At 43.2% G+C, this 115,343-nt stretch carries 97 protein-coding genes (1 of these 97 running past the window's edge); 52 read left to right on the top strand and 45 right to left on the bottom strand.

Annotation, left to right across the window (positions count from 1 at the left end; all coding sequences use genetic code 11):
• Positions 1–120: the end of a metal-dependent transcriptional regulator gene (locus DDT91_RS04220; RefSeq protein WP_187174890.1), read on the top strand. It extends 540 nt beyond the left edge of the window; 120 of the gene's 660 nt are visible here — the last part of the coding sequence; the start codon falls outside the window, past its left edge; its stop codon occupies positions 118–120.
• 106 nt (positions 121–226) lie between these two features.
• A complete protein-coding gene (gene ggt, locus DDT91_RS04215; protein ID WP_187174889.1) occupies positions 227–1,930 on the top strand; it encodes a gamma-glutamyltransferase in 1,704 nt (567 codons plus the stop codon).
• A 561-nt stretch (positions 1,931–2,491) separates the two neighbouring features.
• Here the strand turns inward: ggt and galE are convergent.
• The 4 genes from galE to DDT91_RS04195 form a co-directional block, all read right to left on the bottom strand.
• Positions 2,492–3,502 (bottom strand): UDP-glucose 4-epimerase GalE, encoded by a 1,011-nt coding sequence (gene galE, locus DDT91_RS04210; RefSeq protein WP_187174888.1) that lies wholly within the window; start codon positions 3,500–3,502, stop codon positions 2,492–2,494.
• 62 nt (positions 3,503–3,564) lie between these two features.
• The gene (locus DDT91_RS04205) at positions 3,565–6,588 is read right to left on the bottom strand and encodes a PKD domain-containing protein (RefSeq protein ID WP_187174887.1); all 3,024 of its coding nucleotides are present in this window, start codon (positions 6,586–6,588) and stop codon (positions 3,565–3,567) included.
• A gap of 146 nt (positions 6,589–6,734) precedes the next feature.
• On the bottom strand, positions 6,735–9,872 hold the full coding sequence (locus DDT91_RS04200) for a PKD domain-containing protein (RefSeq protein WP_187174886.1): 3,138 nt from the start codon (positions 9,870–9,872) through the stop codon (positions 6,735–6,737).
• A gap of 44 nt (positions 9,873–9,916) precedes the next feature.
• Positions 9,917–13,063 carry a PKD domain-containing protein gene (locus DDT91_RS04195; protein WP_187174885.1) on the bottom strand — a complete coding sequence of 1,049 codons (3,147 nt, stop codon included), beginning with the start codon at positions 13,061–13,063 and terminating at the stop codon, positions 9,917–9,919.
• A gap of 154 nt (positions 13,064–13,217) precedes the next feature.
• On the opposite strand from DDT91_RS04195, the gene DDT91_RS04190 reads away from it, so the two are divergent.
• The 7 genes from DDT91_RS04190 to DDT91_RS04160 all read left to right on the top strand — a co-directional run bounded on the left by DDT91_RS04190 (position 13,218) and on the right by DDT91_RS04160 (position 21,776).
• Positions 13,218–14,837, top strand: coding sequence for an ABC-F family ATP-binding cassette domain-containing protein (locus tag DDT91_RS04190; RefSeq protein ID WP_187174884.1), 1,620 nt, complete (start codon positions 13,218–13,220; stop codon positions 14,835–14,837).
• Positions 14,838–14,848: 11 nt separating this feature from the next.
• The gene (locus DDT91_RS04185) at positions 14,849–16,246 is read left to right on the top strand and encodes a sodium:solute symporter family protein (protein WP_187174883.1); all 1,398 of its coding nucleotides are present in this window, start codon (positions 14,849–14,851) and stop codon (positions 16,244–16,246) included.
• The gene (locus DDT91_RS04180) at positions 16,233–17,414 is read left to right on the top strand and encodes a class I SAM-dependent rRNA methyltransferase (protein ID WP_187174882.1); all 1,182 of its coding nucleotides are present in this window, start codon (positions 16,233–16,235) and stop codon (positions 17,412–17,414) included. Before DDT91_RS04185 ends, DDT91_RS04180 begins: the two co-directional genes overlap by 14 nt.
• A gap of 67 nt (positions 17,415–17,481) precedes the next feature.
• On the top strand, positions 17,482–17,916 hold the full coding sequence (locus DDT91_RS04175; RefSeq protein WP_187174881.1) for a hypothetical protein: 435 nt from the start codon (positions 17,482–17,484) through the stop codon (positions 17,914–17,916).
• Between the two features lie 89 nt (positions 17,917–18,005).
• Positions 18,006–20,387 (top strand): TonB-dependent receptor, encoded by a 2,382-nt coding sequence (locus DDT91_RS04170; protein ID WP_255502017.1) that lies wholly within the window; start codon positions 18,006–18,008, stop codon positions 20,385–20,387.
• A 12-nt stretch (positions 20,388–20,399) separates the two neighbouring features.
• The gene (locus tag DDT91_RS04165; protein ID WP_187174880.1) at positions 20,400–20,996 is read left to right on the top strand and encodes a hypothetical protein; all 597 of its coding nucleotides are present in this window, start codon (positions 20,400–20,402) and stop codon (positions 20,994–20,996) included.
• Positions 20,997–21,179: 183 nt separating this feature from the next.
• Positions 21,180–21,776: a hypothetical protein gene (locus DDT91_RS04160; protein WP_187174879.1), complete on the top strand. Its 597-nt coding sequence runs from the start codon at positions 21,180–21,182 to the stop codon at positions 21,774–21,776.
• 61 nt (positions 21,777–21,837) lie between these two features.
• Here the strand turns inward: DDT91_RS04160 and DDT91_RS04155 are convergent, their stop codons facing one another.
• Positions 21,838–22,344: a hypothetical protein gene (locus DDT91_RS04155; RefSeq protein WP_187174878.1), complete on the bottom strand. Its 507-nt coding sequence runs from the start codon at positions 22,342–22,344 to the stop codon at positions 21,838–21,840.
• A 128-nt stretch (positions 22,345–22,472) separates the two neighbouring features.
• Here DDT91_RS04155 and DDT91_RS04150 point away from each other — a divergent pair, with 128 nt between their 5' ends.
• Together DDT91_RS04150 and DDT91_RS04145 are read left to right on the top strand one after the other, a co-directional pair.
• A complete protein-coding gene (locus DDT91_RS04150) occupies positions 22,473–24,065 on the top strand; it encodes an ATP-dependent DNA ligase (protein WP_187174877.1) in 1,593 nt (530 codons plus the stop codon).
• Positions 24,055–26,511: a ligase-associated DNA damage response DEXH box helicase gene (locus tag DDT91_RS04145; RefSeq protein WP_187174876.1), complete on the top strand. Its 2,457-nt coding sequence runs from the start codon at positions 24,055–24,057 to the stop codon at positions 26,509–26,511. The genes DDT91_RS04150 and DDT91_RS04145 overlap by 11 nt, the downstream gene beginning before the upstream one ends.
• Positions 26,512–26,707: 196 nt before the next feature.
• Here the strand turns inward: DDT91_RS04145 and DDT91_RS04140 are convergent, their stop codons facing one another.
• The 6 genes from DDT91_RS04140 to DDT91_RS04115 all read right to left on the bottom strand — a co-directional run bounded on the left by DDT91_RS04140 (position 26,708) and on the right by DDT91_RS04115 (position 34,658).
• Complete coding sequence (locus DDT91_RS04140) at positions 26,708–27,412, bottom strand: gluconate 2-dehydrogenase subunit 3 family protein (RefSeq protein WP_187174875.1); 705 nt, start codon at positions 27,410–27,412, stop codon at positions 26,708–26,710.
• An 11-nt stretch (positions 27,413–27,423) separates the two neighbouring features.
• Positions 27,424–29,166, bottom strand: coding sequence for a GMC family oxidoreductase (locus tag DDT91_RS04135; RefSeq protein ID WP_187174874.1), 1,743 nt, complete (start codon positions 29,164–29,166; stop codon positions 27,424–27,426).
• 279 nt (positions 29,167–29,445) lie between these two features.
• Positions 29,446–30,897, bottom strand: coding sequence for a TrkH family potassium uptake protein (locus DDT91_RS04130; protein WP_187174873.1), 1,452 nt, complete (start codon positions 30,895–30,897; stop codon positions 29,446–29,448).
• 3 nt (positions 30,898–30,900) lie between these two features.
• The gene (gene trkA, locus DDT91_RS04125) at positions 30,901–32,247 is read right to left on the bottom strand and encodes a Trk system potassium transporter TrkA (protein WP_187174872.1); all 1,347 of its coding nucleotides are present in this window, start codon (positions 32,245–32,247) and stop codon (positions 30,901–30,903) included.
• Positions 32,248–32,410: 163 nt separating this feature from the next.
• A complete protein-coding gene (locus DDT91_RS04120) occupies positions 32,411–33,652 on the bottom strand; it encodes a DNA recombination protein RmuC (protein WP_187174871.1) in 1,242 nt (413 codons plus the stop codon).
• Positions 33,642–34,658, bottom strand: a complete 1,017-nt coding sequence (locus tag DDT91_RS04115) for an alpha/beta fold hydrolase (protein ID WP_187174870.1) — start codon at positions 34,656–34,658, stop codon at positions 33,642–33,644. The genes DDT91_RS04120 and DDT91_RS04115 overlap by 11 nt, the downstream gene beginning before the upstream one ends.
• A gap of 79 nt (positions 34,659–34,737) precedes the next feature.
• Here DDT91_RS04115 and DDT91_RS04110 point away from each other — a divergent pair, with 79 nt between their 5' ends.
• Positions 34,738–35,964, top strand: coding sequence for an Nramp family divalent metal transporter (locus DDT91_RS04110; RefSeq protein WP_187174869.1), 1,227 nt, complete (start codon positions 34,738–34,740; stop codon positions 35,962–35,964).
• Positions 35,965–35,977: 13 nt separating this feature from the next.
• On the opposite strand, the gene DDT91_RS04105 is transcribed toward DDT91_RS04110, so the two are convergent.
• Entirely contained in the window at positions 35,978–36,877 is a 900-nt protein-coding gene (locus DDT91_RS04105) for a neutral zinc metallopeptidase (RefSeq protein WP_187174868.1), read from the bottom strand.
• 297 nt (positions 36,878–37,174) lie between these two features.
• On the opposite strand from DDT91_RS04105, the gene DDT91_RS04100 reads away from it, so the two are divergent.
• Positions 37,175–37,924, top strand: coding sequence for a DUF1080 domain-containing protein (locus tag DDT91_RS04100; protein ID WP_187174867.1), 750 nt, complete (start codon positions 37,175–37,177; stop codon positions 37,922–37,924).
• A gap of 217 nt (positions 37,925–38,141) precedes the next feature.
• Here DDT91_RS04100 and DDT91_RS04095 read toward each other — a convergent pair whose 3' ends face one another.
• The 6 genes from DDT91_RS04095 to rsmA form a co-directional block, all read right to left on the bottom strand.
• Positions 38,142–38,573, bottom strand: a complete 432-nt coding sequence (locus tag DDT91_RS04095; protein ID WP_255502016.1) for a four helix bundle protein — start codon at positions 38,571–38,573, stop codon at positions 38,142–38,144.
• 188 nt (positions 38,574–38,761) lie between these two features.
• The gene (locus DDT91_RS04090) at positions 38,762–39,154 is read right to left on the bottom strand and encodes an HIT family protein (RefSeq protein ID WP_187174866.1); all 393 of its coding nucleotides are present in this window, start codon (positions 39,152–39,154) and stop codon (positions 38,762–38,764) included.
• A gap of 53 nt (positions 39,155–39,207) precedes the next feature.
• Positions 39,208–39,681 (bottom strand): transcription elongation factor GreA, encoded by a 474-nt coding sequence (gene greA / locus DDT91_RS04085; protein ID WP_187174865.1) that lies wholly within the window; start codon positions 39,679–39,681, stop codon positions 39,208–39,210.
• A 156-nt stretch (positions 39,682–39,837) separates the two neighbouring features.
• Positions 39,838–40,770, bottom strand: a complete 933-nt coding sequence (locus DDT91_RS04080; protein WP_187174864.1) for a 2-hydroxyacid dehydrogenase — start codon at positions 40,768–40,770, stop codon at positions 39,838–39,840.
• Between the two features lie 2 nt (positions 40,771–40,772).
• Positions 40,773–42,140 (bottom strand): magnesium transporter, encoded by a 1,368-nt coding sequence (mgtE, locus tag DDT91_RS04075; RefSeq protein ID WP_187174863.1) that lies wholly within the window; start codon positions 42,138–42,140, stop codon positions 40,773–40,775.
• Positions 42,127–42,912 (bottom strand): 16S rRNA (adenine(1518)-N(6)/adenine(1519)-N(6))-dimethyltransferase RsmA, encoded by a 786-nt coding sequence (rsmA, locus tag DDT91_RS04070; RefSeq protein WP_187174862.1) that lies wholly within the window; start codon positions 42,910–42,912, stop codon positions 42,127–42,129. Before rsmA ends, mgtE begins: the two co-directional genes overlap by 14 nt.
• A 105-nt stretch (positions 42,913–43,017) precedes the next feature.
• On the opposite strand from rsmA, the gene pdxA reads away from it, so the two are divergent.
• The 13 genes from pdxA to DDT91_RS04005 all read left to right on the top strand — a co-directional run bounded on the left by pdxA (position 43,018) and on the right by DDT91_RS04005 (position 60,769).
• Positions 43,018–44,040: a 4-hydroxythreonine-4-phosphate dehydrogenase PdxA gene (pdxA, locus tag DDT91_RS04065; RefSeq protein ID WP_187174861.1), complete on the top strand. Its 1,023-nt coding sequence runs from the start codon at positions 43,018–43,020 to the stop codon at positions 44,038–44,040.
• A 105-nt stretch (positions 44,041–44,145) separates the two neighbouring features.
• Positions 44,146–44,730, top strand: a complete 585-nt coding sequence (locus tag DDT91_RS04060; protein ID WP_187174860.1) for a DUF177 domain-containing protein — start codon at positions 44,146–44,148, stop codon at positions 44,728–44,730.
• Between the two features lie 12 nt (positions 44,731–44,742).
• Complete coding sequence (rpmF, locus tag DDT91_RS04055; protein WP_187174859.1) at positions 44,743–44,934, top strand: 50S ribosomal protein L32; 192 nt, start codon at positions 44,743–44,745, stop codon at positions 44,932–44,934.
• A gap of 230 nt (positions 44,935–45,164) precedes the next feature.
• On the top strand, positions 45,165–46,163 hold the full coding sequence (locus DDT91_RS04050) for a beta-ketoacyl-ACP synthase III (protein WP_187174858.1): 999 nt from the start codon (positions 45,165–45,167) through the stop codon (positions 46,161–46,163).
• A 22-nt stretch (positions 46,164–46,185) separates the two neighbouring features.
• The gene (efp, locus tag DDT91_RS04045; RefSeq protein WP_187174857.1) at positions 46,186–46,749 is read left to right on the top strand and encodes an elongation factor P; all 564 of its coding nucleotides are present in this window, start codon (positions 46,186–46,188) and stop codon (positions 46,747–46,749) included.
• A gap of 96 nt (positions 46,750–46,845) precedes the next feature.
• Positions 46,846–47,328: an acetyl-CoA carboxylase biotin carboxyl carrier protein gene (accB, locus tag DDT91_RS04040; protein WP_187174856.1), complete on the top strand. Its 483-nt coding sequence runs from the start codon at positions 46,846–46,848 to the stop codon at positions 47,326–47,328.
• Between the two features lie 24 nt (positions 47,329–47,352).
• Positions 47,353–48,702: an acetyl-CoA carboxylase biotin carboxylase subunit gene (accC, locus tag DDT91_RS04035; protein WP_187174855.1), complete on the top strand. Its 1,350-nt coding sequence runs from the start codon at positions 47,353–47,355 to the stop codon at positions 48,700–48,702.
• Positions 48,703–49,274: 572 nt separating this feature from the next.
• A complete protein-coding gene (locus DDT91_RS04030; RefSeq protein WP_255502015.1) occupies positions 49,275–52,430 on the top strand; it encodes a TonB-dependent receptor in 3,156 nt (1,051 codons plus the stop codon).
• 20 nt (positions 52,431–52,450) lie between these two features.
• On the top strand, positions 52,451–53,932 hold the full coding sequence (locus DDT91_RS04025) for a RagB/SusD family nutrient uptake outer membrane protein (RefSeq protein WP_187174854.1): 1,482 nt from the start codon (positions 52,451–52,453) through the stop codon (positions 53,930–53,932).
• Positions 53,933–54,110: 178 nt separating this feature from the next.
• On the top strand, positions 54,111–56,426 hold the full coding sequence (locus DDT91_RS04020; protein WP_187174853.1) for a PSD1 and planctomycete cytochrome C domain-containing protein: 2,316 nt from the start codon (positions 54,111–54,113) through the stop codon (positions 56,424–56,426).
• A 1-nt stretch (position 56,427) separates the two neighbouring features.
• Positions 56,428–57,882: a DUF1501 domain-containing protein gene (locus DDT91_RS04015; RefSeq protein ID WP_187174852.1), complete on the top strand. Its 1,455-nt coding sequence runs from the start codon at positions 56,428–56,430 to the stop codon at positions 57,880–57,882.
• 9 nt (positions 57,883–57,891) lie between these two features.
• On the top strand, positions 57,892–60,006 hold the full coding sequence (locus DDT91_RS04010) for a c-type cytochrome domain-containing protein (RefSeq protein ID WP_187174851.1): 2,115 nt from the start codon (positions 57,892–57,894) through the stop codon (positions 60,004–60,006).
• A gap of 22 nt (positions 60,007–60,028) precedes the next feature.
• Positions 60,029–60,769: a sugar isomerase domain-containing protein gene (locus tag DDT91_RS04005; protein WP_187174850.1), complete on the top strand. Its 741-nt coding sequence runs from the start codon at positions 60,029–60,031 to the stop codon at positions 60,767–60,769.
• Between the two features lie 129 nt (positions 60,770–60,898).
• Here DDT91_RS04005 and DDT91_RS04000 read toward each other — a convergent pair whose 3' ends face one another.
• Positions 60,899–63,364 carry a family 20 glycosylhydrolase gene (locus tag DDT91_RS04000; RefSeq protein ID WP_187174849.1) on the bottom strand — a complete coding sequence of 822 codons (2,466 nt, stop codon included), beginning with the start codon at positions 63,362–63,364 and terminating at the stop codon, positions 60,899–60,901.
• 208 nt (positions 63,365–63,572) lie between these two features.
• On the opposite strand from DDT91_RS04000, the gene DDT91_RS03995 reads away from it, so the two are divergent.
• Complete coding sequence (locus DDT91_RS03995) at positions 63,573–65,783, top strand: adenylate/guanylate cyclase domain-containing protein (protein WP_187174848.1); 2,211 nt, start codon at positions 63,573–63,575, stop codon at positions 65,781–65,783.
• On the opposite strand, the gene DDT91_RS03990 is transcribed toward DDT91_RS03995, so the two are convergent.
• Complete coding sequence (locus DDT91_RS03990; RefSeq protein ID WP_187174847.1) at positions 65,758–66,987, bottom strand: S8 family serine peptidase; 1,230 nt, start codon at positions 66,985–66,987, stop codon at positions 65,758–65,760. The two genes, DDT91_RS03995 and DDT91_RS03990, sit on opposite strands and share 26 nt — an antisense overlap.
• Before the next feature lie 147 nt (positions 66,988–67,134).
• The gene (locus tag DDT91_RS03985; protein WP_187174846.1) at positions 67,135–68,406 is read right to left on the bottom strand and encodes a S8 family serine peptidase; all 1,272 of its coding nucleotides are present in this window, start codon (positions 68,404–68,406) and stop codon (positions 67,135–67,137) included.
• 520 nt (positions 68,407–68,926) lie between these two features.
• Here DDT91_RS03985 and DDT91_RS03980 point away from each other — a divergent pair.
• The 3 genes from DDT91_RS03980 (at position 68,927) to DDT91_RS03970 (ending at position 73,565) form a co-directional block, all read left to right on the top strand.
• The gene (locus DDT91_RS03980) at positions 68,927–70,072 is read left to right on the top strand and encodes an acyltransferase family protein (protein WP_187174845.1); all 1,146 of its coding nucleotides are present in this window, start codon (positions 68,927–68,929) and stop codon (positions 70,070–70,072) included.
• 78 nt (positions 70,073–70,150) lie between these two features.
• The gene (locus tag DDT91_RS03975) at positions 70,151–71,143 is read left to right on the top strand and encodes an endonuclease/exonuclease/phosphatase family protein (RefSeq protein WP_187174844.1); all 993 of its coding nucleotides are present in this window, start codon (positions 70,151–70,153) and stop codon (positions 71,141–71,143) included.
• A gap of 124 nt (positions 71,144–71,267) precedes the next feature.
• The gene (locus tag DDT91_RS03970; protein WP_187174843.1) at positions 71,268–73,565 is read left to right on the top strand and encodes a DPP IV N-terminal domain-containing protein; all 2,298 of its coding nucleotides are present in this window, start codon (positions 71,268–71,270) and stop codon (positions 73,563–73,565) included.
• Between the two features lie 127 nt (positions 73,566–73,692).
• Here DDT91_RS03970 and DDT91_RS03965 read toward each other — a convergent pair whose 3' ends face one another.
• Complete coding sequence (locus DDT91_RS03965; protein WP_187174842.1) at positions 73,693–74,289, bottom strand: riboflavin synthase; 597 nt, start codon at positions 74,287–74,289, stop codon at positions 73,693–73,695.
• Positions 74,290–74,398: 109 nt separating this feature from the next.
• Here DDT91_RS03965 and DDT91_RS03960 point away from each other — a divergent pair, with 109 nt between their 5' ends.
• Both DDT91_RS03960 and DDT91_RS03955 read left to right on the top strand, forming a co-directional pair.
• A complete protein-coding gene (locus DDT91_RS03960; RefSeq protein ID WP_187174841.1) occupies positions 74,399–75,058 on the top strand; it encodes a protein-L-isoaspartate(D-aspartate) O-methyltransferase in 660 nt (219 codons plus the stop codon).
• A gap of 105 nt (positions 75,059–75,163) precedes the next feature.
• Positions 75,164–75,688, top strand: coding sequence for an acyl-CoA thioesterase (locus DDT91_RS03955; RefSeq protein ID WP_187174840.1), 525 nt, complete (start codon positions 75,164–75,166; stop codon positions 75,686–75,688).
• A 36-nt stretch (positions 75,689–75,724) separates the two neighbouring features.
• On the opposite strand, the gene DDT91_RS03950 is transcribed toward DDT91_RS03955, so the two are convergent.
• Complete coding sequence (locus DDT91_RS03950; RefSeq protein WP_187174839.1) at positions 75,725–76,972, bottom strand: NAD(P)/FAD-dependent oxidoreductase; 1,248 nt, start codon at positions 76,970–76,972, stop codon at positions 75,725–75,727.
• A gap of 190 nt (positions 76,973–77,162) precedes the next feature.
• Between DDT91_RS03950 and DDT91_RS03945 the strand changes: the two genes are divergently transcribed.
• On the top strand, positions 77,163–78,383 hold the full coding sequence (locus DDT91_RS03945) for a serine hydrolase (RefSeq protein ID WP_187174838.1): 1,221 nt from the start codon (positions 77,163–77,165) through the stop codon (positions 78,381–78,383).
• Position 78,384: 1 nt separating this feature from the next.
• On the opposite strand, the gene DDT91_RS03940 is transcribed toward DDT91_RS03945, so the two are convergent.
• Complete coding sequence (locus DDT91_RS03940) at positions 78,385–79,368, bottom strand: metallophosphoesterase (RefSeq protein ID WP_187174837.1); 984 nt, start codon at positions 79,366–79,368, stop codon at positions 78,385–78,387.
• Positions 79,369–79,400: 32 nt separating this feature from the next.
• The gene (locus DDT91_RS03935; protein ID WP_187174836.1) at positions 79,401–79,907 is read right to left on the bottom strand and encodes a GNAT family N-acetyltransferase; all 507 of its coding nucleotides are present in this window, start codon (positions 79,905–79,907) and stop codon (positions 79,401–79,403) included.
• Positions 79,908–80,076: 169 nt separating this feature from the next.
• Here DDT91_RS03935 and DDT91_RS03930 point away from each other — a divergent pair, with 169 nt between their 5' ends.
• The gene (locus tag DDT91_RS03930; RefSeq protein ID WP_187174835.1) at positions 80,077–80,982 is read left to right on the top strand and encodes a DMT family transporter; all 906 of its coding nucleotides are present in this window, start codon (positions 80,077–80,079) and stop codon (positions 80,980–80,982) included.
• A 31-nt stretch (positions 80,983–81,013) separates the two neighbouring features.
• Here the strand turns inward: DDT91_RS03930 and DDT91_RS03925 are convergent, their stop codons facing one another.
• Together DDT91_RS03925 and DDT91_RS03920 are read right to left on the bottom strand one after the other, a co-directional pair.
• Positions 81,014–81,430 (bottom strand): response regulator, encoded by a 417-nt coding sequence (locus tag DDT91_RS03925; RefSeq protein WP_187174834.1) that lies wholly within the window; start codon positions 81,428–81,430, stop codon positions 81,014–81,016.
• Positions 81,431–81,527: 97 nt separating this feature from the next.
• Positions 81,528–82,232 carry a LytTR family DNA-binding domain-containing protein gene (locus tag DDT91_RS03920; protein WP_187174833.1) on the bottom strand — a complete coding sequence of 235 codons (705 nt, stop codon included), beginning with the start codon at positions 82,230–82,232 and terminating at the stop codon, positions 81,528–81,530.
• 211 nt (positions 82,233–82,443) lie between these two features.
• On the opposite strand from DDT91_RS03920, the gene DDT91_RS03915 reads away from it, so the two are divergent.
• The gene (locus tag DDT91_RS03915; RefSeq protein ID WP_187174832.1) at positions 82,444–83,541 is read left to right on the top strand and encodes a sensor histidine kinase KdpD; all 1,098 of its coding nucleotides are present in this window, start codon (positions 82,444–82,446) and stop codon (positions 83,539–83,541) included.
• 2 nt (positions 83,542–83,543) lie between these two features.
• On the opposite strand, the gene DDT91_RS03910 is transcribed toward DDT91_RS03915, so the two are convergent.
• The 4 genes from DDT91_RS03910 to DDT91_RS03895 all read right to left on the bottom strand — a co-directional run bounded on the left by DDT91_RS03910 (position 83,544) and on the right by DDT91_RS03895 (position 88,332).
• The gene (locus DDT91_RS03910; protein ID WP_187174831.1) at positions 83,544–84,146 is read right to left on the bottom strand and encodes a hypothetical protein; all 603 of its coding nucleotides are present in this window, start codon (positions 84,144–84,146) and stop codon (positions 83,544–83,546) included.
• 170 nt (positions 84,147–84,316) lie between these two features.
• Positions 84,317–86,062 (bottom strand): ABC transporter ATP-binding protein, encoded by a 1,746-nt coding sequence (locus DDT91_RS03905; RefSeq protein WP_187174830.1) that lies wholly within the window; start codon positions 86,060–86,062, stop codon positions 84,317–84,319.
• Between the two features lie 193 nt (positions 86,063–86,255).
• On the bottom strand, positions 86,256–86,654 hold the full coding sequence (locus DDT91_RS03900) for a DUF1573 domain-containing protein (protein ID WP_187174829.1): 399 nt from the start codon (positions 86,652–86,654) through the stop codon (positions 86,256–86,258).
• 232 nt (positions 86,655–86,886) lie between these two features.
• The gene (locus DDT91_RS03895; RefSeq protein ID WP_187174828.1) at positions 86,887–88,332 is read right to left on the bottom strand and encodes an ATP-dependent RecD-like DNA helicase; all 1,446 of its coding nucleotides are present in this window, start codon (positions 88,330–88,332) and stop codon (positions 86,887–86,889) included.
• Between the two features lie 16 nt (positions 88,333–88,348).
• Here DDT91_RS03895 and DDT91_RS03890 point away from each other — a divergent pair, with 16 nt between their 5' ends.
• The 4 genes from DDT91_RS03890 to coaD are packed head-to-tail and all read left to right on the top strand — an operon-like array spanning position 88,349 to position 90,783.
• Positions 88,349–88,858: an NUDIX hydrolase gene (locus DDT91_RS03890; protein WP_187174827.1), complete on the top strand. Its 510-nt coding sequence runs from the start codon at positions 88,349–88,351 to the stop codon at positions 88,856–88,858.
• A gap of 50 nt (positions 88,859–88,908) precedes the next feature.
• A complete protein-coding gene (locus DDT91_RS03885; RefSeq protein ID WP_187174826.1) occupies positions 88,909–89,493 on the top strand; it encodes a hypothetical protein in 585 nt (194 codons plus the stop codon).
• Between the two features lie 12 nt (positions 89,494–89,505).
• The gene (locus tag DDT91_RS03880) at positions 89,506–90,324 is read left to right on the top strand and encodes a DUF3822 family protein (protein ID WP_187174825.1); all 819 of its coding nucleotides are present in this window, start codon (positions 89,506–89,508) and stop codon (positions 90,322–90,324) included.
• Positions 90,325–90,327: 3 nt separating this feature from the next.
• Positions 90,328–90,783 (top strand): pantetheine-phosphate adenylyltransferase, encoded by a 456-nt coding sequence (gene coaD / locus DDT91_RS03875; protein WP_187174824.1) that lies wholly within the window; start codon positions 90,328–90,330, stop codon positions 90,781–90,783.
• Here coaD and DDT91_RS03870 read toward each other — a convergent pair.
• Positions 90,771–91,457 (bottom strand): NUDIX hydrolase, encoded by a 687-nt coding sequence (locus DDT91_RS03870; RefSeq protein ID WP_187174823.1) that lies wholly within the window; start codon positions 91,455–91,457, stop codon positions 90,771–90,773. The two genes, coaD and DDT91_RS03870, sit on opposite strands and share 13 nt — an antisense overlap.
• Before the next feature lie 96 nt (positions 91,458–91,553).
• Between DDT91_RS03870 and pyrE the strand changes: the two genes are divergently transcribed.
• Positions 91,554–92,198: an orotate phosphoribosyltransferase gene (pyrE, locus tag DDT91_RS03865; RefSeq protein WP_187174822.1), complete on the top strand. Its 645-nt coding sequence runs from the start codon at positions 91,554–91,556 to the stop codon at positions 92,196–92,198.
• Between the two features lie 26 nt (positions 92,199–92,224).
• On the opposite strand, the gene DDT91_RS03860 is transcribed toward pyrE, so the two are convergent.
• From DDT91_RS03860 to DDT91_RS03830, 7 genes are all read right to left on the bottom strand, one after another.
• Positions 92,225–93,415: a hypothetical protein gene (locus tag DDT91_RS03860; protein ID WP_187174821.1), complete on the bottom strand. Its 1,191-nt coding sequence runs from the start codon at positions 93,413–93,415 to the stop codon at positions 92,225–92,227.
• A 1-nt stretch (position 93,416) separates the two neighbouring features.
• Positions 93,417–94,247, bottom strand: a complete 831-nt coding sequence (locus DDT91_RS03855; protein ID WP_370539288.1) for a type 1 glutamine amidotransferase — start codon at positions 94,245–94,247, stop codon at positions 93,417–93,419.
• A gap of 42 nt (positions 94,248–94,289) precedes the next feature.
• Positions 94,290–95,408 (bottom strand): carboxylate-amine ligase, encoded by a 1,119-nt coding sequence (locus tag DDT91_RS03850; protein WP_187174820.1) that lies wholly within the window; start codon positions 95,406–95,408, stop codon positions 94,290–94,292.
• A gap of 12 nt (positions 95,409–95,420) precedes the next feature.
• Positions 95,421–96,377: a RimK family alpha-L-glutamate ligase gene (locus DDT91_RS03845; RefSeq protein ID WP_187174819.1), complete on the bottom strand. Its 957-nt coding sequence runs from the start codon at positions 96,375–96,377 to the stop codon at positions 95,421–95,423.
• 39 nt (positions 96,378–96,416) lie between these two features.
• Positions 96,417–97,130, bottom strand: coding sequence for an esterase family protein (locus DDT91_RS03840; RefSeq protein WP_187174818.1), 714 nt, complete (start codon positions 97,128–97,130; stop codon positions 96,417–96,419).
• Between the two features lie 102 nt (positions 97,131–97,232).
• Positions 97,233–97,661, bottom strand: a complete 429-nt coding sequence (locus DDT91_RS03835; RefSeq protein WP_187174817.1) for a hypothetical protein — start codon at positions 97,659–97,661, stop codon at positions 97,233–97,235.
• Positions 97,662–97,809: 148 nt separating this feature from the next.
• Positions 97,810–98,328 (bottom strand): gamma carbonic anhydrase family protein, encoded by a 519-nt coding sequence (locus DDT91_RS03830; RefSeq protein WP_187174816.1) that lies wholly within the window; start codon positions 98,326–98,328, stop codon positions 97,810–97,812.
• A 144-nt stretch (positions 98,329–98,472) separates the two neighbouring features.
• On the opposite strand from DDT91_RS03830, the gene DDT91_RS03825 reads away from it, so the two are divergent.
• From DDT91_RS03825 to secG, 8 genes are all read left to right on the top strand, one after another.
• Positions 98,473–99,195, top strand: a complete 723-nt coding sequence (locus DDT91_RS03825; protein WP_187174815.1) for a YceI family protein — start codon at positions 98,473–98,475, stop codon at positions 99,193–99,195.
• Between the two features lie 66 nt (positions 99,196–99,261).
• Entirely contained in the window at positions 99,262–100,509 is a 1,248-nt protein-coding gene (locus DDT91_RS03820; protein ID WP_187174814.1) for an anthranilate synthase component I family protein, read from the top strand.
• Entirely contained in the window at positions 100,493–101,608 is a 1,116-nt protein-coding gene (gene dinB, locus DDT91_RS03815; RefSeq protein ID WP_370539287.1) for a DNA polymerase IV, read from the top strand. The genes DDT91_RS03820 and dinB overlap by 17 nt, the downstream gene beginning before the upstream one ends.
• Before the next feature lie 136 nt (positions 101,609–101,744).
• Positions 101,745–103,220 carry a tRNA (N6-isopentenyl adenosine(37)-C2)-methylthiotransferase MiaB gene (gene miaB, locus DDT91_RS03810; RefSeq protein ID WP_187174813.1) on the top strand — a complete coding sequence of 492 codons (1,476 nt, stop codon included), beginning with the start codon at positions 101,745–101,747 and terminating at the stop codon, positions 103,218–103,220.
• Positions 103,217–104,500, top strand: a complete 1,284-nt coding sequence (locus DDT91_RS03805) for a sigma-54-dependent Fis family transcriptional regulator (RefSeq protein ID WP_187174812.1) — start codon at positions 103,217–103,219, stop codon at positions 104,498–104,500. The genes miaB and DDT91_RS03805 overlap by 4 nt, the downstream gene beginning before the upstream one ends.
• Positions 104,487–105,023, top strand: a complete 537-nt coding sequence (lptE, locus tag DDT91_RS03800; RefSeq protein ID WP_187174811.1) for an LPS assembly lipoprotein LptE — start codon at positions 104,487–104,489, stop codon at positions 105,021–105,023. The genes DDT91_RS03805 and lptE overlap by 14 nt, the downstream gene beginning before the upstream one ends.
• Positions 105,024–105,055: 32 nt before the next feature.
• Entirely contained in the window at positions 105,056–105,793 is a 738-nt protein-coding gene (locus tag DDT91_RS03795; protein ID WP_187174810.1) for a hypothetical protein, read from the top strand.
• Positions 105,794–105,803: 10 nt separating this feature from the next.
• Positions 105,804–106,163: a preprotein translocase subunit SecG gene (secG, locus tag DDT91_RS03790; protein WP_187174809.1), complete on the top strand. Its 360-nt coding sequence runs from the start codon at positions 105,804–105,806 to the stop codon at positions 106,161–106,163.
• A 107-nt stretch (positions 106,164–106,270) separates the two neighbouring features.
• Here the strand turns inward: secG and DDT91_RS03785 are convergent, their stop codons facing one another.
• Positions 106,271–107,029 (bottom strand): hypothetical protein, encoded by a 759-nt coding sequence (locus DDT91_RS03785; protein ID WP_255502013.1) that lies wholly within the window; start codon positions 107,027–107,029, stop codon positions 106,271–106,273.
• A 177-nt stretch (positions 107,030–107,206) separates the two neighbouring features.
• Between DDT91_RS03785 and groES the strand changes: the two genes are divergently transcribed.
• The 3 genes from groES (at position 107,207) to DDT91_RS03770 (ending at position 109,704) form a co-directional block, all read left to right on the top strand.
• Positions 107,207–107,485 (top strand): co-chaperone GroES, encoded by a 279-nt coding sequence (gene groES, locus DDT91_RS03780; protein ID WP_187174808.1) that lies wholly within the window; start codon positions 107,207–107,209, stop codon positions 107,483–107,485.
• A 34-nt stretch (positions 107,486–107,519) separates the two neighbouring features.
• Positions 107,520–109,148 (top strand): chaperonin GroEL, encoded by a 1,629-nt coding sequence (groL, locus tag DDT91_RS03775; protein ID WP_187174807.1) that lies wholly within the window; start codon positions 107,520–107,522, stop codon positions 109,146–109,148.
• A gap of 172 nt (positions 109,149–109,320) precedes the next feature.
• Positions 109,321–109,704, top strand: coding sequence for a two-component system response regulator (locus DDT91_RS03770; protein WP_187174806.1), 384 nt, complete (start codon positions 109,321–109,323; stop codon positions 109,702–109,704).
• Positions 109,705–109,706: 2 nt separating this feature from the next.
• Here DDT91_RS03770 and DDT91_RS03765 read toward each other — a convergent pair whose 3' ends face one another.
• The 4 genes from DDT91_RS03765 to DDT91_RS03750 all read right to left on the bottom strand — a co-directional run bounded on the left by DDT91_RS03765 (position 109,707) and on the right by DDT91_RS03750 (position 114,205).
• Positions 109,707–110,831 (bottom strand): serine hydrolase, encoded by a 1,125-nt coding sequence (locus DDT91_RS03765; protein ID WP_187174805.1) that lies wholly within the window; start codon positions 110,829–110,831, stop codon positions 109,707–109,709.
• 3 nt (positions 110,832–110,834) lie between these two features.
• Entirely contained in the window at positions 110,835–112,343 is a 1,509-nt protein-coding gene (locus DDT91_RS03760; protein ID WP_187174804.1) for a S10 family peptidase, read from the bottom strand.
• A gap of 129 nt (positions 112,344–112,472) precedes the next feature.
• Positions 112,473–113,750, bottom strand: coding sequence for an amidohydrolase family protein (locus DDT91_RS03755; protein WP_187174803.1), 1,278 nt, complete (start codon positions 113,748–113,750; stop codon positions 112,473–112,475).
• A gap of 47 nt (positions 113,751–113,797) precedes the next feature.
• Positions 113,798–114,205 (bottom strand): GNAT family N-acetyltransferase, encoded by a 408-nt coding sequence (locus DDT91_RS03750; RefSeq protein WP_187174802.1) that lies wholly within the window; start codon positions 114,203–114,205, stop codon positions 113,798–113,800.
• A gap of 31 nt (positions 114,206–114,236) precedes the next feature.
• Between DDT91_RS03750 and DDT91_RS03745 the strand changes: the two genes are divergently transcribed.
• Positions 114,237–114,491, top strand: coding sequence for a hypothetical protein (locus tag DDT91_RS03745; protein WP_187174801.1), 255 nt, complete (start codon positions 114,237–114,239; stop codon positions 114,489–114,491).
• Between the two features lie 18 nt (positions 114,492–114,509).
• Here the strand turns inward: DDT91_RS03745 and DDT91_RS03740 are convergent, their stop codons facing one another.
• Complete coding sequence (locus tag DDT91_RS03740; RefSeq protein WP_187174800.1) at positions 114,510–114,929, bottom strand: VOC family protein; 420 nt, start codon at positions 114,927–114,929, stop codon at positions 114,510–114,512.
• Positions 114,930–115,343: the final 414 nt, after the last annotated feature.

The following is a 115,343-nucleotide window of genomic DNA, read 5'->3' as shown; positions in this document are numbered from 1 at the left end:
CTGACCATCCTTTCCAAAGAATCTTATGACCAAAGCATGGTGGTAAGCTATGCCCATCATCCTTCAGAAACCTTGAGTGAAAAGGTATGCGAGCGGTTGTTGGTAAGGGTGCTGGATTAATTCCTTTGGCCTTCTGTTAAACATTGACTCTGAAAGAAATTACACTTTCGGTAAATTCATTTTTCTGCCTGCCCCCTATTTTCGGATTCTGTTTTCCTTCATGTGTATGAGCTCCTTCAAGAACTTCTGTTTTCTCGCACTTGCCGTGTCTTTACCCTTCCTGAGCTTCTCCCAAGACCGGGTTACTGGCAAAACTTTCACTACCCGATCTGAAGTCATCGCCCAAAATGGAATGGTCGCGACTGCACAACCTCTAGCTACCCAAGTGGCTTTGGATGTGTTGAAAAAAGGCGGTTCGGCCATGGATGCCGCCATCGCAGCCAATGCCATGCTGGGCTTGGTCGAGCCCAACGGCTGCGGCATCGGTGGAGATGTCTTTGCCATCATTTGGGATGCCAAAACCAAAAAGCTTTATGGCTTCAATGGAAGCGGTCGCGCTCCTGAATTACTGACGATGGATGTTTTCAAGGAAAAGGGATTAAGTACCGTACCCTTACTCGGTCCTCTTCCAGTTTCAGTTCCTGGTTGCGTGGATGGATGGTTTGAGATGCACAAGCGCTTTGGAAAGCTATCCATGCAGGAAATCCTCCAGCCTTCCATCGAATATGCCAACAATGGCTTTCCCGTCACTGAAGTGATCGCTTGGCAGATGGATCACATGTGGCCGGAGATGCAGGATATTCCCGGTTTCCGAAAAACCTTTATGCCAAATGGCAAAAACACCCCGAGAAAAGGGGAAGTATTCAAAAATCCTGACTTGGGAAGAACCTATTCATTGATCGCAAAAGAAGGACGTTCCGCTTTTTATGAAGGTGAAATCGCCCGAACCATCGACCGGTTTATGAAAGAAAACGGGGGCTATCTCCGCTATGAGGATTTGAAAAAACACACCTCCGAGTGGGTAGAGCCCGTCAGCACCAATTACCGGGGCTACGATGTGTGGGAGCTCCCACCCAACGGACAGGGAATCGCCGTCCTGCAAATGCTGAATATACTAGAAGGCTATGACATCCAATCCATGGGCTTTGGCAGTGCGGAATACCTGCACGTGCTGACCGAAGCCAAGAAATTGGCTTTCGAGGATCGGGCAAAATTTTATGCCGACCCGGCATTCAATCAAATCCCGGTTGAGAAATTGATCTCCAAAGAATACGCGGCCGAGCGCCGAAAACTCATTGATCCCAACAAAGCAGCCCTAGCCTACCCTGCCGGAGAAATCGAAAAAGGCAACACCACCTACCTGACCGTAGCGGACAAGGAAGGCAATATGGTCTCCTTTATCCAGAGCATTTACGATGAGTTTGGATCGGGCATGGTGCCGGACGGATTGGGTTTTGTACTCCAAAACCGCGGACAACAGTTCAATGTGCAGGATCCCAACCACTGGAATTCCTTGGCCAAAGGCAAGCGTCCATTTCACACGATCATCCCGGCCTTTATCACCAAAGATGGGGAACCTTACATCAGTTTCGGCCTGATGGGCGGTTCGGTACAGCCCCAAGGCCATACCCAGATTGTGGTCAATTTGATTGATTTCGGCATGAACCTGCAGGAAGCTGGCGATGCTCCACGTATGCGGCACAACGGTTCCTCGGAACCCACCGGCTCAAAAATGAGCAATGGAGGTTCGCTGAACTTAGAAAGCGGCTTTTCCTATGAGGTGATCCGACAACTCAAGGAAATGGGCCATCGGGTAGAATATACCGTAGGCCACTACGGAGGGTACCAAGCCATCTATTACGACAAAGTCAACAAAGTCTATATCGGCGCCTCCGAATCCCGAAAAGACGGACAAGCGGCTGGGTATTAAAATTTAGGCTAAAGCCCAGATGATTTTCTGGATATTCTGGGGAATGGGCTAAAGCCACATTCCTATTTAAAGGATCGTATTCCAAACTTTGAATTGCCTCCACCTTTAGGTGGGGGAAAAGAAGGATCACTCATTATTTCCGGGCTTTAGCCCAATGCCTCAACTCCCAACAGCTCCTCCAAATTTTTAATTTGGAGGTCCTATCCTTGAATTTTAAATCCAGAGGTAGGTTCTCGAGATTGGAAAATAAAGGAGGTGGATTTTATATCCATACTAATTGGGCTAAAGCCCAGATGATTTTCTGCATATTCTGGGGAATGGGCTAAAGCCACATTACTATTCAAAGGATCGTATTTCAAACTTTGAATTGCCTCCACCTTTAGGTGGGGAAAAGAAGGATCACTCAATATTTCCGGGCTTTAGCCCAATGCCTCCGCTCCCACCAGCTCCTCCAAATTTGCAAGTTGGAGGTCTTATCCTTGGGGTTCTATTTCAATAAGACTGGGTTTTGAAGCTACAAACCTCCAGAAGCAAAAAAAAGCGGGCCTAAACCCGCTTCTTTTACCCCAAACTCTTCTGCCAATTCCAGCTATCCCGCATAGAGTCTTCCAGGGAATACTTGGGATACCAGCCAAGCACTTGGTTGATCTTGGTGGTGTCCGCCCAGGTCTTCACTACATCTCCCGGTCTACGTGGACCGATCACGTAGTTGAGCTTCTGTCCGCTCACTTTTTCAAAAGCATGGATTACTTCCAGTACGGTATTTCCATTTCCCGTACCCACGTTGAAGACATCATAAAAATCTGAACCTTTTTCAGCTAGGTACTGAAAAGCCTTCACATGAGCATCAGCCAAGTCCACGACGTGAATGTAATCCCTCACGCAGCTTCCGTCTGACGTGTCGTAGTCATTGCCAAAGACGGTTAATTTCTCCCGGATACCCGCTGCGGTTTGGGTGATGAAAGGCACGAGGTTTTGTGGAGTACCGATGGGCAATTCCCCAATTTTACTGCTTGGATGAGCACCAACCGGATTGAAATAGCGCAAGGAAATGACCCGGATTCCCGGTTTGCTTTTCACATAGTCCATCAAAATGTCCTCACAGATTTTCTTGGTATTGCCATAAGGGCTTTCCGCTTCTTTTCTCGGAGTTGCCTCGGTCACCGGCAACACATCCGGCTGACCATAGACCGTACAAGAAGAAGAGAAAACCAGGTCGTGGATCCCTTTTTCTTTCATTACCTCCAATAGGACTAGAAGCGAACCGACATTATTTTGGTAATACTTCAAAGGAACTTGGGTGCTCTCACCAACGGCTTTGAAAGCTGCAAAATGAATCACGCCTTCGATCCGATGCTCCGTGCATATCTTTTCTAAAAGTGATTGGTCATTGCAATCCCCTTTGTAGAAAACGAACTGCTTACCGGTAATTTCCTTCAGACGATGCAGGACATCTTCATTGGAATTGGACAAATCGTCAAGGATTATTGGCTCCATCCCTGAATTCCATAACTCTACAGCGGTATGGGAACCGATGTATCCGGCACCGCCTGTAATCAAGATTTTTTTCATTATCGACGAAAAATTTGAATGGGCAAAGCTATTCAAATCCCCGAATTAGAAAATGGATAAACTTATCGAATAAGGGTAAATGTCCCTGTTTTCTCTGAGGTGGTCCGAATCCCTTCCAACAAATAATCATATCGAATCAAATAAGAATACGAACCCAATGGGGCTTCCACCCCTTTTATGGTCCCATCCCAACCTTCCGATCCGGCAAAAATCATTTCTCCCCATCGGTCCCAGATGATAAGCTCGTAAGAAATCCTGCAATTGGATACGGGCTGAAACAACCCTTGATCAGGATAGAATCCTGTGGGCATTCTCAGCTGAGGCAGGGCTTGCCTGATGGTTGCCATCCCTATGGCCACACAGCCTTTTGAATCGGTAACCGTATAGCCAAAATCCCCCGGAGGCAAATCAGTGATTTTGGCACCTGTAGCCCCATTATCCCAAACCACCTCATAAGGCTCAAATCCTCCGGTGATTTGTAGTTCCAAAGCCCCATCCTGGCTTCCTTCGCATCCTGGTCTTACCACAATAGGCTCCACTAACATTTGATCTGGCCCTATCATTTCTGCATCTACCGGGATGAAACATCCTCTGCTATCCTGAATGCTTAATAGGTATTTCCCCTCACCTACCCCAATGACTTCCAAAAATGTACCATCCCAACGCGACTCAAAACCAACCACAGAATAAGGTGGAGTTCCTCCTTTCAATTTCAACTTAAACAGTCCATCTGATCCACCAAAACAGGAGTTTTGTATCACCTGAATAGAGCCATCCAATCGGATAGGCTCAGGATTTTTTAGCTCAAAACTCATTTTTTCCAATGCACAGCCTGAGGCATCCTGCACAATCACATCATAAGTTCCGACCGGCAAGCCACTTGCAAATTCTGATTGAAGCTTGGCATCATGGGACCATTGATAGGTATATTTTCCAGAGCCCCCGGAAGGCCGGAGACGGATGCTTCCATTGGATTGGCCCTGGCAAGCAGGATTCAAAACCTCAGCCACTTCTAGCTTAAACTGGGGATAAATTTTCACTTCCAGCACTTCAGACACACCAGCACAGGCTCCATTTACCGTGCTGACTTCTTCATAAAAAATAGTTCTGGAAGGTGAATTCAAATCCCACAATACCTCCACTTTGGCCGTATTTTGACCACCAAGAATTTGGCCTCCTACGATCTCCCAAGTATACGACCTTCCCGAGGTCTGAAATGGAACTTCATAAAATAATGGAGAATTGATTCCACAAAGCCCTGAGCTTCCTTTAGGTAAAGCAGGTTCTAGGGAATCCGTGATTTCAACCTCCATTTCAACCGATTCTCCAGGACAACCCGCTTCAGTATATGGGATCGCTTTGACTTTTGCTGCTGTGCCTGTGGCTCCCCATTTTATTTTGATCTGATTGTCCTTTTCCTCCAACACAGTACCACCCACTACCTCCCATTGAATACTTCCAACTTGACCTGCATCCTCCAGTGTGTACACAAATTCATCAATCAGAGGACATACCGTATCCGGACCTTCGAGCTGTCCCCCCACTTCCTTCACTTCTACTTCAAATCGGAAAGTTTCCTCGCTATCACAGTTTCCATCACCGGTAGATGCCAACACGGTAACTTCAAATTTTCCGGGTTTTTGAAAAATATGGCTCACCTTTTTTCCATCCTTTACGGCTGAACCATCCCCGAAACTCCAGGTAAAGTCCTTGAACCCCGGAAAATCGGGGAAAATCTCCCAGGATCCCTCCTCACCCAAACAAGCTACTTTGTCTCCCGTGACATCAAAATTATACTTCGTTTCCGTCTCAAATTGGATCGCGTCCAGGCTTGCACCGACAGGATAAGCATAGGACTCCACGGCCCCTGAACCATACACATAGGCGATAAAACCCTCCTTATTTTGCAATCGGTTCGCACCTTCATTGACCACAATACTTGCGTATTCAAAAGCGGGGTTTGTAGGAACAATCTTAAATTGATTGCCCACGGGTTGTCCGTTGAGAATGGTTTGATTGGAAGTTCCTTTTTTGACAATGATGTTGACGAGGTGACTTCTGATCCAAGTGATTTTCACTGCCGAAAAAACGACATCCTTCATCATCTGATTGACAGGACTCAACGTGACTAGCGAAGGATCTCCGTATCTGGAATAAGGATCGCTCTGATCGTTACAATTCCCACTTTTGGCAATCATGGAGACCGATGCAGGTTTAGAGGTTTCTACAGCTACGATATCGTTTCTTCCAAATTCAAAAATTAAAAACTTCCCCTGATTGATGGTGCCTCTGACTTGCCCATTGACTTTGACCTGAGTATTGTCCTGAGATGCCAGGACCTTGATGATCTCCCCGGAGGTTCGGTCGGCTAATGGAATATGGATAAATGATTTCCCCCAGGAGTTCACCGGGTAGGATTGCTGAAACAAATGGTCCCCGGAAGTAGCGCAATTGTCACCTGCACTGGTCATTTTATTCCCTCCAAACACTGCAATATTTTTACAATCCCCTTCGGAACCATTAAGAACCCGAACACGGGTACCTGTAAGGTCTCCTTGATCGGATTTTAGCTGAAAGGTCTGGCCTGCATCAAGTTTAATCTGAACTGGTGCTCCGGCTGGCACTGGTCTACCATTGAAATCTATCCTGGCACTGGGAAGTATTTCCACTTGGGTTTCGTCTTCCACAGCTACAATCAACAGGGCACTTTCAAAATTTCGGTTAGTCGGAGCGATATCCAATCCAGGCTCAAACAAATCAAAATGGGAGGTGATATAATAATCCTTGCCCAGAGCTGTTAAAGGCAAAATCACAGTACCGTCTGCACTGGCTTGTCGCTTATTAAATGCATGTACGGCCACATTTCCTGTAGAATTGATATAGATACTCTTCTCCTCCGTCACTCCTGAGGAGCGATGCAACACAAAGTCTTTAGCCTCTTCAAAATCCTGGATGAATTGCTGTCCGGGCTCAAGATCAAAAAAGTACTTCTTATTGCTATATTCAATGTATCCCGTTGCTTTCTCATCCGCTGTTACAATCACTGAGGCGGTGACGGGCAAAAATGAGGTTGCATTATTTTCCATGAACCCCAAATAAAACTCCTTTCCCAAGGTATTTAATTGGGCAAAAGCTACCAATGATTGTCCCAAAAGAACAACTAAAAGGAAAAGGTTCTTAAGAAATTTTGAATTGGAAAACATGGAACAGCCCCTCTATCGATCGCATTAATTTACCTGATTAAGGTGAAAACTCCTCGGTTTGAGACTTGTTCGGGAATTCCTTCAATTGTGTAAGAATAGGTAAGCTGATAGGTATAGGATCCGACTGGAGCATCATTTCCTCTGACAGTACCATCCCATCCTTCATTTCCCAGATATATTACCTGTCCCCATCTATCCCAAACCTGCAACGTAAAGTCGACCGAACAATTGGACACCGGGCCAAATAGACCATCTTTTGGCATGTAACCTGTCGGCATTCTGACTTTAGGAGCCGTTTCTCTGACTCGTCCATAGGAAGATACAATGCATCCATTGGCATCCATCACTGCTACTGAGTAAAATCCTGATGGCACAGCACTAAGCGTTGGACCTGTTGATAATTGGGATTTTGAGGATGCCGCACCCAAAATCGAGGGACTTCCATCACCCTCGGTCCAATTGATGAGGTAGGGAGGTTTTCCGCCACTAATATTAACGGTAAGGGCCCCGCTTGCCCCGCCTGGACAGCCTGGGGAAACTTCCGTAAAGGACAAAACCATGGGCTTATTTTCAGGGATAATCCCTGATACGGGTAAAGAACACCCCTTTGAATCCAAAATAAACAGCGAGAAATTTCCTGAAGAAAGATTTTTCACTTCCAACTCTTCACCGTTCCAGGTGGAATTGAAACCTTCCACGGAGTAAGGAGGAACTCCCCCACTGATTTTCGCACGGAATCCTCCATCATTGACACCGGCACAAGTAGTGGGCAAAATCTGTAACTCTCTGGTCAATCTCATGGCCGATGGGTCAGCAATGACGATTTCATGTTTTAGACTCCCGCAGCCGCTTTTATCCGAAATCGTGACCAAATAGCTTCCTGCTTTTAGGTTTGAAGCGATTGAAGATTGAAGATTTGGGTCGTGTGACCATGTGTAAATGTAATCACCTGAACCCCCTGAAACCTTTAATGAAACAGAGGCATTTGATTCACCGGGACAGGTAGGAAGAACCTTTTCGGCATCCAATACTTGGATCGGATCAAGTGAAACCACTTGCAAAATCTCAGAAACGGTCGAACAGGTAGGTGCATTCGCATCTGTGACCTTGTAAGAAATTTCTTTTACTGCAGCATCGAGGTCCCAAGTCACTTTCACCTCTGCTGGAGTGGCGCCGGAAGTAAATTGTCCGCCCTTTACCACCCATTCGTAGGTTGCAGAAGATGAGGGCTGGGGCACTTTGTAGGTGACAGGACCATCTATTATCCCACAAATGCCTGCAAGTCCCTCAGGAGCATCCAATAATTCCCCTTCACCTATCGCGACTTTCAATTCAATTTCCTTTCCAAGACACCGGGAATCGACATAAGGAATCGCACGGATTACGCCTTCTGTCTCTAGAGCATTCCACCTCACAGTAATGGAATTTTCAGTTTCTGAGACTTTCTGCCCTCCTACTACATCGAGCCACTTACCCTTAACTGAAGGATTATTCCCTTGGATGAGATAGGTAACCTCCAGGTCAGCACAGGATTTTTCAGGACCCGAAATACTAGCCTCCACTTCCGGTAGCACCTCAATTTCAAACTCATACTCCGTGTTGACATCGCAGGTTCCTTGACCCGAACTTGCCTGTACGATCACTTTATACTTTCCTGCAGCGGAATAGGTATGATTGGCTGTTTTCCCTTCCACCAAAGGAGAACCATCGCCAAAATTCCACTTAAAGAACTTGAAAATCTCGTCCTTGGGAAGAATCTCCCAAGAACTTTCAACGCCAATACAGGCCACTTCTTCCCCTGCCGTGGTGAACTCATATTTTACTTCCTCTGACGCATCGGGACCACCGGCTAGATTGAACCCTGCGGAATAGCCATAAGACGAACGCTGCCCCGCACCATAGACATAAATGATCGCTCCTTCCGGGCTTGAAAAAGTATTTTCAAAATCAACAACATTGACTTGGGCGTACGATAATTCCGGTTTTCCGGGATAAGGTTTAAACTGGGAAGTGATAGCCGCTCCGTTCAATCGGATTTGGCTTAGGGTTGCAGTGGGCGCGATGATATTCGCATTGTTATAAAATTCATTGACGGAGTAAAATACAATGTCCTTGACCATTTGGTCATTGCTTTGGTAGGTCAGCAAAAATGGATCTCCGATATTGTTGGCGAGTGTATTGCAATCTTGACTCTTTGCCAAAAGAGTAACCGAGGAGGGCAATGATGTTTCGATAACCCCAAAATCAGTGGTTCCAAATTCAAGAGTTAAAAATTCACCGGCATTCAACACTCCATTGCTAGTTCCGTTCACTTTTACCTCAGTACCATTTTGAGCTGCCAAGACCTTTACTATTTCTCCAGAAGTACGGTTTCGTAAGGGAACATGCACGAATGATCTACCCCAATAGTCAATTGGAATAGCCTGCTGGAACAAGTGATCCCCTGTCCTACCGCAAGAGCCTGCACTGGTCATTTTATTTCCTCCAAAGACTGCCAACTTTTTACAATTGCCCTCTGAAGGGTTAAGAATCCTAACACTAGTGCCTGTCAGGTCGCCCAAAGCCTTAATTTGATAAGTTTGACCTTGGTTCAGAGTCACCGTGAAGGGAATCTTTGCTGGCTTTCCATTAAGGGTAGCATGCGAAGGTGTAATTTCAACCTGTGTATTGTCTTCAGTGGCAATGATCAGAGCCGTACTCTCTGAATTGTCAGGCCCTGCACTGAGAGGACTAAAGTGTGCGGTTAAAAAATATGTATCCCCAAGGGCCGGAATCGGAAGAACCAAGGTGCCATCTGAGCTGTTCTGTCTGGAGTTGTAGGCATAAACCGAAACATTCCCACTGGAGGAAATAGAAATGGATTTTGATGAAACCGTCTCAGAATCACGGTGAATAACATCCTGAGTGGTAGAAAGGAACTCCTGAACAAACGATTCACCTTTGGCAAGAGAAAAAGGATAACTCTGGCCCTGATAGTCTACACTACCAGCAGCAGCTTCTTGGGCAGTGACCACGATCACAGCTTTATCGGCTTGGGTTGCCTTACGGTTATTTTCCATGAAGCCGACTATAAATTCTTTACCAACGGTGCTTTGAGCTATTGATGAAAAGCTCAGTAAAAATGAAATGCACACAAAAAAGAGGGTGAGTCTTTTGTGTTGCTTCATTTTTAAGAATAAGGATGTCTCAAATTAGTTATTGTTTGGGGTTATTATCTGATCAGGGTGAACGATCCTCTAATATTACTTACTTCTGACTTTTCTTCCAATTGAAAGTAATAATTAACTGAGTAGGAATAGGTTCCACCAGGTGCGAGCTCTCCAGAAATCGTGCCATCCCAGCCCGAATTTCCAAAATAGATCAGCTGCCCCCAGCGATTATAAATTGATAACTGGAATTCGGTCTCACAGTTTGAAACTCCCTTATATATTCCCGGTGTTTGCCTAGGATCAAATCCCGTAGGCATTCTGATTATGGGTACCGCCTCAGTAACTGTCCCCTCTCCCAAAGAAACACATCCAGCAGCATCCGTGACTTCTACCTCATAAGTCCCTTTCGATAATCCCGTAACCAACTGACCATTCAGAAGCGGATCACCCCAACGATAGAGAAAAGGCCCTGTATTTCCTGAAGGCAAGACAAACAATTCACCGTTTGATCCACCTGGACAGGCTGGTTTTTCCAAGCGTACATCCACAAGCAAAGGAGCAGGTGAGGTAACCTCAAAGTTGACTGGAATTTTACACCCATTGACATCTTTTACCTCCCAAGAGTACTTTCCCGAAGAAAGACCGGGAATCTTGATTTCTGAGGAAAATGAATTTATTCCTTCAAAATCAAGAGAATAGGGCGCTACTCCTCCTTCCACCAAAATTCTTACTTCTCCGTCACTTTTACCATAGCAAGAAGTCCCTTGAGGTAGAACTTCTTTAAGTTGAAGAAGAAGAGGTTGGGAAATCTCGATGGCTTCGATCAATCTTTCGCAGCCTAATTGATCGATGATCTTCACAGAATACAATCCTGCTTGGAGATTTGCGGCTTCCGGAGCATTGAGGGTAGATTGATGAGACCATTCAAATTTGTAAGGTGCTTGGCCGCCAGTCACTGTCAATTTGATCTGTCCGGTTGATTCTCCAAAACAGAGCACTGAGGTTACCGAAGCTAACTCTGCCTGAAAATCAGGTGCAACCTTCACTTCGATTGGAGGAGATTTTCCTTCGCAGGAATTATCCACCAAGCTGTATGCGGTGTATTCCACTATCCCTGTGATTCCGGGCTGGTCCCAGACCACTTCTGCTTGAGGCAATCCCTGTGAACTAACCAAGGTACCACCCGTGATAACCCATTCGTAACCTCGTCCAGGCTGTGCATTGGGAGCAGTGTAAATATGTTGGATAGTAGGATCAAAACAGACCTGCAACAATCCTGCAGCTTCAGTTACCTCTATTCTTTGGTTGATTACCACATTCAATTCGATAGGATTACCAGGACATCCGCTTTCGGTAAAGGGAATCATCCTCAAGACTGCATTGAGATTAGCGGGCCCCCAACTGACCAAAACAGAATCCTCATAAGATTCCAAAATCACTCCACCTTCTACTTCAAATTTCGCTGAACCAATGTTCTGTTTGTTTTTGATGCGGTACATCACCTGTTCCACGTCAGGACACACCGATTGCTCTCCAACAATCTCCGCATTGGTTTCCAATACCTGTACCTCAAAAGTTATGGTTTCCTGATCGTCGCAGGAATTGGGGCTGAGGGAAGCTACTACTTCGACTTCATACACACCTGGATTGGAAAAGGTATGGGTGACATCCTTTCCCGTTTTGAAAGGACTTCCGTCTCCAAAATTCCAAACGAAGTAAGTGAAATCGGGATTTTCGGGATTGATCGTCCAGTCTCCCTCTTGATTCAGACAGGCTACTTTTTCTCCTGTGACATCAAAATCATATTTGGTATCGGTGAGGAAGTTTAAATTGTTGAGTGCAGCTCCGGCGGCATATCCGTAAGACTCGATGTTTCCAAATCCATACACATAGGCCGCAAAACCCAAGGAATTAGACAAATTGTGTACTCCCTGGGAAATGGGAACTCTCGCGATCTGAAAAGAAGGATCGCCAGGCAAGGGAGAAAAACTGTTGGAAATGTTTTGTCCATCCAGCCTAGTAGAACCCTGATCGCCTGTCTTAACTACAATATTGACATAGTGATTGACGATGGAGGGAAGATTGATGGCATTGAAGGTGAGCTGAGTCAAAAACTGCTCCACAGGGCTGTAGGTGATCATAAAAGGATCTCCGAAATTGGCATTGGAAGAACCCGGCGCATTACAGGACTGACTTTTCGAAAACACAGTCACTGAAGAAGGTTTGGATGTCTCAATTTTAACCGATTCATCTGCCCCAAATTCAAAAGGCAGCCACTGACCTCTGTTGATTACCCCTCGGGCCGTTCCGTTTACCCGGATTTCGGTATTGTCCTCTGCAGCCAAGACCTTTACCAGTTCTCCCGAAGATCTTCCTTCCAAGGCAACATGGACAAAACTTGTTCCCCAGGAATTGACCGGGTAGGCCTGCTGAAAAAGATGGTCATTGGCATCCCCGCATGCCCCTACTGAGGTCCACTTATTACCCCCGAAAACAGCAATTTTTTTGCACTCATCTGCATTGTCTCCCACTACTCTCACCCTCGAACCCGTCAGATCTCCACGGGCTTTGATTTGATAACTCTGTCCACGATTGAGTGTGATTTCATAAGGTGTTCCCTTTGGATTTCCGGAAATGGAAGCTTCGGCAAGGGTAATTTCCACCCGGGTATTTTCCTCTGTGGCCACTACCAGAAGAGTAGACTCATTGGACTGATTTAAATTATTCTGTGGATTGATTTCAAAATGGGAGGTGATGTAATGGTCTTTTCCCAATGCTCCCAAAGGAAGTACGACCGTTCCATCCGCACTTCTCAGCCGTTCATTAAATGCATGCACAGCAACTTTGCCCGTGGAAGTAATTCGGATGCCTTTGTTCTCAATGACTCCTGAGGTCCTATGAAGCAGATCTATGTCAAGGGAAGAAACCCTAAGGGTATACTGTTGACCTGCTCCTAGAGAAAAGGCGGTCGAACTACCCAAGTATTCAATCGCACCAGTGGTGTTTTCACTGGCCGTGATCAACACAATCCAATAATCAGGAGCACCGGGACTGTTAAAACTTGCTGGAACCCGGTTGTTTTCCATAAATCCCACCCAAAACTCTTTTCCCACTGTGGAAATCTGAGCCACCCCAGTAAGAACTGGAATAACCCCTGCTAACAGAAGAAATAGTGCTTTAGATAAAATTTCCCGGATACTCAATCTCATGTTTCACTAATAGATTTGACAATATAAATAACCCACCCAACTAATTCTCATCGATTTCTATCAATTGGAAAATTAGCGGTAGATGTGGGGGATTTTGGTCAACCAAAAAAATATAATTACCTATCTTTGCGCCTCCCAAAACCGGAATACACACATGATCTCAGTAGATAATTTATCGCTCAAGTTTGGCAAACGAACACTTTTCGAAGATGTCAATTTAAAATTTACCCCCGGCAACTGCTACGGGGTGATCGGGGCCAACGGGGCGGGCAAATCCACTTTCTTGAAGATCCTTGCCGGTGAGATTGATTCCACCTCCGGTGCTATCAACATCACTCCCGGACAACGAATGGCTGTTTTGAAGCAGAACCATTTCGAGTTTGATGAGGTAGAAGTGTTGAAAACAGTCCTGATGGGTCACAAGAAGCTTTTTTCCATCATGCAGGAGAAGGACGCCATCTACATGAAAGCAGACTTTACTGAAGAAGACGGCATCCGTGCTTCCGAATTGGAAGCGGAATTTGCTGAAATGGACGGTTGGAATGCGGAGTCGGATGCAGCAGCACTTCTTTCAGGCTTGGGAATCACCGAAGACCTGCACTATAGTCTGATGAAAGACCTTGCCGGTAATCAAAAAGTACGGGTACTCTTGGCACAGGCTCTTTTTGGAAATCCGGACATCCTGATTCTTGACGAACCTACCAACGACCTGGATGCAGAAACCATCGTGTGGCTGGAAGACTTCCTGATCGATTTCAAAAACCTCGTGATTGTCGTTTCTCACGACCGTCACTTCCTCGATACCGTTTCCACCCACATTGTAGATATTGACTTCGGAAAAATCAAAATCTACTCTGGCAACTATACCTTCTGGTACGAATCTTCTCAACTTGCCCTGAAGCAGCGATCCGATCAAAACAAAAAGGCGGAAGAAAAGCGAAAAGAACTTCAGGACTTTATTGCCCGATTCTCTGCCAACGTTGCCAAATCCCGTCAGGCGACCGCCAGAAAGAAAATGCTCGAAAAACTCAATGTGGACGAGATCGAGCCTTCCAGCAGAAAATATCCAGGGATCATCTTCAAACCTGAGCGTGAGGCCGGTGATCAGATCTTCATGACCGAAAACCTTGAGCTGAAAGAAGGAGGAGTTACCTATTTTACTGACGTCAACCTGATGGTAGATAAGGGTGATAAAATCGCCTTCATATCAAAAACCAAGCAAGCGGTCAACAAATTTTTCCAAACCATTATGGAAGAAGGCAAACCCACAAAAGGAAACTTCAAGTGGGGAGTCACCATTAATAAGGCCTATTTGCCAAATGATAACTCAACCTATTTCCAGACTGACCTGAACTTGATCGATTGGTTACGTCAATACTCTACCAATCAGGAGGAAGCATACGTGAGAACCTTCCTAGGCAGAATGCTCTTCACCGGTGAGGAAACGTTGAAAAAATGTACGGTGCTTTCCGGAGGTGAAAAAGTCCGCTGCATGATCTCCAAGATGATGCTTCAGAACCCTAACCTCTTGGTCATGGACGAACCTACCAACCACTTGGACTTGGAATCGATCACCGCCTTCAACAATGCCATCATCGAGTTTAACGGTACCGTATTGATGTCCTCCTATGACCACACCTTTGTGCAGTCCTCCTGTAACCGGATCGTGGAATTCACTCCTAGCGGCACCATAGACAGAAGAATGCCTTACGATGATTATTTGGCAAGTGCTGAAATCAAGGCGCTTCGTGAAAAAATGTACGGCAAAAGCTAAGCTCCACCACCTTGCTGCTCACTGCGATTATCATCTATCTTGCATTGACTGTAGCTGTAGGAGCTTGGTCTTCCAAGTTGGTCAAAAACTCCAACGACTTCGTATTGGCAGGGCGATCCCTGCCTCTTTTTCTTTCTGCCTCGGCCCTTTTTGCTACCTGGTTTGGTTCAGAGACCATTTTTGGCGCTTCTTCGGTGTATTTGGAGGAGGGATTACTAGGTGTGATCGAAGATCCCTTTGGCGGAGCATTATGCCTGGTGCTGTTTGGGATGTTTTTCCTGAAGCCCATGTACCGTATGAATGTGCTGACCATCGGTGACGTATTCAAAAAGATTTTTGGAAAGCGGATTGAATTTTTCGCCTCCATCTTTATGATTCCTGCTTACTTCGGCTATGTGGCGGCCCAATTGGTGGCCTTGAGCCTGGTATTGGGAGCGGTGACCGACCTGAGCATGACCGAGGGAATATTGATTTCCGCGGGAATCGTGGTGTTCTACACTTTCCTCGGCGGAATGTGGGCGATATCCATCACAGACTTTATCCAGACCACCATGATCGTGGTAGGTTTGCTTTGGGTCGCTGTGATGGTGGCTAAAGAAGCAGGAGGAGTGGGAGAGATTTTCGCACAGGCACCTCCGGAGAGCTTTCAGTTTTTCCCTGAGTCCACCGTTTCCGGTTGGACCAAATACCTCGGAGCTTGGATTATCCTTGGCTTAGGAAGCATTCCTTCCCAGGACATCTACCAGCGCGTGATGTCTTCCAAATCAGAAAAAGTAGCGGTCCGGTCCACCTATTTGGCGGGGGCATTTTATCTCAGTTTTGGATTGCTACCGCTGTTTATTGCCTTGGGAGCAAAAGTTCTATATCCGGAGCTTTATCTCGAAAATAAGCAAATGCTACTGCCCTCCATGGTGCTTCAGCATGGAGGAATGCCGGTGCAGATTGTCTTTTTCGGCGCTTTGATTTCCGCAATCATGAGTACCACGAGTTCCGGATTATTGGCTCCTTCGGCAATCATTTCAGAAAACCTCATCCGGCCTTACTTTGGTAGAAAGCTTAAAGACCGTCATTTCCTCTGGATTTTAAGGATCAATGTGGTAGCCGTCGCACTGATTGCTATCCTGATGGCAAGTTGGAAATCCAATATATACGAACTAGTCGCGGGCGCCTCCATTTTGATGTTGGTTTCCTTATTTGTTCCGCTTACAGCCGGTCTTTACTGGAAAAAAGCCTCCAAAATGGGAGCCTTGATGTCCATGGTATTCGGAATGATCGTATACCTTGCTTCAGAAAATTACTTACAAACTGAGGAGTCCCACCTCATTGGCCTTTTTGGCAGCGGGCTATCTATGTTGGTAGGCAGCATGCTCTTTCCAGATAAAACCAATTCTAAGTATGAACTATCCTAAACTGATATTACAAAAGGGAAAAGAAGTCTCTTTGCTAAGAAGGCATCATTGGGTCTTTTCCGGGGCGATAGCCAAAACAGATCCCGGAGTGGAAAATGGGGATTTGGTTGCGGTGTATTCCTCCAAAACTGAATTTCTGGGAATCGGGCATTTTTCCCAAGGATCCATCATGGTCAGGATCATATCTTTTGAGGAAAGAGTCATCGATCAGCAATTCTGGAAGGAAAAAATTACTTCAGCCTTTGAAGTAAGAAAAGCATTAGGACTGACTGAAAATCAAGAAACTAACGTCTATCGATTGATTCATGGAGAAGGTGACGGATTGCCGGGATTGATCATTGATTTTTATAATGGCACAGCTGTCATCCAAGCCCATCATGTGGGAATGCACCGTCACAGTCAAGAGATCGCGGAGGCTTTGAAAAGTGTCTATGGAGACGGCTTAAAAGGTGTCTATGACAAGAGTGCAGAAACCCTTCCCAAAAATATGGGAATCGAATCCAACGAATGGATTTGGGGGAAAGCAGAAACCGACTTGGTGAAAGAGTATGGAGCTGCATACCGAATCGATTGGGAAAAGGGCCAAAAAACCGGCTTTTTTATTGATCAGCGTGAAAACAGAAAGCTGGTTTCCTCCTACTCAAAAGGTAAAAAAGTACTCAACACCTTTTGTTATTCAGGAGGATTTTCCGTTTTGGCTCTGCAGGAAGGAGCCTCGGAGGTGCATTCGGTAGATATTTCTTCCAAAGCCATCGAGCTGACTGAGGAAAACGTGCGCTTGAATTCGGGCTTCTCAGGAAAGCACGAGTCCATCGTAGCAGATGTGGTCAAATACATTCGGGAGATTGGTGACGATTTTGACTTGATCATTTTGGATCCACCTGCCTTTGCCAAAAACCTCAAAGCCAGACACAATGCGGTTCAAGCCTACAAGCGCCTGAATGCCGAAGCGCTTCGCAAAATCAAGCCGGGAGGAATACTTTTCACTTTCTCATGCAGTCAGGTAGTGGACAAAAGTCTATTTACACATACCATCACAGCAGCAGCCATGGAAAGCAAACGAAAAGTTAGGATCCTACACCAACTCTCCCAACCTGCTGATCACCCCATCAATATTTTCCACCCAGAAACCGAATACCTTAAAGGTCTGGTTCTCTTTGTGGAATAAGTTTCAAACAATTTAAGCCTTAACCTATTTTCATTTCTGCTAATTTCACGAAACTAAATACAACACTATGTACATCGGACTTCAACACGCTCACTCAGGAATGGCCTATTTGGCCCTTTTAGGCTTGGTCGTTGTCATTTTCTGGGCTTTGTTTGGTTCACTCTCCGGAAGGGAATTCCAAGAAAAAGACCGAAAAATCGCCATGATCGCTTTCATCCTTTCTCACATCCAGCTACTTCTTGGACTGATTCTCTACTTCGTCAGCCCGCTTGGATTTTCACTTTTGACAGGAGGCGGCGCAATGGCTGACGCAGCGTCCAGACTGACAGCTTTAGAACACCCGCTAATCAACATTGTGGCGATTGCAATTATCTCTGTAGGATATATCCGCGCTAAAAAACTTGAACAGTCAAGATCCAAATTCAGAAGTATCTATATGATGTATGCCGTGGGATTGTTGCTTATCCTAAGCCGAATTCCTTGGTCTGCTTGGTTAGGTTAATCCTACGATTACTACCCATCAAAAACCGGCTTTAAAGCCGGTTTTTTTTGTTTAAATCGGTATCGATTTATCCAAAAATAAGTTACCCTATGCCAAAATTCCCTCTGAAAAAACTTTTTGCAACTTTGTTTCAAAAACTTTGGTTTAATAAATATTCTCCTCCTACTTTTGCAACAATGATTCAAAAGGTCATTTTCTCCATTGCCTTATTCGCATTTGCTGTCACTCAGGTTTCAGCACAGAAGTGTGATTTAGTCCTTCGGGGAAAAATCCTTCACCTGGAAAATGACCAGCCGATTGAAGCGGCATATGTCTGGATTTTAGAAACTCGAACAGGAGCAGTGACAGATCAAAACGGAAACTTTGTCATTCGAGAACTATGCCCAGGAACATACACGGTAACAGTCCAATATTTGGGTCATAAAGAAATCAGGGAAACGATTAACCTAAGCGGAAGCACGACCAATCAAACCTTCAAGATGCAGGAAGAATCGATGGATCTGTCGGGAGTAGAAGTACATGGGCATAGGGATGCCGTCCAGACCACCACAGCAGTGACTTCACTGTATGGGGAGGCCCTGCTTCAATCCAGAGGTGAAAGCTTGGGTGAAAGCCTGAAACGTGTAGCCGGGGTAACTACTTTCTCAACCGGCAACACCATTTCAAAACCAGTTATTCACGGGCTTCACAGCAATCGAATCATGATTCTAAACAATGGAATCCGCCTGGAAGGACAGCAATGGGGTGCTGAACATGCCCCTGAAATAGATCCCTTCTTGGCTGATGAAATCACCGTGATCAAAGGGGCTGAGACTGTAAGATTCGGTCCGGAAGCCATGGGTGGTGTGATTCTCGTCAATCCTCCTACCCTTCCTACAAACAAGAAACATACCACTGAACTCAACCTGCTTGGAGGAAGCAACGGCAGAATGGGCAATTTCGCCGCTTCGCACTCCGGAGGGTCAGAGAAAATCCAAGGATTGGGTTACCGAGTCCAAGGTTCGGTAAAACGTGCAGGAAACATCCGGACGCCAAACTATTATCAGGCAAACACGGGAATGGCAGAATACAACTTCTCCGGCTCGATTGGCTACAGCTCCAAAAAGCTAGGAATAGAAGGCTATTACAGCTATTTCGATACCGAAATCGGAATTCTAAGAGACTCCCACACCGGGAACTTAACAGATTTGATCGAGATCATCCAAAATGGAGAACCCTTTATCAAGCCGGATTTCACTTATGAAATCAACAATCCCAAACAAGTGGTATCCCATCACTTGGCCAAGCTGAAAGCGCATTACCACCTTAGCCCTGAGATGAAACTCAACTTTCAGTATGGCTTCCAATTGAACCAGCGACAAGAGTTTGATCGAAGGAGAGGTGAACTGAATGCTCGTCCAAGCCTCGACCTAGAGTTGTTTACCAATACACTTGACATTTTTTTGGACCACAGCCGCAAATCCAGCTGGAGCGGTTCGGTGGGAATCAATGTCATCCAACAAGCCAACAGTAACATTCCAGGTACAGGCGTTACGCCGTTGATTCCCAATTACGACATGGTCAACGGTGGAGTCTACCTCATGGAGAAATACCTGAAAGGTCCGCTAGAAATAGAAGGTGGGATACGCTATGATTTTAGAAAAGTAAGCGCTGCACGATTTATTGGAAACGAACTGCAAGAGGCGGAATTAGACTACCAAAACTTCTCGGCTTTTCTTGGTGGGCTATACCAATTAAGTCCCTATTTCGCCTTTACCACCAATCTAGGTACTGCTTGGAGACCACCAAATGTCAATGAATTATTTAGCCAAGGACTTCATCATGGAGCAGCTGCAGTTGAGATCGGGGATCCCAATCTCAACTCTGAAAAATCCCTCAAATGGGTCAATGGACTGGAATATGAAGGAAAAAAGGCCTCAGTAGAATTCACAGCCTACTTAAATCAAATCAACGATTACATCTACCTTAATCCGACTGGAGAAACCTTTGTCAGCTTGAGAGGGACATTCAATGTGTATGAGTACTTGCAAGCAGACGCATTCTTTTATGGATTTGATCTTTCAGGAACCTATAGTTTCTCTGAAAAATTCAATGGCTACCTGAAAGGGTCCATCATTCGGGCAAAAAATACTGAAACTCAAACCTATTTTCCTTTTATCCCATCTGACCGAATGGACTGGGGACTGGCTTATTCCTTTGGAAACCTGGCGAATCGAATTACCCTAAGCAATGTTCTTGTGGCAAAGCAAACCCGCGAACCCGAATTTGATTTAGCTCCTGCCCCTCCGGCTTACGCTTTGTTTAATTTGGGATACAACAGGAAATTTAAACTAGGTGAAAATCAATTCAATGTGGGACTTCAGGTAAACAATCTACTGAATACCGAATACAAGGAATACATGAATCGATTCAGGTACTTTACCGCAGACATGGGAAGAAACATTTTACTTAAACTCAATTACCAATTCTAACTATCAATTATTATGAAAAACCTACAAAAACTACCCCTCTACCTATTTGCTGTCCTTACTTTGGGATTTGCATCTTGTGAAAGTGAAGATCCTGAGAAAGAAAACGAAGGTGAAGTCATCACTGATGTCATCCTAAAGTTTCAGGAAATTGATGGATCAAATAACCCAGTAGGCAGTTCCTTCTCCTTCAAGGCAAGTGATTCACAAGGTATCGTGGTAGGTGGCGCTCCAACCATAGAAACCGTTACACTTACAAGAGGAAAAAGATACCAAATGAATATTGAGGTAAGAAACTCAATCGAAAATGAAGATATCACACAAGAAATCATTGAAGAAGCAGATGAGCATCAGTTCTTCTTCCTCGGTTCAGCGTTCACCAGCAATATTCTTTCCATCTCCTATGCAGATCCAGGAGGAAAATTGATTGGAGTGCAGACTAGATTGACGGTATCCTCTTCTCCAGGAACTAACAACACTTCCATGAGAGTGGTACTTAGACATGACTTAAACAAGAGTTTTTCTGGTGCTAGCAATCCAAATTTTGAAAACTTTGTTCAGGCAGGAGGAGAATCTGATTTAGACATCACCTTCCCTATTATTATCAACTAAGTAGTCACTTAAAAGTCTTAAAAGCAGCCTGATTAGGCTGCTTTTTTTGTATCCACCAATCTCATTTTTGGAATCTATAGATGTCTAGGGGAACCTATTGTCGAAACTCTTCGTAACAAATAGAGATTTTCGTACACTGTAAGTTGAAATTATAATTTTTTCAAACCCAAGATATCCAGATCCATGAGCAACATTCAAAGATTAAACATTTTGTTACTTGGTGTACTCTCGTTAAGTTTTGCTTCCTGCAATAGCGAAGCACCTGTATTGGAAAATGACCGGGAATTGATTACGGATTTAATTCTAACATTCGTTGAAGTCAACCAAACAATTACACCTATCGCCCCCCCATTATACTTTAAAGCAAGTGACTCACAGGGCATAGGAATTGGAGGATCACCTACCATCGAAGCTATTACATTGGATCGAAATAAGACCTATTTAATGACCATCCAAGTGCTGAACAGCATTGAAAATATTGATATCACGGAGAACATTATAAAAGAAGCGGATCAGCATCAGTTCTATTTCTTAGGCCCGGCATTTTCATCCAACATCATTGCAATATCTTATGTGGATCCAAGCGGAAAAAGTATCGGTTTGAGAAACATCTTAAGTACAACTAATTCGCCTGACACGAATAATACCATTTGGAGAATTGTTTTAAGACATGACTTGGATAAAAAATTTCTGGGTGCAAGTAGTCCAAATTTTGAAAACTTTGTTCAAGCCGGTGGTGAGACTGATTTAGATATCACCTTCCCTGTGATATTGAATTAATCCCTCAAAAACAAAAGGGTGAATCAGATCTGACTCACCCCTTTTTAAGGTCTTTATTTGATCAAAATTCATTCCCACAAATGGCCAAGTTTTCGAGTTCAAATTTGGCTGCCGACTTAGGCCCAACATTTCCTGACACCAAAATCACTCCATAATCAGGTCCTTCATTGGCCAAATGGATTTTGACATGGCCGTCAAACGATTTCATCGATTCAAAGTTGAGTTTGGAACCATCAGACAATGTTCCCAAAACGGTTACTGATTCAAGGTTTCTCGCAGAAACTGGATTCAATAAAAAAGCAATTGGGCTGTCCTTCTGATCATAACTTCCGAAGTGTAAATGCGCAGGATAGGAATAGTCTGTGTTAGTTTTAGATCCATCCAGTCGAAGAGTGAACTCCAAACTCCCATTGACCAATTCTCTAGCAGTCAAATTACCATTGAAATTGTAAGTACTGGATTGATACAGCTGAAACTCCAGCTGATTTCCGGTGTATTTACCTTCCTCCTGTTCGGAGCAAGACAAAAAGAAAAAAGCAGCGATAAAGACAAGAAGTAACTTTTTCATGGATTGTCTGTTTTCAGGTAAAACGAACAGAACGTAAAACCTGTTCGATTTTGAAATAAAATTATCAATTTCACCCACATTGGAACTATCAAAGGTTTCCAAATACCAAAAGAAAAGCATCTTTTTCGATGAAACACTTTGCGGAGCTTATTACCCGCCTGGATCAGTCCAACAAAACCGGAGATAAACTGGATGCCTTGGCTTCCTTCTTCCAACATGCCTCTTCGGAGGATCAGATCTGGGGGATTGCTATTTTTTCTCACCGCAGGCCAAAAAGACAAGTCACAACCCGCCAATTGAGAACGTGGTGTCAGGAAAAAGCTGGAATTCCCGACTGGCTTTTTGAAGAATGCTACCAATCCGTAGGTGACTTAGCTGAAACTATTGCTCTTTTGCTTCCACCTGCACAGGCTAGCCATCAGAAAAGCCTGTCGGAATGGATCAATAATTTAAAATCCCTTGAAAATCAGGAAGAGGAAACAAAAAAGAACTTTATCCTTTCTGCTTGGGACTGTTTGGATCGAACCGAACGATTTGTATTCAACAAACTGATAACGGGTGGTTTCCGAATCGGAGTCAGTCAAAGCCTGATCATCCAAGCGCTAGCAAAGCATCTTGGAGTAGACAAATCCCAAATCGCCCATGCCTTGATGGGTAATTGGAATCCTGAAGAGATCCAAATGGAGACCCTGGGATCTCCTGCCGGAGTGACCAAAGACATTTCCAAACCCTATCCATTTTTCTTAGCACATCCATTGGAAAATCCAGTATCAGAGTTGGGCGAAATTGAGGAATGGGTTGCCGAATGGAAATGGGACGGAATACGTGGACAGCTCATCCGAAGAGAAAGCCAATCCTTTATCTGGAGCCGAGGAGAAGAACTGGTCAATGAGAAATTTCCCGAGTTGCTCGATTTGGCAGCTAATCTTCCGGACGGAACCGTATTGGATGGTGAAATTATCGCCTTCAAAGATGGAATTCCTCTCCCCTTTTCTCTCCTTCAAACCCGAATAGGCAGAAAAACCATCAGCAAAAAACAGCTTCAGGAAGCTCCCGTAAGCTTTATTGCCTATGATCTTCTCGAATGGGAAGGTAAAGACATACGAAACTGGCCCATGCGACAGCGAAGAGTACTTTTGGAATCCTTGCATCAGTCCCAAGCACATCCCAAACTTGAACTTTCCCAACGTGTGGAAGCTATATCTTGGGAGGAATTGGCACAAATCAGACAGGCTTCTAGAGACTATCTGGCAGAGGGTCTCATGTTGAAAAAGGCCTCTTCCAGCTATGAAACCGGGCGAAAGCGGGGAAGCTGGTGGAAGTGGAAAATCGAGCCGCTGACGATTGACGGAGTGATGATCTATGCCCAAAAGGGCCACGGACGCCGTGCTGATTTGTACACCGATTACACCTTTGCGGTGTGGGATGGGGAAGGTTTAGTTCCGTTTGCCAAAGCCTACTCCGGTCTGACTGATGCAGAGATCCGAGAAGTGGACGCCTTTGTGAAGAAAAATACCCGGGAACGATTTGGGCCCGTTCGTACTGTCAAAGCCGAATTGGTCTTTGAGATTGCCTTTGAAGGAATTCAGGACAGCCCCCGTCACAAAAGTGGGATAGCGCTGAGATTTCCCCGAATTTCACGTTGGAGAAAAGACAAGCCCAAAGAAGAAGCCAATACACTGGAGGATCTCAAAGCCTTACTGAAGCAGTATGGAGGATAAGCGACTGGAAATCGGACTGGAATACTTTCGGAAGAAAGGCTGGAAACCTTTTCCTTTCCAAATCCAAGCTTGGAAAGACTTTTTAGATGGAAAATCCGGATTACTCAACGCGCCCACGGGTTCAGGAAAGACCTTTGCCCTTTGGTTTCCTGCCCTTTTAGAATACATCCAAAATCATCCTGCTACCTGGAAAAACCCTCAAAACAACGGAATTCAGCTGATTTGGGTGACCCCACTTCGGGCTTTGGCTCAAGATCTTCAAAAAGCCATGCAGGAAGTTTGCGAGGTGATCGGTCTGCCCTGGCAAGTGGCCGTAAGAAATGGAGACACGGACGCCAAAACTCGCTCAGCCATGAAGCGAAGACCTCCAGAATGCTTGATTACCACCCCCGAAACGCTGCACATCCTTATTTCACAAAAAGACCATCACGAGCTTTTCCAATCCCTAAACGCCATCGTCGTAGACGAATGGCATGAATTGGTGGGAAATAAGCGCGGGGTTCAAGTGCAGTTGGCTTTGGAATATATTCAAAGCATCAATCCTAACAGATTCAAGCGATGGGCGGTCTCTGCCACGATCGGAAATCTCCAACAGGCAGCGCAAACTCTTTTAGGAAGTCCCCTTCCTGTCCATATTATCAAGGCCAAAGTGGATAAAGAGATTATGATTCACTCTGTTTTTCCGGACGAAATCGAGAAGTATCCCTGGTCAGGACACTTGGGGATCCGCCTGATGGATCAGGTAATCGACATTATCGAAGGAGGTCGATCCGTCCTCCTCTTTACCAATACCCGCTCACAAACCGAGATTTGGTACCAAAAAATCCTGGAAGCACGGCCCGACTGGGCAGGCTGGATTGCCATGCACCACGGTTCCCTCGATAACTCGGTGAGAGCCTGGGTAGAAAATGCCCTTCATGAAGGCATCCTCAAACTGGTGGTGTGCACTTCAAGTTTGGACTTGGGCGTAGATTTCAGACCTGTGGATCGGGTGATTCAAGTGGGAAGTCCCAAGGGAGTTTCCCGATTTGTGCAGCGGGCAGGTCGGGCAGGACATCAACCGGGGCTGCCTTCGGTGATCTACTTTGTTCCGACCAATTCGCTCGAGCTGATCGAGGCGGCTGCTTTGAGGAATGCCATCGAACAAGAGGACATGGAGTCGCAGTTTACGCCCGAACTCCCCTATGATGTTTTGATTCAGTTTTTGGTGACCTTGGCAGTGGGCGATGGATTTGACCCCAAGGTGATTTTTCCAATAATCAAGAAAACTGCTTCTTTCAGCAAACTGTCAGATGAGGAAATTCAATGGGTGATGGATTTTATCACCAAAGGCGGGGCCTCCTTAGGTAGCTATGAGGATTTTCTCAAAGTGGTGGAAGATGAAGACGGTAAGTATCGGGTGAAAAGCAAGAAAATCGCCATGAAGCATCGGCTCAGCATGGGTACAATTGTGAGCGATGTGGCACTGAAAGTGAAATTGAAAAATGGAACCTACCTCGGCACAGTAGAGGAATACTTTATTTCCAGACTGAAAACCGGTGACCGCTTTTTCTTTGCCGGAAGAAATCTGGAACTGCTGCAGGTAAAAGGACTGGATGTATTTGTGAAAGTCACCGAAAAGAAAACCAGCAATGTGGTGAGCTGGATGGGAGCGCGGATGTCGCTTTCCTCCATGCTCTCGCACAAAATCAGGGAAATCTTCCGGGAATACAACCAAGGAATCATCCGATCTGAGGAATTGAGGAAAGTATTGCCTATTCTGGATTTGCAAAGCAAACTTTCCATAGTACCGGATGAAAACACCTTTTTGATCGAATCCCTTCAAAGTCGTGATGGGTATCATTTGTTTTTTTACCCTTTTGAAGGACGCATGATGCACGAACTCATGAGTGCGCTGATTGCTTACCGCATTTCTCAGAGCTTTCCTGTGTCGCTCAATATGGCGATGAACGATTATGGATTTGAGATTCTATCCGATGTGCCTATTTCGGCTGAGGAGATTTTGGAAGAGGATATTTTCAGTCTGAAAAATATCGAGGAAGACATTCTCCACTGTGTCAACGAAAGCGAGATGTCCCGAAGGAAATTCAGGGAAATTGCAAGCATTGCGGGCTTGGTTTTTCAGGGGTATCCCGGCAAGCCAACCTCTTTCAAGCACATTCAGGCCAATTCTAGCCTACTTTTCCAAGTATTTGAACAATACGATCCTGAGAATCTGCTTTTGAAGCAGGCACGTGAGGAAGCTTTGAACCAACAAATGGAACAGGAGATGTTTATTCAAGCGATGAAAAAACTGAATCGCTTGGAGATCGTAGTCAAGCATCCTACTCAGTTCACGCCTTTTTCTTTCCCGATCATGGTAGACCGACTCAGCCGAACCAACATTTCTTCCGAAAGTGTGGAAGACAAAGTGGCCAAAATCCTGGCGCAGATGAGCGAAAGCTAATTTCTCACAAGACTATCACCTTTTATCCGTTAGAGGTCAAAGAATTGGCAAGAGTTACCCCCTGATTTTAACGTGATTGGTATTTTCAAAAAAAAATCTGATCAGAAGCTGACCAGAATTTTCTACTTATTACCCAATCTATATTTCATCTTGTGACCGGTGAAGCTGTACCATCAACCCCCAAAAGGCTAATAGCTCACCGTTTTAAATTTCCCTGTTCATCCCATTCAGCAACATTCCCTCTTTCATCGGAACGCAAGTAGACATCCAGGTATTTTTGATCCAATGCCAAGCCGTATTGGTCCATCACTTCTTGTGGTACACCATCCCATACATTCGGAGCATTTCCTATATATCCGATATCCTTAAATCCAGCCTCCGAAGTATAAAAGCCAGTTATGGTAAGGTTTCGAAGCATATTAAAGAACTTCACACCGCTTTCTACCTCTTTGCTGGCTTTTTCTGGCCAAGCGATTTCATCAATAAGTTGAAGACGCTCTTTTTCGGATAGTTCCGTAAATGTCTTGTTGAATAATTCAAATGCCCGGTGATTGATCCACATCAATCCGCCTCTAAATGGCGTTTGATTTGCCGGCTGGTCTTTCATCATAAATTCAATGAAATCGGGGACTCTTGCTTCAGAAGCACTTGGCGACACTTCATCTCTTGGAAGGACGATATCTACTAGGATGGTGAGCATGGCCATTTCCTGCTCTGTAAAAAACTTCTCAGAGAGTAATTTATTATCAATCGCCACTTCCTCAGGTACTCTTCCTCCAGGTGTACCCATGATTTTAGGAGAAAGGTCAGCCGCCTTATCCTCAGGAGTACAAGAGGACAATATCCAGCCAGTTCCAAGCGAACCGGTCAACAAAAGTTTGAGATTTTCTCTTCTGTTCATGGCTATAAGGCTTAGATATTTTTGCTTTTCATTTCGTTGATGATAAAATCAGAGGTTCTCCAGGCCAGCGCCAGAATAGTCCAGGTTGGATTTTTATCGGCCTGAGAGACAAAGGGACCTGCATCTACCACAAATAGGTTTTTGCAGTCATGCGCTTGACAGTTGCTGTTGAGTACAGAAGTAGTCGGGTCATTCCCCATGCGTGTGGTCCCGACTTCATGGATGATTCTTCCCGGGGCGGCCAGTCCGTATTGGGTATCTGCTCCGGGCTTGGTTCCCAAAGGTATTGCACCCACTTGATGCAATAATTCCTCGAAGGTATCCTGCATGTGCTTGGCCTGCTTGACTTCATTATCGGTCCACTTATAGTGAAATCTGAGAACTGGAATTCCGAATTTATCCACCACAGTCGGATCTATTTCGCAATAGTTGTCATATTGAGGAACACTCTCTCCCCGGCCCGACATACTCACCGTGCTGCCATAATAAGCTCTGATATCTTTTTTAAGACCTTCCCCATAGCCTCCATTTGGACTGGGTTTTCCAAATTGATCCAGGATATGCTTTCGCACCACGTCCATGGAAAATCCAAAACCATAAGATGGCATATTCATTCCTCCTCCGTACTCGATATGGTAGCCTCTTGCAAAATCCAGTTTTTTATTATCCAGCCACCAAGGCGTGTAAACGTGCATTCCTCCCACCCCATCTTCATTATAGCGCTGCCGTCCCATCAAATCAGGAATGATACCCGAGCGACTTGCACCTGTAGAGTCATGCAGGTATCTGCCTACCATTCCACTGGAATTACCAAGGCCATTTGGATGAGTTTTGGATTTTGAATTCAGGAGAATACGGGCTGATTCACAAGCAGAAGCTCCCAGTACCACGGTCCTTCCTTTCAACTTGTATTCCTTCATGTCTCTTTTGTCGACATAAGAAACTCCAGTCGCCAAACCTTGGTCATTGGTTGTCACCTTACGCACCATGCAATGGGTAAAAAGGTCTACCTGACCAGACTTCATGGCCGGTTTTACCAAACAGGTACTTGAGGAAAAGTCCCCATACACCTGACACCCTCTGTTGCATTGCCTGCAAAAAAAGCAAACCCCGCGATCCTTGTTGATGGGCTTGGTCAAGATGGACAATCTGGAAGGGATGATGGGAAGCTCCATTTTCTTGGCCCCCTTCATCAAAAACATCTCATGAAGTCTGGGTTTTGGAGGTGGGAGAAATAAGCCATCCGGTTCATTGTGTATCCCTTCTTTGGAACCAAAAACACCTATCAGCTTGTCGACTTTATCATAATAGGGTTTCACTTCCTCATACCCAATGGGCCAATCATCTCCTAATCCATCAATACTCTTCCTCTTGAAATCATCCGGTCCAAATCGGAGTGAAATTCTTCCCCAATGGTTGGTCCTCCCACCAACCATTCTTGACCGAAACCAGTCAAACTGAGTTCCATTTTTCCGGGTGTAGGGTTCATCAGGCATTTCCCATCCGCCAATTGCTGCATCAAAATCGCCAAATGGCCTGATCTGAGTACTTGCTCCTCGCCTTGGGGACTCCCAAGGAAATCGTAATTGAGTACGATCCTCTTCCTTTGCCGGATCCCAATCACCTCCCGCTTCTACCAATGCCACAGAAAGGCCAGCTTCCGAAAGAATTTTGGTGGCCATACCACCGCCTGCCCCAGACCCTACAATGATTACATCATAGGATTCCTTGCTAGTTTGTATTTGGATACTCATAAGCTAGTTTTTTGATTTGGGATTTGTAGTTAACCAATCACACCTAATCAAATCTCATTTTAATCCGTAATTCTTCTTTCCTGTACTATCTGGTTTTCTGAGTTTTCATCCTAATCATGTGATTGGGAATAACTCCAACTCATGATTCGTTTTTAACCGAATCATGAATTTAAAGCAGCTTACCAAAAGGAAATCCAGGAATTAAGAATTGGAAAAAAACCTGCTAGGGCTTTATTTCAATGTGAAATACCTTTCAGAAAATAAAAAAGACTAACCCAATCAGTTGGCTCTCCAAAAGAAAGGTGTAAACAAGATCAAGATGGTGAACAATTCCAAACGACCTAAAAGCATCAAGAAGGATAGCATGAGTTTGGCCTGAGGCGAGAAAAACGCAAAATTGTCCACTGGGCCTACCTCACCAATAGCAGGTCCGACATTTCCCAGACAAGTCGCTACCGCCCCCAAGGATGTGGCAAAATCATACCCCATCAATGAAATCACCAAAGACCCCACTACAAATGTAATCAGGTAAATCAGGAGGAAATTCATGATGTTGTTGATGATCCTTCCGGTGACCCGTTCCCCGTTAATAATCAATGGCACAATGGCCCGTGGATGAACAATGCGCTTAAATTCAAGCCAGGTATTTTTCAAGAAAGTGGCATGACGGACAAATTTTATTCCCCCGGAGGTAGACCCAGCTGATGCTCCTAAAAACAAAAGCATAAAACAAATAAAGGAAACGCCCTGTCCATATTGAGTGTAATCATCAGACACAAATCCGGTAGTGGTAATCAATGAAACCACCTGAAAAGCCGCTTTACGCAGAGAAAACTCCCAACCATAGTCAGTCTGAGAATAGATGGGTACAAATAAGATCAGGGTGAGCATTACCACAGCGAGTGCATAGGATTTAAACTCATCGCTTTTCAAAATCCTGCTAAACTTACCGACTAGCCCAAAGTAAATCAACGTAAAGTTGGTACCTGCCAAAAACATAAATACTACAGCGGTATACTGAATAAATGGGTAGGCGTCATAGTAGGCCATGGAGGCATTTTTGGTAGAAAACCCACCGGTAGCTAAGGTAGTCAGGGCGTGATTGACTGCATCATAGAGGGTCATTCCACCTACCCAATATAGCAGAGCCGCAGAAAGCGTCAGTCCTACATACACATACCATAGACGCTTGGCTGTTTCTGAAATCCTTGGATGTACTTTATCAGAAGTAGGCCCGGGAGATTCTGCCACAAAAAGTTCAATACCCCCAATTCCCAAAAGGGGAAAAATTGCCACAGTCAATACGATAATTCCCAATCCACCAATCCATTGGGTCATACTTCTCCAGAAAAGCAAGCCCTTGGGCATAGCCTCAATATCGATCAAAATCGAAGCTCCAGTCGTAGTCAAACCCGACATGGTCTCAAAAATGGCATCCGAAACACTGGTAATCTCTTTGGAAAGAATGAATGGAAGCATCCCAAATCCGGTCATGAATATCCAACTCAGCGCCACAATGAGGTATCCCTCTCTTTTCCGTACAAACTCATCCTGCTTAGAAAAAGAGAAAAACAAGATCATTCCAATGAAAAGGGATATCGCCGCGGAGATCATCAAAGGCATGGAATTCTCCCGATAGATCCAAGAAATGGCTGTAGCAGGCAGCATCAGCACTCCTATCAGAAATAAGAGTGCCCCCATGATTTTACCAATGGCCTTGAGATGAATCATGAATTAATGAAAAAGCTTTTCAAGTGACGTTTTCGCTTCAGGAAGTGCAAATACGATCGCTTTATCCCCTATCTGAAGCCTGAAATCCCCATCAGGAATGTATACCTCTTCTTCCCTTATTACCCCGGCGACAAGGGCTGTTTCAGGAAAGTGAAGTTCTCTGATGGGATGTTTGGTCAGACGGTTGGTCTTACATACGCTATATTGAATAAATTCAGCATCCACTCCATATATTCCCGAAACTGCATCTACCGTACCTTTTTTCAAAAATCTGGAGATTTCATTTGCTGCTACCAGCTTCTTGTTGATGAGGGAATCCACACCGATACTGTGGGAGATATGAATATACTCCCGAGTATCCACATGGGCGATAGTTTTGTAAACTCCATGGTTTTTTGCCGAAAGACTGGTGATGATGTTGGTTTCCGAGGATTCAGTCAAGGCAAGAAAAGCATCCATCTGCTCTAAACCTTCTTCTACCAACAATTCGATGTTTTTATAATCACCATTGATCACCAAGGTACTGGGAAGGTGTTCGGCGAGCCATTTGCATCGTTCTTTATCCTTGTTTACCAGGGTCACCCGATATTTATCCTGAAGCTTGATGGCAGTGGTCACAGCCATATCATCTCCCCCGATAATCATGATATTTTTGATATTGACCTTTTTTTGGCCCAAAGCTTCAATGATCGACTCAGAGTTTTTCTTGTAGGATATGAAGTAAGCATGATCATTGTTTCTCATGATCGTACTGCCTCGAGGGATGATGGTCTTTTGATCTCGGACAATCGCGATGATTCGGATATCTTCATAAATAGGATTAGACTTGGTATCCATAATCCGCTGATTAACAAGCGGATTATATTGATCTAAGGTTACCCCTACGATATTGAGTTTTCCTCCTCCAAAGTCAAACACTTCCGTGAAGCTGGAGTTTTCAATCATGTTGAAAATCTCTCTCGAACAGAGCATTGTCGGAGAAATGAGATTGTCGATTCCTAGATTATTGAAATACGGAACATTTTCCTCTTTGAGGTAGGTGTGATTTCTCACCCTTGCCATCACTCTCTTTGCCCCCAGCTGCTTCGCCAAAACTGCCGTCACAATGTTGGTTTTTTCGGAAGTAGTAACTGCCAGCACCATGTGGGCATTTTCTACATTGGCTTGCTGAAGCACATCTATGGAGGTGGCGTCTCCTTGTATGGTCAGCACATCCAGTTTGGATGCAGCATAGTCCAAGACATCACGCTCAGTATCAATCAGGGTGATATCCTTGTTGTCAAAACTCAATCGCTCGGCTAGGTGATATCCCATATCTCCCGCACCTGCGATCACAATACTCATTCCCATAGAGGCAAATCAAGTGATCGGAGAAGAGGCAAAATTAACTGCTTTCCGAATGGTTTTCAGGGTAATTACCATTTTGTTTTCTAAATGAACAGAAAAGGTAAGTAATCGTCAAATTAGAAAATCAATCTAGCCCAGAAAATTTCACCATAAGCCCTTTTGTCCACTAATCCTCGAGCAGGTGTTTACTTTCTGATTCAGGGAGTTCCTGAACTTCTTTCAGCTTTCGCTGAATAACCCGGGTACGGACACCCACGAGTTTATCCAATTCTGAATTTGCTTCAGTAAGTTTCTTTTGGGTTCTTTCCAGCAACTCACCAAACTTTCCAAACTCGGTTTTGATCGCGCCCAACACCTGCCAAACCTCTGCGCTTCTTTTTTGGATAGCCAGTGTTCTGAAACCCATTTGAAGGGAATTCAAAATAGCAGAAAGTGTGGTCGGTCCCGTGACAATGACTTTGTAATCCTGCTGAATCTGCTGTGCAAGACCAGGTTCGCGGAGAATCTCTGCATAGAGGCTTTCGACCGGAAGAAAAAGAATAGCAAAATCCGTGGTGCTGGGGGGATGAATGTACTTGGCCTGAATATCCAAAGCAGATTTCTTGACTGCCTTGATCAATTCGGCACGGTAAAAATCAATAGAAGACTTTTCATTAGTCTCATAAGCATCCACCAATCTCAGATAGGATTCTTGGGGAAATTTGGAGTCGATCGGCAAAAGAACGGCTTCCTCCTGACCTGGCATTTTGATGGCAAATTCCACCCTTTCCCTCGTGCCATTGACAGACGCATTGACCAAATATTGATCCGGAGAAAGTAGGTTTTCCAAGATGGCCTGCAACTGGTATTCGCCCAATACTCCCCTACTTTTTACATTGGTCAAGACCCGCTTGAGATCTCCCACTCCATTGGCCAAACTTTGCATCTCTCCCAATCCTTTTTGCACAGCCTGGAGTTGGTTGCTTACCAGTTCAAAAGATTGCCCCAATCGGACTTCCAGCGTTTTTTGGAGTTTTTCATCCACTGTTTCCCTGATTTTCTCTAGCCTTTCTTCCGTATTTTTGACAAGTTCTTCCTGACGTCGGCTCAATTCGGACAGCTTTTCCCGCTGAAGATTACTCAGGTCCAGCATGGATTGCCTGACAGTTTCACCAAATTGCCTGAGCGCTTCATTTTGATCCTTCGAACCGGCACGTTGATTTTCAAAAACCAACTGAAATTGCCGGATCAGGTTATCAGCCGATTCTTTTCTGCCTTCGGTCAAGGACTGGTTGAGGTCTCGGTTGATTTGTTGGAGTTGGTCCTGTAAGAGTTGATTGGCTTTGCCGTTTTTTCTATCCAGTACGTAAATGACCAAAAACAAAACTTGGATCATCAAAAGAACATAAATCAAAAGTTCAATCTGCATAAGCGACGTGTTTCGGAGGTTCAAGGTAGTTTTTTCTAACCTCCACACCGAGAAAACTGAGGTATTCTGCGACAGACTCCGTCGGAATTTCTTCCATGGGCACATGGCCAGCCTCTTCGAAAACTACCAGATTGGCTCCCGGAATGGCTTTTTCCAAAGCCCGACCTTGGGCAAGCGGAATCCAGGTATCCTTGGCTCCCCAAAGAATCAAAGTGGGCATAGTCAACCGATCAAAATTGATGGATGAACTTCTAGGTTGAGTAAGTCGATCAATCGTCGCCTGTCTATTACCTTCCCTTAGCAGCAGTTCATAATATCGGGTGACTGCCTGATCGGTTACTTTTTCATCATCCCCGTAGACTTCCTTCATATTCATGGCAAACAGGAATTTGGGAGTACACTTGAGGAGAATTTTAGAAAAAACAGGATTAGAGGCCACTTTAAAAATCCAAGCTCCTCCTCCTCGTTGCTGATTTTGAGTGGAGTCAACACTTCGATTTTCTCTCCTCGGCGCACCGGAGGCATCGATCAGGTTTAATGAAAGCACCTTTTCGGGACTATCTGATGCAATCTGTAGAGCAACTGCTCCTCCCATGGAATTACCTGCCAAGTGAAACTTTGGGAGATTGAGCTTTTCTGCCAAAGAAAGAACCAAGTGACTGTAATCCTCCACACTGTATCGCTTTAATTCATCCGGTCCCGTGAGACCATGACCCGGAAAATCCAAAGAAATCGTCATGAAATAAGGGCTCAATTCCTGCTGCCATACTTCCCAAGTGTGTAACGATGAAAAGCTGCCATGCAAAAGAAAAATAGGATCTCCCTCTCCGAGGAATCTCACATGGACATTGACCCCGTCCACCTCGATAAAATGTGATTGGGGCGTACGGTATTTCTCAATCGCTTCTTCTGCAGAAATATCTGACCTAAATAATAAAGCCAGAAAGAATACAAAAGAAAGGATAAGAATAGCGAGTAATTTCAAAATTCGGTTTGTCCAGCGCATGCCCTTTAATTTTTCCAAGTGATAAACAAAACCTACAAAAAATCTTCCCAAATCTCTATTTTCCCGAAAACTTAGCCCAGTGAAGCTTAAAAAATTGGTGGACTCCATTGGTCCGGGACCTTTGATCACCGCAGCATTTATCGGCCCGGGAACAGTCACAGTCTGCACCTTAGCAGGAATCCGATTTGATTACACCCTTCTCTGGGCATTGGTTCTCAGCATCATAGCTACTGTTTTTCTTCAGGAGTTATCCGGGAGGCTGGGAATAATTACCAGAAAGGATTTGAGTGAATTGGTCAGAGGCCAATCGGGAAACAAGATTTTAAGAGGATTGATTATGGGGCTGATTCTCCTGGCTATCGGACTGGGGAATGCCGCCTACCAAAGCGGAAATATATCCGGAGCAAACCTGGGGTTAGGAATTTTCCTGGAGTTTCCTAGTTGGAATCTTGGTCCCTTTACAGTACTACCAGGAAATCTGATTATTGGCATTTTCGCCTTTCTGTTGCTTTGGTCCGGAAATTACAAACAACTGGAGCAAATTCTTGTCGCTTTGGTGCTTTTGATGTCAATTGCCTTTATAGCCACAGCTTTCATCACCAGACCAGATTGGGTTTCAATATCTCGAGGTTTTATTCCTTCTTTTTCTTCAGAAAAATTTCCAACTATCGTGGCATTAATTGGCACCACGGTAGTTCCCTACAACCTATTCCTTTATGCTAGCCTGGTAAAAAAGCAGTGGTCACAGAAGGAAAATCTTCCATTGATGAAAAGAGACATAAAGATTTCTGTCATTTTGGGAGGATTAGTCTCCATGGGGATCTTGGTAGTCGGCGTCGCAAATCCTTCCGAAAGTTTGGAGACCGCACAAGATATAGCCAGTGGATTGACCGGTGTATTCGGAAGCATAGGAACCTACCTGATGGGATTTGGTTTGCTTGCAGCAGGACTGACATCCTCTCTTACGGCCCCTTTGGCTGGGGGATTAGTGATATGCGGGATTTTGGGATGGAGTCAGGATATCAAAACCCCTGCTATGAGAGGAAGCATGGGATTGATTTTAGGTTTGGGGATTATTTTTTCTTCCTTGGGGATAAAACCAGTCACCCTCATTACCCTCGCCCAATTAGCCAATGGTGTACTTCTTCCCATCATCAGTGCTTGGCTTCTTTGGGCAGCTAGTCAAAAATCATGGCTTGGAGCATTTGCCTTGAGCCGGAAAGGCGTTCTTTTTGGAGTGTTTATTTGGCTGATCACGCTGATTCTAGGCGTCAAAAGTGTAGGAAGCGTGTTCGGTTGGTTTTAGGAAAAAGCCAATATTAAAGGTCTCTGGCACTGAAGGTATCGCCTTGAGAAAGGTCTCCGGTTTCAAATCCTTTTTTAAACCATTTCATCCGTTGAGCAGAAGTGCCATGGGTAAATGAATCAGGAACCACTTGACCTGTCGCTTGTTTTTGAAGTCGATCGTCCCCGATGGCGTTGGCTGCATTCAAGGCTTCTTCCAGGTCACCTGACTCCATCATGCCTGAGATTTTCTGGATGTGGTGAGCCCAAACTCCAGCCAAAAAATCAGCCTGAAGCTCCAATCGGACTGAGTTCAGATTGTATTCTTTTTCACTGACTTTCCCTCTTAGATTATGGACTTTGTCAGTGATTCCCATGATTTTCTGGATGTGATGACCTACTTCATGTGCGATGACGTAGGCATAGGCAAAGTCTCCACCTGCTCTTAATTTGGTCTCCATGTCTTCAAAAAAGCTGAGATCGATGTAGAGCTTTTCATCCGCAGGACAATAAAACGGACCTGTGGCACTGCTCGCTGATCCACACGCCGAGGAAACCGATCCGGTAAAAAGCACTAAAGTGGGTTCTCTGTAATTTTCAATCAGCTGGTTCCAAACATCTTCTGTATCTGCAAGGATGGTAGCCGAAAAAGCCGCAAGCTCTTCCTCCTCTGCAGTAGGAGCGTAATTTGACTCCACGGCAGAGCTCATGCCACCACCTCCCAGAAGATTACCCAAAAGAGAAAGTGGGTTATTACCTGTCAAAAAGGAAACAGCCAAAAACAATCCGATGAGGACCAATCCCACTTTGGAAAATAAAATCTTCAACAGAGGGCCAAGGAGCATGGGATTAAAACCTCCTGCCCCCATCTTTGGACCACCCTGCCCCCGTCGGTCATCGATATTGGAGCTTTGTCTTCTGCCTTGCCATTTCATCTGTTTATAATTTGATTTTTAATGGTCAGATGGAATCTCGCATGGACTATAATCCTCCCTCTGTATGTCGCTTGCGTCATGCTCGATTTCATGTGTTTATAATTTGATTTTCATTTGCCACATAGCCTGTCCCGATTTTTCATCGGGAGAATGCCCTGGATAATCATTTCCCTGTGTGAGAAGCATTTTCTCATAGGCATTTCATCTGATAAAAAGTTTGATTTCAGATAAAATTAGCCAAATTGAGGATGAATAAAATCGGTTTAAACCCGAATAGACAAAATAAACCCTAAACCTATGAATCGAATTGCACTTCTTGGAGTTTTTGCCCTTTGCATGCTCTTTTCCTTATCTGCTTTTTCACAAACCGCAAGTTATCTCGGTACCAAACCTCCCAAAGGAGCCAAAGTGTATCTCGATGGCACCAAGGAATCTCTCCACAAAAACTGGAAATACTGGGAGGGACCGCGCTTTTCTTCTGAAATGCCTATCAAATGGCCGGAAGTCACTGATCCCGTGGATGGTAAAAAAGCCATTTCAGCCAATGATCCTGCTGGAGCAGGAGGAAAATATGGTGCCGCAGATATCGTAACCAAAGATGAGTTTAGGGATTTTGAAGCACACGTCGAGTTTTTGGTCCTAAAGGAAAAAGGTAATAGCGGGGTTTATCTTCAAAACCGATACGAAATCCAAATTCTGGATGGAGACTATGGCCTTCATGGAATGGCCGCAGTGATCAATGAGCACCTCCCAACCCAAAAAGTGTACAACGGAGTAGGAAAATGGAATGCGTATGACATTCAGTTCCGGGCTGCCCGATTCGAAAACGGAAAGTTGACCGAAAAAGCTAGAGTAACTGTCTATTTCAACGGCGTAAAAATCCACGACAATGTGGAAATCCAGCAGGTCTGGGGTGGTCCTAATTCAGGAATTGATGGGGGAAATGACGGAGGAAAAGGCATCACCGATACTCCCGGAGGGCTAAAACTTCAAGCCGAAGGCCATGATGTACTGTATCGGAATATTTGGATCAAGGAAGTTAAGTGATTCGGTGATCAGTGAATAGTAGACAGTTTTAGGGAGCAGTGGACAGAGGCAGTAGGCAGTCTCAGTGATCAGTGGTTAGAAAATAGTCTCAGGGTTCAGCTTTCAATAGAAGTGAAAAGTGGACAATACCAGTTGTTAGTTGCAATAACCAAGGATTGGTCATGCAACATTGGGTCAGCGGATAAAATTTAGCTGACCCAATGTTTTTCTTTAGGATTTAACTTTTAGATTGATTTTTTGATCCGAATTTTTCCGGATTTAGCATCATGAAATTTAGAAGTTTGCCAATTTCAATAACCTCAGATACCAATCTTTCGTGGGTAGCTTCTTCGATATATTCACAGGCGAATGCAAACTCTAGCCAAACATGGGTCTCGCTATTTTCCATATCAGCATCACTGAGTTTAGAGATGAAATGAGCCTGATACTTTCTTTTTCGGTAAGCTTCTGCAATACAAGTACAAACAGACCTGCTAGACCTTCTGATTTGATCTGTTAGGGAATATCGTTCTTCCTTTGGAAAACTTTTGGAAAGTTGAAAAATCTCCATCGCAAGCTTGAAGGCCTTTTGGTAAGCTAAAAGTTCTTTGAAGTCCATGTTAGTATATTTAGATCTTATTAAATCTACTAAAACAAAAAAATAGCCCAAGTTTTATATTCAACTTAGGCTATTTCCGGATCTGTTTTTTTACAATCAAAAATAAAGTGATCATCTCATTTAATCGCCACATCTATTCACTAGTGAACAATTTATTTAATTTAATAAGGATACACACTTACCAATATCATCTGATCACTGTGACTGTTCACTGACCACTGAGACTGATCATTGTTCACTCAAAATTCCCCTCTAATCACCTCAGCCACTTCAGCCAGTTCCTCAGGACTCAATTTCAATTTCGGTCTTGTAAAATTAATGTCATCCATCGTCCTCAAGGGCACCAAGTGAATGTGCACATGCGGTACTTCCAATCCAATCACCGCCACCCCGATTCGGGTACACTTGATGGTTTTATCCATGGCTTTGGCCACTTTCTGAGCAAAAAGGTGAAGGGCTGCCAGTTCATTTGGCTCCATGTCAAAAATATAGTTCACCTCTCTTTTCGGAACTACCAAAACATGCCCTTTGACCAGTGGCATGATATCCAAAAAAGCAATATGCTGTTCGTCCTCTGCAATGATTTGAGCGGGAATTTCTCGATTGATGATTTTGGTGAAGATGCTTGCCATACTATATAAGAATTAAAAAATCCCGATAGGATTACCGGGATTCGATTAGTGTTTTAATAATTGATTTCCAGGATTTCGAATTGAAGCTTTCCTGCAGGAGCGTTGATTTCTGCGATTTCGCCCACAGACTTCCCAACCAGTCCTTTTCCGAATGGAGAAGCGAGGGAAATTTTCCCTGCCTTCAGGTCGGCCTCTTCCTCCGACACCAAAGTGTAACTTACCGTCATCCCATTTTTGACGTTTTTGATTTTGACGGTACTTAAAATACCCGCCTTGGAAGTATCCATTTTGGAATTGTCAAGTACACGGGCATTGCCTACTACCTCCTCCAACTTTGCAATTTTGAGTTCGAGAAGGCCCTGAGCATCCTTTGCCGCATCGTACTCGGCATTTTCACTGAGATCTCCCTTGTCACGCGCCTCGGCAATCTGACGGGCGATATCCGCTCTTCCCTTGGTCTTCAACTCCTGAAGTTCATCTTTCAACCTCTTCAGTCCCTCTTCGGTGTAATACTGTACTTTTGACATAGCTAACTGATTTTCAAAAGGCACAAAAAACAAAGTAACGGTCACTTTCCGGAGACCGTTACTTCGTGTTTGCCTTTATGTACACTGCAAAGATAGGAAAGCATTCTCACAAAACAAGTCGAAAAAAAATACTCCTACGGGCCATTTTCGCTGATTTTAATTCCTGAACTCCCTTTTGATTTGCTTGACTAAAACACTGTTGATCTTTTCATAGGACTCAAAGGTCCACCCTGCCACATGGGGAGAAAAGATCACATTTTCACGCTGGGCCAATCGCTCGAACTCTGACTTTTGCTCAGGAGAAAACTTTTGGAATTTCTCATTTTCCAGGACATCCAAAACAGCCCCTCTAAGAACTCCTAGATCCAAGGCTTGATTGAGTGTCTTAAAACTGATTACCTCTCCCCTCGCTGTATTGATCAACCAAAAGGGTTTAGAGAAACTTTTTAGCTCCTCCAAAGTGAAAAAATTTCTAGTCTCAGGAGTCAAAGGCACATGAATACTCAAAATATCCGCCTCGGCCTTTAGTTTTTCCCACATCACCTCCTGTATGGATTCAGTTCCAAAGTCAACTTTGTATTTATCATAGGCCAATACTTGAACACCAAAACCTTTCAGTCTTTTGGCAAAAGCCCTTCCCATATTTCCGTAGCCGAAAATGCCAACGGTCTTGCCCATCAATTCATGGCCACGGTTTCCCTCTCTGTCCCAAATCCCCCTTCGGACTTCTAGGTCCGCTTTTGGGATATGGTTAAAAAGGGCTAAAAGCCCACCAATAGCATGTTCTGCTACCGCATCCCGATTTCCTTTTGCCGCATGGAAAAGCTTCACTCCGCGGTCAGCCAAATAATCCAGATCAATCTGATCCAAGCCTGCCCCTGCCCTTCCGATAAATTTCAGTCGAGTTGCTTTTTCCAAAAGCTCCCGATCCATGGGAGTTTTGGAACGGATTATCAATCCCTCGTACTCACCTACTTGATCGATTATTTCAGCACGGGTGATTTTGGGAGTGTAGGTGACCTGAAAGCCTTCCTTTTCCAGCATATCGAGGATGCTCAGATGCATCTCGTCGATGATTAAAATCTTCATAATCAAAGTTTAAGCAACAGCATGGCCACACCAAAATATACTGCCAAGCCTAAGAGATCATTGGTGGTGGTGATAAATGGACCGGAAGCAATAGCAGGGTTGATCCCGAAACGATTCAGAACCAAGGGTGTCACCGTACCCATGAAGGAGGACAGCAACACTACACAGAATAAGGCTGCTCCCACCGTAATCCCGAAAATAGGTTCGAATCCATAAAGAAATACTACAACCAAAAAGACAAAGCCTCCCAACACAAAGCCATTCAATAAGGCCACAAACAAACCTTTGAGAAATCTTTGCCAAGGAGTATCGTCAAATGCGGACTTGGATGCCAATGACTGTACAATCAGTGAAGATGCCTGAATCCCCACATTTCCTCCTGTAGCTGCGACCAAAGGAATAAAGGAAGCCAGGGCCAAATATTTACTCAACCCGTCCTCAAAAAAGCCGATAATTTTTGCTCCCATCAATCCACCGATCACACCGATAAGCAGCCAAGGCAAACGGGCCTTCGAAATCGTAAACACCGAGTCAGATTCCTCAATGTCAGCCGACACCCCGGCCATTGCCTGAATATCTTCATCTGCCTCTTCCTGCACGACGTCCAAGATGTCATCTACGGTAATTCTTCCCACCAACTTATTTTTGGCATTGACTACTGGCACCGATTCCAAGTCATACTTTCTCATGATGGAGGCGACCTCTTCCTGATCCAGGTGGACTGGCACAGAAATCACATCTTCATCGTAGATATCTTCGATTTTAGTCTCTGCAGCTGCCAAAATAATTTTTTTCAAAGAGACCCTACCGAGAAGTTGCTGCTTGTTGTTGACGACATAGATAGAGTAGATTTTTTCTACATTTTCCGCCTGTCGTCGGATCTCATTGATGGTCTGGACTACATTCCAGTTTTTGTTGGCCCGTATAAATTCCTTGGCCATGATACCCCCGGCAGAGTCTTCCTCATACCGTAGGAGTTCGAGGATTTGATCCAGCTTTACCTTGTCCTGAATTTCGGCAATGATCTCCTCCCTTTCTTTTTCAGGGAAAAAACTCACGATATCAGCTCCGTCATCGGAATCCATCAATTCGATCCAAGACGCGACTTCCGCTATTTCCAACTCCGGAAGAACCTTGGCCAGGGTATCTTCGTCCAACTCGATCAGAATATCGGAAGCCAACTGCTTCTCCAAAAGCCGAAGCACATAAATGGACTCCTGCATGGACAATTCATCCAACAAGGCGGCAATATCAGCTACATTGACCCCATCGAGTGACTCGAGGATAAAGTCAATATTTCCCTCCTCAATCCCCAGTTGGAGACTTTCCAGGTACTCTTTCGATAGCTCAAATTGCTTAATGGGCTCCACGACCTTTTTCGATTTGTTGGGTCAAAAACACAAATTCCGCCACATCCAACTGCTCAGCGCGCTTGTCCAAGATAGGATTTGATTTGAATTCTTCGGAAAGTTGAAAGGATTTCAGGGAATTCCGAAGCGTTTTTCTGCGATTTCCAAAGCCAGCCTTCACCACTTGCTTGAATAACTTCTCATCACAATTCAGTTTTTCGGTCTGATTTCGGGTAAGCCGAATCACACCTGAATTGACTTTAGGTGGAGGATTGAATACCCCTGGCGGCACGGAAAACAGGTACTCAATATCGTACCAAGCCTGCAGTAGCACTGAAAGGATTCCGTAATCTTTATTTCCTTTCGGAGAAGCTATCCGTTGGGCTACTTCTTTTTGGAGCATACAGACCACCTCAGTTACCCGGTCTTTGTCATCCAGCACTTTAAAAAAGATCTGTGAAGAAATATTGTAAGGAAAGTTGCCAGCTATGGCGTATTTATCAGGAAAGACTTTGGAAAAATCATATTTCAAAAAGTCTCCGTCAATAATTTTATCTCCAAGCTGTGGGTATTTTTGATGTAGGTATCCAATGCTCTCTTTATCAATATCTATCAGGTATAGATCCAAATTCCCCTTCAGAAGGAAATCTGTCAATACACCCATACCTGGACCTATTTCCAGCACCTTGCTTACGCCACCATGACCTTTGACTGCCTGAGCGATTCGCTCAGCGATACTCAAATCGGTCAAAAAATGCTGCCCGAGGTGCTTTTTAGGTTTGACTTTTTCCATCCTTCGGCTCTGATAAATTTTTATAAATTGCAGGCCTAAAAATACGGGAATATTCCAAAATGCCTTGGAAAATTGTCCATTGACCCCTGAGGAAAGAAAACTAGCATGAGCGCAAGAAAACATAAACCCATCATTGGAATCAGCATCGGAGACATCAACGGGATTGGTGTTGAGGTCACTCTCAAAGCTTTAGCAGATGCAAGAGTATACAAGTCTTTCACTCCGCTTATTTATGGTCATGGAAAAGTGCTGACTTTTTACCGAAAGCTGATCAGCCTGGAAGATTTCAATTTTTCGCAAATCAGAACCGTCGAAGAGATACAACATAGAAAAATCAATGTGATCAATGTGACCGAGGAATGTCCGGAAATTATACCCGGCGTAGAAACTCAGGAAGCTGGTAAATTTGCATTGGAATCCCTCAAGGTCGCCGTAGAAGACCTGAAGTCTGGAAAAATTCAAGGTCTAGTCACGGCCCCTGTCAATAAAAACAACATCAATTCGGAAGAACTTCCCTTTGTTGGCCATACCGAATTTATCACTCAGGCAGTAGGTGCAAAAGACAGCCTGATGATGATGGTCAGCGAAGACTTGAGGGTAGGATTAGTAACCGGCCATATTCCATTAGCCAAAGTATCCGAGTCATTGACCAAAGAAAAAATCCTCCAGAAAACCTCCATTTTCCTAAAAAGTCTAAAAGAGGATTTCGGAATAGATAAGCCAAAAATCGCCATTCTTGGACTCAACCCGCATGCTGGTGAAGATGGACTCTTAGGCACAGAAGAGGAAGAACTTTTGAAACCTGCTATCCGAGAAATGAAGGATAAAAACCAGTATGTGTTTGGCCCCTATCCTGCAGACGGATTCTTTGGAATGATGCACCAAAAACGATTCGATGGCGTACTGGCTATGTACCATGACCAAGGGTTAATTCCATTCAAATCTATCGCATTTAGCTCTGGGGTAAACTTTACTGCTGGACTTCCTGTAATCCGGACCTCCCCTGACCATGGCACGGCCTACAATATTGCCGGTAAAAACATCGCAGACGAAGGCTCTATGAGAGCGGCCCTGCACTTGGCAGCTGATATTGCCACCTTACATCATGGAGAGGATGCGGAAGGGTGAAAGTTTCATCAAAAAATAGAATCAAAACCAAATTTTATTTTAAAACAGTTTCGGCTATTTTAAATTATTGCCTACATTTGCGGTCTTAAATCAGGAGGAAGAATCGTGAAATTCTGGAAAACCTTTGATATTGAAGTCATTAAGTTCAAAGAAGGACAACATGAAATTGACTTTGAAATTGGAGACGACTTTTTTCAGAGCTTCGAAGACAATGAAATCCTGGAGAAAGGAAAGTTGACCGTACGGGTCATCATGGAAAAGGGAGTCAATTTGATTGAACTTACCTTTTTGATTAATGGTACCGTAGAACTCACCTGCGACCGAAGCTTGGAAGTATTTGATCATCCCCTGAATATCTCAGAAAAGATGATCTATAAATATGGGTCTGAAGAGCAGGAAATAGATGAAAATGTATACATGATCACAAGGGATACTCCCTCGATCAATGTGGCACAATTGATCTATGAGTTTATCCTATTGGCACTACCGGCCAAAAAAATTCATCCTGATTACAGAAATGAACTGGATGATGAGGAGGATTACGATACCGAAGGGGGTTACATCTATTTGGATAATGAATCAGAAAATGAAGTATTTACCAAAGATGATGGCCCAAAAGATGAGGAATCAAAGCCCATTGATCCTCGATGGGAAAAGTTATTAAAATTAAAAAATAAAGAACAATCATAAACCACGCATAAAATGGCACATCCTAAACGCAAAATTTCGAAAACCAGAAGAGATAAAAGAAGAACTCACTATAAACTGGAAGCTCCTGGATTGGCAAAATGTCCTACTACCGGAGAAATGCATTTACCTCACAGAGCTTTCTGGCTTGATGGTAAACTGTATTACAAAGGACAGGTAATCATCGAAAAAGAAATCAGAGCTTAATCAATCTTTGATCAAGTCATCTTTCAAATCCATCCCTTTTGAGGGATGGATTTTTTGTTTCTAAAAACTGAAAACAACTGAATTTTAAGTACTTAAACACACTGGGATGGTTTGGTTTTGGTGGTCAGAGGGCATTGTACTATTTTTGGCCCTGCTCAGGAAATTCCTGAAAGACAAACAGCCCAGTTTGAGAAATCTTTTCGAAATTTCTCACTATCAAACCTAGCAAAATGGACAAAATCAGAGCCATGATTACCGGTATTCAGGGATACGTCCCGGAGTATCGTCTGACCAACAAAGAGCTTGAATCCCTAGTGGATACCAACGACGAATGGATCACCTCCCGCACGGGTATCAAAGAAAGAAGAATCCTAAAAGGTGAAAACCAGGGGACCTCCGTCATGGGTATCGAAGCAGTAAAAGGTCTTTTGGAGAAAACAGGCACCAATCCTTTGGATATCGAATTAATCATCTGTGCGACGGTAACCCCTGATATGCCTTTTCCTGCAACTGCAAATATTATCGCAGACAAAGTCGGTGCAAAAAACTCCTTTTCTTTTGATGTGGGTGCTGCCTGTTCCGGTTTTTTGTATGCGCTTCAACTGGGCGCTCAATTCATTCAAGCAGGTACTCACAAAAAGGTAGTGGTAGTTGGTGCAGATAAAATGTCTGCCATCGTGGACTACCAAGACCGAACCACCTGCATTCTTTTTGGAGATGGTGCCGGAGCCGTACTTCTTGAGCCTACTACGGAAAAAATGGGCATCATGGATGCTATTCTAAAAGCCGATGGTTCAGGCGAACCTTTCCTTCACATGAAAGCCGGAGGAAGCAGAAAACCCGCCTCAACCGAGACAGTCCTAAACCGCGAACATTTTGCCTATCAGGAAGGCGCTACGGTATTCAAATTTGCAGTAACCAATATGGCTGATGTGAGTGCTGAAGTAATGGAACGGAACGGACTGAAAGGCGAGGATATTGCCTGGCTTGTACCTCATCAGGCAAACAAGCGAATCATCGATGCTACAGCAAATCGAATGGGGGTCGGACCTGAAAAAGTCATGATGAATATCGAGCGATATGGAAATACCACCGCAGCCACGATTCCGTTGTGTCTTTGGGAATATGAACACCAACTGAAAAAAGGAGACAATCTGATCCTCGCTGCCTTTGGAGGTGGTTTTACTTGGGGATCCATTTACCTGAAATGGGCCTACGATCCGAAATAATTAACAGAATATAAACTAACCTATGGCAAGTACTGCAGATTTCAAGAATGGACTTTGTCTGGAGATGAACAACGACATTTTTTCAATTGTCGAGTTTCAGCACGTAAAACCAGGCAAAGGAGCGGCTTTTGTTAGAACAAAATTGAAAAGCCTCAAAACAGGAAAAACACTGGACAAGACTTTTAACGCAGGTGAAAAAGTAACCACGGCAAGAGTTGAAAAAAGGCCTCATCAGTTTCTTTATGCGGATGACATGGGCTATAACTTCATGGACACGGAGACTTTCGAACAGATTACCTTGGAAGAAAGACTTATCGAAAGACCGAAACTATTGAAAGACGGACAAAACGTGGACATTCTTGTACATGCAGAAACGGAAACCCCGCTTTCGGTAGAGTTGCCTCCATTCGTGGAATTAATGATAACGTACACCGAGCCCGGTATCAAAGGCGATACCGCCACCAATGCCCTGAAACCTGCGACAGTAGAAACCGGCGCCACAGTGATGGTACCTCTCTTTGTGGATCAGGACACCTTGATAAGAGTGGACACGAGAGACGGATCATACTCGGAAAGAGTAAAATAATTGTAATTGGCTGTGTGATTTCTGTAAATTACACAGCTTTATTGTTTTTAACCCAACCCCAAGATGTCCAAAGACATTGAACAAAAAAAGAACCCTATGAAAGCGAAAGAGATTCAGGAGTTGATCGATTATATCTCCAACTCCGGCCTGGCAGAGGTCAAAATCAAGACCGAAGAATTCGAACTTTCCATTAAAAAATATGCGGATTCTGCGACAGTAGCTCCAGCACCGGTCATCATGCATGCTCCTGCTCCGGTACATGCCCCAGTGGCGGCTGCGCCGGCACCTGCGGCTGCTCCAGCTCCAACAGCAGCACCAGCCTCTACCCCATCCAATCTGGTAGAAATTAAATCTCCCATGATCGGAACTTTCTACTTGACCCCAAATCCGGATTCAGCTCCTTTCGTTACTGAAGGTTCATCTGTGAAAGCTGGTCAGACAGTATGCATAATCGAGGCCATGAAGCTTTTCAACGAAATCGAATCTGAGGTTTCCGGAAAGATTGTTAAAATCTTGGTTTCGAATGCAACACCAGTAGAGTACGACCAGCCCTTGTTCCTTGTTGATCCAGCTGGATGATTTTTCCACTAAATCAAAAAGAGCGTGTTTAAGAAAATCTTAATTGCCAACCGCGGTGAAATCGCCCTTCGGGTAATTCGAACCTGCAAAGAAATGGGCATCAAAACCGTGGCCGTATATTCCACTGCTGACAAAGACAGTCTTCATGTGCGATTTGCTGATGAAGCTGTTTGTATCGGTCCTGCACCTAGCCGTGAATCTTACCTGAATATTCCTCGGATCATTGCGGCGGCGGAAATTACCAATGCAGATGCCATCCATCCGGGATATGGTTTCCTCTCTGAAAATGCAGAATTCTCCAGAATTTGTGAAGAATACGGAATCAAGTTTATTGGAGCCTCACCGGATATGATCGCCAAAATGGGCGATAAGGCTACTGCCAAGGCGACCATGAAAGCAGCCGGCGTACCTACCATTCCAGGTTCGGATGGATTGTTGGATTCTATAGAGCAGGGCCTGAAAATCGCCAATGAGATGGGCTACCCTGTGATTCTAAAAGCTACCGCCGGTGGTGGTGGACGGGGAATGAGGATTGTCAAGGAAGACAAAGAATTCAAAAAAGCATGGGATGATGCCAAAATGGAATCCGGTGCGGCTTTTGGAAACGACGGTCTTTACCTTGAAAAATTCGTTGAGGAACCACGACACATTGAGATTCAGGTAGTCGGTGACAAAACAGGTAAAGCTTGCCATCTCTCTGAGCGAGATTGCTCCATCCAGAGAAGACATCAGAAACTGGTCGAGGAAACCCCTTCCCCATTCATTACCGAGGAGTTACGAGAAGCGATGGGCAAAGCGGCCATCAAAGGTGCTGAAGCCATCGGCTACGAAGGTGCTGGCACGATTGAGTTTTTGGTTGACAAGCATCGTAACTTCTACTTCATGGAGATGAACACCCGAATTCAGGTAGAACATCCCATTACAGAGGAAGTAACGGACTTTGACCTGATTAAAGAACAAATTAAGGTTGCCGCGGGTGAAACCATTTCTGGAAGAAACTATTTCCCCAAGCTCTACGCCATGGAGTGCCGAATCAATGCAGAAGATCCTGCCAACGGCTTTCGTCCTAGCCCAGGAAAAATCAACAACCTTCATATTCCGGGAGGTCGAGGAGTCAGAGTGGATTCTCACGTATATGCGGGCTATGTGATCCCACCAAACTATGACTCCATGATTGCCAAGCTGATTGTGAGCGGTCAGTCCAGAGAGGAAGTGATTGTGAGAATGAAGCGTGCCTTGGAAGAATTCGTCATCGACGGAATCAAGACTACTATTCCATTCCATATAGCCTTGCTTGAAAATGAGCAATTCAAAGAAGGAAACTTCACCACAAAGTTTTTGGAAACATTCGATTTCTCGGTGATTAAAGGATAATTGACATCTTACTCCATACTAGAAAGCCACTCCAAAAGAGTGGTTTTTTTTATTTATTCCCTACATATCGATTAGTCCAATACTGAAATCAAACGAAAAATTCCATTCCATCATTATCCTTGCACTAACTAAAGCTGAAGCTACTTTACTCTCTTTATTATATACGACGACTTTATTACCAAAAAGTGGAAAAACGTTACATCTATTCAGATAGAACAAACACAAAAAAACAACCCTTCATCAAGTTAAAAACAGAGAAAAGAAGCTGGGCACATTTCGCCCAAAAAAAACTTCATATACCATACTTTTTGAGATCTAATCTAAACTAATAGTATCCCTCTTTTTTAGACTCAATTCCGGTTATAAATAATTTATATTTATAATATAAATAAAACTTAAAATTCTATTTTTTAAACTTTATTAAATAACTTTTTTAATTTTTTTAAATAATTCATGACAGTACAGGACACCAACTTAAAAATTATTCAATACATTAACTGAAGTGTTTTGAGATGAAGTAGTGACGACTTTTAAATATTGAAACCTTTTTATTAACAATAACCCATAAAACAATGAAGAATTTTACCACTTCAAGGAAAGTTCCGGGAAAAAGGAAAGCACCTTCCGGTCTCCTTACCGTTGCACTACCTCTCTGTGCAACCCTCCTATGGGGCATGCCTCCTGCAAAAGCAGAGAGTTCAGCCCCTTTTTATTACCAACAAGCAGAAAAGACTGTCTCGGGCACAGTCAAAGATGCAACGGGCGCTCCTCTACCCGGGGTGAGTGTCTTAGTAAAAGGAACTAACAAAGGAACTGTGACTGATCTGGATGGGAAATATTCGGTGTCAGTTCCCGAAGGAGGATCAATTGTGTTTTCATTTATCGGATTTGCTTCCCAAACCGTCACCGTTCAGTCCCAAAGCGTGGTAGATATAGTCCTTCAGGAAGACAGTCAATCACTCGATGAAATTGTGGTGGTGGGATATGGTACCATGAAAAAATCCGACTTAACAGGTTCTGTAGGATCCGTGAGAGGTGAAAAACTAATGGACAGATCCCAGACAAATGCCGTGAAATCTCTCCAAGGGCGTGTTGCTGGTGTGGAAGTATTAAATACCCAAAACGCTCCGGGGGCTGGTGCCCGAATCCGAATCAGAGGAATCAACTCCATTAACTCGGGAGTTCAGCCTCTCTTCGTAATTGACGGTATTATCGGAGGCGACCTCAACATGATCAACCCTGGAGATATTGAATCCATGGAAGTCTTAAAAGACGCTTCTTCAGCAGCAATTTATGGTGCCCGTGGAGCCAACGGCGTAATTATGGTCACCACCAAAAGAGGCAAGAAAAATCAAAGTCAGGTGATTTATGACAATTTCTTCTCTGTGTCTACTCTGGCTAATAGTGTTCCAGGATTGAATTCCACTGAGTTCATGGAAATATATAACCGAGCTTTTGATAATGCCGCCAAGTATGATCCATCCGGATTTGCGCAAGGACGATATAGAAGAGCAGATCCAGCAAATTATCCAAACCTTTTCGATTCCAGCGGAAAGCCATTGTACAACACAAATTGGGAGGACGAAATCTACAACCCTGCCTTCGGACAAAACCATAACCTGGCTTTTAGAGGCGGCTCAAGCAACACTGCTTACAACGTTTCTCTTGGCTACACCAATGAAGACGGTATCATGATGGGATCAGGATTTGAGCGATTCAATGGTAAAATATCGATCGACTCTGATGTAAAAAAGTGGTTGACCGTAGGCGGGAGTATCCTGGGCACAAAAAGTAAAAGAAATATAGTTGACGATGGAAATGGAAGTTTGAACGTGCCTCGAATGGTTGCTGAAGCCTTGCCCATCATTCCGGTAAAATATCCTGACGGAAGATGGGGAGCCAACTCTGACTGGCCGGGAACAGAAGGTGCTGAAAACCCAGTCAACATCGCTCAAAATAGGGGTACGGAGGCAAATGTTACTCAGTTTTATTCTGATGTGTATTTGAATTTTAAGATATCTCCAGAATTGGAGTTCAAAACCACCTTCAGTACCATCTTAGAATCCACTAAAAACAATTTCTATTCTTCCAGAAACCTGAGACTTTTATCTGCTGACCAAAGAGGCATTGCAACTGTCAGCATGCAGGATAGAGTTTATTGGCAAAGTGAGAATTTCTTAAACTGGAATAAACAGTTCGGTGAAGATCATAGGATCAACGCGATGTTTGGATTCAGCTGGCAGAGAGATTCTTTTGAGAATTTGAGCGTAAGATCTGAAGGTTTCATAGATGATTTCTTTGAATGGACAAACATACGAGCAGGCAATATTATCCCGATAGCTGGCATTAATGGAAACGTAGGAGCGTCTCAATTGAACTCTTATTTTGCCAGAGCTAACTATAGCTTCAAGAACAAATATTTGGTGACAGCAACAGGTAGATACGATGGATCTTCACGATTTGGGGCAAATAATCAGTATGCTTTTTTCCCTTCATTAGGTGTGGCTTGGAGAGTTTCCGAAGAAGAATTTTTTAACAAAGGTGGCATAATGAATGACCTTAAGGTTAGAGCCAGCGCAGGAAGAACAGGAAATCAGGAGATAGGCAACTTTAACTCACTTCAATTTTTAGGAACGTTCAACGTCCTCAAAGCAGCCGGGAATGAGATTGCTATTTCTCAGACTTCTTTCGGTAACAGTGATTTAAAGTGGGAATCTACCGATCAATATGATATGGGGATTGAAATGAGCTTCTTTAACAGCAGATTGAATATCGAAACGGACGTTTACTATAAAGTAACCAATGATTTGATCTTGAATGCGCCTCTTCCTTGGTCTACAGGTTTCGGATCAGTTAGTCGAAACATAGGAAGCGTTGAAAATAAGGGTATTGAATTTACCATTAATAGTGTAAACGTTGAAAAAGGAGACTTCTCCTGGTCCACAGATCTGAATTTTGCTACTAACAGAAACGAAATTCTAAAACTAGGAGCAAACAATGCCGACATTTTCCCCGGCCCTAATTTCCTTGGACCAACCAATATTTTACGGGTAGGTCAGCAAATCGGTAGTATTTGGGGCCGTGTAAGACTTGGTACTTGGGGCACTGACGAGGCGGATGAGGCAGCTCGCTATGGGTTGAGACCGGGAGATATCAAATGGCAAGACCTAAATAACGATGGCAGAATAGACGGAAATGACTCCAAGATTATCGGGAGAATGTATCCGAAATGGACTGCCAATATGACAAACACCTTCGTTTACAAAAACTTTGACTTATCCTTTGAATTGAGATTTGTAGAGGGCAATAACGTCATTAACGCTACTAAACATTCAGTAGAAGACAGACAAACCTTAGCTAACAGCTATGCAACCGTATTGAATGCCTGGAGACCAGACAATCAGAATACCATGATAGCTGAAGTTAGAGCATGGGGAACCCCATACCTCACCAACGGTGACACGCATTGGATGGAGGATGGTTCCTTCGTCAGACTTCAAAACTTAATGTTGGGGTACAATCTTCCCTCTGTTTTGTTGGATAAATGGAAGCTAACCAAAGCCAGAGTATTCTTCAGCGGTCAGAATTTATTTGTCTTGACTGATTATACAGGTTATGATCCTGAGGTAAACACCTTCGAGGGTTCAGGTCAACTTCCGGTTGGTCTTGACTTCTTCCCGTTTGCCAGACCGAGAACCTTTAGTGCAGGACTTAATTTGAGCTTTTAATTCTTAAAAACGGAAATCAAATGAAACGATATATTAAATACCTCTTATCCTTTGTCATTGTAACTGGAGCAGTATCCTGCAATGAATTTTTGGAAGAAAATCCAAATACGCTGACTACTCAGGCTAACGTAACCAGCATTGAGGCCGCAAGAGCCTTTTTAGCAAGTATTTATGGTAATGTCAACTTAGTAGCTGTTGGTTCCGGAGGCTGGGGCGGCAATACGCTTTCTCTTTTGGAATTTATGTCCGGAAAAGCAGATGGTGTGGCCCAGACAGAAGCTTTCCGCTTCAATCAGCTGACCCATGATTCACAGGCATTTTACATTGACACGTATTGGCAAAGCGCCTATCAAGGCATTTTGAGATGCAATGTTGCATTGAAGCAAATTCCTGGTTTCAGTGTTTTAAACGAAACTCAAAAAGCTGAATTTCTGGCAGAAGTACGAGCACTGAGAGCTTTCTACTATTTCTATTTGGTAAGAATGTTTGGGGATGTTCCTATGGTTACAGAACCTATAACCAGTCTCAATGATGTAAATACGCCCAGAACACCTGTAAAGCAAATCTATGATCAGGTCATCATTCCCGACTTGTTGGAAGCTGAAAAGGCACCCTTACCCTGGAGAAGACCCAATGGTGAAGTATCCAGAGGATTTGTGAAAGCTTTATTGGCAGATGTGTATTTGACCTATGCTGGATTTCCGGTGAATGCCGGTCAATCTGCCTATGTAGAATCAGCAAAACGCTCCAAAGAATTGGTCGATTTGAGAACAAGTACTTTTCCATTGTTCAAGGAATATCGGGAAATGATACTTCCTTCTAATAAAAATACAGGGGAATTCATTTTCCAAGTTCAGTTTGATAAAGTAAACAGAAACAATCCCTTAACTCCTGTAGTCTTACCCACTTTCGCAGGAATTTCCAGGTATGCCAACGAATTTGGCGGACTAGTGCCCAGAGTGGAATTCATTAGATCCTTTGATCCCAATGATAAGCGGGTGGCTGAAAAACAATATTTCTTCACGGAATACAATGGAAAGCAACTTGGTGGCCATTATATATACAAATGGTTTGACAAGGTTGCCGTTGATTCAGATACCAGGTCAGAACTTAATTTCTCGATCTATCGAATGCCTGACGTCATGTTGATGTATGCTGAGGCTTCCAACCGTGCGGAAGGTTCTCCTAATCAATTGGCTAAAGATGTAGTAAATGAAATTAGGGCAAGGGCCACATTAGCTCCTATAGGAAATCTAAACAGCGAAGCATTTGAGAGAGAAGTTTGGAATCAACGGTATTTCGAATTGAGCTTTGAAGGCAAAATCTGGTTTGATATGGTGAGAACAAGAAAAGTGAGAAATGATGTCACAAAACAGTACGATGATTTTATTGGACATAGAAACGTGTTCGGAGCAACTTTCCAAGAAAGGAATCTCTTATTTCCGATTCCTTTAAGGGAAATCCAAACAAACCCAATTCTTACCCAAAACACCGGCTTCTAATGCCCTTGATTCCTTAGAGTTGAAGAGGTCTTTTTCCCAAAAGATCTCTTCAACTCTATATTTCATAAAACCAAGCAACTTTTTGAATACAATTATTAGATTTGAATATGACCGACAATAGTGAAGTCAAGTGATTGACTTTTACTAGAATAAACCCAATAAAACCAAAATATCAATAATGATTAGAGTCAAGCTGTCCCATTTATTACCACTTCTTGTTTCGGGAGCATTGACATTGTCCTGTAATCAAGATCAAAAGACATCTATCAATTTAGAATCAGGGGACCAAATCAGTTACAACTTCCATATCCGTCCTATTCTTTCGGATAAATGTTTTGCCTGTCATGGGCCTGACGCCAACAAGAGGGAAGCTGATCTGAGGCTAGACACCGAAGAGGGTGCATATGCAGCACTCAAAGAAAGTCCTGGAAAATTCGCTTTGGTATCAGGTAAGCCCTTGGAATCGGAGGTATACCACCGGATCACCACTTCGGATCCAAGTGCATTGATGCCTCCACCTGAGTCCAATCTTTCATTGACACAGGAAGAAATTGATCTGATCAAGCGATGGATCGAGCAGGGAGCTAAATACGAGCCACATTGGGCGTTTATGAAAGTCGAAAAGCCAACCGTTCCGTCTTCCGACTGGGGGAATAGTGAAATCGATGCTTTTGTTCATTCCAAAATCAAATCCAAAGGTCTTAAGCCCAACCCTGAAGCCAGTTCCTATGAGTTAATCAAACGGGCAAGCTTGGATCTGACTGGCTTACCCCCTACTCCTGAACTTTTGGACAAATACGCCGGCTTTTCCGGTTCAAATACCTACGAGAAACTCTTGGACGAACTCATGGCCATGCCCTCCTACGGAGAAAAATTGGCGATCCTCTGGTTGGATATCTCCCGATACTCAGACAGCTACGGCTACCAGGATGATGAAGTTCGAAGCCAATGGCCTTATCGGGATTGGGTGATCCATGCCTTCAACAACAATCTTCCCTACGACCAATTTCTTACATGGCAACTTGCAGGCGACCTGTTGCCCAACCCAACCAAAGAACAGATCTTGGCGACTGCATTTAACCGTAACCATAAATACACGGAAGAAGGCGGCGTCATCCACGAAGAGTACCGGGTTGAATATGTTTTGGATAAAACCAATACCTTCAGCAAAGGAGTCCTAGGCCTGACCATGGAGTGTGCCCAATGCCACGACCACAAATACGACCCGGTTTCCCAAAAAGAATATTTTCAGCTTTATGCTTTTTTCAACAATTCCAAAGAACAGGGCTTTGAAGGTGATGTAAGTCGTTCTAAGCCAGCCAAAACCCCTATTCTTTGGATAGAACGGGAGGATATTGACGGACTGCTGAAATTCATCAACCATCAGGACACCAGCAAATTGATGGTATCGGTCATGGGAGAACTTGGACCTGAGGAAAGCCGAACCACCTACATTCTTGACCGAGGAGTCTACGATGCTCCTACCGTTCCGGTAGAAGCTTCCACACCTACATCGGTTTTGAAATTCCCCGAAACCTTTGAAAAAAATAGACTTGGCTTGGCCAAATGGACCACACACCGGGACAATCCGCTTACCTCACGGGTTTTTGTCAACCTGATCTGGCAGGAACTGTTCGGAAAAGGAATCGTCAAATCAGCGGGGGATTTTGGGATGCAAGGAGACCTTCCTACCCATCCCGAACTGCTTAATTGGCTGGCAGCAGATTTTATGGAAAATGGCTGGAATGTAAAACGACTTTTAAAGCAGATCATGACCTCGGCCACTTATCGCCAATCCGCTGCGATTTCCAACAAACATTTAGAAGTCGACCCGGATAATCTATACCTCGCCAGAGCGCCTAGGCTAAGACTTCCTGCTGAGAATATTCAAGATCTAGTTTTGGCAAGTAGCGGACTTTTGGTCAATCAAATCGGTGGCCCAAGTGTGAAACCTTACCAGCCTCCAGGACTTTGGGAAGCGGCTACTTCGGGTCGTGGAACCCTCGCAAATTACGTGCAGGACTCCGGCGATAAACTCTATCGCAGAGGAATTTACAACTTTATCAAATTGACCGTTCCTCCTCCAAAAGCCATCATTTTCGATTCTAGCAATCGAGACCGATGTGAAATTTCCCGAAACAGAACAAATACCCCTCTCCAAGCCTTGGTCATGATGAATGACCCCATGGTGCTGGAAGCCTCCAGGGTACTTTCGACCAAACTTGCCGAAAAACATACGGACCCGGAAAAAGCCATTGAAGAGGCATTCAAGCGAATCGTATGCCGTGAAATGAAATCCAAAGAGAAAAGTCTGCTCATGGATTACTACGAGAGCGAATTAGAGCATTATCAAAACAATCCCGAAGAAGCTAAGAAAACCTTGGATGTAGGAGAATACCCCATGAACGAGGCGGCCATGACACCTCAAAATGCCGCCCTGATGCAAGTCATCGTGAGTTTGTACAATTTAGAAGAAACCATTACCAAGAGTTGATATGGAGAAGGAAATATTAGAACAAGGATTAAATCACAACCGGAGAAAATTTCTTTCCCGACTAAGTTTGGGCGTTGGCAGTGTAGCGTTGGGTTCTCTTTTGATCCCTGACTTATTCTCGGGAAAAAAGGAGGCGGAAGATTCCCTGATGAGGGCCCTTCCCCATTTTGCCCCAAAAGCCAAACGAATCATCTACCTTTTCCAAAACGGTGCCCCTTCCCAGTTGGAAACTTTCGATTACAAACCTCTCCTAAGAACAAATTTTGGTCAGGAGCTCCCCGACTCCATTCGAATGGGACAGAGACTTACCGGTATGACTGCCGGACAGAGTTCTTTCCCTCTGGTGGGTTCCTATTTCGATTTTAATCAATATGGTCAAAGCCGGGCATGGATCTCTTCGCTTTTCCCGCATATCGCCAGTGTGGTAGACGACCTCTGCATCGTTAAATCCATGCATACCGAGGCCATCAATCATGACCCTGCACTCACCTTTTTCCAAACAGGTGCTCAGGTCGGTAACCGCCCCAGTATGGGGGCATGGTTGAGCTATGGTTTGGGAAGTGAAAATGAAAACCTACCCGCCTTTTGTGTGCTGCTCAGCCGTGGAAAAGGTAATGGTCAGGGAGTCTATTCCAAGCTTTGGTCCAATGGGTTCCTTGATGCCAAACATCAAGGTGTTCAGTTTTCAAATTCTGAAGACCCCGTACTTTACCTTTCCGATCCAAACGGGATGACCCGTGATCAAAGAAGAAAAATGCTGGATCAAATTGCCGCTATGAATGACTTGAGCTACAAGGAATTCAATGACCCACAAATCACCGCCAAAGTCCAGCAATACGAAATGGCTTACCGCATGCAGACTGCCGTTCCTGAAATCACCGATGTGACCAAAGAACCCGACAGTGTGGTCAAACTTTATGGCCCGGATTGTCTCGTACCGGGAACCTACGCTGCCAATTGTCTTCTGGCTAGAAAACTCTCCGAAAATGGCGTCCGATTTGTCCAGCTCTATCACCAAGGATGGGATGCCCATGACAACCTGCCCAATCAGATGATCGGACAGGCAAAAGACGTGGACCAGGCTTCTGCTGCCTTGATCACGGATCTAAAGCAGCGAGGACTTTTAGATGAAACTTTGGTCATTTGGGGAGGAGAATTTGGCCGAACAAACTATTGTCAGGGAAAAATTGCTCCTGAAAACTATGGCCGGGACCATCACCCAAGGGCATTTTCCATCTTCATGGCAGGAGGTGGAGTCAAGTCCGGAATGGTCTATGGAGAGACGGATGATTTTGGGTACAACATTACCGAAAACCCGGTTCATGTGCATGATTTTCAAGCTACAGTCATGCACTTGATGGGCATAGACCATGAAAAACTCACCTATAAGCATTTGGGGAGACGCTACCGGCTCACCGATGTACATGGTCATGTAGTCAAAGATCTTATTGCTTAATCCCGATTTATGTCTCGATTTTCCCGGAGTATTTCCTGGTTGGAAAACCTGCTTTTCTTTTGGTGTGGTCTGACCCTGATTCTTTTGATCGGTGGTGAATCTTTAGCAATACCTGCCTGGCTGCAGGTAGCAGGAAGGTTGCATCCTCTGGTGCTGCACTTCCCAATTGTCTTACTAATTATGGCTGTTTTTGTCCTTTGGATCAGGGACGAAAATTGGAAAAAATTGGGAAGTAGCTTTTTGCTTGTGGGAGCCAATTTCGCGGGAATAACCGTGTTGGCCGGATTACTTCTGGCTGCAGAAGATTATGAGGGAGAGGCTCTTTCCTGGCACAAATGGTTGGGAGTTCTTTCTCTTGGGTTTTCTGTATTACTTTATTTTTTTCAAGAACAACTTCTAAATTACCACAGACTGATTGCTTCTTCTTTGGCTGTTATTCTGTTACTGACAGGGCATTTTGGAGCCAATCTTACCCATGGAGAGGATTTCCTTATAGCTCCACTCTTAACAAAAGAAGTAAAGACCGTAGCCTTGGAAGAGGCAGAGGTGTTTCGGGATTTGGTTCAGCCCATTTTCGAGACCAAATGCATTTCCTGCCACAAAGAGGGTAAAATCAAAGGCGAACTTCGAATGGACCATCTGGAAGGAATCCAAAAAGGTGGCAAATCTGGCCCCTTTGTTTTGGCCGGAAATCCTGACGAATCCCTTCTGATTACAAGAATACACCTTCCGTTGGAAAATGAGGAACACATGCCTCCCAAAAACAAACTTCAACTTACCGACGAAGAGCTGGAAATCCTCAGGCTGTGGGTAGCAAGCGGTGCCTCTTTTGAGCAAAAAGTAACCGAACTTTCAAAGGAAGAGCCACTTTTCCTTCTTGCTTCAAATCGCTTTTCAACGGAAAAACCGTACTCCTTTAGGGCTGCAGATGCAAGTGAAATCGAAAACCTGAACAACTTCTTCAGAAAAGTAAAACCCATATTCCCTGGTTCACCGGCTCTGGAAGTCGCTTATTTTGGTTCATCTACCTTCGAGCCCAACTCTCTTTCGGATTTGAAGAAAGTCAAAGAGCAGGTGGTAAAAATCAATTTGAATCGCATGCCTTTGGAAAATGTAGATCTGTCTTTTCTTTCTGATTTTCAAAATCTTGAAGAGATTCAACTCAACTTTACTGGAATCACTTCAGTTCAATTGAAAGGATTGAGCAACATCACAACCCTCCGAAGCTTGGCTATCTCTGGAAATCCTTTGGGAGAATCAGGAATTCAGGAACTGAAAAATCTGACACAACTAAAAAGACTTTATCTCTGGCAGTCCGGATTGGGTGAGGATGAAAAAAATGACCTAAAGAAGGCTTTATCCAATACGCAGATTGATTTTGGCTTCGATGACAAAGGCATCATCTATCCGCTTAATCCTCCAAAGATTGATTTTGAGGAAGTGATGTTTAAGGAGAAAGCGGAAGTCAAAATCTCCCATCCCATCAAAACAGCAGAAATCCGATACACCCTGGATGGAAGCGAACCTGATAGCATCGGATCACCTGTTTATTCCCAGCCCATTTCTCTGACCAAAACGTCTCAGATCCGAGCCAAAGCCTTTGCCCCGGGATGGATAGGAAGTGAAGAATCCAAAACCCTGCTTTTCAAAGAGGGCTTAAAACCCCAATCCTACAAGTTGGTAAATGAGCCGCATAACCGATACAAAGCCAAAGGTGCCACTAGCCTATTTGACGGAGTAAAGGGGAAAGCCAATCATACCTCGGGTGATTGGTTGGGATTTACAGACAGTCCAATGGAAATTGAAATTTTCTTGGAAAATAATCAACGCCCCAAATCTCTGGAAATCAGCCATCTCTTACATGAAGGGGCCTATATTTTCCCACCAGAATCGGTGGAAATCTGGACTGGATCCGAAGGAAATTGGACGAAAATCCAGACACCTTCTACCACTCAATCCTCTAAAATAGAAGAGGTTAGATTTGGATTAATTTCCTTCCAGCTTCCAGATAATTCTTTCGACCAGCTTAAGGTGCGCTTAAAGCCAATTTCCAAATTACCCAAATGGCATCCGGGTGCCGGTGCAAAGGGATGGGTGTTTGTTGATGAAATTGTACTATATTAAGTCATCACCCAAAGTTTAATCCATGACTTCAGAACCTTACAAACGGTACCGGGATACGGTAGTTGAGAAACTTCAAAAGGCCTTCAGGCAAGAAAAAGAAATTCAGTGTGCAGCCAAATGGATAGCGAATACCCTTAAAAACGAAGGCTGGATTTATACAAGTGGAACAGGGCACTCACATATGTTTGCCGAGGAGATTTTCTATCGGGCAGGAGGATTTGCCAGAGTCCAGCCTATTTTGGATCCCGATCTGATGCTTCACAAAGATGCTTCCGGGAGTACTGAGGTGGAGCGTAGAGAAGGCTACGCCCAAAAACTTCTCAAACCCTTTCGAATCAACTCCAACGATGTATTCATCATCTCCTCCAATTCGGGAAGGAACCCTGTAAGTATTGAAATGGCGCAATTTGCCAAGGAAAAAGGAGCGAAAGTCATCGTAATCACCAATTATCTTCACAGCAAATCCGTGGATTCCAGGCATTCTTCAGGCTTGAAGCTTTTCCAGGTCTGTGATCTGTTTTTGGATAATTTTGGGGAGATAGGAGATGCCTCGATTTCTTTTGAAGGATTGGAAGGAAGAGTCGGAGCAACGTCCACCGTCATAGGAGCAGCACTACTACAGGCCATCATGGTTCAGGCAGTCGGGCTATTGTTGGAAGAAGGCATCACTCCAGAGGTGTTTATCAGCTCCAACTCCGACATAGGGGAAGCTCACAATGAGGCACTTCTCGCCAAGTACAAAAAAGAAGTTAAAATTCTTTAGTCTGGAATAGACACTCCTCTATTGTCCTAAAGCAACTTGGTTTGGGTTAAGAACTTTTCAAAAGTTTACGCACCCAAATCTGGTGTCTTGAATCTTACGTCTTGTCTCCTCATCTCTAAATCTCCAACCCTAATCCAATCCGCCACTCCTTCCACTACTACCCCCTTGTGTAAATAACTTAAACTGGGGAGTATATCCAGAGAAATAAGGTATCGGTTCCCGGTAAATAGGAGAATTTTCATCCGGTTCCGATCCATTGTCCGTGTATCGGATCAATAATCCCGGATATGCCGAATTGACCAAAACTCTCCCGTCCTTAATCATCACACCCGGTCGAGGCAATCTATACTTGAATCCCCCAAAAATTGACTCCAAGCGGGGCAATTCCTTTTGACCAACCAAATTCACAAACCGGTTCCATTCTTGCTCCCTTCTTTCTTTGATTTCTGATTCTGATCCTGCTTTTGACCAATCTGGATCTCCTTGCCAAGCTCGTTCGATGTAGCCCAGCATTTTGGGCAAAAGGTAATATTCCATCATCTCCGGACCTTTGACCGTCTCCGTCCAAAGCTGTCCAGAAACTCCCAAAATGTTCCTTTTACCTAACTCAGTCAGTGGAGTGAATCGCTTTTCAGCTTCCGACCAATCCCAAGCATTTCCTTCTATGGTCTTATCGTGGGATAGATAGAGTTTTCTGGGAACAGTCTTCCAGGATTGATACATATCCACTACCCCACTCCAGGTATGTCCACGCTCATCCGGGTCCCAATCATACGCTAAGTCGAAATAAAAATTGGCGCTGGAGCAGATGACCACGGGGTACCCGGCATTGGCCAAGCGATAGGCCATATCCTCTCCTCCCCAACCGGCAACAGCATTCCAGGCATAAAGCCTCCAGTTTTGGTCTGCAAATTTTGGATTTGGAATTACGTCATTGCCTCGATGAGTCTGACCGATTTCTTCCCATCCTCCCATTTGAAGGCCATATTTTTGAAGAATCTGACCCGTCCGGTTTCTGAAATAATCGTTCAAATCTTCCACCTTAAGATCAGGGTTTCTAGTCAAAAACTCCTTACAGATAGGAGAAGCCGTCCAAACACCTCTTGGTACTTCATCTCCTCCGGTATGCCAGTTTTTGAGTTCAATTCCTGCCCCTGTATACATTTTCTGAATCTCTATAACCAGCTTTTCATAAAAAGCATAGGTCGACTCTTGGCATACACAGATGGTATTTCCCTTGAAATTTTGAGCCGAGAGATAGATGGATTGGTCGTCCGGATCTGCCAAACGATACTGTTGGGCCTCCTGGCCTTTACCGGCTTTCATGAGTTCCCTATATCTTTTCTCCATCGCCAAAATCGCCGCACGGGAATGGGCCGGCACACCCAACTCCGGAATGACTTCAATATGCCTCTCCTTGGCATAGGCCAAAATTTCCTGAAAATCGGCAACGGTGTAATATCCTGTGCCGGTTTGACTTTTCTCAGGAAAAGCCCCTGATCCATAGTAGGGCCAGAGAAATTCCGATTCATCGGAAGAAAATCCGCGACGGGCTCCAAATTCTGTCAGTTCGGGCAATCCAGGAATCTCAATCCTCCATCCTTCATCATTGGCTAAATTAAAGTGGAATACATTTAATTTATAAAAAGCCATCAAATCCAAAATCTTCTTGACCTGCTCTTTGGTTTGGAAATTTCGGGCTACATCCAAGAAAAACCCACGATATCCAAAGGCGGGTTCATCCTCAATTTCCACCTGTGGGAGTGTGATTTGATTGCTCGCCTCTTTCCAAAAATCAGGCTTCATCAAAGCCAAAAAAGATTGGATCCCATAAAAGGCTCCCTTAGGTGTCGAAGCGAGAATATCGACTCTTCGATTGGAGATTTTCAGTGCATAGGCTTCTTCAGCTAGCCCCTCCACCTTGGAGAGTTTGATATTAATGGGAGCCTGACTTCGATCCACTTGGGGTTTATAGCCTTTTATAAGGGATAACAAAAGGAACTTTGTCACCTCTGAAAATTCCTCAGCTCCTACCACCGCCGCCCCTGCATTTTGAATGGTGATGGGTTCCCCTGTGTATCTCCACTTTTTAGGAGATGGAAGAAAAGGCGGAATTTCTGAATCCGGTATTTGGGTCAATTTCCGATTTTCTTCATACCGAGCTTGAGAAGAAGGGACCGGAAGAGCACTTGATTTGGCCATTTCGGCCAGTTCCGCTTCGGAAAGAATTTGAGTTTGGTATTGGCTGATTTCTTCTACTTTCCCATCAGCATGGACTAAAATCAGGCTTTCCGGGGCATAGGAATTTTTCAAAAAAGCTCCTCTACTTTGGTAAGGAATAGAAAATGTACTGCCTGGCATGATTTCAGGTGTTTTTCCCTCAACTACAAAAAAATCACCCTGCAAATGCCTGATTTGAGTCTCGGGAATTTGAGAAAGGGTGTTTACTGAAATAAAAATAGTGTTGAAATAAAGCTTCCACCCTTCCTGAACTGAGGAAGTACCCAAATTAGAAATTGAAATTTCAGCTTTATGAAGTTGGGGGGTAGTAAACTTGTTTTCAAGTAAATTCCATTGGGCATTCAACTGTGCCATGGACTTACTTGATAAAAGTATTAAAAAGAACATTAAAAGACTTTTTCTCATATTCCTTAGTTCTTAAGAGTTGGATATTACCTTATCAAATTAACCAACCTTTGTTTAACAAGTACATTTTTCAGGATAAAACCCGACTTTTTTTACAACCCAAAAATCCCTAGCTTGGAATGAGTCATTCAACACCAACATAATTGATGACGTTTTTATGAGTCAAGGATTAATTCGAAAACAATCAGTAGTTTATTTTTCTGATATCGTTGGTTACACCCGTCTGATGGGAAAGGACGAAGATGGGGCATTTCAACTGATGAAAGACAATTTAACGATCCACAAACGGTACTTTGAAAAATTTGAAGGCCAACTAATCAAAGAGCTGGGTGACGGAATTTTGGGGGTTTTTGACTCTCCTCAAAATGCAATTTTGGCATCCATTGAAATTCAAAAGGAAATAATCGCTTTGGGAAAATTTTCCATCCGAATAGGAATGCACTGCGGAGACATTATTTTCGACCATGGGGATGTTTTCGGTGATGCAGTAAATCAAAGCTCACGGATTCAGAGTGTCGGAGTACCTTCAAGTATTTTGATTTCTGAGCAACTTTTTAATCAACTTCCAAAAGAGAGCCCCTTTTTGACCATCAAGTTGGGTGGATTTTCCTTAAAGAACGTGGCACAAAAAGTTGAACTTCATGCTTTAACCACACCTCCACTCACCGTACCCAAGAGGCTGGACATCCTTCAAAACATAAGATTTCAGGAGAAAAACCCTTTGAAATATGGGATTGGAATCGGAGTGATATTTTTATTACTCACCTTGGTGATTTATTCGATTTTTTGGAACAGTTCAGTTTGGGAGAAAGATAAATCCGTGGCAGTAATGCCCTTTTTTAACCTTAGCGGAAACCCAGAATTAGACTACTTCACGGATGGATTGACAGAAAATCTCATCGGACAGATTTCAAAAATCAATTCCATCAAAACGATTTCTTATTCCACAATGGCTGATTTCAGATCTTGGGAACGTCCACTCGATTCCTTGGCAAATGTGCTCGGGGTCACTACAGTTTTGAAAGGATCTGTAGAAGAACTCAATTCGGGATACCGATTCAAATTGCAGTTGATAGATATAGCTGAAAACAAAAATATTTGGACTGATGAATATTCTCGCGAAGGTAAAGACATTACCCAACTTCAAAATGAAATTGCAAGAGACATTGCTAGAGTCCTTGATGCTAAGCTGACGGCAGAAGAAGTAATCCAAATTGGAAAAGGAGAAACAAGCAATGCAGAGGCTTACGATTTACTATTCAGGGCAAAAAGACTTTATTATGAAGGATTTGGAGACCCTACTTTATTTTTTAAAGCGGCAGAATTATTGAAAAAAGCAATTGAATTGGACCCTAACTATGCCCTTGCATACACTTGGCTTGCCAAAACTTATTTCCAAATTGCCTACGATGATCCAAACGGCTCCTGGTATGACATGAGCCTGGAAATGAGCTCTAAAGCTCTTGAACTTGAACCTAAATTAGCGGAAGGTTACAGTGCAAGAGGAATCGTTTATTACGACCTGGGCCAATATGCAAAAGCTAAAAATATGCTGGAAACGGCACTTTCATTTTATCCTAACCTGAGCGACGCAATTGGCAATTTGGCTACCATTGAATTTGCTCAGGGCAATCTGCTGGAAGCCTTAAGTCTACAGACCAAATCTGCAAATCTTGGCCCTAACTCGTATCTACCCTATCAAAATATCGCTTGGATACACAAAATCCTGGGAAAGTTTGAAGAAGCTGACCAATGGTTTGACAAATCATTGAAAATCAGTAAAAACCAAGTTTCTTACGAGTTAAAGGGAATGTCATTGATTGAACAAGGCAAAAAATCTGATGCCTTAAAACTTTTGGAAAACCTTCCTTTGACAGATAGCTTAGAATACAATGTGAGAGTAGCTGGTTCAATCCTGTTTTTCGCACAGGAATATGATTCAGCTTATAAAGTTTGGGACATTTCTGTCAGTAGAAATATCAAGTCTGGTTTTGATAAATACTACAGTACACCTATAAACTTCTCTTATCTTTTGAAGCAAAGAGGAGATTCCCAAAGAGCAGATTCACTTCTCAATGCAATGATTCAGATAAAAATTGAAGCCATCAGCTTAGGATATGAAGATTACTATTTACCCTTGGATGTTTCAACAGCATATGCGATTAAAAACCAAAAGGAAGAAGCATTAAAATACCTGCAAATTGCCTATGATAGAGGATGGAGAGATTACTTTTTCACTGAATTTAACCCTGCGTTCGGAGAGTTAAGAAACGATAGCAGGTATGCCAAAATCATCGGGCAAATTCGATCAGACATTAATCAAATCAATCAAAAATTGACTTCTACCTCCCTGCAAAGGGATAAATAACTCCCTGGTAGGATTCTCTCCGAATGGATCTTGGACTTCCTCCTCTGGAATGGATCAGACCGGCAACCAATGCTGCCGACATCGAGGTTCCGGACATCACAGCATACTGGTTTCCGGGATAGGCAGAAAAGACTTGTTCACCTGGTGCAACCCAATCAACAGATGGAATTCCAAAATTTGCAGTGGAGGTAAATTGAGTGAACCCACTGCAATCAAAATCATAAGAACTTACGGTGAACACATTTGATCCGTCGATGCATCCCGGTAAATTAAGAGAAGATTGTCCCTGATCATTTCCTGCGGACATGACGACAAAAATGCCCTTCTCACCCAAATCGCTAATGATATCAGCCAAAATCGGATCAGAATTCGCACAATTGTTTATCCCATAACCTCCCAAACTCATCAAAACCACATCCCCTGAAATTCCGAATTTTTCAACATGATCCAATGCCAAAATTAAAGATGACCAAGATCCATAGCCCTGCCTATCCAGCACTTTCAACGATATCAGGTCAGCTCCTGCAGAAACTCCATTTACCCCTGGATTTCCTCGACCATTGCCAGCAGCCAACCCGGCGCAGTGCGTTCCGTGGCCCACATAATCTACCAAAGGATCGGAATCCCCATCCACAAAGGAAACTGAAAATCTGCGGCTAGGATTTACATTCAAATCAACATGATTGGCATCTATTCCTGAATCCAATATCCAGATAGAAGAACTTCGATTGATTGACGGCTGAGACCTTCCTACCAAGTTGACTGCGCAACTTGATTTGGTATTGTAATCATACAACATATCTGATTCGATAGCTTCTCCCTGCATCCTGGCCCTAGTCTGCATTCTGGCTCTAGTTTGCATTGTAAAGTCTTCGAAAACCCCTTTTACATTAGGGTCCATCTGTAGGTTTTGCACTTGTTCGGATGAAAGATCTGCCACAAATCCAACACCTGCATCGACAAATTTTTTGTTTTGTCCAACTATTATCCCCTTAGCATTAAGCAGATTATCAATTTTTGAAAGCTTGACATCCCTCTGCCCTTTATTCTGATTTTCTTGCTGACCTCGGTCTTGATTATTAGTCCTTGTCTTTCTTACAGGAGCTTCAAAGTTCTCAGTTAACAAAACTACATATCGTTGATTTTGAGAAAAAACAGAAAAAGACAAGGCAAAAAGAAAAATACCCAAGATTGATTTTTTCATTATTGGAGTTATTAGCTATTCAGAAACTTAACTCTTTTAAGTTCAACTTTTACATGATCCACTTTTTATTTTTAAAACTTGTGAAAAATCAAAGAAAAACCCCTCGTGAGGGGTTTTCTGAGGAGAGGGATTTCTGGAATTCTTTGACTATTTCTCAGGAATAGGATAGGTGTTCCCTTGTTGATCAGCTACCGTTGTTTTTGTTCTTATGTTTCCTTGGGAGAGATAAAGAAGCCCAGACATCAGAGCTGCTGACATGGATGTACCTCCCATTACCGCATATTTATCATTTGGATAGGTTGAAAAAATCATGTTGCCCGGCACAACCCAATCTATAGGAGGCAAACCATAATTGGAAAATGCGGAGAAATTCACTTGCGGCGAAGGTGATAAATAATCCAAATCAACCGATCCTATCGTATAGATCTTCTCTCCATTCACACAAGCAGGCAAAAATCCCGATGCCGGCTCACCGGTCCAAAAATATCCGTTGCCAGCAGCAACTACTATACTAACCTTATAAAAATTGGAAATACGGAGCATTTGTGCCATCAATCCATCCTGAGCACAATCACTGACTCTACCACCCAAACTCATTGATATCACATCACCTTCCTTAAGCCTACTCCTACTGGAGGCATATTCCAATGCCTGTAATACCCAGGTAAATTCTGCGTAGCCTTCCTGACCAAAGACCTTCAAAGAGACAAGTGGTGCTCCGGGAGCTACACCGTTCATTCCTATCAACCTCCTGTCAGGGTTTCCCTGATTCATAGATTTAGCAGCCGCTAAGCCTGCACAGTGGGTTCCATGTCCCCAAAAATCAAAGAAAGGATTCGAGTCAAAAACACTGGCATTGCGAAGCACAAAAGATCGACTTAGGTTCTGATCTACCTGGTTTTTTAAGTCCTGATGATCCTTATCAATCCCTGAGTCAACCACCCATATTTTATTCTGTTTATTGATTTTACGATCAGTACCTGCAAGATAAATGATGGCTTTGGAGGTAAAATTCTCCTCATCATAGCCCCATTGGGGATTCTCCTGCATTCTGGCTCGCACGGTTTGGGCCAAAACGTCCGACTGCATCCGTGCCCGGATGGTTTCCATTCCAAGTCTGAAATTCTGTTGGATCCTCGCAATATTCTGCTTATCAGCCTTAAGTTCTTTTAGCTTGGATAGTTCGACATTTTCCAAAACAAACCCTGTCAGAGAATTCACCAAAACTTGATTGGGGTCGATCTGAAGCCCTTTCTCTTTTGCAAATTCAATCAGTTGCCCATAAATCTTTTTTTCCAATGCTTTAACTTCAATGCTATCTGAAAGTAACCCGGCATTGGATTCACTGAGCACAGGTTCAAATTTCTTTTCATTCATCAATACCAGATAGGAATTTGGAATCAGTAGACTATCCGGCACCTGGTAAGGATTGAAAGTAAAATCAGAGCTATCTTCTTTTATTTGATTGGATGTGGGTATATTTCTTTTTTCACAAGAAAAAAAAAGTAAAACAAAGAGAATAAGTGGCGCTTTTTTCATATTACCGATTTTAAATAAGTACAAATCCGCTTTCTTAACAGTAGTTCAAAAAGGTATCGACTTCCCTCAGCCGCCAAGTCAATGGTGACCTTTTCCCCTCTATTTCAAAATATAACCTATCAGGTACCGAGCGCTGTCGAAATTCTGCCAAATACAATCGAATATGGGTAAAGCCCCATAATCCTTAATAAATAATTAAAAATCAAGTATTTGAATTACCCTTAATTTACTATTTGAACAGGTCATTAAACAAGATTTTGTGTGAGTTTTTTTATTATGTCCAAAAATAACTCTTGAAGAAACTTAGTCCTTTTTTATTTCTTAGCCCTCTCACTAGCAATACTCTTGAATTTTGAAGGAAAATTTTATCTTAATGTCGTAAACCACCCTTAATCAGTTTATGTCCATCGACCACCAATCCAAAATCCTCTCCAACCGCTACTTGGCACTGGATGTCTTGCGAGGCATGACCATTGCTTTTATGATTATCGTAAATACTCCCGGAAGCTGGAGTAACCTTTATGGTCCCCTCGCCCATGCAGATTGGCATGGATTCACTCCCACCGATCTGGTATTTCCGACCTTCCTTTTCGTCGTTGGAAATGCCATGAGCTTTGCATTGAAGAAATTGAATGAGATGAAGCCTAGCGACTTTTATAAAAAAGTCTTCAAGCGGGCGGCATTGATATTTCTGATTGGTTGGCTACTCAATTATTTCCCTTTTTTCGATTACAATGAGGCCGGAGAAATAGTAGCTGTCAAACTTTCTGAAGTTCGTCTGCTAGGGGTATTACAGCGCATAGCTTTAGCTTATCTGCTTGCTGCTTTAGTGGTGTACTGGAGCGGAGAGCGAGGTGCTTGGATCGTTAGTATCGCTTCTTTGATCATTTACTGGCCGATCATGTACTTCTTTGGAGATGCGGGAGATCCTTACAGCCTTACTGGCAATGCTCAAATAAAACTCGACCTCGCAATCATAGGAGAAAAGAGAATGTATATGGGAGAAGGGATACCTTTTGATCCAGAAGGAATTCTTAGCACGCTAACCTCGATTGTCAATGTGCTGGCGGGATTTATCGTCGGCAAATTCATCCAGAAAAAAGGAAATACCTTATCCACTGTCCAGTCCCTTTTGATCTCTGGCGTTGTCCTTCTTGCCTTGGCGTATGTTTGGGACTTGGGCTTTCCGATCAACAAGAAAATCTGGACTAGTCCATACGTTCTTCTCACGGTTGGCTGGGATTTGATTTTGCTTGGTGGACTGATTTTCTTGGTCGAAATTCAAAAACTCACGAAATGGACGTATTTCTTCCAGGCCTTTGGCCGAAATCCTTTGATTCTTTATGTCTGTTCAGGAGTGGTAATCACCCTTTTCTCCATCATTCCTGTGGGTGAAACCAGTTTTAAAGGATGGATTTATTCCACGTTTTTCACCAGTTGGCTGGGACCTAAAAATGCCTCCTTTCTATTTGCCATTGCTTACATGCTATTGATTTGGTTGATCGGATTATGGATGGATAAGAAAAAAATCTACGTCAAGGTGTAAAAAATATCCTCCTGATAATAAGGCTTTTGGTGCAAATCGGTAAATTCAATTTACTGTTTTAAACCAAAAGCTTTTTTTATGCAGCTCAAAATCGGAGTTTACAACATTGCCTGGATGAGGGATCTTTTTGAACCTAACGGCAGTCCCAAAACCACAGGGAAAGAAGAGACCAGAAGCAAACAACTGGCAGATATCATCCGGAGCATGAACCCGGATTTTTTGGGAATCGTGGAGGGACCAGACACCCTCGTCAGTGGAGCCAAAACCTCCACTCAGCAACTTGAAGCCTGGACATCCCACTACCTTCCGGATATGACCTTCAAGGCTATCCACGGATATCCTTCTGCCGGTCAACAAGAACTTTGTGCGATCTACAGACCGGATAAAGTCAAAGTCCTATTCACTCCTGAGACCAAGGAAGGAGACCGATTTAATCAACCTTTCTTGATGGACACCACCAACCGGATGATCAAAGAGCAATACCAGCATTATCGTCCACCCTTGGAACTGAGTATTCTTGGACTTGATGACCGTATGCTTACCCGAGTCATTATTGCCCATACCAAATCCAAAGGGATCTTTGATAAGGTAGATTACGCCCGATTTGAGCAGCTTTCCCAACGGGATCGGTTGAGACTTTTTGGAGAATGCATGCACATCCGCGAACGCTGCGACAGCTATCTTGGCAAAGGTCAGCAGGTGATCGTCATGGGAGATATCAATGACGGATTTGAATTGGATTTTTATGAAAATCGATTTTCCAAAAGCGCAGTGGAAATCCTTCTCGGCGACCTTTGGAAACCGGAATGGGTACTTCGTTCGGTATTACCCCGACCAAAACTGAATGCCAACGGCTGGACGCCTTATTCCGGCAGATTCAAAGACCGGATTACCGGAGACCAGTTTACTGTGTTGATTGATCATATTTTGGTCAGCCAGGGTTTAAAAATCATAAAAGGGCAGGTATGGAATCCCTATTTGGAAAAAAACGATCCGGTGATCCAAAGTTTGAAAAATCAGCTGGTTTTGGTCTCTGATCATTACCCCGTGTATACTGAGGTAGAAGCATAAGATCTTCATTTTTTACCATCGAAAATCCTTTTAACCCCCTATCCCCAAATGGGCTGAATCGTTGAAAAAAGGATTCAGCCCTTTTTGTTTTTTCTTAACTTCCTTCGAACCCTGTGAATGATCCATGAAAAAATCCCGAACAACCTTTACCCTGGCCATTTGGGCAGCTATTATTTCAACCTTTGGACTTGTCCATCCCTCTAAAAGTCAAATCACCGAAGCTACTTATCAACGAGCAAGTTATTTTTTGACCAATTCGATTCAAAAAGAAGTCTACCATCTAGAAGTCATACCCATTTGGATGGAAGGAGAACAGCTTTTTGGTCATACTGCGTATACAGAGAAAGGAAAACGATTTTTCATCACCCATGCCCAAACATTTGCTACCAAAGAAGCCTTTGATCCAGAGGCTTTGGCGGGTTTAATCGAAAGTAAAACAGGGGAAAAACTGGATCCAAAGGACCTTCCCATCAACTTTACGGGAGTGAGAAACAGTCATATTGTCGCTTTCAGATGGAGAAACCAGGATTGGACTTGGAATACCAAAGAAAACACGCTGAGCTCCATGCCAATTAATTCCCGAAACGAACTGGAGTCCTTTTCACCTGACCGAAAATGGAAAGCCTACTCCAGAAACTACAACCTCTTCGTCCAAAACCTGGAAACCGGCCAGGAAATCCAATTGAGCAACAAGGGCAGAAAGGGATTGGAATATGCCTCATATTATGGTTGGAGCGACTTGATCGAGGGAGAAAGCGGAGAACGACCGGAGCGATTCATGGTGCAATGGTCACCAGATTCCAAAAAGATCTTCACCCAAATCGTAGATCTGCGAATTGCAGAGAAAATGTACCTTCTCGACTTCAGCAAAGAAGAAAAATTCCGACCTGATCTTCTCTCCTATTATCGGGGATCGCCCGGTGACAGTACTGTGGTGATGTACATTCCGGTTATTTTTGATCTGGAGAAAAAAGAGGAAAAACCGATCCTCGAACTGAGTGCTCCGCACTTTATTGGCATCCAACTTCGATGGTCAGAAACCAGTAAGACACTATCCGGTTTTTATTTTCCAAGAGGTTACAAAGAGTATCATTTGGTAGAGGTGGACGCTGAGACACTCGGCATACGGAAAATATATTCAGAATCCTCACCAACCCATATCAACCGGGACAATATTTTTCGAAACCTGAAAAACGACCTGTTTATTTTAGGCTCAGAAAAATCAGGCTGGAACCAGCTTTACCTGATGGACTGGAAAACCGGAAAAGAAATACGTCAAATCACTTCCGGAGAGTATGTGGTAAATAAACTCACTCATCTGGATGAAGCAAATGGAGTCCTTTATTTTGAGGCCTCAGGTAAAGAGCCCGGCAGGAATCCTTACTTCAATCATCTCTATCGCATCAATTTGGATGGGACAGGAATTCAACTTCTGACCTCTGAGGATGCCTTCCATGAGATTTATGTCAGTCCTAACGGAAAATTTGCAGTGGATAATTTTTCCACAGTCAACCAAGCCACCCAGTCAATTTTACTGGATCTTCAAAGTGGAAAGCAGGTTGCTAAAATTTCAGAAGCTGACATTTCCAACCTGAAGAAGAAAGGATACAAGTTTCCTGTTCCATTTACCGCAACGGCAAAGGATCAAAAAACCGAAATTCATGCCGTTTACTTCCTTCCTACCACTTTCGATAGCAAAAAGAAATACCCTATCATCGACTACACCTACACCGGACCCCATACTTCGACAGTGCCCAAAACCTTCAAAGCGGGGCTCATGGGCCATCAGCAACCCATGGCCGAGTTGGGATTTGTAGTGGTGACCATAGATGGATTGGGTGGTTTTGGGCGATCCAAGGCCTTTGCAGATGTATCCTATTGCAACCTTGGGGATGGCACCACAGACCACGTATTGGCCATTACGCAACTTGCCAGCAAAAATCGATTTTTAGACATTGACCGGGTCGGAATATTTGGTCATTCGGCTGGCGGATACGATGCGGCGAGGGCTATGTTGCTTCATCCTGATTTTTACAAAGTGGGCGTAGCTTCTGCAGGGGATCATGATTTCCGAATGGAAAAAGCCTGGTGGCCTGAAATGTACATGGGCTATCCTGTCGGCGAATACTACCACGAACAGTCCAACATTACCAATGCATCCAACTTAAAGGGGCATTTACTTCTGGCCCATGGAGGGATCGATGAAAATGTAAATCCATCCGCAACATTTAAGTTTGCCGAAGAGCTGATCAAAGCGGGCAAAGACATTGATCTCTTTATTTGGCCCAGTAGAAGCCACAGTTTCGGAACACCTCCTGGAGATTACTTTACCAAGAAGCGCTGGGATTATTTTATCGAGCATCTCTTAGGTGAAAAACCAATGAGGCACTACACCTTTCCCCTAATTCCAAACCTTCCTTAACCAAAGGGCGGAAGAACCAATGATTGTATTTGCTCATGCGGCCCATTTATGTCCTCCTAAAAAAACCTGATTACCAAGCTACCGAAGAACACGAAAACAAGACAACTCGATAACCAGAGAAAAAATCTCACCCCTGACCATAACCCTTTAGAATTCGCTGGATATACTTTCCTACAATATCGAATTCCAGATTTACCGGATCGCCTACCCGAAGCTGGTGAAAATTGGTATGCTCGTAAGTGTAGGGGATGATGGCAACAGAGAATTTCCCGGGACCTGAATTAAAGCAGGTCAGACTGGTGCCGTTGATGGTAATTGATCCTTTTTCCACAGTTACATTTCCAAGACTAGAATCATATGAAATATCAAAAAGCCAAGACCCATCCTGATCGGAAATATTTTGAACAGTGCCTACCTGATCTACATGACCTTGGACAATATGCCCGTCAAATCGCCCATTAGCAGGCATGCACCGCTCCAAATTCACTTTTTTCCCAACATCCCAACTGGCAAGATTGGTTTTCTTTAATGTCTCATCAATAGCCGTAACCCGATAATGTGCTGGAGTCACCTCAACCACCGTGAGACAAACCCCGTCATGGGCCAAAGATTGGTCAATTTTAAGCTCTGAACAGATAGGAGAGCTCAGGTCAAAATGAACATTGCTGCCTTCTTTGGTGATTTGTTGGATAGTGCCAAACGACTCGATAATACCTGTGAACATGTGTGATTTTTTAAACTTCGATGTATCAACAGAATAAGCAAAAAATGCCTTTCCCGGTTCAAAGTAAGGGAAATATTCATTTATCTTCGAACACCAAACCCCAACCTAAATGCTGAAACTTGAAGATACCTACCTACATAAAGGAAAACGCCGTGCTCTAGTGGCCGAACTGCGAAAAAAAGGTATCCAAAGCGAGCGCGTCTTAGAGGCCATCAATACTCTTCCGAGGCATTTCTTTTTTGACACGGCTTTGATCTCACATGCCTATGAGGACAAAGCCTTTCCTATCGGAGAAGGACAAACAATCTCCCAACCCTACACCGTAGCTTTCCAGACCGAACTTTTGGATGTAAGGCCTGGAGACAAAATCCTTGAAATAGGTACCGGTTCTGGATATCAGGCTTCCATTTTACACCTGTTGGGAGCAGAAGTTTTTACCATTGAATACCAGAAAAAACTTTTCGAACATACTTCAAGATTCCTTCATCGATTAGGAATCCAAATGCACCTTTTTTATGGTGACGGAACAGGCGGGCTTCCTACGAATGCTCCCTATGATAAAATCATCGTTACCGCCGGTGCTCCCGTCATACCCGATGCCCTTATCCAACAATTGAAAGTAGGCGGCATTTTGGTAATTCCCGTAGGAGATCGACAGCGTCAGAGAATGGTCAAAATCACCAAAAAATCATCGAGAGAAACCATCAAGGAGGAGTTTGAAGGCTTTGCCTTTGTCCCCCTTTTGGGAAGAGATGGATGGAGAGTATGAAAAATCATAGGTTTTTGCCAAATTTTCAAAATTTAATTTCACTCTTTCTATCCATAAAGTCCTAAGGAAAAATTTTATTTCTATTTTTGTCCTAAATCAGTTTTTATGGCTAAGCAGAAGTTTGCAAGAGAATCCCAGACCATCATGACCGAGATGGTGCTACCCAACGACACCAACACGCTGAATAACCTTATGGGGGGACGTTTGATGCACTGGATGGACATTGTAGCAGCCATCGCTGCGCAAAAACATTCTAACCGGATCGTTGTCACAGCATCGGCAGACAGCATTTCCTTTAAGCAACCGATTAATTTGGGAAATGTGGTCACCCTTCGTTCCCAGGTGACGAGAGCATTCAATTCCTCCATGGAGGTTTTTATTGAGGTAACAGCCGAGGATATTCCCGCCAGCAAAAAAATCATGACTCATCGGGCATTTTTCACCTTTGTGGCGGTGGATCAAAACGGAAAGCCTATCGAAGTCCCTGAAGTGATTGCCGAAACTGAAGAAGAAAAAGAATTGTATGAAGGAGCCCTTCGAAGACGTCAGCTCCGATTGGTTTTGGCAAAGCGGATGAAACCCGAAGATGCAGTAGAACTGAAATCCATTTTCAATTTGGATGAAAAGTAAAACAAAAATGGAAGGCTCATCACCTTCCTTTTTTTTTTAGTGAGTAGGCATAAACGAATGAATCACCGCCTCAGCTACAATCCTTCCTGAAGTCATGGCGGCATTGATCGAGCCATTAAGCAGGTAATCCCCAGCCAAATATACCTGGTCAAAAATTTTACACTCGGTATGAGGAATACTGTATTTCATGTCGTCTACTTGGGGTAAAGCATACGTGATGGTATAATTTTTTACGGGCTTAAAATATTCGGCCTTTATTCCTGAAATAGACTCCAACTCTGCCTGTACCGCTTTGATCAACTCCTTCTCTGCTAATTCAGATTCCAAAACTGTCACAGATAGAAGGGATCTGCCATTACTTGAATACGCCTTTGAAACATCATCCATAAACACCAGATTATTAATCAGCTGACCATTAGGAAGTAAAGCGATCATTGGTCTGGCAAGGAAAGATTTTTGAGTAGAAAAGTACAAATTGATGACCTTCCTTGGTACAGCAAACTGCCCTTGAAGCTGCTTCATCACTCGGTCAGGCTGCACAGCGACAATGACTCGATCCGCATGAAGCTGATCCCCATTTTCCATGGAGATCACAGTTCCATCCACCGACTTGACCGGAGAGTTGAAATAAATCTGAGTAGAAGCCAATTGTCTTCTGATCATTTCCGGAATCTCTCCCATGCCTTTTTCGGGAACAGAAGCATGTCCTAAGGCAAACATTTTAAACACAAACTCAAACATTCTTGAGCTGGTATTCAGATGCTTTTCCAAGAAAATTCCCCTGAAAAAGGGCTTAAAGAAATTGTTGATGATTTGGTCTGAAAAACCGTATTGCTTTAAGTATTGGTGTGTTGGTATAGAAGGCTCAGAAAATATTTCCTCATTGCTTTTCTTTTTTACCTCCTGGGTGAGAGAAAACATCTTTACCTTATCCAAAAAGGTTCCTACTTTGGAAAAAGCCATTCCTACAACCTTGAGAGGATTTCTCAACGGGTCCGTGATGACATAAGAGTCTTTTCCGTCAAAAATCACCGCACCGGGATCAAAAGTTTTGAGGTGCAATCCTTGAAGATCCAAGTATTTTTTGGCCTCAGGATAGGCTGTATTCAACACTTGGAACCCATGATCTAATCTGAATCCATCGACTTCGTCCGTCTTCATTCGCCCCCCTACTCGGTCAGATGCTTCAAGTATGATTGGTGAAAATCCTGCTTTTTCAAGTTCAAGTGCTGCTATAAGGCCCGAAAGCCCTGCACCGATGATATAAATCTTCTTTTCTTTCATTTGCTAAGTCTATCAGGCGAAAATAAAAAAAGGCATATTCTTCCTGCATGATACAAGAAAAAAAGTGGCCGGGTAGCACGTTAACCAATCAGAAACAAAAGAGTTTTGATTTGGATCTTGAAAAAAAGATTTGACGAGTGGTCATTTTTTCAACCTTCATTGTAGTAAAATCGCAGCAAATGCAACCACCATGAAGAAGCTCATTCTGATCACTTTCACCCAGATCCTTCTTATTTCAGGAATTAATGCCCAAACTTATTTTCCGGACAAAAACTCCTGGGCAACCAAGAGTCCTCAGGAATTGGGGATGAATCCTTCCAAGCTTCAGGAGGCGATTCAATTTGCCGAAACTCACGAAAGTAAAGAAAATCCCAATCTTAAATTGGCACATTACGAAAGTGCTTTTGGAAGAGAGCCGTTTGGCTATCCTGTAGGCCCTATGAAAGAACGAGGACCCGCTACGGGAATAATCATTTACAAAGGCTATGTAGTCGGTCAATGGGGAGATCCTACAAGGGTAGATTTGACCTTCAGCGTGGCAAAAAGTTTTCTTTCGACCACTGCCGGACTAGCTGTGGCAGAAGGACTGATTTCGTCGGAAAAGGATTTGGTCTATCCCTACATGGCACCCATCTATCCTTATGATCCATACCGGATGATAATGAATAAAGCGGATCACTTGGACCAAGAAGATGTATTTGAGCTTTTTGACACCGAGCACAACCGGAAAATCACCTGGGAGCACTTGCTCAGACAAACCTCAGATTGGGAAGGAACCCTCTGGGGCAAACCCGATTGGGCAGACCGACCTTCTGAAGGAGTGAGACAAAAACGAACCCGGCCCCAAAATGAGCCCGGAACAGTCTATGAATACAATGATACTCGAGTAAACGTGTTGGCTTTGGCTCTCTTGAATGTGTGGAGAAAACCGCTACCCGTTGTCTTGAAGGAAAAAATTATGGATCCCATCGGAGCAAGTGCCACCTGGAGATGGACCGGTTATGAAAACTCCTACATCAACCTCGATGGACAGATCATCCAATCCGTGAGTGGAGGTTCGCATTGGGGTGGAGGCATGATGCTCTCCGCTTGGGATCAGGCTAGATTTGGCTACCTCACTCTGAGAAATGGAAACTGGAACGGCAAACAATTGATTCCGAAATCCTGGATTGATCTGTCCCGAACTCCAACTGCAGCCAATCCAGGCTACGGTTTCATGAATTACTTCTTAAACAATGACTTGAAAGAAGTCCCAGCGGCTCCCAAAACAGCATTTTTGCACATTGGGGCAGGCACCAACATGATCTATCTGGATCAGGAAAATGACCTCCTGATCGTGGCCAGATGGATTCCAAACGGAGATAAGGCCGAGTTGGTACGGTTGGTTTTAGAGAGCTTGCCCAAGAAATAATTCAAATCTCCCGATCTGAAATCTGAGGCTGAACATGCAGCTTTTGCAGCTCTGGAGAAACAATCGAATATCCCAATTCCAAAGGAGAAGGCCCGACCCACCGGGCCTTTTTTCCTTTAAGGGAAATCGTCTTTTCCACAGGATCGATCGTCAACAACCCAAACAATGCATCCGAATAGGGGCAAGTAAACCGTAAAGAAGGATATTGGGTGTGAATTTCCTCTGGCAAGCTCAAGTGAGCCAACTTTTCTCCTACCCAATAGTATGAGGCAGAATTGAGGTGGAGATAATTTACTCCTCCGACCAAAACATGCTGATCTACATGTGCATGTCCATTAATGGCTAGCAGGATTTTATCCGAAAATTCACTTAGGAGTCTCTGTATTTCCTGGGCATTGTCAATGGTATAAATTCCAGCAATAGGTTGATGGGAAATGATCAGAACTGGCTTATTTGCCTTTTCAAGCTCCTTTCTTAACCAAGCTTGTTGTTTTGGCCCCACATAGGAATGGTATCCTGATTTGTACCTAGGAGAACCTGTATCATTTCCATCGAGAACAAGAATCTGTATCCCTCCTACTTCTACAGAATAATAGTTTCCGGGCATTCCATACCTTTTGACTACTTCCTCGAGGGAAAATCCCTCATCCATATCGTGATTGCCTAAAACATGAAAGGAATGCTGATGAGCCTGATTGAATGATTGGATATATGGGAGATTCTCAGCTTTGGGAATGGCAAAATCCCCCAATTGAAATAAAGCATCTACCTGAAGCTTTTTCATCTCCTCCAAAAACGTATGGAATCGGATTGCTGCATCATGAATAATATCCACATGCAAATCCGTAATCATTCCAATATGGACAGCTTTTTGATTTTTAGAGAAAAGGGAAAGCATTGACTCGGGCAAGGCAAGGGAAAAAACCGTAGCTGAGGCAGCTTTCAGAAAATCCCGTCGGGATGTAGGAGACGAACCTGTCTTCATAGATTAGGATTTTTTTTTGGAAGAAGCTCAAGTTAAAGCTTTTGGTACATGATCAAAGCAGGTACCATACCCAGTTGAGGATGCCGATAAGCTTCGGGGATTTCACCGATTACCCGAAAACCCAACGATTTCCAAAGGTTCACCGCCTTTTCATTGGTCTTGATGACAAAATTGAACTGCATCCCATGGTACCCAAGCCTTTTGGCCTCCTCCAAGGCAAACCTCCCCATGGCTTTCCCGATTCCCCTGCCAGCAGCTTTTTTTGAAACCATAAATCCGGCATTGCAGATATGATTTCCCAAATCAGGCTGATTCGCTTTGATGTAGAAGGTTCCCAGGATTTCCCCACCTACTTCTGCCACATAGGTGTTTTTATCGGAATCAAGCCAATAAGCCATCATGGACTCCTCATCCGTATCCGGATCAAAAACATAAGTCCCTCCCTCTTGGACAATGGGATGAATGATTTGCCACAACTCCTCTTTATCCTGAAAAACCGCCCTTCTAAATTCAGGTACCGGCTTTAAATCCAATTTCATGTTAATTTTAAGTTTTTAAAACAAGTGGGTTCCAAAGACAAAATCTATTTCCTTGGCTTTATACTTCTAACTTTTCAATCACAAAAGAATTCAAAAACCTTCCAATTCGAGCACTTTTTTTTCAAAATGCATTTAAGCCTGAATATCTTCGCTGTCCGTTAGCAATTCCATGCCCCAGCCTACCTCCTACCAAAAAGTTCCCGGATTGATCATGGCACTTTCATCTGCCGTTTTCTGGGGAATATCAGGGACTTGTGCCCAGTATCTGTTTGAATCCAAAGGATTGGATCCTGCTTGGTTAGTGACCTGGAGAATGATTCTGGCAGGCTCTATTTTGGTTGTTTTTTCGATAGTCAGCGAAAAAAAAGTCGCATTTGAGATCTGGAGAAAACCCAAAAACGCCATCCAATTGCTGCTTTTTGGGCTCTTGGGAATGGTTGCTGTCCAATTCACCTACTTCTATAGCATTTCTCTCTCCAATGCTGCTACTGCCACCATTCTTCAGTACATCGGCCCTGTCTTTGTAGTGGCCTATTATGCCTTAAAAAACCGGAAATGGCCAGTTGTTGCAGAATATGCAGCTTTGATTTTGGCTTTATCCGGCACCTTCCTTCTGGTAACGCACGGATCATTGGAGCAGCTGGTGATTTCGGATAAGGCCGTATTCTGGGGGATTTTGTCTGCTTTGGCCTTAGCATTCTACACGATTCAGCCAGTTGGGCTTTTGCGAACCTTCTCACCTGCGGCAGTCACGGGCTGGGGGATGTTGGTAGGAGGCTTGTTTTTCTCTCTATTCACACAGCCTTGGAGTATCTCCGGGCAGTGGGATGAGGGCACATGGATGGCATTTAGCTACATTGTTCTTTTTGGAACGGTCACCGCTTTTTACTTTTTCCTCAGATCAGTGACCATTATTGGGGCGACATTTGCAAGTTTGCTATGCAGTGTCGAACCACTTGCTGCTGCCTTGACAGCTGTTTTTTGGCTCAACGTTTCCTTTACGGGTATGGATTGGATCGGCACAATTCTGATCCTCTTTACGGTAATCTTGCTTACTGTATCCAAAGAGACCTGATCATTAGAATTTATTGGTAAAAAACCTACTTCTAAACATCAATTGTCTCGCAGAATCGGTCGAATACCTTGATAAATTCATCAAACTGCTCTACCTCTACAGGTTTTACAATGTAGCAACTCGCCTGCTCTTGAAAACTTTTCAGAATATCATCCTGGATCGAAGAAGTAGTAAGCATTACGATAGGAATACCATTTGTCTCGGTATTTTCTTTCACTTCTTTCAATACCTCGTGTCCGGTTTTCAACGGTAAATTGATATCCAATAAAACCACATCAGGTTTTGACTTACTTAAAAATTCCCCTCTTGAAAAAAGATAATCTACCCCTTCTTTGCCGTTATTTACCACCTCCAAATCAATCAAAAATTTACTCTCTTGTAAAGCTTCTGAGGTAAGCAATACATCTCCCGGATTATCCTCCACCAACAATACTTTAATTCTCTTCATTTGGGTGATTTATTTAGATTTTTCAAACTTCAAATAGGTATTTAAAGCAAACAAAAATATTTTCCTCCTTTAAATTTTTCTTCGAATTAGGCATTCTTTATTCCACATGCAATTTTTCGATCAATTCTTTGTAAAGACCTCTGCGGATGGGAATAGCTACTTCTCCCAAGTTTATCTTTTTGGCATTGAAAGAGCTCACGTGATTCACATTGATCAAAAATGACTTATGGACTCGTAAGAACTGTTCTTCAGGAAGTTTGTCTTCAAAGCTTTTCAAAATATCTCTAACTAAATAGGACTTAACTTTTGAAAACACCTTGGTGTATAATCCATCCGCCTTGAGATACAAAATCTCATTAAACGGAATCGGAACCAAGAAGCCTTTATCCATAACCTTGAGAGAACCTCTTGACTTCTCCGGTCTCGGTAAACGTTCCTGATATCTTTTCAAACCAAAAAAAACTGCAGTCTTGAGCGAGTCCAAGGTGAATGGTTTGAGCAAATAGCCTTCATGGATATCGGATGAAATCCTTTCAAGAAATTCGGTACCGGAATACGCTGTACTGAACACGATTGGTAAATCGTATTTTTCCCGAATCTTGTAGGCAAGGTCAATTCCATCCACGTCACCTTTGATAAGGATATCCATGAGCACAAGATCTACCAGATTACCCTCCAAAAATTCAAGGGCACTGATCGCATTATCGACGATGCCCGCTACCTGATAATCCAAACCAGATAATATTTCGGCAATATTTGAGGCCAGTTCTTCTTCGTCCTCAACAATTAGAATCTTTTTCATGGAATTAAAATTAAAAGTATTGTTTCAAAAAAGAGATCTTAAAAGATGATTAAACCCAAGAATTTGGCCTAGTTGCATCTATATGTAAATGTACGGTTTCCTCCTTTATTGAAGTAGGATTTCATTCCTCTTAATTTCAGCTTTTGATCTGTTTTATGCGTATTGAAAGATTTCGCATTAAATTGATCTAGAAAGAATAGCTCAGCCTGACATGACTCCTGATTCAATCAACAATTTCACCGAAACTGAACTGCTTCGGTTTTTCCTCGAAATTTCGGACGATATTTTGGTAATCCTCAATGACGAAATGGAGGCTGTTTACCTTTCTCCTGCATTCGAAAAAGTCCTTCAAATCCCCACTTCTGCCAACTTGGGCAAAAAATTCAATCAAGTGCTGGTCAATTTCCCATCACTTCCCTTGATGAAGCCGAATCAGAAAATGGTCATTCCGGTAAACCTGAAGGAAAGCAAAAAAAGCCTGATGCTCGAATTTCAGTTTAAACCTATACAATTCAAAGATAAAGCCGGGAAATTCATTTTCGCCATCGGAAGAGATGTGACCGAACGAGAATTGGTACTTAAGAAATTCAAAGACATAGCATTCAAGGAGAAGGAATTGAATCAGATGAAGTCTAGGTTCGTTTCAATGGCTTCACATGAATTCAAAACGCCTATTGCCACCATTGTAAGCAGTGTGATGATAATGCAGATGCTTTTGGAAAAAGAGTTTTCTGAGGAGATCAGATCCAAATTACTTTCCCATATTGACAAAATAATCAATCAGAGCAACCGACTGACGACCATCATGAGCGATGTGCTTTTGCTGGAAAAAAGCATCCAACAAGACGTAAAACTGAATCTGAAAAAACTCTCCATCAGTAGATTTCTAAGCAATTTGATCCACGAAATCAATGAGGAAAACTTGAATCGAAGGACAGTGAGATTCTTTCAATCCGGAAGCGAAAAGCAAATACTCACCGATGAGTCTATGCTGGTACATATCGTCCGCAACTTGATCCAAAACGCCTTGAATTATTCTCCAGAATCCTCTGATCCCGAGGTACACCTGAATTTCATGGGGAACTTCATAGAGATTATGGTGAAGGATTATGGAATCGGCATCCCAAGAGAAGAGCATGAAAATATTTTTGGATCATTTTACCGCGCAAAAAACGTGGGAAATATAAAGGGTACCGGTTTGGGACTGAATATAGTCCAAGAGCTCACCAAAAAACTGAAAGGAGAAATCTGGTTTAAAAGCAAAGAAGGAATGGGGTCAGAATTCTATGTCTCCTTCCCTATCAAATAGATTTACTTTTTGACGGAGGAATTGGGAACAACATCCTCTTTTATCTCTGCAAATTTTTCAATCACCGAATCTTTGCCTACCCGAATACCCTGCCCGATCCAAGCTCCTTTTTTCACAGTAATTTGTCCTTCCAAAATCGAAAACCCTCCAAAGTTGACTTCTTCTTCCAAGCAGTTGTAATCACCGATCACTGACTCATGGCCAATCGAACATTTTGTTCCGAAAAAATTGAAGCTGCCTACCAATGTTCCAAAATTGATCAGGCTTCCTTCAAGGATAATATTCCCTTTTCCAAAAATACAATCTCTGGAAATCCAGGAACCCGAAGAAAACAAATTGGGAAACTCTAGATTGGAATTTCCTGCCAATTTCCTGACCAAGGCCATTTTCTCATACGCAGATGGAATAGCTAGGACAACAGCCACCTTACTCTGGAGCAAAATATCTTCAGGAATTCCCAAAACTGGAATTCCTGCAACTTTTTTCCCTTTCAAATCGGCATTCTCATCCACGAATCCAACAATACGATGCCTAAGCCCAAACTGAGAATAGTTTTTGACGATGTATTCACCTATTTTATTGGCACCTACTATTATTAAATCCATGATTTATATTTTCAATTAAAAAATAGATTCCGGAAATGAATTAGGGTAATTCCTTGATAACTAAGGATTTTAGCAAACTTTAGAGTCAGGGGTAGCATTTGATCTTTTCTAAATTAAAAGAAATACTCCATAATCATAACAAAATGTTATAAATCATTTTTTTTCTCCTTTTATATTCTCGCTTGATACGTATAAAGCTGATAATATCGTCCTTCTTTTTCGATCAACTCCTCGTGCTTACCCTTTTCCACGATTTTTCCTTGCTCAATTACTAGAATTTGATCTGCTTGTCTTATCGTGCTCAACCGATGGGCAATCACAAAAGTAGTCCTTCCCTTCATCAATTCCTTCAAACTCGCCTGAATAAGGGTCTCTGATTCGGTATCGAGATTGGAGGTAGCCTCATCCAAAATCAAAATCTTCGGATCCGCCAAAATAGCCCTGGCTATGGCAATACGCTGTCGCTGTCCACCAGACAACTTCACTCCTCTCTCACCGATCAATGTATCCAAGCCCTGCTCAAACCGATCTGTAAACTCTTGCACATGAGCCGCTTTAACAGCCTTAAGCAGCTCCTCTTCAGTGGCATTTGGCCTTGGGAATAGGATATTTTCCCGGATCGTGCCTTCAAACAAAAAGTCATCCTGCAAAACTACCCCAAGCTTAGATCTAAATGACTCCAATGTAATCGTCTGAAGATCAATGCCATCCAGAAAAATTGTTCCGGAATCCGGATTGAGAAAAGTGGCTGCGAGACCGGCAATAGTGGTTTTACCCGAACCCGATGTCCCGACCAAAGCAGTGACAGATCCAGCCGGCGCCTCAAAACTAATTCCTTTCACTACCTCTTTTCCTGACTCATAGGCGAAAGAAACCTGTTCAAATTTCATATCGCCTCGGATGGTTTTCAAGTCAACAGTTCTCTTTCGGTCATCTGATTCCAAAGGCATATTCATAATTTCTTCCGTGCGGTCCAGTCCGGCAAAGGCTTCTGTCAACTGACTCCCAATATTGGACATCTGTACAATCGGAGCGATCATAAAACCCAAGTAAAGTGTGAAGGCCAGAAAATCTCCAAAAGTCATCTTGCCTTCCATAATCATATATCCTCCAATCCCCATGATCCCTGCAGAAGCCAATCCAAGTAAAAGTGAGCCAGCTGAAGTCACAAAGCTGGTAGCTGTCAAGCTGGCTTTGACATTCAGAAAAAGCTCTTCCACGCCCTTTTCAAAGGTTTTGATCTCCTGGGCTTCGGCATTGAAGCCTTTGATCACACGGATTCCACCCAAAGTTTCGGTCAATCTCCCTGTCACCTGAGCATTGATTTTTCCTCTTTCCCGAAAAATAGGCCTTATTTTGCCAAAGGCTTTCAGGGAAACCAATCCAAAAATAAGGACTGGAAGAAGCACATAGAGCGTCATCAGTGGACTGATGGAAATAAGCAAGATCAGAGAAATCACGGCAGTCAATATACCTCCGATCATCTGGGCAAAGCCTGTACCCACCAAATTTCTCACACCCTCTACATCCGTCATGATTCGGGAGACCAGTTCTCCGGTTTTCGCATTGTCAAAAAACCGAATGGGCAATTTGATAATGTGCTGCTGTACTTTTGATCTCAACTTAGCGATCAGGTGCTGTGCTTCCACACTTAGAATTTGGGTCAGTGAATAGGAGGTCACAGACTGAATGACAATAGAAACCACCACCGCCAATAGCAGCCATTTCAGCATATTCAAATCATTGCTGGGAATGACATCATCGACCAGATACTTGCTTGCTCCTGGCAAAACCAGGCCTGAAAGTCTGCTTATGATGATCAAAAAAAGCCCCAGAAAGAGATGCTTTCTTCTTGGCCAGATGATGGTGGAAAAAACTTGCCGCATCGTGACGCGACGTTCTTTTGATTTTGGCATAGATTATTGAAGAGTGTAAATGAGAAGCAAGAATAAAATTTCCGGTAATTTCTTCTTTTAAGTATTTGTTTGAAACCAAAAGGATTACCAAAGAAACTACCAACGGAGATTAGGTTGATTTAATTCCTTACCGCCCAAAAGTAAAAAAGCCTGTCATGAGTCGACAGGCTTTTTACCGTTAATTGGATAATTTCTAGTTTGATTTAGGAATCACATTAGAAATCAGGGATACTTTCTCGATAGGCTCGGTAGCATTGGAGTAAATTCTTACTACTGAGTTTTGCTTACCCATTTTTCCTGTAGAGTTGAATGAGACCTTGATCTCAGCAGATTTTCCTGGAGCAACAGGCTCTTTTGGCCAGCTGGGTACAGTACAGCCACAGGTAGCGGCAACGTTGGAAATGACCAGAGGACTTTTGCCGGTATTCGTCAGTACGAAGGTATGCTGCACTGTTTGTCCCTGCACAATGTCTCCAAAATCAACCGAACTTTCTTTGAAGGAGATGACGGCACCTGATCCTGCATCTTGGGCTTGGGCTTGAAAAACCATCACAAATGCGAAGAGACTGAATAGGATTGCTAGCTTTTTCATGTGTTTACCATTTTTATTTAAAGACGTCGTTAATCTCGATTGGAAGGCAGCTTTACTTTTATTGGATAATAGTGATAAGTAAATACTCGCCTGTAAGGTTGAACCAAAGTTCAAATATTCAAAATTTGATTTAATCCAACCAAATAACCGAAAGGGATTTGTTTTAATTCCAAAGCTGAAAAATACATGCCAAATGAGACAACAGCAAAAGTTAAAATGTGTGAAAGCGGTTTTATTCCTCTGTAACCAACCCTTTCACAAAAAATGATGGTGAAAAATTGACCAAATACAATTCATCCGTTGCTCGGGTGACAGCTGTGTATAGCCATCGGACAAACTCCCGGTCCACTTGGTCTTCAGAAAGGTAACCTTGATCCACAAAAACTGCCTTCCACTGTCCACCTTGAGCTTTGTGGCAGGTCAGCGCATAGGCAAATTTGACCTGAAGCGCATTGAGATAAGGATCTTTACGGATCAATTCCATGCGCTCGGTTTTGTTGGCGACATCCGCATAGTCTTCCGCTACCTGATCATAAAGCGTCCGGTATTGTTCTCGAGTCAAAGACGGACTTGAAGAGTAAAGCGTATCCAAAATTACCTTAGCTTCGAAAAAAGGCTCATCGGGATAATCCAGCAACCTCAGTTCCAGCGTAGCAAATCTTAGCCCGTAGAGTTCTTCAAAGCTCCTGATTTTCATCACTTCGGCCATATCGCCATTGGCTAAAAAATTCACTTTATCGGACTCGGCCATATAGGTGTAATTGTTCTTCACGATCATCAATAGATCTCCTGTACTGATTTCATCCTCGAAAAAATGGATAACCCGCCTGATGTAGAGATTGTATTGGACAGCTGCCTTGTTGGATCGGGTGACAATGGTCGTGTTTTCTGTACCAAACTTACTGTAAGCGTACCTCAAGCCATCCTCCAATCGTTCTGAGGTCATTTTAAATATGTCCTTGAATAAGTGTGTTTGAATTTTAATAGTTGGATTTTCTACTTCCAATTCTTTTCTAAGGCCGGTTGCATTAAACAGAATGCCTGACTCCAGTTTTTGACGCATCACTTCAGAAAGCTCAATCTGATCAGGCTCAAGCCTGTAGTGTCTCTGCAGATAGCTACTTTCCAAAGCAGGACTGTAGGTACTTCCTACCGGTGGCAATTGAGCTGTATCGCCTATTAGAAGTAACCTGTTGCCCGAGCCTGAAAAAACAAAGGTGATCAAATCCCAAAGCAGGTTACCTGACATACCTCCGTCATCAGCAAGCATGGAAGATTCATCGACAATAAAAACGGTGTCTTTGTAATAATTTTTCTGAAGAATAAATCCTCCTGCTGAGGCGCCCGGATCACCTTTTGGTTTGTAAATGATTTTATGGATCGTATAGGCGCCTCTACCTGAGTAATTACTCATCACCTTGGCAGCCCTACCTGTAGGGGCAAGCAATAGCGAGCGCATGTCCATTCGGGGAAGTACTTTCACCAAGGCTGATATCAAGGAGGTTTTCCCAGTACCGGCATATCCCTTCAGGATAAAAAGAGGCTTTTCTTCCGGTTTTTTTAAAAGAAAAGTGTCCATTTTTGCAAAAAATCTAGCCTGTCCCTCTGTAGGCCGAAAAGGGAAATATTTTAAAAGTAAGTCAGAGGGCTTTGGAGTTGCCTGCTTAATTTTATCCATGAAACAGCGAATGTAAATGTCAGAAGACAAGATCGGCAAAGAAATCGAGTCAAAATTTGGGCATCAATTACGAACCCGTGTAAATGGGATTCTAATCGAAGAAGATAAAATTCTTATGGTCAAGCACCGAATGGGAAATGGCCGGGTATTATGGTCTACTCCTGGAGGAGGAATGAACTACGGAACCACCGCAATTGAAAATCTCCAACGAGAATTCGAAGAAGAAACAGGTTTGGAAATTGAGGTATTGGAGTTTTTGTTCCTTCACGAATTTCTGGAACCTCCTCTCCATGCTATGGAACATTTTTTCTTGGTAAAAAGGACTGGCGGTATTGCAGTACTGGGAAAAGACCCCGAGCTTTCTGCCGAAAATCAAATCCTGTCTGATATACAGTGGATGTCGATAGAAGATATCCATTCTTTAGAAAAGAAATCCCTTCATCGCGCATTTTGGGGAATTAAATCTCTATCTGAGCTGGGATTGTGTAAAGGATATTTTAATTTTGGAAATATTTCTATAAAATAGCACGTTTTAAAAACCTTCAACCTTAACCAGATTTCTAAATCTTAATCAAAATGAATCTTACAAAAGTTCTCTCATTAGTTTTCTTTGCCGTTGCTGCGTACCTCGGCTACCTGCTTTGGAAAGGTGTAAACGACGTAGTGGAAGAAGAAAAGAAAATTGCCTTGCTAGAAGCAGCTACCATTGAAAAATTAGAAATGCTTCGTGATGCACAATTGGCATACCAAGCGTCCAATGGGAAATATGCGAGCACTTGGGATTCGTTGAAAATGTTCATTGAGAACGGCACGATCTGGATCGTACAAAGAACTGAAACAACCAAACTTCTTGATTACGGAGCAGAGGAAATCAAAGTGACTTATGATACGCTAGGTTCCGTAAATGTGATGGATTCTTTGTTTAACGCTAGAAAATTTCCTGATTTCAACATTGAACTACTTCCTGTTGTACCAGGTTCCGGAGGAAAGCAGTTTGAGTTCTTCGCTGACAAAGTAGAAAAAACTGGAGGTTACATGGTTAACGTTTTTGAAATCCGTGACCCTTCTCCAATAAATCCAAAAAGAAGAGCCAACAATAACGAAAAAGCTTTGAGAGTAGGTTCCAGGACTGATGCTTCTACAGAAGGTAACTGGAAATAATAACCTAAAAACTTGGAAAACAACCTTAAAGTATACAAAAGCGATAAGTTTGATGTGGAAGACACAGCGAGCTTATCGCTTTTTCTTTACCCCAATTCCTTTTTTGTTTTCGCTAAGGATAAAAATCAGGCGAATATCGCAGTCCATCATCACCAGAATTTTAACTGGAATAAAATCGAAGAAGAACTCAGTGCTGATCCTCTTCTGAAAGCAGACGTTCCTGCAAAAATCTTCATCCACGAAGGCTTATTCAGCTTGATACCAGGAGTCTTATTCCAACCGGGAAAGGAGTCTGAATATCTTCAACTTATTGGGGATTTGCCGGAAAACGCTCATTTTTTCAATACCCCTTTGGACAGCAACAACATTCAAATTGTCTCCTACATTTCCTCCAAAATCAAAAAAAGCCTAGAATCAAGATTTTCGGAACTCAGCTTTATTCATGGTGCCAGTTCCTTTCTCTCTTATCTTTTCAAGGAAAGGTTTAACCTTATAGGACAGGAAATCTTGGTAAACTATTTTGGCAAGCACATGTATTTAGCTGCTTTTACAGACCAGGATTTATCGGTTTTCAACAGATTTGAGATCAACACGAAAGAGGACATCCTGAAATACATCCTGATCATGATCGAGACACTAAAATATGACCGAAACCATGTAAGGATAAGTCTTTTTGGGCTCTCCGAAAAAACTGAGATCAACGAAGAATGGGGGAGCCAGTATTTTACTAATTTCAGAATGCTAAAACCGTATGAGAATCAAAACTATTCACATGGTTTCAAGCATTTGAAATCCGAACACATCTTTGAAGCCCATTGGCAATACGACTGATCAATGAAAAAAACAGCGATTTTTCCAGGATCATTTGATCCTTATACCATGGGTCATCATGACATTGTCATGAGGAGTTTGCAACTTTTTGATGAAGTCGTGATTGGAATTGGCTACAACTCCACGAAGAAAAACAGATATTTCGACGTAGAGGTCATGGTGGAAAAAATCAAAAGTGTGTATTCTGAAACTGACCGTGTAAAGGTAGTAGTGTATAATGAACTCACTTCTACCCTTGCCAAAAAACTGGATGCCCAATTTTTGATCCGGGGCTTGAGAAACACGACGGATTTCGAATATGAAAACACGATCAGCCAGATGAACCGTTATCTAAACGGTGAATTGGAAACAGTTTTTTTGATCACTTCCCCACAATTCGCCGCAATCAGCTCTACAGTCATCCGGGAAGTTCATCGCTACGGAGGCGATGTAAGCGAATTTTTACCTTACAAAATCTGAGGTTTTAAGTGATTTAAGAGGTATTGTTTAAAAAGATACCTCATGGACGGATACGAATTGATCAGGGCAGTTTTTGCATCACTTTCGGAAAGCCACCGGATTTCATCTATTCCCTCTTCTTGCTGAGGCTTCATACCCGAATCGTTTACACAATCCATGGCATACCAGTAGGTTTTTTTGAGAATACTCCTTCTGTTTTGAGTATAGGTATGCCAGGTGTTACAGATAGGCGCATTCAACTTCACCTTGACATTACACTCCTCCTCTACCTCTCGTTTCGCACATTCCTCAGGAGTTTCCCCTTTATCAAATTTTCCCTTTGGAAAATCCCATTTACCCAAGCGATAGATCATCAGAATCTTTTCTTTTTTGGAAACAATCCCACCTGCAGCTTTGATGATCAAAAATCGGCTTTTGACAAATTCTTTCAGCGCTTTTTTATCATGAGTCACCAAAGTGACTGAATCCAGTTTCTTCATTTTCCTGGTTCTCATCAAATAGAGCAATCTAATGACAACATCCTGACTGGGTTCATGAAAAATCACATCATCTTCCCATTCTACCTCCTCGGGAAGTTCATCCAGATTTTTATAGCTATGCTCAAATGATTTGGAAGAATCAAGCTCTTCATAGTTGACTATTTCCAAAGGCTTGTCATTCACAAAGATCTTCATGTGACGTCTGTGTAAGAGATGGTGGTTTGGTCAAAAATGCATAAAAAAATCAGCTGGCACAATCTCAAAGCTGGTTAATCCATTAATTTTGGTACCATGGAAATCCTAAACCCAAGCACCGCTGCAGAGGTAGCTCAAAAGCTACTTGAGATTCAAGCCATTAGATTACAGCCCGAAAAACCCTTTACTTGGGCTTCAGGCTGGAAATCCCCCATTTATTGTGATAACAGACTTTCACTTTCCTTTCCTGAAGTCAGAAATCTAATCAAGGAAAATCTGGTAAAAGCTGTCAAGCATTATTTTCCGGAGGTAGAAGCCATCGCCGGGGTGGCTACTGCGGGAATTCCTCAGGGAGCACTTATCGCTAATGAACTTAATCTTCCTTTCGTGTATGTGAGATCCAAACCCAAAGGACACGGAATGGAAAACATGATTGAGGGAAAGGTAGTGCCCGGCCAAAAAGTGGTGGTAGTTGAGGATTTGGTCTCTACGGGAGGAAGCTCGCTTAAAGCTGCACAAGACCTGAAAAATGCGGGTTTTGAGGTATTGGGAATGGTAGCCATCTTCAGCTATGGCTTTGATGTAGCTGACAAAAACTTTTCTGAGGCGGGAGTGAGACTGATTTGCTTAAGTCACTACGACGCCCTTTTACCTCAGGCAGTAACCAGTAAATACATCGATGAGTCCACTTTGAAATCTCTCTCCGAATGGAGAAAAAATCCGGGAGAATGGATGCAATAACACTAAAAGCCGGTTAGCCGGCTTTCTTATTTTTCGAAGAGACCTATCGATCCCCCTACCCAGTCTTTATCCTTATTAAATTTCACACCGATCATCTCACCTCGGGATAGGCGGGCCAGATTTCCGACAATGGTTGGGCTTTCATCTTTTTCCGGCCAAAGGCACAAGATTCTCACCTCCACCTTCACTTTTCCATCCGGGGATTGTACCACCGGAAGGTAGGAAACTTTTTTCTGTAGGATATAAAGATCCTTTTCCTTGACAGATTCTATATCTTCCCTCTTGACATGGAAAATAACACCGGCCCCTGAAAAAGAAAATAGAGGCTTTAGAACATAATTTTCCAAGTCTTCAGGAATAACCTCCAGCTCACTCAACAGTTGAGTGTCAATGAAATAGGGTCCTTTCAGATAAGGAAGGATAAACTTGGAGATTCGGGTATACCAATTGGGATGACCTGCCCATTCTACCTGCAGATGATCTTCAAATGAAAACTGAAGCCTAAGATCTTTTCTCTGATTGAGTTCGTCAAAAATTACCCGATTGTAGATTCGGTGAATCCGAACCTTTTTTCCGTTTTCATTTAAATAGTACAATCGATCCCCCTCTTTGATTACTTCTGTGACGCAGAGAATTTTCAGACCTAAGTCTTTCCTGGCATAATAAAAATCAATTTTGGTATTCTGCTTTTCAGGTTCAATCTCCAATAAAACCACATGTTCCGGAGACCATTTTCCGAATATTACCTCTTTCAAAAGCTGAATATACCGGTTCTCATCTATCCCGTTGGGGTATGGGGTCAATCCGGAAAGAAAAGGATAAAACTTCTGAATCTTTCGGAATAAATTAAACTGAAAATTGAAAATCGAAGGGAATCCCTGTACTTCTATCAACTTGGGAATGATTTTTCCATTTTCCTCGCATACCCCAAAGTCAATAGCCAAAAACTGAGTATGGGAGTCTTCATTGGGAACCGCCGTATTCAGTTCGATAGATCTTTGCGTTAGGTTTTTGAAATCAGGCCTTTTGATAAAATCAATAACCTGATTTGAAGCCTCTAACAGTTGATTTTCAAGCTCTTTTGGAATAAAAAAAGGAGTCTCAGCAATCCGAAAGGTAGGAGCATAGTCAAAATCTGAGGCTATTTCATTAAGGAATCCCTGATACTTTTCCGCCGAAAACTCCTTATTAAACTTTTCCCTAATTGAAGAAATCATATCATTTTAGTGAAGGGGATTGAGAAACTCTGATTTTTCGCAATGCCTGTTCCAAGAAATTAGGAATGAACGTTTCATTAGTCCTGTAAATTTTGTCCTCATCCACCAAGTTTTCAAGCATAGTCCTGTATTTGGCCTTTCCTTTAAGTTCGATGATCTTTTCTCTCACCATGGGTTTTTTCAAATGTTCCAGAAAACTGGTTGGATCCGCTTCAGGGTGAAATTGAGTCCCTAGGATTTCTTCCGAAAATCTGATTGCCATAATTGCCCGTTCGTACTCTACATGAGTCCTAATTTTTTCCAGTGCAATAATTTTGGATCCCAACATTTTAAACTTCCGATGATTGGGCTGCACTACCTGATAATCTCTGGAATCAACTGCCCAAAACGGATTTTCCAGATTTTGAAAAATAGGATCATTTATTCCTTCAGGCGTTTTGTGTACAGTCATAACACCAAAAGATTGGGATTTTCTTTTCGTGATATCGCCTAATCCAAAATGCTTACACGCCATCTGAAAGGAATGGCAAATAAGGAGGAGATGCTTTTTTTGACTGTGATTTTGATTCCAAATCCATACCTGGTCTAAAAAATCAAAGTATTTCAAATCCCAGTTTCCATCTCCTTCCAAGGGGTTGCCGGGGCCTCCTGTAGAAATAAAAATATCAAACTCCCGGATATCGGGGAGATTGCTTTTTTTTCTCACATCAAACTCCCTGAAACTGAACTGATCTGAAAATCTTCCCAAAATATCATGAATACAGCGCATCCCTTGGTTGGGCTCACCGTCATACATATCCAAGATGGCAAGATTAATTTTTTTCCTAGGCACTGTTTTGTCGTTTTGGTCTTCCAGCCAAAGGTAAGCATTCAATCAGATCCCCTCGGTAAACTTCCCTGTAATAAAATCGACCACTGCCTCCAAGCTGCCCGTTTTTTCAAAAACAGCCAATTGTTGATCAGCGCCTGTACCTCTCTCCAGAATTTTATGCACGTAATTGATCTCCTCTCTGCTTCCCAAATCATCCACCACATCATCGATAAATTCAAGTAATTCCATGATCAATTCTTTGGTTGGTACCTCGACTTTTTTCCCGAAGTCGATCAATAATCCTTCAATCCCATTTCGGGCTGCTCTGAATTTATTCTCCCTTATCAAAGCAATCCGATAGATATTGAAACTGGTGTTGCTCATATGAAGCTTGTAAAGCTTAGCTACCACTGCTTGAATAATCGCTACGATACAGATTGTCTCATCCACTGTCAGACACATGTCGCAAATCCTGAACTCGATCGTACTGAAAAAAGGATGCATTCTGAGATCCCACCAGATTTTTTTGGGATTATCTATGCAGTTAGTCTTAACCAGAATTTCGAGAAAATTATCATAGGACTGAACAGAATCGAAATATTCCGGAAGGCCAGTTCTAGGAAACTTGGCGAAAACTTTGGCTCTGAATGCTTTAAAACCGGTATTCCTTCCTTCCCAAAATGGAGAATTGGTGGTCAAAGCATAAATATGGGGCAAGAAGTAACAGGCCTGATTCATCAGCTGCAAGGCCACATCCCGGCTTTCTATGCCCACATGGACATGAAGACCAAAGATCAAATTGGATCGGGCGATGTCTTTTAGCTCATTGACGATGTTGTGATAGCGTGGATCATCGGTAATCTCCTGATCCTGCCATTTGGCAAAGGGATGAGTACTTGATGCACCCACCGTCAACCCCTGCGCCTTAGCCAACTCAGAAATTTTATTCCTTAGGTAGGATACCTCTCTACGGGCTTCTGCCACATTCTGACAGATGTTGGTGCCGACCTCAACCACGGATTGGTGCATTTCGGCTTTGACCTGCTCTCGGAGTTGAATCTTTCCTCCTTCCACGATTTTGGACATATGAGACCTTAAATCCCGAGTGACAGGATCAATGATCATGTATTCTTCTTCCACGCCCAAGGTAAATTTGGGTAGTGACTTTAAAGCAATAGGCATAGTGGTAAAGGATTAGAATCTCTTGGCCATTTCGACCGAATTTTTCACAAAAGTTCCCCAAGTCAGATTCATCTTTCCCGGCTTATGGGATTTGGCATAGGCGATGGCCATCTTAGCTGCTTCTTCTACTACCCATTCGAAATTTTCCTGTCCCACAGAATTCACATCCGCATCCGGTGCAGGATTTCCAAAATCAATGGCATAAGGGATACCGTCTCGCACGGCAAACTCAACGGTATTAAAATCATATCCCAATCCAGTACACAGTCGGATAGTATAGTCTTTTACAGTCGCCAAAAGCTTTTTGGAGGCAGGCGCTCGATCCACCACATAGCGCAAATGATGAGGATTTCGCGGCTCATATTCCATGATTCTCACCGCCTTGCCCCCTAGACAATAAACTCGAAAATATTCATCAAAGACAATCTCTTCCTGAAGCAACATTACCAATTGACCGGTCTCGGGATGCTTCTGGAAAAATTCTTCCTTGTTTTCCAATCGATAGACATTTTTCCATCCTCCACCTGCATAAGGCTTCATATACGCCGGAAAACCAACGTAATTAAACATACCCTCCCAATCCAATGGGGCAACCAAATTTCGGAAAGATTTGGAAGTGGTATCATCCGGATGCTTTGCCGAAGGTAATATCACGGTTTTGGGAAGTGGCACCCCAAGAGTGTCAGCCAGACAGTTGTTGAAAAATTTATCATCCGCACTCCACCAAAAAGGATTGTTTATGACGGCGGTTCCTGTCAAGGCTGCATTTTTCAGATAGGCTCTGTAAAATGGTACGTCCTGCGAAATTCGGTCAATGATTACCGCATAGTCTGTGAGTTGATTTTGCATTACCTTATCAATTCTCACGGGCTCGGCGATAATGCCTTTTTCCGCTTTTTGGTTTACTCGCTCCACAAAGGCATGAGGAAAAGTATCCTCCATTCCGAAAAGTATCCCGATTTTTTTCATGTTCTCTGTTAAAATAGAAAGGTTGTTAGTTGAATTTCTTTAATCAAATTTGATAGTAGACAAATAGTGTGGAAACATCTCTCTCCATAGTGGCCAATCATGCTGCTTATCTTGCCTCACATCAAACCAATGCGAAATATTTTTGCTCTTGAGCACTTCGTGCAGTTTGATGTTGGAGTCAAAACAAATATCCCAGTTGGATGTCCCAAGGACTATTCCCATATTCCAAAGTTCACCGTCTTGAAGACCGGGCAGATATTCAAGAGGACTGTTGTAATAGATGTCATCGTGCTGATACCCGTCCATGAAGTTTCGGATCTCAAAAGCACCACTCATGCTAAAGAGGTGACTTACGTATCCCGGATGGCGAAAAGCGAAATTGGTGGCATGATACCCTCCAAAACTGCACCCTGCAACAACTACTTTGGCTGAAGGGGTATTGAGCCGGATTCTTTCCACAATTTCATGACAAATCATTTTGTCATAGGCCACATGATTTTGAATCCGATCGTGTGGATGAATTCCCTTATTGTAAAAGCTCTGTTTGTCATTGCTCTCGGGGCAATAAATCTGTATTAGTCCCTGCTCAATAAACCATTGAGCAGATCCAATTAGACCCATATCCCTATTTTCATGGAATGACCCCATAGAAGTTGGAAAAACGACAACAGGATACCCGGCATGACCGAAAACCAGCATTTCAACATCCCGATTTAGGTGTGGGGAGTACCATTTAAAATATTCTTCTTTCATTCCTTCAATTTGATGAATTCCCGGCAAATAGTTACCGATAGCAAATACTAATCAAATTTCAGGGAAAAGAAAAAAAGTGAAGGTCCCTTTTTATCGGAATGATTAAAGTCTCACTTCAGATGATTTGGAATGCGAATACCCACGTTGATTTATCCAAGATAAAATCCCGGCTACGATCAAGATCAGCAAAAATCCTACAAGCAGCCATTTGACTGTTGAGAAACAAGAGGCAGTCATTACCAATAATTCATCTTGCCGAGGATAAATTTTAAGGATTTTTAGAATGAGGATATTTTCAAAAAAATCCATAACCAAAATTCCTACAGGTAACCCTACAAAACGCCTGCTATTCCAAAGGGTATTGAGGACTCCTATAAAAAAAAGAGTGTATATCACCATGTATGGCATATCCAAAGCCCATACACCAATCCGATAATATTCTCTTTGAGCTTGATCTAAATGACCCAGTGCCAAATATGCCTCTTCCGCTGTATAAGCAAACTTAAGGTCCAGTGCATATTCCTTGGGCATGAAGTTAAAAAGCAAAAAGTTGAAACTTAAGAACAAAAAACCCAAAAAAAACAAATTCTTGCTTTTTCCAACGAATTCAAAAAGTGCGTGCATATTCAAAAATTTAAGCTCGAAAATACAAAAAGGAGATTATTAACTCCAAATAATTCTATTTCATATTTTCAAACCAAGAAGAGTACATGGGATAATTTCTTGCCGTTCTTTCAATCACCTCCTTCATTTCAGGACCTATTTCTTTTACTTTTTTTGCAGGCATTCCCGCGTAGATTGAACCAGCTTCTACAATAGTTCCGGCTAAAACAACTGCCCCCGCCGCTATCACGGAATCGGAATGAATAACAGCCCCATCCATCACTATGGCCCCCATCCCTATCAACACCCGGTCATGGATCGTACAACCATGTACAATCGCATTATGGGCTATGGAAACTTTATTTCCTATGTAGGTTGCAGCTTTTTGATAGGTACAATGAATGACCGCACCATCCTGAATATTGGTATCATCTCCAATCCGGATCTCATGGACATCTCCTCTGACCACGGCATTAAACCAAACCGTGCAATTATTGCCCATTTTCACATCCCCGACCACCGTAGCATTGGGAGCAAGCCAACAGTTTTCTCCAAATTCTGGGGTTTTTCCATTTACATCCATGATAAGCGCCATATTTTCAATTGATTGGGATTTTCTGTAAAAATTTTATTCCCGAAAATTAAAAATTTTGATCTATCCGTGAACTTTTTTTGAGCTCATGGGTTTTACGTGTCTATACATTAATTGTAGAAACCAATCCAACACAAAAAATCAACTATGAAAATTACAAAGCAAATCGGCCTATTTGTAGCTGCATCCATGATTGCATTTGCATGCGGAAAGCCAGGTGAAACTGTAGAAACTACAGATGCTCAGGAAGTAGCAGCTGGAGAAGGACAAACCTTGAATCTAGACCTTGCAGCTTCTACCGTTTCCTGGACAGGATACAAGCCAGCTGGTAAGCATTTCGGGAAAATCCCTTCTACAGGCGGTACTCTAACTGTAGCTGGTGACCAAATCACTGCGGGAACTTTCACGTTCGATATCCCAGGTTTGACCATCGAAGACATGGAGGCTGGCTCTGAAAACCATGGTAAACTGTATGGCCACCTTCAGTCAGCAGACTTCTTTGATGCTGCCAACTTCCCAACTGCAACTTTTGAAATCACCGGAGTACAGCCATTCGCTGCTACTGATGTGATCGCTGACAAGCAGGAGTTTGCTACTGACAACACTCCTTCTTCTGACAGCGCCTTGACTCCAGCTAACCCTACGCATTGGATCAGCGGTAACTTGACAATGAGAGGAACTACCAAAAACATTAAATTCCCAGCTTCTGTGAGTATTGTCAATGGTGTAGTAACTGCAAAAGCAGGCTTCAACATAGACAGAACCCAGTGGGGCTTGATGTACGGTGACGAATCCGCTGCCGTTGACAAAGCAAAAGATCAGTTTATCTACAATACCGTTTCATTGGTATTGGACGTGACTGCCAAATAATAAAACAACTACCACAATGATTGAAAAGGGGGAATTCTGAAGAATTCCTCTTTTTTTTGCCCCAAAATGAAAACTGACTACCACTATTCCTTGAGATTCAAAGATTGGAAGGAAAAACTGCTTTATTGGTCCAATAAAGAATTCTCCTTTTTTGCATGGACTTCAGGTAATGGTCATAGCTATAAAGAAGGTCCATTCGGAGACTATTTATTTCTGGGCGAAAATGAAGTGGCTGCTTGGGAAAAACTTCATTCCCCAACTTGGAAAGTAGGTATAATTGGCTATGACTTCAAAAACCAAATCGAAAACCTGACAAGCACTAACCCTGATTTTTTCACATTGCCTGACTTATGCTTCTTTGAGCCCGATTGGGTCCTGAAAATCGAAGAAAACGGGTTTTCAAGCTCCTCCCCTTTTCCGGAACAATGGCTTAGAGAAATAGAAAACCAGCCTTTAACACAAAAAAAAACAACCCGATGTGAGGTCGTTCCCCAACTTTCCAAAGATGAATATCTCCGGCATGTTTCCACCATTCAGAAGGAAATTTTGGAAGGAAATACCTACGAAGCCAATTTCTGCCAAGCCTATTCGGGTCATTTTGAAGCTTGGGATCCGATTGCAGCTTTTTTCAGGTTAAATGACTTATCCAACATGCCCTTCGCGGCCCTTTTCAAAGCAAAATCCAAATGGCTCGTATCTGCTTCTCCTGAGCGGTTCCTCAAAAAAACAGGAAAAAGAATCATCGCTCAGCCCATCAAAGGAACCATCAAAAGAGCCCCTGACCCTATCCAAGATCAAATAAACAGAGAATCACTCTTTCACAGCGAAAAAGAACGGGCCGAAAATCTCATGATCACCGACTTGATGCGGAATGACCTGGCAAGGATCTCTGAAACTGGCAGCGTCCAAGTCGATGAACTATTTGGCATTTACCCGCTTCCTAGAGTTTTTCAGATGATAAGCACCATCAGTGCCACCCTGAAAACCGAGGTATCTTTAAGGCAAATCATTGAAGCTACTTTCCCTATGGGAAGTATGACCGGAGCTCCAAAAATCAGCACGATGCAAATCATCGACCGGGAGGAACGTTTCCGAAGAGGATGGTTTTCCGGTGCTTTTGGCTGGATTGATGATCGGGGTGATTTTGACTTTTCTGTGGTCATCCGATCCATTATTGCTGATTTGGATGCAAAAAAACTCTATTTTGGGGTAGGCAGTGCCATTACCATTGATGCCTTTGCAGAACAGGAATACGAAGAATGCGCACTGAAAGCCCAGGCCATCTTTGAACTGATCAGTGGAAACAAATCCTGAAAACACCAGCCTCATCCGTAAAATCATCCACGTGGATATGGATGCTTTCTATGCCTCCGTGGAGCAGCTGGATCATCCGGAATGGAGAGGAAAACCTCTGGTAGTGGGAGGAAACGAAGCCCGGGGCGTCGTGGCAGCAGCTAGCTATGAAGCAAGGAAATATGGAATTCATTCCGCTATGTCTTCTGCATTGGCTGCCAAGAAATGTCCTCAATTGATTTTTGCAAGGCCCAGATTTGAACGGTACAAGGAGATTTCTCTCCAGATACGGGAGATCTTTTATGAATACACTGACTTGGTGGAGCCTCTTTCCTTGGATGAGGCCTTCTTAGATGTCACTGAAAATAAACAAGGGATGAAATCAGCCATCCTTATCGCCCGACAAATACGAGCCAAAATCAAGGAAAAAACTGGTCTCAATGCCTCCGCAGGAGTCAGCTATAATAAGTTTTTGGCCAAAACTGCCTCCGATCTCAACAAACCCAATGGTCAAGCGGTCATCCTACCTGAAGAAGCTGAGGCCTTTTTGGAAAAATTGCCAATCGTAAAATTCTTCGGCATAGGAAAAGTCACTGCAGAAAAAATGCAAAGCCTGGGCATCCACACCGGCAAAGACCTGAAAGAATACTCCCTTCAGTTTTTGACCAAGAAGTTCGGAAAGTCAGGCCTACACTATTACAATATTGTTCGTGGAATTCACCTTTCGGAAGTTCAGCCTCATCGGGTCCGAAAAAGCCTCAGCGCGGAAAACACCTTTGAAAAAGACTTGAACACCTTATCTGAGATGGAGGAAAACCTTTATCCTGTTTTTGAGGAAGTGATTCGAAGGATCGAAAAAAGTGGGATCAAGGGAAGGACAGTCACCTTGAAAATCAAATTTGCGGATTTCACCCTGCAAACCAGAAGCAAAACACTGGAACAGTATCCTGATGCAACACAAATTTGGCAAGTAGGTCTGGAACTTCTGCGTCAGGAAGGCATCCCGCAACCTGTCCGTCTGTTGGGTCTGGGAATATCCAACTTAAATACCACCGAGGAGCAAGTGCATTTTGGAGAGCAGCTGAAAATTCCATTTCAGATTCAGAAAGAAGAAACCTGAATTAAAAGGCAGGGAATCCTGCCATTTTGTCTGCATTTTCCTAATTTTGCAACCTGAAAGATTGTTTTGGGGTTTTAAAAAATTCAAACTACCCGAGCGAATCTTACTCACCTGAATTAACACCTATCTCCATTCCATGGACTTGATCAAAGACATCGACATTATCTCTGCCGAAGAGGCACAAGCTTGTGATTATAAAACCACGCCGGACGAAAACACCGGAAAAACCAAAAAACTCTACATCGAGAGTTACGGCTGTCAGATGAACTTCTCTGACTCGGAGATCGTGGCCTCAATCATGAAGGAAAACGGATTCGATACCACTTCTGACTTCAATCAGGCCGATGTGGTATTCCTCAATACCTGCTCCATCCGTGAGAAAGCCGAACAGACTGTCCGGAACCGACTCAACCATTTCAATGCGGTCAAAAAGCATAAGCCTGAAATGACCATCGGGGTTTTGGGCTGTATGGCTGAGCGACTAAAAGAAAAACTACTCGAAGAAGAAAAGATTGTAGACGTGGTCGTAGGACCTGACGCATACAGAGACCTTCCCAATTTGGTGGCCGTGGCAGAGGAAGGTCAAAAGGCTGTCAACACGTTTCTCTCCCGTGAGGAAACCTACGCCGATATTGCTCCGGTTCGATTAAATTCCAATGGGGTCACCGCTTTCATATCCATCATGCGTGGCTGTGACAACATGTGCTCTTTCTGCGTGGTTCCTTTTACCCGAGGAAGGGAAAGAAGCCGTGATCCACACTCGATTGTTGCAGAGGCCCAGGACCTGTTTAGCAAAGGCTATCGCGAAGTAACCCTTTTGGGTCAAAATGTAGACTCTTACAAATGGTCACCTGAAGAGAATAATAAAGCTCGTTTGAACAAGAAAGAAGATGAAGTAAGCCAAGTAGTCAACTTTGCCCATCTTCTGGAAATGGTGGCACAAGTGAGTCCTTTGCTCCGCGTTCGCTTCTCCACTTCCCATCCTAAGGACATTACCGATGAAGTACTTCACACCATGAAGAAGTACGACAACATCTGCAAATACATCCATCTCCCTGTTCAATCCGGTAATAGTCGCGTTTTGGAACTCATGAACCGTACCTATGACCGGGAATGGTATTTGGACCGAGTGAAGGCAATCCGCGAGATTTTGGGTGAAGAGTGTGGAATCTCCTCAGACATGATAGCCGGTTTCTGTACTGAAACCGAAGAAGAACATCAGGACACTCTTTCCTTGATGGATATCGTGCAATACGACTTTTCCTACATGTTCTACTATTCCGAGAGACCGGGAACGCTGGCCGCTAAAAAGTTTGTAGATGACATTCCTTTGGAGGTAAAGAAAAGAAGACTAGCCGAGATCATCGATCGGCAAAATCAACTTTCCTTACAGCGCAACAAACTGGATGTAGGAAAAGAGCAATTGATCCTTATCGAGGGCACTTCCAAAAAATCCCAATCCGAGCTCAAAGGCCGAAACTCAGCCAACAAAGTCGTCATTGTACCGGCTCAAGGATTAAAAATGGGCGACTATGTAAAAGTGAGAATTACTGACTGCTCAGCAGCTACCTTGTTTGGTGAGGTATTGGAAATCAATCCTAGCTTGGTATGATTACTCCACAGGAAATACAAAGTGTCAAACAACGCTTTGGGATCATTGGCAACAGCCCTCTGCTGAATCACGCGATTCAGGTGGCTATGCAGGCTTCTCCGACAGACATGACGGTGCTGATTACAGGAGAAAGCGGTAGCGGAAAGGAGAGTTTTTCCAAAATCATCCATTCGCTTTCTCTGCGTAAGCATGGCAAATTCATCGCTATCAACTGCGGAGCAATCCCTGAAGGAACCATTGATTCCGAGCTTTTTGGTCATGAAAAAGGCTCTTTTACAGGAGCGCATGAAGCCAGAAAAGGCTATTTCGAAGTTACGGACGGAGGTTCCATTTTCTTGGACGAAATTGGCGAGATGCCCCTCGGTACACAGGCCCGACTTCTACGAGTGCTGGAAAACGGGGAATTCATCAAAGTGGGTTCTTCCAAAGTCCAAAAGACCAACGTCAGAGTAATCACTGCTACCAACGTCAATCTGATCAAAGCAGTAGAAAAAGGAAAGTTCCGGGAGGACCTGTACTACCGACTCAACACTGTTCCGATTTTCGTTCCTCCTTTGAGAGAACGAGGGGAAGACGTGGTCCTTTTGTTTCGCAAATTCACTGGAGACTTTTCTGAAAAATACCATGTGAGGCCAATCAGTCTGGATCATGAAGCACAACAGCTGTTGATGCGCTATGCTTTTCCCGGAAATATCCGTCAGCTGAAAAATATAGCCGAGCAAATTTCACTTTTGGAAGAAAACAGAGAGGTAAATGCACAGACACTCTCTAGGTACCTGCCTCAGGAGAGTGCCAAACTCCCCATGGCAATCGGCCTTGGAGGTAGCGAAAGCATGGATTTTTCTGAGCGAGACATTTTGTACAAAGTTCTTTTTGACATGAAAAAGGACATGAATGATCTGAAAAAGTTGGTTTTGGAATCCTTCCAAAGTGGGGGAATCAACCCCTCTCTGATGCAAAAACATCAAGGACTTTTCGAGGACATTGACACAGGCATGATTTCGAAGGAGCCTGTCGAAGCCACCTCTCCGTATTCGATGCCATTGGTGATTGATTCAAAAAAATCTCCTGCCAATCCAGAGGAAGAGTATGAAGACGATGTGATAGAGGACATTGTACACGAAGAAGACGACAACTCCCTTTCCTTAGAACGAAAGGAGAAAGAAATGATCCTAAAGGCACTGAGAAAGCACAACAACAAGCGGAAATATGCTGCAAGTGATCTCGGTATCTCTGAGCGGACACTGTATCGAAAAATCAAACAGTATGAAATTGAATAAGCGCATAGCACTTCTTTTTTTGGGAATCTTTTTGGGGATTTCCGGCTGTTCGGTTAAATACAGCTTCACCGGAACGAATATCAATTATGAGATTGTTAAGACTTTCTCGGTGGAAAATTTCTTCAACGATTCAGGCGGCGGACCAGCCAATATGGAGCAGCGATTCACCGAAGCGCTCAAAGAATATTATCAGCGAAACACCCAACTGGAGTTGGTCAGAACCAATGGAGATCTCCAGTTTTCTGGAGCGATTTCAAGATATACCCTTTCCCCTCAGGCAGTGGTATCGAGTGGTGATCCGAATCTTCCCGACCGAGCCGGTCAGATGCGATTGACGATATCGGTGGATGTAGAATACGTCAATCTGACTAATGAGGAAGAAAATAAAAAGCAAACCTTTTCATTCTTTAAAGATTACGATCCAAGGACCGTCACCCTTTTGGATGTGGAAAATCAACTGGTAGAGGAAATTTTCGACACCATTATCCAGGATATCTTTACAGCTACAGTGGCAAACTGGTAAAATCCTTATATTGAAAGCAAATCCTTACAGGTGTGAACGCAAATCAATTTCTGGAACTCATTTCAAAATCAGATCGGCTGGAAAAGGCAGATTTCCTTCATTTGAAGAAAATACAGGAAAATTTCCCCTATTTCAATTTGGCTCATGGTCTTGCGGCACGATTTGAATTTTTGAAAAACGAGGGTAAACCGGGCCCTTCCCTACCCATGGCTGCATTGAGCAGTCCGGATAGGGTTTCGTTGAAGAATTGGATAGAAAGACCAGCAGCTACGATTCCATTAAATCCAGAAAAAGTAGACCTTCTTCCCGAAGAACCGAAACAGGAACTCGACTCTCAGAGAAGAACAGCCTCCCTGATCAAACTAGGCGAACAGCTGAAAGGAGGATCCTCTTCTGAAGAGGAAGTATCTAAACCAAAACCCAAAAAAAGAAAGCCACCAAAAGATGATTTGATCGAGACCATCAAGAAAAAAGAAAAGAGGGAAATTCTTGACTCCAAAAAGAAGGAGCAAATCGATCTTATCAAGGCATTCAGCAAAAAAGATATCAAATTGGCCACGATTAAAGAAATCGAGGCCAATCAGAACACCGAAAACCTCGCAGACTCCAGCACCAAACTTAATGACAATCTGGTTTCTGAAACCTTTGCCAAAATCCTGATAAAACAGGGCAAAAAAGGGATGGCTAAGGAAATTTATGAGAAACTCGCTTTGAAGTTTCCCGATAAAAGGACTTACTTTGCGGACTTGATTGAAAATTTGAAAGATTAACCTTACTTATATGTTTACCTTATTAATCAGTATTATTTTGATTTTGGCAGTTTTGCTTATTCTGGTGATTCTGGGCCAAAACTCAAAAGGTGGAGCCGGGGCGGCTTTTGGAGGCAGTGCTTCTCAAATCATGGGAGTAACCCGTACCGGAAATGTATTGGAAAAAGCAACTTGGATACTTGCTGTAGCCATCTTGGTTCTTTCCTTGGCTTCTTCGGCTTTCTATACTTCAAGCCAGCCTAATCAGTTTTCTTCCCCAAACATTGAAAGCGCTAAGCAGCAGGTAGTTACACCGGCCTTTGGTGACACACAGAATGCAGCGCCGGCAGAAGGAACTTCCACAGAAACTCAGGATTCTACAGGTAACTAATCCGTTTTTCTAACAGCATTAAACAAAGTCTGCCCTTCAGGCAGACTTTTTTATTTGACCGATTTGGAATTCATAGGTTCAGTAATTTTTTCAATTACGGGCTGACATCATTCTGTCACCGACCTCAAAAGCAATCTTTTGCTTACAGGTATCAGCGTTTCTTCGATTGGAAAATGATGAGGACTATGCAGGCGCCAAGTTGCAGGGTTGGGCAATTCCTTAATTTCTTTGATCAGATGGAGTTTTAATTTTTCCAATGTGTATACTAGAGATCTTTGGAAAATCCCAATCAGCCAAAACGAGATGCTTCGGAATTTCTCTCCAGCTAATTGTAAAAAATTACTCCTATAGCGAAACGCATGCACTTCTGACTGACTTTCCTGAGTCATGAAAATATATCCCTCGCGAGTATAGATGGGCAAAAGCCCTACCGGTTCAAACTCCACCTGCTCTTCTACAAAATCATAGATTGCTTTTCCTTCTTCGATTTGATGCTGGAGTTTAGGTAGTGCAAAAGCGGTAATCTGAGCAATTTCTTCCATGACATTTCCTTCCTGAACTTTGGATTCAAACCGAAGTTGGGCATTCTGAAGATCTATCCCATTCAATGCTTTAGGAAAAAGATTTTTCAACTCTGTTTTTCCTGACTCCAATTCCCTCAAAGTTCGGTGATGATCAATCAAATCACTCAGTGAAGGATAGAGCTTTACTGCTTTAAACTCTTTTTCAGTGGCCTGAAGGTAAGCTAGCAACTGATACTTTTTGTACTCAAAATCAATCAGACCTTCGGTGATCCAATTTTTCGGCAAAGTCTTCATATCAAACAGGTAATTAATGGTCTGACATAATTTAAATAATTCTGACATTTTTTGCTGACATCAGAGAAATTTTGACAGTACCGCATGTCAAAAAAAGATGCTTAAGCCGAAGAAAAATCTCAGATTTACGGCCGATTTGTCAGAAATGGTAAATCATCCGGCATTGGCACAGGAAGTGCAGAGTGGGGAATAGCATTTTAATCTAACCTTAAACAATACATAGTTATGTCAAACGTGAACATCAAACCTCTTGCAGACCGAGTTTTGGTACAGCCAGCTGCAGCCGAAGAAAAAACTGCTTCCGGTCTTTACATTCCGGATACCGCCAAAGAAAAGCCTCAGAGAGGAACTGTCGTAGCAGTGGGCAACGGCAAAAAAGATGAGCCATTGACTGTAAAAGTAGGAGACACTGTTTTGTACGGTAAATACTCCGGCACAGAACTAAGCGTAGATGGCAACGACTACCTCATCATGAGAGAATCTGACATTTTCGCAATCCTTTAATCATTCATTCATAAACTGAAAAATTCTAAAAAAAATGGCTAAACAACTGTTTTTCGATACCAACGCCAGAGATCAATTGAAAAAAGGCGTAGATGCATTGGCAGATGCAGTAAAAGTAACTTTGGGTCCAAAGGGCCGTAATGTCATCATCGACAAAAAATTCGGAGCGCCTACCATCACTAAAGACGGGGTGTCCGTAGCAAAAGAAATCGAACTGAAAGAGCCGATCGAAAACATGGGCGCTCAGCTTGTGAAAGAAGTGGCTTCCAAAACTGCAGACAATGCAGGTGATGGTACTACCACCGCAACTGTACTTGCTCAGGCAATCTTCAACGTAGGTATTAAAAACGTCGCTGCAGGTGCCAACCCAATGGACCTGAAGAGAGGTATCGATAAAGCTGTAGCTGCAGTAGTAGCTCAGTTGAAAGAAAACTCCAAGCAAATCTCTACCTCCAAGGAAATCGCTCAAGTGGCTACTGTTTCCGCAAACAACGATGAGGAAATCGGTAACATGATCGCTGACGCGATGGATAAAGTAGGAAAAGACGGTGTAATCACGGTAGAAGAAGCAAAAGGAACCGAAACCGAAGTAAAAACTGTAGAAGGTATGCAGTTTGACAGAGGTTACCTTTCTCCTTATTTCGTGACCAACACTGAGAAAATGGAAGCTGAGCTGGATCACCCATTCGTGTTGATCTATGATAAGAAAATCTCTTCCATGAAAGAACTTCTTCCAGTTCTTGAGCCAGTAGCTCAGTCAGGCAAGCCTTTGTTGATCATTGCTGAAGATGTGGATGGTGAAGCTTTGGCTACCTTGGTAGTAAATAAAATCAGAGGTGCTTTGAAAGTTGCTGCTGTCAAAGCTCCTGGCTTCGGTGACAGAAGAAAGGCTATGTTGGAAGACATTGCCATCCTGACTGGTGGTACCGTAATCTCTGAAGAAAGAGGTTTCAAACTGGAGAACGCTACTCCTGACATGCTAGGTCGAGCAGAAAAAATCAACATCGATAAGGACAACACTACCATCGTAAACGGTGCAGGTGATGCCGCTGCCATCAAAGGCAGAATCGCTGAGATCAAAGCTCAAATCGAAAAAACTACTTCCGACTACGACAGAGAAAAATTGCAGGAAAGACTTGCTAAGCTTTCTGGCGGTGTAGCAATCCTTTACATTGGGGCAGCTACTGAAGTAGAAATGAAAGAAAAGAAAGACAGAGTAGATGACGCTTTGCACGCTACAAGAGCTGCCGTACAAGAAGGTGTGGTAGTAGGTGGTGGTGTAGCACTGGTAAGAGCTGCTTCAGCCCTCGACAGGCTGAAAGGTTCAAACGATGATCAGGACACTGGTATCAACATCATCAGAACCGCGATCGAAGCTCCATTGAGAACTATTGTAAGCAATGCCGGTGGTGAGCCTTCTGTAGTGATCAATAAGATCAGAGAAAACAAAGGAAACTTCGGTTACAATGCACGTACCGACCAATACGAAGATCTGTTTGAAGCAGGTGTAATCGACCCTACCAAGGTAACCCGCCTTGCTTTGGAAAATGCCGCTTCCATTGCCGCATTGTTGTTGACCACCGAATGTGTGGTGGCAGATGTGAAAGAAGACGCTCCTGCCATGCCTCCAATGGGCGGAGGAGGAATGGGCGGAATGATGTAATATCAGCTAAACAATCCTAAAGGGGAGATCCAAAAGATCTCCCTCTTTTTTTCCTCGATTTTCAAATAATGGAAACAAACTCAAACAAAAAGGTGATTAATCCTTTTACTTGCAAAAGGAATAATTGTATTTTGGTGGATTAACACGCTGCAATGCCTGATTAGATAATTTGATGATCCAATTTGACGCAATTTTTTTGGTGGATGATGATCCTATTAACAACCTGATTAATAAAAGATTGTTAGGTAAAACAGGCATCAGCCAAACAATTCTGGAATTTTTAGGGGGTGAGGAGGCTCTTGAAAAACTAGAAGAAATATCTCCCTCAGCCCGTCTACTAATTTTTCTGGATATAAATATGCCTGTGTTAAACGGTTGGGAATTTTTAAACAAATACTTGGCCTCTTTCTCCCACCGAAAAGATAAAATCGTCATCCTTTCAAGCTCAATAGATTTTCAGGACCGACAGAGAGCTTCGGAATTTCAGATTGTCGCTGGATTTTTGGAAAAACCTTTAACTCTGGACAAGATCAACAATCAACTGGAAAACTTCTGACTTCACCGAATCACTTCCGACATTCTGTCCCAAAATTGCCTGATCAATAAATAAGGTACCGGTAAGTTGCCCGGCGCACCTCCCATTCTTACTATGACAAGATTTTTGGAGGGTACCACCATCAAAAGCTGTCCATTACCCCCTACTGCCATATACATATCTGTGGGTCCCGATGGGATAAATGACCCTGATACCCTTTGCTGGTTTCCTGGCAACATATAGTTTTCCTTACCATTAAGCCAAGTAAAATAGCCATAGCTCTGATTCAGTTTCTGGGAAGACTGAATCATCTCGTCAAAGTAAGGCCCGGACCAAATTTGATTCCCATTCCAATTTCCTCTCGCCAACAAGAGTAGGCCAAACCTTGCGAGGGATCTGGCATCGGAATAGAACATGGTGTTTTGACCGGATTTTTGCCAGAGGCCTTTCATACCGATTCTATCTCCTATTTTTTCCTTGAAATAAGTATCAAACTCCTTCCCGGAGGCTTTTTCCAGCACTTTTTCCAATACAGAATAAGTGGCATTGTGATAGCTCCAGCGGGTTCCCGGTTTAGCCAAATAGGTAAAGCTGGAAGGAGAATAAGTATCTAAGTTGGCCACCTGGTCATTGATACCTGTAGAAAAAGACAGGTGATGGATTAATCGGATATTTTTTTCCTGAGAAATTGGCATCGATGTCCAACCCTCACCCAGATACTTTTGGGTCCTGTCTTTGATAGCCAGCAGTTTCTCCTGCTGTGCTATTCCAATCAGTGTAGCAGTTAATGTTTTACCAGCTGATTCCCAATACCAGTACGAATTCTGATCCATTTCCCCTGTTCCGGTCAGTTTTGCACCCCAATACTCCTCCAAGACTAATTTCCCATCCTTCAAAACAATAAACGCCCTTGTATCTTGAGTAGGCAACCAAGCCAGAAGTTCAGCCAGCAAATTCTGATTCCAGCCCAAGTCAGGTATGGTTACTTTCTCCCAATCGCTTGACCCCGAAGGAGGAAAATACAGACCGGAAAAGCTAGGTGAACCTGAATTTTGAGCTTGTATGGGATTTACAAGAAAAATGGCCCAGTACAGCAAAAGTATTTTGACCAAAACAGTAAAACATGAATTCGAAGTACTGAGCCTCATTTTTTATTTTCTTAAGGTATCCTGGATGAATTTTTTCAGGTCTTCTCTGAATAATTTGGCCGAAGGAAGGTGGGTGTACATCATGTGCCCTGCTTCATAATACGTCATGATAATCCTGTCTGTAGCGGACTGAGGCAAACCGATATGGGAAATCGAATGCTCTACTCCGTGAAAGACAGTTGCCAAATCATAATACCCATTCATAATCAATACTTTAACATAAGGATCCTTACTCAAAGCTTCAGCCATATCAGGTAAGGTAGTGACTGCAGCATCTGCTCCCCAGAAGTTATTCCCTTGATGCTTCCAATCCCACTTGAAGCCTTCTTTGGAATAGGCAGAAGTGGCATAAAGCAAGTCTTTGCTCACTCCAAGACTACCATGGTAATAGTCCAAGAATCCCATGGTATAAGCCGGTGAGATAGCATCACTTTGAGGATCAGTAAAGGCCGACATCGCCATAGGATCTATATTGATCCCTTTGTACCGCGAATCCAGTCTACCCACCGTCATGCCGTCTTTTCTGAGCAATTCCTGATAATATTCATTGGCTGTGAGTTTAAGATCTGCTCTTTCCCATACTTCAGCGGAAATGCCAGTAAATCCTTCCAGTTTTTTCGCCATAGCTGATTTTTCTGCAGGTGAAATTCTATTTCCTTTAAACAAGGCCGGTGCATATTCATTCTCGGTAAACTCCCTCACGCGCTGAACAAACGAAGGCAGATCCGGGCCTCTATCCACCACTTTATTGTGGTACCAGCTAGTTGCCGCTACGGTAGGCAAATAAACGATATAGGGTAGATCTTCATTCGGAGCAAAGAAAAGCGTACGCAAATCAAAAACGGCCGATACCATGATCACTCCATTCAATGCATACCCTTTGTCCAATAAATAATTCATTACACCTGCATTTCTAAAAGTCCCATAACTTTCTCCCAGAATGTATTTTGGGGAATTAAGTCGATTATGCTCTTTCAAAAACTGCATGATAAATAAGCTGATGCTGCGGATATCCTGATCCACACCCCAGAAATCCGATCCTTTGGCCTCTCCTATCGGCACACTCAATCCTGTACCCACCGGATCCATCATGACCACATCGGCAACATCCAAAATTGAAAATTCATTATTGGTAAGCTCATACGGGGCCGCAGGATTGTATTCTGGATCGTTGACCACAATCCGCTTGGGTCCCATAATGCCCATGTGAAGCCAGTAGGAAGAGGAACCTGGTCCGCCGTTGTATGCAAAAACTATCGGTCTGTTTTTCTCCGGATTCTCTTTGAAATAGGCAGTAAACCCAAACAGGGCAATCGGCTTGTTATTTTCATCCTTCAGTTGCATCGTTCCAGCTTTTGCATTCAGGCTGATGACTTTACCGTCAATTGTGACGGATTGCTTGGATTCAAAAACCTGAGCTTTAGGAAGCGGAGCGACTGTATCTTCCTTTTTATCCTGCGCCAAAGCAAAGCTGGAGAATAAAAGGAAAACTAGTAAAAATCGAATTTTCATAGATTTTGAGTTAATGGTTCTTGTTTTGGTATAAAATAGAGTTTCTTAGGTTCTGAAATTATTGAGTTACCAAGTTGTCAGAAAATCTCGTTTTTGAACTACAACCTGAACACTCCCACCTGAAAATGATCACTGTTTGTAGATTTTCCCATCTTTCATGACAAAGACGACCTCTTTCATGACTTTGATATCCTGGTCGGGATTTCCACTGACCGCGATGATATCTGCTATCTTTCCGGCTTCGAGGGTTCCAAGCTTGTCTTCTATTCCCATCAGTACAGCGGCATTGAATGTCGCGGCCTGAATCGCTTCCAGATTGGGCATTCCCACCTCGGTCATGTAGATAAATTCCCTATAATTCTCACCATGGGGAAAAACACCCGCATCTGTCCCAAATGCGATTTTCACTCCTTTTTTATAGGCTTTAGCAAAAGTCTGTTGAATTTGGGCCCCAATCTTCATGGCTTTATCTCTTACGACTGGAGGATAATATCCCGGAATTTTGGCATATTCTGCAGCTGACATGCCAGCGGTCACCGTAGGTACATACCAAGTACCTGATTTGATCATCATGTCCATGGTTTCCTCAGTCATCAAAGTCCCGTGCTCAATGGAATGAATTCCTGCTTTGACAGCTCTTTTCATTCCTTCATCTCCATGGGCATGTGCTGCCACATGAATACCAAAATCCTTTGCCGTCTCTACCACTGCTTCCAATTCATCCTGCTGGAATTGAGGAGCGGAGCCGTCCCTAGCTACGGACAATACTCCCCCTGTGGCAGTCACTTTGATTACATCCGACCCGTATTTGACTGCTTGACGTACCGCTTTTCGGGCATCGTAAGGCCCGTTGATTACTCCTTGGTCAGGTCCTGGATCTCCCATCAGTTCTCGCTTCACCCCGTTGGTAGGATCAGCATGTCCACCCGTGGGAGCAATGGACTTTCCTGCGGTATAAATCCTAGGCCCTACCACAAGGCCATTGTTGATTGCATTCCTCAGCGCAATATTGACCCCTGTTCCACCCATATCCCTGACAGTGGTAAACCCAGACATCAAAGTAATTTGGGCATAGGGCAGCGCTTTGTAAGCAACATCTGCTTCATTGTCCCGAAAACCGTCCACATAACGCGTTGGACTGGTTTGACTCTCAATATGGACATGCAAATCCATGAGCCCAGGCATGACGGTTGTATTCTTTAAATCTATCAGTTTATCTCCGCTGGATGGAGTCTGATAACCTGCACTGACTGAAATGATCTTATCGCCTTCTACCAAAATGGTTTGTTCCGTCAATACTTTCTTGGATTTAACATCGATCAGACGACCGGCATGAATGTAAGTTTTCTGGGCAAAAACTCCCATCGAAAGCAACACTAGTAATCCTGTAAGGCTAATTTTCTTCATAAGGTGATCTAATAAGGGTGATTTTAATAAGAAAGATAAAACAATAATCATAAAAGCTCTTCGCCTGGCTTCAACTGATAGCATCGCTCGTGTAAATGAAAGCCCAATTTTTGGTAAAACCCTTCAGCATCTTCAGCTGAAAACAAAAAGATCCTTGCATCTGGAGCCAAATCTCGGGTGAATTGAAGAATAGTTTTGCCTATTCCTTTTCCTTGGAAATCCTTCGCCACTGCCAAGTCTGCCACAAAACATCGATAACAAAAATCTGACAGGCCCCTCAGCAGCCCTACCAATTCTCCATCTTTTCTGGCAGTAACCCATAGATTAGAACCCTGTATTATACGATTCAGGAGGTCTGGCTCATCCATCGGTCTTCTTAATGCAAGACCTGAATCAGTTAAGATCGACACATATTCTTCCAAGGCAATATGTTTTTCTCTACAGTATGTGATCATTATATTGTAACAGGAATAAGAAATTGAATTTATGACAGGAGGTGCAGGATTTAGCAAACAAGCTTCTCAATCTTTTAAAGATAATCGTTCATTAGGTCAAATCAGACCTGAAAAATCAGACGCTATATCCACGAGAACCGGGAAAAACGCCAAAGGGGAAGAATTGGAAGAATCAATCCAACACCGAATGGGACGAAAAACATTAGAAAGAAAATGGAAAAGTAAAGTACTGGCAGCTTGGCTTTTACTTGGATTGATATTCATTCTGATCCTCTTTCTCTCATGATGGTGACTTCTCCTCTGATCAACTCACCGTCCTAGCTTCGACAATCTGATCGTAAACTTTGTCATTGGGTTCCCAAAGCTCGATGCTATGACCATCCGGATCGAGGATATGCACAAATTTCCCGTAGTCAAAAGTTTGGATGTCATCCAAAATGACCACGCCTTCCCTTTTCAATTCCTCAACAAGTAGCTCTAGATTTTCTACCCGATAATTGATCATAAAGTCTTTCTTAGAAGGTTGAAAATAAGTGGTATCCTCCTTCATGGGCGACCATTGGGAGAAGCTTTTTTGAGAAGGATTTTCACTGCTTCTCCACTCGAAGGCCGTTCCATATCTATCCACTTCCAGTCCCAAATGCTTATGATACCATGCTTTGGTTTGGTCAGGATTTTTTACTTTGAAGAATATTCCTCCGATTCCGGTAACTCTTTTTTTCATTTTGGTTGATTCTTTTATTGAATATTATAAAAAAAGAGGAAAATCAATTCATTTGAAATCAAGCATTTGACCCAAACAGGTCTGGCCAATACAGAAAATCAAGGTTTTTTTATTCTCCGGCACGCTTGAAATTCTGAATTTTCCCTAAGTTTGCACGACTTAATCCGAAAGGGGTAAAGTAAAATTTCGGGGTGTAGCGTAGCCCGGTAGCGCATCCCGATAGGAATCGGGAAGGTCCAGGTTCGAATCCCTCAATCAGCAAACGGCTGATTATCTAAAATATTGAAAAAAGTTTCGGGGTGTAGCGTAGCCCGGTATCTCGTCCCGATAGGAATCGGGAAGGTCCAGGTTCGAATCCCTCAATCAGCAAACGGCTGATTATCTAAAATATTGAAAAAAGTTTCGGGGTGTAGC

Origin of the sequence: Algoriphagus sp. AK58 (assembly GCF_014324365.1) — a bacterium.
Classification (GTDB): domain Bacteria; phylum Bacteroidota; class Bacteroidia; order Cytophagales; family Cyclobacteriaceae; genus Algoriphagus.
Note: the sequence above shows the minus strand (reverse complement) of the source record. Positions and strands in the feature narration are given on the sequence as shown.

Excerpts from the sequence above, each read along its gene's own strand:
- ggt (WP_187174889.1), top strand. The coding sequence starts at position 227 with ATGAGCTCCTTCAAGAACTTCTGTTTTCTCGCACTTGCCGTGTCTTTA.
- galE (WP_187174888.1), bottom strand. The coding sequence starts at position 3,502 with ATGAAAAAAATCTTGATTACAGGCGGTGCCGGATACATCGGTTCCCAT.
- DDT91_RS04205 (WP_187174887.1), bottom strand. The coding sequence starts at position 6,588 with ATGGAAAATAATGCAACCTCATTTTTGCCCGTCACCGCCTCAGTGATT.
- DDT91_RS04200 (WP_187174886.1), bottom strand. The coding sequence starts at position 9,872 with ATGAAGCAACACAAAAGACTCACCCTCTTTTTTGTGTGCATTTCATTT.
- DDT91_RS04195 (WP_187174885.1), bottom strand. The coding sequence starts at position 13,063 with ATGAGATTGAGTATCCGGGAAATTTTATCTAAAGCACTATTTCTTCTG.
- DDT91_RS04190 (WP_187174884.1), top strand. The coding sequence starts at position 13,218 with ATGATCTCAGTAGATAATTTATCGCTCAAGTTTGGCAAACGAACACTT.
- DDT91_RS04180 (WP_187174882.1), top strand. The coding sequence starts at position 16,233 with ATGAACTATCCTAAACTGATATTACAAAAGGGAAAAGAAGTCTCTTTG.
- DDT91_RS04175 (WP_187174881.1), top strand. The coding sequence starts at position 17,482 with ATGTACATCGGACTTCAACACGCTCACTCAGGAATGGCCTATTTGGCC.
- DDT91_RS04170 (WP_255502017.1), top strand. The coding sequence starts at position 18,006 with ATGCCAAAATTCCCTCTGAAAAAACTTTTTGCAACTTTGTTTCAAAAA.
- DDT91_RS04165 (WP_187174880.1), top strand. The coding sequence starts at position 20,400 with ATGAAAAACCTACAAAAACTACCCCTCTACCTATTTGCTGTCCTTACT.
- DDT91_RS04160 (WP_187174879.1), top strand. The coding sequence starts at position 21,180 with ATGAGCAACATTCAAAGATTAAACATTTTGTTACTTGGTGTACTCTCG.
- DDT91_RS04155 (WP_187174878.1), bottom strand. The coding sequence starts at position 22,344 with ATGAAAAAGTTACTTCTTGTCTTTATCGCTGCTTTTTTCTTTTTGTCT.
- DDT91_RS04150 (WP_187174877.1), top strand. The coding sequence starts at position 22,473 with ATGAAACACTTTGCGGAGCTTATTACCCGCCTGGATCAGTCCAACAAA.
- DDT91_RS04145 (WP_187174876.1), top strand. The coding sequence starts at position 24,055 with ATGGAGGATAAGCGACTGGAAATCGGACTGGAATACTTTCGGAAGAAA.
- DDT91_RS04140 (WP_187174875.1), bottom strand. The coding sequence starts at position 27,412 with ATGAACAGAAGAGAAAATCTCAAACTTTTGTTGACCGGTTCGCTTGGA.
- DDT91_RS04135 (WP_187174874.1), bottom strand. The coding sequence starts at position 29,166 with ATGAGTATCCAAATACAAACTAGCAAGGAATCCTATGATGTAATCATT.
- DDT91_RS04130 (WP_187174873.1), bottom strand. The coding sequence starts at position 30,897 with ATGATTCATCTCAAGGCCATTGGTAAAATCATGGGGGCACTCTTATTT.
- trkA (WP_187174872.1), bottom strand. The coding sequence starts at position 32,247 with ATGGGAATGAGTATTGTGATCGCAGGTGCGGGAGATATGGGATATCAC.
- DDT91_RS04120 (WP_187174871.1), bottom strand. The coding sequence starts at position 33,652 with ATGCAGATTGAACTTTTGATTTATGTTCTTTTGATGATCCAAGTTTTG.
- DDT91_RS04115 (WP_187174870.1), bottom strand. The coding sequence starts at position 34,658 with ATGCGCTGGACAAACCGAATTTTGAAATTACTCGCTATTCTTATCCTT.
- DDT91_RS04105 (WP_187174868.1), bottom strand. The coding sequence starts at position 36,877 with ATGAAATGGCAAGGCAGAAGACAAAGCTCCAATATCGATGACCGACGG.
- DDT91_RS04100 (WP_187174867.1), top strand. The coding sequence starts at position 37,175 with ATGAATCGAATTGCACTTCTTGGAGTTTTTGCCCTTTGCATGCTCTTT.
- DDT91_RS04090 (WP_187174866.1), bottom strand. The coding sequence starts at position 39,154 with ATGGCAAGCATCTTCACCAAAATCATCAATCGAGAAATTCCCGCTCAA.
- greA (WP_187174865.1), bottom strand. The coding sequence starts at position 39,681 with ATGTCAAAAGTACAGTATTACACCGAAGAGGGACTGAAGAGGTTGAAA.
- DDT91_RS04080 (WP_187174864.1), bottom strand. The coding sequence starts at position 40,770 with ATGAAGATTTTAATCATCGACGAGATGCATCTGAGCATCCTCGATATG.
- rsmA (WP_187174862.1), bottom strand. The coding sequence starts at position 42,912 with ATGGAAAAAGTCAAACCTAAAAAGCACCTCGGGCAGCATTTTTTGACC.
- pdxA (WP_187174861.1), top strand. The coding sequence starts at position 43,018 with ATGAGCGCAAGAAAACATAAACCCATCATTGGAATCAGCATCGGAGAC.
- rpmF (WP_187174859.1), top strand. The coding sequence starts at position 44,743 with ATGGCACATCCTAAACGCAAAATTTCGAAAACCAGAAGAGATAAAAGA.
- DDT91_RS04050 (WP_187174858.1), top strand. The coding sequence starts at position 45,165 with ATGGACAAAATCAGAGCCATGATTACCGGTATTCAGGGATACGTCCCG.
- efp (WP_187174857.1), top strand. The coding sequence starts at position 46,186 with ATGGCAAGTACTGCAGATTTCAAGAATGGACTTTGTCTGGAGATGAAC.
- accB (WP_187174856.1), top strand. The coding sequence starts at position 46,846 with ATGAAAGCGAAAGAGATTCAGGAGTTGATCGATTATATCTCCAACTCC.
- DDT91_RS04030 (WP_255502015.1), top strand. The coding sequence starts at position 49,275 with ATGAAGAATTTTACCACTTCAAGGAAAGTTCCGGGAAAAAGGAAAGCA.
- DDT91_RS04025 (WP_187174854.1), top strand. The coding sequence starts at position 52,451 with ATGAAACGATATATTAAATACCTCTTATCCTTTGTCATTGTAACTGGA.
- DDT91_RS04020 (WP_187174853.1), top strand. The coding sequence starts at position 54,111 with ATGATTAGAGTCAAGCTGTCCCATTTATTACCACTTCTTGTTTCGGGA.
- DDT91_RS04015 (WP_187174852.1), top strand. The coding sequence starts at position 56,428 with ATGGAGAAGGAAATATTAGAACAAGGATTAAATCACAACCGGAGAAAA.
- DDT91_RS04010 (WP_187174851.1), top strand. The coding sequence starts at position 57,892 with ATGTCTCGATTTTCCCGGAGTATTTCCTGGTTGGAAAACCTGCTTTTC.
- DDT91_RS04005 (WP_187174850.1), top strand. The coding sequence starts at position 60,029 with ATGACTTCAGAACCTTACAAACGGTACCGGGATACGGTAGTTGAGAAA.
- DDT91_RS04000 (WP_187174849.1), bottom strand. The coding sequence starts at position 63,364 with ATGGCACAGTTGAATGCCCAATGGAATTTACTTGAAAACAAGTTTACT.
- DDT91_RS03995 (WP_187174848.1), top strand. The coding sequence starts at position 63,573 with ATGAGTCAAGGATTAATTCGAAAACAATCAGTAGTTTATTTTTCTGAT.
- DDT91_RS03990 (WP_187174847.1), bottom strand. The coding sequence starts at position 66,987 with ATGAAAAAATCAATCTTGGGTATTTTTCTTTTTGCCTTGTCTTTTTCT.
- DDT91_RS03980 (WP_187174845.1), top strand. The coding sequence starts at position 68,927 with ATGTCCATCGACCACCAATCCAAAATCCTCTCCAACCGCTACTTGGCA.
- DDT91_RS03975 (WP_187174844.1), top strand. The coding sequence starts at position 70,151 with ATGCAGCTCAAAATCGGAGTTTACAACATTGCCTGGATGAGGGATCTT.
- DDT91_RS03970 (WP_187174843.1), top strand. The coding sequence starts at position 71,268 with ATGAAAAAATCCCGAACAACCTTTACCCTGGCCATTTGGGCAGCTATT.
- DDT91_RS03965 (WP_187174842.1), bottom strand. The coding sequence starts at position 74,289 with ATGTTCACAGGTATTATCGAGTCGTTTGGCACTATCCAACAAATCACC.
- DDT91_RS03960 (WP_187174841.1), top strand. The coding sequence starts at position 74,399 with ATGCTGAAACTTGAAGATACCTACCTACATAAAGGAAAACGCCGTGCT.
- DDT91_RS03955 (WP_187174840.1), top strand. The coding sequence starts at position 75,164 with ATGGCTAAGCAGAAGTTTGCAAGAGAATCCCAGACCATCATGACCGAG.
- DDT91_RS03950 (WP_187174839.1), bottom strand. The coding sequence starts at position 76,972 with ATGAAAGAAAAGAAGATTTATATCATCGGTGCAGGGCTTTCGGGCCTT.
- DDT91_RS03945 (WP_187174838.1), top strand. The coding sequence starts at position 77,163 with ATGAAGAAGCTCATTCTGATCACTTTCACCCAGATCCTTCTTATTTCA.
- DDT91_RS03940 (WP_187174837.1), bottom strand. The coding sequence starts at position 79,368 with ATGAAGACAGGTTCGTCTCCTACATCCCGACGGGATTTTCTGAAAGCT.
- DDT91_RS03935 (WP_187174836.1), bottom strand. The coding sequence starts at position 79,907 with ATGAAATTGGATTTAAAGCCGGTACCTGAATTTAGAAGGGCGGTTTTT.
- DDT91_RS03930 (WP_187174835.1), top strand. The coding sequence starts at position 80,077 with ATGCCCCAGCCTACCTCCTACCAAAAAGTTCCCGGATTGATCATGGCA.
- DDT91_RS03925 (WP_187174834.1), bottom strand. The coding sequence starts at position 81,430 with ATGAAGAGAATTAAAGTATTGTTGGTGGAGGATAATCCGGGAGATGTA.
- DDT91_RS03920 (WP_187174833.1), bottom strand. The coding sequence starts at position 82,232 with ATGAAAAAGATTCTAATTGTTGAGGACGAAGAAGAACTGGCCTCAAAT.
- DDT91_RS03915 (WP_187174832.1), top strand. The coding sequence starts at position 82,444 with ATGACTCCTGATTCAATCAACAATTTCACCGAAACTGAACTGCTTCGG.
- DDT91_RS03910 (WP_187174831.1), bottom strand. The coding sequence starts at position 84,146 with ATGGATTTAATAATAGTAGGTGCCAATAAAATAGGTGAATACATCGTC.
- DDT91_RS03905 (WP_187174830.1), bottom strand. The coding sequence starts at position 86,062 with ATGCCAAAATCAAAAGAACGTCGCGTCACGATGCGGCAAGTTTTTTCC.
- DDT91_RS03900 (WP_187174829.1), bottom strand. The coding sequence starts at position 86,654 with ATGAAAAAGCTAGCAATCCTATTCAGTCTCTTCGCATTTGTGATGGTT.
- DDT91_RS03895 (WP_187174828.1), bottom strand. The coding sequence starts at position 88,332 with ATGGATAAAATTAAGCAGGCAACTCCAAAGCCCTCTGACTTACTTTTA.
- DDT91_RS03890 (WP_187174827.1), top strand. The coding sequence starts at position 88,349 with ATGTCAGAAGACAAGATCGGCAAAGAAATCGAGTCAAAATTTGGGCAT.
- DDT91_RS03885 (WP_187174826.1), top strand. The coding sequence starts at position 88,909 with ATGAATCTTACAAAAGTTCTCTCATTAGTTTTCTTTGCCGTTGCTGCG.
- coaD (WP_187174824.1), top strand. The coding sequence starts at position 90,328 with ATGAAAAAAACAGCGATTTTTCCAGGATCATTTGATCCTTATACCATG.
- DDT91_RS03870 (WP_187174823.1), bottom strand. The coding sequence starts at position 91,457 with ATGAAGATCTTTGTGAATGACAAGCCTTTGGAAATAGTCAACTATGAA.
- pyrE (WP_187174822.1), top strand. The coding sequence starts at position 91,554 with ATGGAAATCCTAAACCCAAGCACCGCTGCAGAGGTAGCTCAAAAGCTA.
- DDT91_RS03860 (WP_187174821.1), bottom strand. The coding sequence starts at position 93,415 with ATGATTTCTTCAATTAGGGAAAAGTTTAATAAGGAGTTTTCGGCGGAA.
- DDT91_RS03850 (WP_187174820.1), bottom strand. The coding sequence starts at position 95,408 with ATGCCTATTGCTTTAAAGTCACTACCCAAATTTACCTTGGGCGTGGAA.
- DDT91_RS03845 (WP_187174819.1), bottom strand. The coding sequence starts at position 96,377 with ATGAAAAAAATCGGGATACTTTTCGGAATGGAGGATACTTTTCCTCAT.
- DDT91_RS03840 (WP_187174818.1), bottom strand. The coding sequence starts at position 97,130 with ATGAAAGAAGAATATTTTAAATGGTACTCCCCACACCTAAATCGGGAT.
- DDT91_RS03835 (WP_187174817.1), bottom strand. The coding sequence starts at position 97,661 with ATGCCCAAGGAATATGCACTGGACCTTAAGTTTGCTTATACAGCGGAA.
- DDT91_RS03830 (WP_187174816.1), bottom strand. The coding sequence starts at position 98,328 with ATGGCGCTTATCATGGATGTAAATGGAAAAACCCCAGAATTTGGAGAA.
- DDT91_RS03825 (WP_187174815.1), top strand. The coding sequence starts at position 98,473 with ATGAAAATTACAAAGCAAATCGGCCTATTTGTAGCTGCATCCATGATT.
- DDT91_RS03820 (WP_187174814.1), top strand. The coding sequence starts at position 99,262 with ATGAAAACTGACTACCACTATTCCTTGAGATTCAAAGATTGGAAGGAA.
- miaB (WP_187174813.1), top strand. The coding sequence starts at position 101,745 with ATGGACTTGATCAAAGACATCGACATTATCTCTGCCGAAGAGGCACAA.
- DDT91_RS03805 (WP_187174812.1), top strand. The coding sequence starts at position 103,217 with ATGATTACTCCACAGGAAATACAAAGTGTCAAACAACGCTTTGGGATC.
- lptE (WP_187174811.1), top strand. The coding sequence starts at position 104,487 with ATGAAATTGAATAAGCGCATAGCACTTCTTTTTTTGGGAATCTTTTTG.
- secG (WP_187174809.1), top strand. The coding sequence starts at position 105,804 with ATGTTTACCTTATTAATCAGTATTATTTTGATTTTGGCAGTTTTGCTT.
- DDT91_RS03785 (WP_255502013.1), bottom strand. The coding sequence starts at position 107,029 with ATGTCAGAATTATTTAAATTATGTCAGACCATTAATTACCTGTTTGAT.
- groES (WP_187174808.1), top strand. The coding sequence starts at position 107,207 with ATGTCAAACGTGAACATCAAACCTCTTGCAGACCGAGTTTTGGTACAG.
- groL (WP_187174807.1), top strand. The coding sequence starts at position 107,520 with ATGGCTAAACAACTGTTTTTCGATACCAACGCCAGAGATCAATTGAAA.
- DDT91_RS03770 (WP_187174806.1), top strand. The coding sequence starts at position 109,321 with ATGATCCAATTTGACGCAATTTTTTTGGTGGATGATGATCCTATTAAC.
- DDT91_RS03765 (WP_187174805.1), bottom strand. The coding sequence starts at position 110,831 with ATGAGGCTCAGTACTTCGAATTCATGTTTTACTGTTTTGGTCAAAATA.
- DDT91_RS03760 (WP_187174804.1), bottom strand. The coding sequence starts at position 112,343 with ATGAAAATTCGATTTTTACTAGTTTTCCTTTTATTCTCCAGCTTTGCT.
- DDT91_RS03755 (WP_187174803.1), bottom strand. The coding sequence starts at position 113,750 with ATGAAGAAAATTAGCCTTACAGGATTACTAGTGTTGCTTTCGATGGGA.
- DDT91_RS03750 (WP_187174802.1), bottom strand. The coding sequence starts at position 114,205 with ATGATCACATACTGTAGAGAAAAACATATTGCCTTGGAAGAATATGTG.
- DDT91_RS03745 (WP_187174801.1), top strand. The coding sequence starts at position 114,237 with ATGACAGGAGGTGCAGGATTTAGCAAACAAGCTTCTCAATCTTTTAAA.
- DDT91_RS03740 (WP_187174800.1), bottom strand. The coding sequence starts at position 114,929 with ATGAAAAAAAGAGTTACCGGAATCGGAGGAATATTCTTCAAAGTAAAA.